111 protein-coding genes, 5 tRNA genes and 1 riboswitch (2 of these 117 running past the window's edge) are annotated in these 110,463 nt (G+C 69.2%); of the genes, 45 read left to right on the plus strand and 71 right to left on the minus strand.

The annotated features are described in order from the left end of the window. The 14 genes from IWX89_RS04855 to rplU form a co-directional block, all read right to left on the minus strand. Positions 1-512, minus strand: partial view of an erythromycin esterase family protein gene (locus IWX89_RS04855; RefSeq protein ID WP_196902454.1) — the beginning only. The gene continues 811 nt to the left of window position 1, outside the view; only the first 512 of its 1,323 coding nucleotides appear in the window; it begins with the start codon at positions 510-512; the stop codon falls past the left edge of the window. Then, positions 509-751 carry a hypothetical protein gene (locus IWX89_RS18965; RefSeq protein WP_307836425.1) on the minus strand — a complete coding sequence of 81 codons (243 nt, stop codon included), beginning with the start codon at positions 749-751 and terminating at the stop codon, positions 509-511. The genes IWX89_RS04855 and IWX89_RS18965 overlap by 4 nt, the downstream gene beginning before the upstream one ends. After that, positions 730-1,848: a phosphoribosyltransferase gene (locus IWX89_RS04860; protein WP_307836426.1), complete on the minus strand. Its 1,119-nt coding sequence runs from the start codon at positions 1,846-1,848 to the stop codon at positions 730-732. The genes IWX89_RS18965 and IWX89_RS04860 overlap by 22 nt, the downstream gene beginning before the upstream one ends. Positions 1,849-2,026: 178 nt before the next feature. Continuing rightward, positions 2,027-2,102: transfer RNA gene (locus IWX89_RS04865), tRNA-Ala, on the minus strand. 88 nt (positions 2,103-2,190) lie between these two features. Next, entirely contained in the window at positions 2,191-2,568 is a 378-nt protein-coding gene (rsfS, locus tag IWX89_RS04870) for a ribosome silencing factor (protein WP_134507504.1), read from the minus strand. A gap of 40 nt (positions 2,569-2,608) precedes the next feature. Next, complete coding sequence (locus IWX89_RS04875; RefSeq protein ID WP_196902455.1) at positions 2,609-3,598, minus strand: hypothetical protein; 990 nt, start codon at positions 3,596-3,598, stop codon at positions 2,609-2,611. Positions 3,599-3,645: 47 nt separating this feature from the next. Beyond that, on the minus strand, positions 3,646-4,239 hold the full coding sequence (nadD, locus tag IWX89_RS04880) for a nicotinate-nucleotide adenylyltransferase (protein ID WP_196902456.1): 594 nt from the start codon (positions 4,237-4,239) through the stop codon (positions 3,646-3,648). A 13-nt stretch (positions 4,240-4,252) separates the two neighbouring features. Next, on the minus strand, positions 4,253-4,453 hold the full coding sequence (locus IWX89_RS04885; protein WP_196902457.1) for a hypothetical protein: 201 nt from the start codon (positions 4,451-4,453) through the stop codon (positions 4,253-4,255). Between the two features lie 72 nt (positions 4,454-4,525). Next, the gene (locus tag IWX89_RS04890) at positions 4,526-5,797 is read right to left on the minus strand and encodes a glutamate-5-semialdehyde dehydrogenase (RefSeq protein ID WP_196902458.1); all 1,272 of its coding nucleotides are present in this window, start codon (positions 5,795-5,797) and stop codon (positions 4,526-4,528) included. A gap of 9 nt (positions 5,798-5,806) precedes the next feature. Further along, positions 5,807-6,655, minus strand: coding sequence for a glutamate 5-kinase (gene proB / locus IWX89_RS04895; RefSeq protein WP_196902459.1), 849 nt, complete (start codon positions 6,653-6,655; stop codon positions 5,807-5,809). Between the two features lie 13 nt (positions 6,656-6,668). Beyond that, complete coding sequence (gene proB / locus IWX89_RS04900; RefSeq protein ID WP_196902460.1) at positions 6,669-7,478, minus strand: glutamate 5-kinase; 810 nt, start codon at positions 7,476-7,478, stop codon at positions 6,669-6,671. Further along, entirely contained in the window at positions 7,475-9,052 is a 1,578-nt protein-coding gene (gene obgE / locus IWX89_RS04905; RefSeq protein WP_196902461.1) for a GTPase ObgE, read from the minus strand. The genes proB (IWX89_RS04900) and obgE overlap by 4 nt, the downstream gene beginning before the upstream one ends. Before the next feature lie 77 nt (positions 9,053-9,129). Further along, positions 9,130-9,387 carry a 50S ribosomal protein L27 gene (gene rpmA / locus IWX89_RS04910; protein WP_134507497.1) on the minus strand — a complete coding sequence of 86 codons (258 nt, stop codon included), beginning with the start codon at positions 9,385-9,387 and terminating at the stop codon, positions 9,130-9,132. A gap of 19 nt (positions 9,388-9,406) precedes the next feature. Beyond that, positions 9,407-9,715, minus strand: coding sequence for a 50S ribosomal protein L21 (rplU, locus tag IWX89_RS04915; protein WP_134447928.1), 309 nt, complete (start codon positions 9,713-9,715; stop codon positions 9,407-9,409). A 198-nt stretch (positions 9,716-9,913) separates the two neighbouring features. On the opposite strand from rplU, the gene IWX89_RS04920 reads away from it, so the two are divergent. Continuing rightward, positions 9,914-10,204, plus strand: coding sequence for a DUF4031 domain-containing protein (locus tag IWX89_RS04920; RefSeq protein WP_196902462.1), 291 nt, complete (start codon positions 9,914-9,916; stop codon positions 10,202-10,204). 102 nt (positions 10,205-10,306) lie between these two features. Here the strand turns inward: IWX89_RS04920 and IWX89_RS04925 are convergent, their stop codons facing one another. Continuing rightward, complete coding sequence (locus IWX89_RS04925; protein ID WP_231382934.1) at positions 10,307-12,982, minus strand: Rne/Rng family ribonuclease; 2,676 nt, start codon at positions 12,980-12,982, stop codon at positions 10,307-10,309. A 280-nt stretch (positions 12,983-13,262) separates the two neighbouring features. On the opposite strand from IWX89_RS04925, the gene IWX89_RS04930 reads away from it, so the two are divergent. Together IWX89_RS04930 and IWX89_RS04935 are read left to right on the plus strand one after the other, a co-directional pair. Continuing rightward, the gene (locus tag IWX89_RS04930; protein ID WP_307836427.1) at positions 13,263-13,862 is read left to right on the plus strand and encodes a vitamin K epoxide reductase family protein; all 600 of its coding nucleotides are present in this window, start codon (positions 13,263-13,265) and stop codon (positions 13,860-13,862) included. A 117-nt stretch (positions 13,863-13,979) separates the two neighbouring features. Beyond that, on the plus strand, positions 13,980-14,390 hold the full coding sequence (locus IWX89_RS04935) for a PLD nuclease N-terminal domain-containing protein (protein ID WP_231382917.1): 411 nt from the start codon (positions 13,980-13,982) through the stop codon (positions 14,388-14,390). Positions 14,391-14,414: 24 nt separating this feature from the next. Here IWX89_RS04935 and ndk read toward each other — a convergent pair whose 3' ends face one another. The 4 genes from ndk to ileS are packed head-to-tail and all read right to left on the minus strand — an operon-like array spanning position 14,415 to position 19,981. Next, positions 14,415-14,837 (minus strand): nucleoside-diphosphate kinase, encoded by a 423-nt coding sequence (gene ndk, locus IWX89_RS04940; protein WP_134507492.1) that lies wholly within the window; start codon positions 14,835-14,837, stop codon positions 14,415-14,417. Continuing rightward, complete coding sequence (locus IWX89_RS04945; protein WP_196902465.1) at positions 14,834-15,172, minus strand: DUF4233 domain-containing protein; 339 nt, start codon at positions 15,170-15,172, stop codon at positions 14,834-14,836. Before IWX89_RS04945 ends, ndk begins: the two co-directional genes overlap by 4 nt. Then, entirely contained in the window at positions 15,169-16,545 is a 1,377-nt protein-coding gene (locus IWX89_RS04950) for a folylpolyglutamate synthase/dihydrofolate synthase family protein (RefSeq protein ID WP_196902466.1), read from the minus strand. The genes IWX89_RS04945 and IWX89_RS04950 overlap by 4 nt, the downstream gene beginning before the upstream one ends. After that, complete coding sequence (ileS, locus tag IWX89_RS04955) at positions 16,538-19,981, minus strand: isoleucine--tRNA ligase (protein WP_196902467.1); 3,444 nt, start codon at positions 19,979-19,981, stop codon at positions 16,538-16,540. The genes IWX89_RS04950 and ileS overlap by 8 nt, the downstream gene beginning before the upstream one ends. Before the next feature lie 380 nt (positions 19,982-20,361). Here ileS and IWX89_RS04960 point away from each other — a divergent pair, with 380 nt between their 5' ends. The 9 genes from IWX89_RS04960 to IWX89_RS05000 all read left to right on the plus strand — a co-directional run bounded on the left by IWX89_RS04960 (position 20,362) and on the right by IWX89_RS05000 (position 30,324). Continuing rightward, complete coding sequence (locus IWX89_RS04960) at positions 20,362-22,014, plus strand: ABC transporter substrate-binding protein (RefSeq protein ID WP_196902468.1); 1,653 nt, start codon at positions 20,362-20,364, stop codon at positions 22,012-22,014. 92 nt (positions 22,015-22,106) lie between these two features. Continuing rightward, the gene (locus IWX89_RS04965; protein ID WP_196902657.1) at positions 22,107-23,033 is read left to right on the plus strand and encodes an ABC transporter permease; all 927 of its coding nucleotides are present in this window, start codon (positions 22,107-22,109) and stop codon (positions 23,031-23,033) included. Continuing rightward, positions 23,030-23,893 carry an ABC transporter permease gene (locus IWX89_RS04970; RefSeq protein WP_196902469.1) on the plus strand — a complete coding sequence of 288 codons (864 nt, stop codon included), beginning with the start codon at positions 23,030-23,032 and terminating at the stop codon, positions 23,891-23,893. The genes IWX89_RS04965 and IWX89_RS04970 overlap by 4 nt, the downstream gene beginning before the upstream one ends. Continuing rightward, positions 23,890-25,584 carry an ABC transporter ATP-binding protein gene (locus IWX89_RS04975; RefSeq protein WP_196902470.1) on the plus strand — a complete coding sequence of 565 codons (1,695 nt, stop codon included), beginning with the start codon at positions 23,890-23,892 and terminating at the stop codon, positions 25,582-25,584. The genes IWX89_RS04970 and IWX89_RS04975 overlap by 4 nt, the downstream gene beginning before the upstream one ends. A gap of 132 nt (positions 25,585-25,716) precedes the next feature. Next, positions 25,717-28,299, plus strand: coding sequence for a valine--tRNA ligase (valS, locus tag IWX89_RS04980; protein ID WP_196902471.1), 2,583 nt, complete (start codon positions 25,717-25,719; stop codon positions 28,297-28,299). Positions 28,300-28,308: 9 nt separating this feature from the next. After that, entirely contained in the window at positions 28,309-28,755 is a 447-nt protein-coding gene (locus tag IWX89_RS04985) for a GNAT family N-acetyltransferase (protein ID WP_196902472.1), read from the plus strand. Position 28,756: 1 nt separating this feature from the next. Continuing rightward, positions 28,757-29,023, plus strand: coding sequence for a hypothetical protein (locus IWX89_RS04990; protein ID WP_196902473.1), 267 nt, complete (start codon positions 28,757-28,759; stop codon positions 29,021-29,023). Between the two features lie 15 nt (positions 29,024-29,038). Then, positions 29,039-29,467, plus strand: coding sequence for an NAD(+)--rifampin ADP-ribosyltransferase (gene arr, locus IWX89_RS04995; protein ID WP_196902474.1), 429 nt, complete (start codon positions 29,039-29,041; stop codon positions 29,465-29,467). 71 nt (positions 29,468-29,538) lie between these two features. Next, the gene (locus IWX89_RS05000; protein WP_196902475.1) at positions 29,539-30,324 is read left to right on the plus strand and encodes an isocitrate lyase/phosphoenolpyruvate mutase family protein; all 786 of its coding nucleotides are present in this window, start codon (positions 29,539-29,541) and stop codon (positions 30,322-30,324) included. 36 nt (positions 30,325-30,360) lie between these two features. On the opposite strand, the gene IWX89_RS05005 is transcribed toward IWX89_RS05000, so the two are convergent. The 3 genes from IWX89_RS05005 to IWX89_RS05010 are packed head-to-tail and all read right to left on the minus strand — an operon-like array spanning position 30,361 to position 33,828. Next, a complete protein-coding gene (locus IWX89_RS05005) occupies positions 30,361-31,581 on the minus strand; it encodes a thiolase family protein (protein ID WP_307836428.1) in 1,221 nt (406 codons plus the stop codon). Then, on the minus strand, positions 31,562-32,986 hold the full coding sequence (locus IWX89_RS18385; RefSeq protein WP_307836429.1) for an AMP-binding protein: 1,425 nt from the start codon (positions 32,984-32,986) through the stop codon (positions 31,562-31,564). The genes IWX89_RS05005 and IWX89_RS18385 overlap by 20 nt, the downstream gene beginning before the upstream one ends. 8 nt (positions 32,987-32,994) lie before the next feature. Beyond that, positions 32,995-33,828, minus strand: a complete 834-nt coding sequence (locus IWX89_RS05010) for a methyltransferase domain-containing protein (protein WP_196902477.1) — start codon at positions 33,826-33,828, stop codon at positions 32,995-32,997. Positions 33,829-33,894: 66 nt separating this feature from the next. Here IWX89_RS05010 and IWX89_RS05015 point away from each other — a divergent pair, with 66 nt between their 5' ends. Then, positions 33,895-35,928 carry a M3 family metallopeptidase gene (locus IWX89_RS05015; RefSeq protein ID WP_196902478.1) on the plus strand — a complete coding sequence of 678 codons (2,034 nt, stop codon included), beginning with the start codon at positions 33,895-33,897 and terminating at the stop codon, positions 35,926-35,928. Between the two features lie 108 nt (positions 35,929-36,036). Here the strand turns inward: IWX89_RS05015 and IWX89_RS05020 are convergent, their stop codons facing one another. The 7 genes from IWX89_RS05020 to IWX89_RS05050 form a co-directional block, all read right to left on the minus strand. After that, positions 36,037-37,059, minus strand: a complete 1,023-nt coding sequence (locus IWX89_RS05020) for a 1-aminocyclopropane-1-carboxylate deaminase (protein WP_196902479.1) — start codon at positions 37,057-37,059, stop codon at positions 36,037-36,039. 67 nt (positions 37,060-37,126) lie between these two features. Beyond that, positions 37,127-37,801 (minus strand): GntR family transcriptional regulator, encoded by a 675-nt coding sequence (locus IWX89_RS05025; RefSeq protein WP_196902480.1) that lies wholly within the window; start codon positions 37,799-37,801, stop codon positions 37,127-37,129. A gap of 116 nt (positions 37,802-37,917) precedes the next feature. Then, positions 37,918-39,198, minus strand: a complete 1,281-nt coding sequence (gene clpX, locus IWX89_RS05030; protein ID WP_196902481.1) for an ATP-dependent Clp protease ATP-binding subunit ClpX — start codon at positions 39,196-39,198, stop codon at positions 37,918-37,920. A 207-nt stretch (positions 39,199-39,405) separates the two neighbouring features. After that, complete coding sequence (locus tag IWX89_RS05035) at positions 39,406-40,077, minus strand: ATP-dependent Clp protease proteolytic subunit (RefSeq protein ID WP_134507476.1); 672 nt, start codon at positions 40,075-40,077, stop codon at positions 39,406-39,408. A gap of 16 nt (positions 40,078-40,093) precedes the next feature. Beyond that, a complete protein-coding gene (locus IWX89_RS05040; RefSeq protein ID WP_134507475.1) occupies positions 40,094-40,693 on the minus strand; it encodes an ATP-dependent Clp protease proteolytic subunit in 600 nt (199 codons plus the stop codon). Positions 40,694-40,885: 192 nt separating this feature from the next. Then, complete coding sequence (gene tig / locus IWX89_RS05045; protein WP_196902482.1) at positions 40,886-42,280, minus strand: trigger factor; 1,395 nt, start codon at positions 42,278-42,280, stop codon at positions 40,886-40,888. Between the two features lie 43 nt (positions 42,281-42,323). Next, a tRNA-Pro gene (locus IWX89_RS05050) sits at positions 42,324-42,397 on the minus strand. 168 nt (positions 42,398-42,565) lie between these two features. Between IWX89_RS05050 and IWX89_RS05055 the strand changes: the two genes are divergently transcribed. After that, a tRNA-Gly gene (locus tag IWX89_RS05055) sits at positions 42,566-42,639 on the plus strand. Between the two features lie 15 nt (positions 42,640-42,654). On the opposite strand, the gene IWX89_RS05060 is transcribed toward IWX89_RS05055, so the two are convergent. Then, positions 42,655-43,170, minus strand: a complete 516-nt coding sequence (locus tag IWX89_RS05060; RefSeq protein ID WP_196902483.1) for a hypothetical protein — start codon at positions 43,168-43,170, stop codon at positions 42,655-42,657. Positions 43,171-43,287: 117 nt separating this feature from the next. Between IWX89_RS05060 and IWX89_RS05065 the strand changes: the two genes are divergently transcribed. Next, a complete protein-coding gene (locus IWX89_RS05065) occupies positions 43,288-43,941 on the plus strand; it encodes a YigZ family protein (protein ID WP_196902484.1) in 654 nt (217 codons plus the stop codon). A gap of 47 nt (positions 43,942-43,988) precedes the next feature. Then, positions 43,989-44,393: a VOC family protein gene (locus IWX89_RS05070; protein WP_196902485.1), complete on the plus strand. Its 405-nt coding sequence runs from the start codon at positions 43,989-43,991 to the stop codon at positions 44,391-44,393. Positions 44,394-44,425: 32 nt separating this feature from the next. On the opposite strand, the gene IWX89_RS05075 is transcribed toward IWX89_RS05070, so the two are convergent. The 3 genes from IWX89_RS05075 to IWX89_RS05085 all read right to left on the minus strand — a co-directional run bounded on the left by IWX89_RS05075 (position 44,426) and on the right by IWX89_RS05085 (position 46,402). Then, positions 44,426-45,007 carry a dienelactone hydrolase family protein gene (locus tag IWX89_RS05075; RefSeq protein ID WP_196902486.1) on the minus strand — a complete coding sequence of 194 codons (582 nt, stop codon included), beginning with the start codon at positions 45,005-45,007 and terminating at the stop codon, positions 44,426-44,428. 55 nt (positions 45,008-45,062) lie between these two features. After that, entirely contained in the window at positions 45,063-45,263 is a 201-nt protein-coding gene (locus IWX89_RS05080; protein WP_134507470.1) for a hypothetical protein, read from the minus strand. A gap of 161 nt (positions 45,264-45,424) precedes the next feature. Next, positions 45,425-46,402 carry an L-lactate dehydrogenase gene (locus IWX89_RS05085; protein WP_196902487.1) on the minus strand — a complete coding sequence of 326 codons (978 nt, stop codon included), beginning with the start codon at positions 46,400-46,402 and terminating at the stop codon, positions 45,425-45,427. Between IWX89_RS05085 and IWX89_RS05090 the strand changes: the two genes are divergently transcribed. After that, the gene (locus IWX89_RS05090; RefSeq protein WP_196902488.1) at positions 46,401-46,586 is read left to right on the plus strand and encodes a hypothetical protein; all 186 of its coding nucleotides are present in this window, start codon (positions 46,401-46,403) and stop codon (positions 46,584-46,586) included. The genes IWX89_RS05085 and IWX89_RS05090 overlap by 2 nt on opposite strands. A 61-nt stretch (positions 46,587-46,647) precedes the next feature. On the opposite strand, the gene IWX89_RS05095 is transcribed toward IWX89_RS05090, so the two are convergent. The 7 genes from IWX89_RS05095 to IWX89_RS05125 form a co-directional block, all read right to left on the minus strand. After that, positions 46,648-47,334 (minus strand): response regulator transcription factor, encoded by a 687-nt coding sequence (locus IWX89_RS05095; protein WP_307836430.1) that lies wholly within the window; start codon positions 47,332-47,334, stop codon positions 46,648-46,650. Positions 47,335-47,338: 4 nt separating this feature from the next. Next, a complete protein-coding gene (locus tag IWX89_RS05100) occupies positions 47,339-48,766 on the minus strand; it encodes a sensor histidine kinase (protein ID WP_196902489.1) in 1,428 nt (475 codons plus the stop codon). Between the two features lie 136 nt (positions 48,767-48,902). After that, complete coding sequence (locus IWX89_RS05105; protein ID WP_196902490.1) at positions 48,903-50,384, minus strand: amidohydrolase; 1,482 nt, start codon at positions 50,382-50,384, stop codon at positions 48,903-48,905. Then, positions 50,381-51,040, minus strand: coding sequence for an FMN-binding negative transcriptional regulator (locus IWX89_RS05110; RefSeq protein WP_196902491.1), 660 nt, complete (start codon positions 51,038-51,040; stop codon positions 50,381-50,383). Before IWX89_RS05110 ends, IWX89_RS05105 begins: the two co-directional genes overlap by 4 nt. 24 nt (positions 51,041-51,064) lie before the next feature. Further along, on the minus strand, positions 51,065-52,069 hold the full coding sequence (locus IWX89_RS05115) for an Fpg/Nei family DNA glycosylase (RefSeq protein WP_196902492.1): 1,005 nt from the start codon (positions 52,067-52,069) through the stop codon (positions 51,065-51,067). Between the two features lies 1 nt (position 52,070). Next, entirely contained in the window at positions 52,071-52,574 is a 504-nt protein-coding gene (locus IWX89_RS05120) for a ribose-5-phosphate isomerase (protein WP_196902493.1), read from the minus strand. A gap of 52 nt (positions 52,575-52,626) precedes the next feature. Next, complete coding sequence (locus tag IWX89_RS05125) at positions 52,627-53,229, minus strand: disulfide bond formation protein DsbA (protein WP_196902494.1); 603 nt, start codon at positions 53,227-53,229, stop codon at positions 52,627-52,629. A gap of 186 nt (positions 53,230-53,415) precedes the next feature. On the opposite strand from IWX89_RS05125, the gene IWX89_RS05130 reads away from it, so the two are divergent. The 9 genes from IWX89_RS05130 (at position 53,416) to IWX89_RS05170 (ending at position 66,069) form a co-directional block, all read left to right on the plus strand. Then, the gene (locus IWX89_RS05130; protein ID WP_196902495.1) at positions 53,416-54,999 is read left to right on the plus strand and encodes an MFS transporter; all 1,584 of its coding nucleotides are present in this window, start codon (positions 53,416-53,418) and stop codon (positions 54,997-54,999) included. 111 nt (positions 55,000-55,110) lie between these two features. Continuing rightward, positions 55,111-56,610 (plus strand): SDR family NAD(P)-dependent oxidoreductase, encoded by a 1,500-nt coding sequence (locus IWX89_RS05135; RefSeq protein ID WP_196902496.1) that lies wholly within the window; start codon positions 55,111-55,113, stop codon positions 56,608-56,610. Positions 56,611-56,740: 130 nt separating this feature from the next. Further along, on the plus strand, positions 56,741-58,066 hold the full coding sequence (locus IWX89_RS05140) for an MFS transporter (RefSeq protein WP_196902497.1): 1,326 nt from the start codon (positions 56,741-56,743) through the stop codon (positions 58,064-58,066). A 162-nt stretch (positions 58,067-58,228) separates the two neighbouring features. Beyond that, the gene (locus IWX89_RS05145; RefSeq protein WP_196902498.1) at positions 58,229-58,873 is read left to right on the plus strand and encodes a hypothetical protein; all 645 of its coding nucleotides are present in this window, start codon (positions 58,229-58,231) and stop codon (positions 58,871-58,873) included. Positions 58,874-58,938: 65 nt separating this feature from the next. Next, on the plus strand, positions 58,939-59,670 hold the full coding sequence (locus IWX89_RS05150) for a hypothetical protein (RefSeq protein ID WP_196902499.1): 732 nt from the start codon (positions 58,939-58,941) through the stop codon (positions 59,668-59,670). Between the two features lie 133 nt (positions 59,671-59,803). Continuing rightward, a complete protein-coding gene (gene pepN / locus IWX89_RS05155; RefSeq protein ID WP_196902500.1) occupies positions 59,804-62,347 on the plus strand; it encodes an aminopeptidase N in 2,544 nt (847 codons plus the stop codon). A 145-nt stretch (positions 62,348-62,492) separates the two neighbouring features. Continuing rightward, on the plus strand, positions 62,493-63,755 hold the full coding sequence (locus IWX89_RS05160) for a mechanosensitive ion channel family protein (RefSeq protein ID WP_196902501.1): 1,263 nt from the start codon (positions 62,493-62,495) through the stop codon (positions 63,753-63,755). Between the two features lie 115 nt (positions 63,756-63,870). Further along, positions 63,871-64,278: a globin gene (locus IWX89_RS05165; RefSeq protein ID WP_231382940.1), complete on the plus strand. Its 408-nt coding sequence runs from the start codon at positions 63,871-63,873 to the stop codon at positions 64,276-64,278. A gap of 114 nt (positions 64,279-64,392) precedes the next feature. Beyond that, complete coding sequence (locus tag IWX89_RS05170; RefSeq protein ID WP_196902502.1) at positions 64,393-66,069, plus strand: FAD-binding dehydrogenase; 1,677 nt, start codon at positions 64,393-64,395, stop codon at positions 66,067-66,069. 117 nt (positions 66,070-66,186) lie between these two features. Here IWX89_RS05170 and IWX89_RS05175 read toward each other — a convergent pair whose 3' ends face one another. The 4 genes from IWX89_RS05175 to gabT all read right to left on the minus strand — a co-directional run bounded on the left by IWX89_RS05175 (position 66,187) and on the right by gabT (position 71,784). Further along, the gene (locus IWX89_RS05175; RefSeq protein ID WP_196902503.1) at positions 66,187-67,548 is read right to left on the minus strand and encodes an NAD(P)/FAD-dependent oxidoreductase; all 1,362 of its coding nucleotides are present in this window, start codon (positions 67,546-67,548) and stop codon (positions 66,187-66,189) included. A 47-nt stretch (positions 67,549-67,595) separates the two neighbouring features. After that, complete coding sequence (locus IWX89_RS05180) at positions 67,596-69,059, minus strand: NAD-dependent succinate-semialdehyde dehydrogenase (protein ID WP_196902660.1); 1,464 nt, start codon at positions 69,057-69,059, stop codon at positions 67,596-67,598. Between the two features lie 68 nt (positions 69,060-69,127). Beyond that, positions 69,128-70,423, minus strand: a complete 1,296-nt coding sequence (locus IWX89_RS05185; protein ID WP_196902504.1) for a Glu/Leu/Phe/Val dehydrogenase — start codon at positions 70,421-70,423, stop codon at positions 69,128-69,130. Continuing rightward, on the minus strand, positions 70,420-71,784 hold the full coding sequence (gabT, locus tag IWX89_RS05190; protein WP_196902505.1) for a 4-aminobutyrate--2-oxoglutarate transaminase: 1,365 nt from the start codon (positions 71,782-71,784) through the stop codon (positions 70,420-70,422). The genes IWX89_RS05185 and gabT overlap by 4 nt, the downstream gene beginning before the upstream one ends. Positions 71,785-71,930: 146 nt before the next feature. Between gabT and IWX89_RS05195 the strand changes: the two genes are divergently transcribed. Next, positions 71,931-73,505, plus strand: a complete 1,575-nt coding sequence (locus IWX89_RS05195) for a helix-turn-helix domain-containing protein (RefSeq protein WP_196902506.1) — start codon at positions 71,931-71,933, stop codon at positions 73,503-73,505. A gap of 149 nt (positions 73,506-73,654) precedes the next feature. Further along, on the plus strand, positions 73,655-75,124 hold the full coding sequence (locus IWX89_RS05200) for an amino acid permease (protein WP_196902507.1): 1,470 nt from the start codon (positions 73,655-73,657) through the stop codon (positions 75,122-75,124). 106 nt (positions 75,125-75,230) lie between these two features. Here the strand turns inward: IWX89_RS05200 and IWX89_RS05205 are convergent, their stop codons facing one another. Then, positions 75,231-75,908 (minus strand): hypothetical protein, encoded by a 678-nt coding sequence (locus tag IWX89_RS05205; protein WP_196902508.1) that lies wholly within the window; start codon positions 75,906-75,908, stop codon positions 75,231-75,233. A gap of 68 nt (positions 75,909-75,976) precedes the next feature. On the opposite strand from IWX89_RS05205, the gene IWX89_RS05210 reads away from it, so the two are divergent. Continuing rightward, complete coding sequence (locus IWX89_RS05210; RefSeq protein ID WP_231382919.1) at positions 75,977-76,852, plus strand: acyl-CoA thioesterase II; 876 nt, start codon at positions 75,977-75,979, stop codon at positions 76,850-76,852. 21 nt (positions 76,853-76,873) lie between these two features. Here the strand turns inward: IWX89_RS05210 and IWX89_RS05215 are convergent, their stop codons facing one another. Next, positions 76,874-77,689 carry a zf-HC2 domain-containing protein gene (locus IWX89_RS05215; protein WP_196902509.1) on the minus strand — a complete coding sequence of 272 codons (816 nt, stop codon included), beginning with the start codon at positions 77,687-77,689 and terminating at the stop codon, positions 76,874-76,876. After that, positions 77,686-78,198: a sigma-70 family RNA polymerase sigma factor gene (locus IWX89_RS05220; protein WP_196902510.1), complete on the minus strand. Its 513-nt coding sequence runs from the start codon at positions 78,196-78,198 to the stop codon at positions 77,686-77,688. The genes IWX89_RS05215 and IWX89_RS05220 overlap by 4 nt, the downstream gene beginning before the upstream one ends. A gap of 154 nt (positions 78,199-78,352) precedes the next feature. Between IWX89_RS05220 and IWX89_RS05225 the strand changes: the two genes are divergently transcribed. Continuing rightward, positions 78,353-78,823 (plus strand): ubiquinol-cytochrome c reductase iron-sulfur subunit, encoded by a 471-nt coding sequence (locus IWX89_RS05225; protein ID WP_196902511.1) that lies wholly within the window; start codon positions 78,353-78,355, stop codon positions 78,821-78,823. A 13-nt stretch (positions 78,824-78,836) separates the two neighbouring features. Next, positions 78,837-79,331 (plus strand): DUF2231 domain-containing protein, encoded by a 495-nt coding sequence (locus tag IWX89_RS05230; protein ID WP_196902512.1) that lies wholly within the window; start codon positions 78,837-78,839, stop codon positions 79,329-79,331. Between the two features lie 34 nt (positions 79,332-79,365). Here IWX89_RS05230 and IWX89_RS05235 read toward each other — a convergent pair whose 3' ends face one another. The 5 genes from IWX89_RS05235 to msrA form a co-directional block, all read right to left on the minus strand. Beyond that, positions 79,366-79,860 (minus strand): thioesterase family protein, encoded by a 495-nt coding sequence (locus IWX89_RS05235; RefSeq protein ID WP_196902513.1) that lies wholly within the window; start codon positions 79,858-79,860, stop codon positions 79,366-79,368. Positions 79,861-79,867: 7 nt separating this feature from the next. Next, positions 79,868-81,550 carry an energy-dependent translational throttle protein EttA gene (ettA, locus tag IWX89_RS05240; protein WP_196902514.1) on the minus strand — a complete coding sequence of 561 codons (1,683 nt, stop codon included), beginning with the start codon at positions 81,548-81,550 and terminating at the stop codon, positions 79,868-79,870. 5 nt (positions 81,551-81,555) lie between these two features. Beyond that, the gene (locus IWX89_RS05245; protein ID WP_231382920.1) at positions 81,556-82,104 is read right to left on the minus strand and encodes a hypothetical protein; all 549 of its coding nucleotides are present in this window, start codon (positions 82,102-82,104) and stop codon (positions 81,556-81,558) included. Positions 82,105-82,140: 36 nt separating this feature from the next. Beyond that, entirely contained in the window at positions 82,141-82,698 is a 558-nt protein-coding gene (gene ssb, locus IWX89_RS05250; protein ID WP_196902515.1) for a single-stranded DNA-binding protein, read from the minus strand. Between the two features lie 185 nt (positions 82,699-82,883). Next, positions 82,884-83,408 (minus strand): peptide-methionine (S)-S-oxide reductase MsrA, encoded by a 525-nt coding sequence (msrA, locus tag IWX89_RS05255; protein WP_196902516.1) that lies wholly within the window; start codon positions 83,406-83,408, stop codon positions 82,884-82,886. A gap of 17 nt (positions 83,409-83,425) precedes the next feature. Here msrA and mgrA point away from each other — a divergent pair, with 17 nt between their 5' ends. The 4 genes from mgrA to IWX89_RS05275 all read left to right on the plus strand — a co-directional run bounded on the left by mgrA (position 83,426) and on the right by IWX89_RS05275 (position 86,568). Further along, the gene (gene mgrA, locus IWX89_RS05260) at positions 83,426-84,433 is read left to right on the plus strand and encodes an L-glyceraldehyde 3-phosphate reductase (protein WP_196902517.1); all 1,008 of its coding nucleotides are present in this window, start codon (positions 83,426-83,428) and stop codon (positions 84,431-84,433) included. 3 nt (positions 84,434-84,436) lie between these two features. Then, positions 84,437-85,405 (plus strand): DMT family transporter, encoded by a 969-nt coding sequence (locus IWX89_RS18970; RefSeq protein ID WP_196902518.1) that lies wholly within the window; start codon positions 84,437-84,439, stop codon positions 85,403-85,405. 65 nt (positions 85,406-85,470) lie between these two features. Continuing rightward, complete coding sequence (locus IWX89_RS05270) at positions 85,471-85,761, plus strand: hypothetical protein (protein WP_196902519.1); 291 nt, start codon at positions 85,471-85,473, stop codon at positions 85,759-85,761. An 87-nt stretch (positions 85,762-85,848) separates the two neighbouring features. Beyond that, a complete protein-coding gene (locus IWX89_RS05275; RefSeq protein WP_196902520.1) occupies positions 85,849-86,568 on the plus strand; it encodes a hypothetical protein in 720 nt (239 codons plus the stop codon). A 37-nt stretch (positions 86,569-86,605) separates the two neighbouring features. Here the strand turns inward: IWX89_RS05275 and nadE are convergent, their stop codons facing one another. From nadE to IWX89_RS05295, 4 genes are all read right to left on the minus strand, one after another. Beyond that, on the minus strand, positions 86,606-87,427 hold the full coding sequence (gene nadE, locus IWX89_RS05280) for an ammonia-dependent NAD(+) synthetase (protein ID WP_196902521.1): 822 nt from the start codon (positions 87,425-87,427) through the stop codon (positions 86,606-86,608). After that, positions 87,372-88,301 (minus strand): zinc-binding alcohol dehydrogenase family protein, encoded by a 930-nt coding sequence (locus IWX89_RS05285; RefSeq protein WP_196902522.1) that lies wholly within the window; start codon positions 88,299-88,301, stop codon positions 87,372-87,374. Before IWX89_RS05285 ends, nadE begins: the two co-directional genes overlap by 56 nt. A gap of 65 nt (positions 88,302-88,366) precedes the next feature. Next, a tRNA-Arg gene (locus IWX89_RS05290) sits at positions 88,367-88,439 on the minus strand. Positions 88,440-88,483: 44 nt separating this feature from the next. After that, positions 88,484-88,744, minus strand: a complete 261-nt coding sequence (locus IWX89_RS05295; protein ID WP_196902523.1) for a co-chaperone YbbN — start codon at positions 88,742-88,744, stop codon at positions 88,484-88,486. 125 nt (positions 88,745-88,869) lie between these two features. On the opposite strand from IWX89_RS05295, the gene orn reads away from it, so the two are divergent. From orn to IWX89_RS05320, 5 genes are all read left to right on the plus strand, one after another. Then, positions 88,870-89,490 carry an oligoribonuclease gene (gene orn, locus IWX89_RS05300; protein WP_196902524.1) on the plus strand — a complete coding sequence of 207 codons (621 nt, stop codon included), beginning with the start codon at positions 88,870-88,872 and terminating at the stop codon, positions 89,488-89,490. A 48-nt stretch (positions 89,491-89,538) separates the two neighbouring features. Beyond that, positions 89,539-89,614, plus strand: a tRNA-His gene (locus IWX89_RS05305). Positions 89,615-89,833: 219 nt separating this feature from the next. Further along, positions 89,834-90,727 (plus strand): ABC transporter substrate-binding protein, encoded by an 894-nt coding sequence (locus IWX89_RS05310; RefSeq protein WP_196902525.1) that lies wholly within the window; start codon positions 89,834-89,836, stop codon positions 90,725-90,727. A 37-nt stretch (positions 90,728-90,764) separates the two neighbouring features. Next, positions 90,765-91,115, plus strand: a complete 351-nt coding sequence (locus tag IWX89_RS05315) for a metallopeptidase family protein (protein ID WP_196902526.1) — start codon at positions 90,765-90,767, stop codon at positions 91,113-91,115. Between the two features lie 23 nt (positions 91,116-91,138). Continuing rightward, positions 91,139-92,425 (plus strand): D-alanyl-D-alanine carboxypeptidase family protein, encoded by a 1,287-nt coding sequence (locus tag IWX89_RS05320; RefSeq protein ID WP_196902527.1) that lies wholly within the window; start codon positions 91,139-91,141, stop codon positions 92,423-92,425. 72 nt (positions 92,426-92,497) lie between these two features. Here the strand turns inward: IWX89_RS05320 and IWX89_RS05325 are convergent, their stop codons facing one another. Genes IWX89_RS05325 through IWX89_RS05345 form a run of 5 tightly spaced genes read right to left on the minus strand, consistent with a single transcriptional unit; the run spans position 92,498 to position 96,296 of the window. Continuing rightward, positions 92,498-92,758: a hypothetical protein gene (locus tag IWX89_RS05325; protein ID WP_196902528.1), complete on the minus strand. Its 261-nt coding sequence runs from the start codon at positions 92,756-92,758 to the stop codon at positions 92,498-92,500. A 43-nt stretch (positions 92,759-92,801) separates the two neighbouring features. After that, positions 92,802-93,395, minus strand: a complete 594-nt coding sequence (locus IWX89_RS05330) for an ATP-binding protein (protein WP_231382921.1) — start codon at positions 93,393-93,395, stop codon at positions 92,802-92,804. After that, entirely contained in the window at positions 93,382-94,164 is a 783-nt protein-coding gene (locus IWX89_RS05335; RefSeq protein ID WP_196902529.1) for an energy-coupling factor transporter transmembrane protein EcfT, read from the minus strand. The genes IWX89_RS05330 and IWX89_RS05335 overlap by 14 nt, the downstream gene beginning before the upstream one ends. Then, positions 94,161-95,666, minus strand: a complete 1,506-nt coding sequence (locus IWX89_RS05340) for an ABC transporter ATP-binding protein (RefSeq protein WP_196902530.1) — start codon at positions 95,664-95,666, stop codon at positions 94,161-94,163. Before IWX89_RS05340 ends, IWX89_RS05335 begins: the two co-directional genes overlap by 4 nt. Before the next feature lie 12 nt (positions 95,667-95,678). Then, a complete protein-coding gene (locus tag IWX89_RS05345) occupies positions 95,679-96,296 on the minus strand; it encodes an ECF transporter S component (protein ID WP_196902531.1) in 618 nt (205 codons plus the stop codon). Positions 96,297-96,332: 36 nt separating this feature from the next. Then, a riboswitch (TPP riboswitch) is annotated at positions 96,333-96,443 on the minus strand. An 88-nt stretch (positions 96,444-96,531) separates the two neighbouring features. Here IWX89_RS05345 and IWX89_RS05350 point away from each other — a divergent pair. Both IWX89_RS05350 and nhaA read left to right on the plus strand, forming a co-directional pair. Next, the gene (locus IWX89_RS05350) at positions 96,532-96,693 is read left to right on the plus strand and encodes a hypothetical protein (RefSeq protein WP_196902532.1); all 162 of its coding nucleotides are present in this window, start codon (positions 96,532-96,534) and stop codon (positions 96,691-96,693) included. 54 nt (positions 96,694-96,747) lie between these two features. Next, on the plus strand, positions 96,748-98,094 hold the full coding sequence (gene nhaA, locus IWX89_RS05355) for a Na+/H+ antiporter NhaA (RefSeq protein ID WP_196902533.1): 1,347 nt from the start codon (positions 96,748-96,750) through the stop codon (positions 98,092-98,094). Positions 98,095-98,161: 67 nt separating this feature from the next. Here nhaA and IWX89_RS05360 read toward each other — a convergent pair whose 3' ends face one another. Both IWX89_RS05360 and IWX89_RS05365 read right to left on the minus strand, forming a co-directional pair. After that, on the minus strand, positions 98,162-98,494 hold the full coding sequence (locus IWX89_RS05360) for a hypothetical protein (RefSeq protein WP_196902534.1): 333 nt from the start codon (positions 98,492-98,494) through the stop codon (positions 98,162-98,164). 9 nt (positions 98,495-98,503) lie between these two features. Further along, a complete protein-coding gene (locus tag IWX89_RS05365; RefSeq protein ID WP_196902535.1) occupies positions 98,504-99,724 on the minus strand; it encodes a DNA polymerase IV in 1,221 nt (406 codons plus the stop codon). A 118-nt stretch (positions 99,725-99,842) separates the two neighbouring features. Here IWX89_RS05365 and IWX89_RS05370 point away from each other — a divergent pair, with 118 nt between their 5' ends. Further along, positions 99,843-100,403: a TIGR03086 family metal-binding protein gene (locus tag IWX89_RS05370; protein ID WP_196902536.1), complete on the plus strand. Its 561-nt coding sequence runs from the start codon at positions 99,843-99,845 to the stop codon at positions 100,401-100,403. A gap of 31 nt (positions 100,404-100,434) precedes the next feature. Here the strand turns inward: IWX89_RS05370 and IWX89_RS05375 are convergent, their stop codons facing one another. From IWX89_RS05375 to IWX89_RS05390, 4 genes are read right to left on the minus strand one after another with little or no spacing between them, the layout of a single operon-like run. Then, entirely contained in the window at positions 100,435-101,235 is an 801-nt protein-coding gene (locus tag IWX89_RS05375) for an ABC transporter permease (protein WP_134507089.1), read from the minus strand. A gap of 8 nt (positions 101,236-101,243) precedes the next feature. Continuing rightward, the gene (locus IWX89_RS05380; RefSeq protein WP_196902537.1) at positions 101,244-102,170 is read right to left on the minus strand and encodes an ABC transporter permease; all 927 of its coding nucleotides are present in this window, start codon (positions 102,168-102,170) and stop codon (positions 101,244-101,246) included. Positions 102,171-102,221: 51 nt separating this feature from the next. After that, positions 102,222-103,424 carry an ABC transporter substrate-binding protein gene (locus tag IWX89_RS05385; protein WP_196902538.1) on the minus strand — a complete coding sequence of 401 codons (1,203 nt, stop codon included), beginning with the start codon at positions 103,422-103,424 and terminating at the stop codon, positions 102,222-102,224. Positions 103,425-103,441: 17 nt separating this feature from the next. After that, entirely contained in the window at positions 103,442-104,524 is a 1,083-nt protein-coding gene (locus IWX89_RS05390) for an ABC transporter ATP-binding protein (protein WP_196902539.1), read from the minus strand. 149 nt (positions 104,525-104,673) lie between these two features. Here IWX89_RS05390 and IWX89_RS05395 point away from each other — a divergent pair, with 149 nt between their 5' ends. Next, positions 104,674-105,564 carry an ABC transporter ATP-binding protein gene (locus IWX89_RS05395; protein WP_196902540.1) on the plus strand — a complete coding sequence of 297 codons (891 nt, stop codon included), beginning with the start codon at positions 104,674-104,676 and terminating at the stop codon, positions 105,562-105,564. After that, positions 105,561-107,153, plus strand: coding sequence for an ABC transporter permease (locus IWX89_RS05400; protein ID WP_196902541.1), 1,593 nt, complete (start codon positions 105,561-105,563; stop codon positions 107,151-107,153). Before IWX89_RS05395 ends, IWX89_RS05400 begins: the two co-directional genes overlap by 4 nt. 19 nt (positions 107,154-107,172) lie before the next feature. On the opposite strand, the gene IWX89_RS05405 is transcribed toward IWX89_RS05400, so the two are convergent. From IWX89_RS05405 to IWX89_RS05420, 4 genes are all read right to left on the minus strand, one after another. Continuing rightward, the gene (locus IWX89_RS05405; protein WP_196902542.1) at positions 107,173-107,751 is read right to left on the minus strand and encodes a YdeI family protein; all 579 of its coding nucleotides are present in this window, start codon (positions 107,749-107,751) and stop codon (positions 107,173-107,175) included. 39 nt (positions 107,752-107,790) lie between these two features. Then, positions 107,791-109,458, minus strand: a complete 1,668-nt coding sequence (locus IWX89_RS05410; RefSeq protein WP_231382922.1) for an ABC-F family ATP-binding cassette domain-containing protein — start codon at positions 109,456-109,458, stop codon at positions 107,791-107,793. Positions 109,459-109,542: 84 nt separating this feature from the next. After that, a complete protein-coding gene (locus IWX89_RS05415; protein ID WP_196902543.1) occupies positions 109,543-110,325 on the minus strand; it encodes an SDR family oxidoreductase in 783 nt (260 codons plus the stop codon). Positions 110,326-110,450: 125 nt separating this feature from the next. After that, positions 110,451-110,463, minus strand: partial view of an AzlD domain-containing protein gene (locus IWX89_RS05420; protein WP_196902544.1) — the 3' portion only. Its footprint extends 299 nt past the window's final position; the window shows 13 of its 312 coding nt (coding positions 300-312); its start codon lies beyond the right edge, outside the window — the gene reads right to left on this strand; it ends in the stop codon at positions 110,451-110,453.

The following is a 110,463-nucleotide window of genomic DNA, read 5'->3' on the forward strand; positions in this document are numbered from 1 at the left end:
GCGACGGCTTCGGGGGCGTTCGACTCGAGCCAGCCGATGATCTCGCGCAGGGAATCCCAGAGCGCGTACACGTCGAGGCCGTAGAATCCGACTCGGTCGTTCGCCGGCCGGGCCAGGTTCCAGTCGTGCAGCCAGTCCAGGAAGTCGGCGACCTCCTCGTTGGCCCAGAGCCAGGTCGGCCACCGTTCGAAGAGTGCAAGCAGCCCGCGCACGTCGAGGTCCTGGTTGTCGAGGCCGCGCACCCAGCAGTTGATCCGCCAGCAATCCGGCCAGTCGCCCTCGACCCCGATCCAGCGGAAGCCGCGCTCTTCGATCAGGCGCCGGCTGAGCGCCGCCCGCCAGCGGTAGAAGTCCCCGGTGCCATGGGAGGCCTCGCCGATCCCCACGAAGCGGGCCCCGCCCGCCCGCTCGACCAGGCTGCTCAGGTCTTCCCGAGTGGCCAGCGGGGCGGCGAGGCTGCGGATCTGGTCGGTGATCGCCACCTCGATCGCGGAGCGCCGTTCCCCCGTCATGAGGCGGCCCCCGTCGCGTCGTCCCCGTTCTCGCCCCGCTCCGGGAGGAGATACCGGGAGAACCAGTCGGTGGCCAGGTTGGCGGCGGCGGCGAGGGTGCCCGGTTCCTCGAACAGGTGCGTGGCACCGTCCACGACCGTGAGCCGGTTGCGGCAGCGCATCCGGGCCTGGGCCTGCCGGTTGAGCTCGAGCACGACTTCGTCCGCTCCGCCCACGATCAGCAGGGTCGGGGCTTCCACGAGCGGCAACCGGGCGCCGGCCAGGTCGGGGCGTCCGCCACGGGAGACGACGGCCGAGATGTCGCTGCCCGGCTCCGCCGCCGCCAGAGCGCCGCGCCTGCCCCGGTGCTCGCTCCGAAGTACCCGATCCGGCACTGCGCGGTCTCGGGGCGCTGCCGCAACCACGCGGTGGCCGCGGTCAGCCGGTTCGCGAGCAGTTCGATGTCGAAGACGTTGGATCGGTCAGGCTCCTCGTCGGCCGTGAGTAGGTCCAGGAGCAGGGTCCCCAGGCCGGCCCGGAGCAGCACCTCCGCGACGAACTGGTTGCGCGGGCTGTGCCGGCTGCTGCCGCTGCCGTGCGCGAAGACCACGATCTCGGTGGCGCCCTTCGGCAAGCGCAGATGGCCCTCCAGGAGCACGCCGTCCGCGGGGATCTCGACGTCGCGATCCAGGTCGTCGACGACGACCCGGCCGTTGCGCATCCGCCGGGCTGCCGCATCCAGCAGCACCACGACCTCCTCGTCGCTGGTCGCTGAGAAGTCCCGGTAGTGGTTTCCGACGGCGACCAGCTGGCGCGGCGCCAGGACGCAGACGACCTCGTCGGCCTCGGGAAGGTTCCCGACCGTTTCCGCCGGCACGACCGGCGCAGCCATGATCACCGTTGTCGCGCCGAGGTGGCGGGCCACCTCACAGGCCACGCGGGCCGTGGAGCCCGTGGCGATGCCATCGTCGACGATGACAACGGTGCGCCCGGTCAGATCCACCCGCTCCCGGCCCATTCTGAGTCCGGCGACGCGCTCGTCAAGAAGCGTCTGTTCTCGACGTTCCACGGTGCGGAGCTCCTCCGCGGTCACGCCGGTGAGGGTGAGCACCTCCGTGTTGAGCACGCGGGCACCGCCTTCGCCGATCGCCCCCATGGCCAGTTCGGGCTGGTAGGGAACCCCGAGTTTGCGCACCACGATCACGTCGAGGGGCGCGTGGAGGGCCTCGGCGACCTCGAACGCGACGGGAACACCGCCGCGCGGCAGCCCGAGCACGACCACGTCCCGGTCTCGCAGGTAGAGCAGGCGTTCGGCGAGTTGGCGACCCGCATCCACGCGATCGGCGAAGACGACCATCGTCCGGAACCTCCTTGAGCGAGCGGATGATTGCGCTCCCGCACATCATCCCCCCGACCGGGGCTCCCCGACAGGGGCGAGCCGGACCATACGAGAAAAGACCCGCTCACTGAGCGGGTCTCCAGTATCAAACAAAAAAGACCCGCTCAGTGAGCGGGTCTTTCTTGTCAAACGGTGTTGGTGGATCCGAGGGGATTCGAACCCCTGACCCCCTGCATGCCATGCAGGTGCGCTACCAGCTGCGCCACGGACCCAGATTGTGCTTCGGCCGGATTCCATTTCTTCCGGCCCGAAACAACTTCTCTAGGCTACTACATCCCCAGCCCGGTTGAGTACCAACTGCTACTCCTGGACCTTGTGGGCGGGCAGCTCGATCGGGATGACCGGGCAGTCCTTCCACAGACGCTCGAGGGAGTAGTAGACACGTTCTTCCTCGTGGAAGACGTGAACGACGAGGTCTCCGAAGTCGACGAGGATCCAACGGCCCTCGGCGCGGCCCTCGCGACGCAGCGGCTTGTGGCCGGCCTCAGTGAGTTTGTCTTCGATCTCGCCGGCGATGGCCACGACGTTGCGCTCTGAGCGCCCCGTGACGATCAGAAAGATGTCGGCGAGCGGAAGGGGGTTCGAGACGTCGATTGCGACGAGGTCCTCCCCCGCTTTCGAGTCTGCGGCGGCAGCGGCCAGCTTGAGGAGCTCGAGAGCATGGGCAGAAGCGGTCATCGAATGAATCCCTGAGTTAGTGAAAGCGAATGAAGTGGCATTAGAAGATCTTGAAGACGTAGCCGGCGATGAACAGCGCAACAACGCCGAGGGCGAGCACGCCGACGGTGATCGTCAGGACCGTGGGAAGAGTCACCCCGCGCCTGGCGGGCGGCGCCATGACGCCCCTGGTCGAGGCGTGGGTGCTGACGGCGCGGCTCGCGCTCACCGGGGCGACGTCGTTGTGGTGACCGCTCTCATCGAGCTGGTCGAGCATGTGGTCCATTTCGGCGGAATCGAACAGGTTCGGATGCGCGCCCGTCGAGCCGAGGCTGCGTGGCAGGTCGATCGAGCCGGTGATCATGATCTCGCCGGTGCTGGTCAACGGTCCGGAGGTCGTTCCGTGGTGCGGGATCGACGGCAGGATAAGGGCGTTGGTGGTCGTGGGGATTCCGCCGGCGCTGATCCCGCGGTTCATTAGCTGGTCGAACGGCTCGATCGGCGATCCGCCGGGAAGGGAACCGTCGTCTTCGTCACGATCGAGGGACCAGTGACCGACCGGCGGGTGGAGCACACCGGGGCGGGCCCGGGCAGAGGACGTGGAGGAGGTCTTCGATTCGACGAGGAACTCGACGGGCACGGGCTGCTTCGCTTTGACCTGCGTCGCGTCAACGACGGGAGACTCGGCACCGGGCAACTCGACCGGGGCCGATTCGGACGGGCCCGATTCGTCGTCGTGGCCCTGGGCCAGCTGCAGGGCGCGCAGTTCACGGCGGGTGAGGGTTCGTTCGGGGACGGGCTGGCGCGGGGCGCTCACCGCGGCGGCCCAGCCGGACTTCGTCGCCCTGGGCGCGAACACGGATGCGGCGTCCGGCTTGGCGGCGTCGGGCTTGGCGGCGTCGGGCTTGGCGGCGTCGGGCTTGGCGGTGTCCGGTTTGGCGGCGGCGGGCGTGACCGCGGGCCGCACAGGCGTGGAGCCGGACGAGTGCGTGGGGACATGGCTCGACGAATGCTGCTGGTCTGCCGGGGCAGGCTCGTGCCCCTGGGCCAACTCGCGCGCTTGACGACGCGTCAGTGGCTGTGGGTCATTACCCAACGTCATGCCACACTCCGATACAGATGATGCTTTGAGATGTACTGGACAACCCCATCGGGGACCAGATACCAGACCGGGAATCCCCGGTTCACACGTGCCCGGCAGTCTGTGGACGAGATAGCCAAAGCCGGAACCTCCAACAAGCTTACGTCCTGGTTCGGCAATCCCGAAACGCTGAGCTCATGTCCCGGACGACTCACAGCCACGAAGTGGGCGAGATCCCAGAGCTCCTGGACGTCCTTCCAGCTCAGGATCTGGCGGATCGCGTCGGCGCCGGTGATGAAGAAGAGCTCGGCGTCCGGGCGCTGTGCGTGCAGGTCGCGGAGCGTGTCGATCGTGTAGGTGGGACCGGTGCGGTCGATGTCGACCCGGCTCACCGTGAAGCGGGGATTCGACGCCGTCGCGATGACCGTCATCAGGTAGCGATGTTCGCTGACCGTCACATCGGGCTTCTGCCACGGCTGCCCGGTGGGCACGAAGACCACCTCGTCGAGGTCGAAGCTCTGCGCCACCTCGCTCGCGGCCACGAGGTGCCCGTGGTGGATCGGGTCGAAGGTGCCGCCCATCACACCGATTCTCAGACGGCGCTCCGGCATCGAAACGTCAGCCTCAGTGACCGGCGCGCGCGCCGCCGTGGGCGTCGGCGTATGCCTTCGCCTTGGCCTGGTGGCGGTTGGCCACGTCACGGTACGACCAGACGACGACGCCGAGGGCGGCGAAGGTCACGAGGGCGATCAGGCCGTAGACGAACGTCGGCATGGGCAAGGCGACGTGTTCGGCCTGCGCGAGCACTACGTTCAGGAACGACATGGGTTCTCCATTCAGAGGCGGTTCAAGGGTGCCCGGCAAAAGCGGACGACTCCGACAGTATTCTAGCGGGGCCTACGCGCGCACCTGGCCCGAGCCACGCACGATCCACTTGGTGCTGGTCAGCTCCGGCAGGCCCATCGGCCCCCTGGCGTGCAGTTTCTGGGTCGAAATGCCCACTTCGGCACCGAATCCGAACTCGCCGCCATCGGTGAACCGGGTGGAGGCGTTGACCATGACGGCGGCGGAGTCGACCTCGGCCAGGAACCGCTCGGCGTTGACGACGTCGTTGGTGATGATCGACTCGGTGTGCCCGGTCGAATAGCGGCGGATGTGCGCGATCGCGTCATCGAGCGCGTCGACAACGGCCACCGAGACCTCGAGGCCCATGTACTCGGTGCCCCAGTCTTCCTCGGTCGCCGGCACCGCGGACGGGAAGATCTCCCGCACCCGCGGGTCCCCGTGGATCGTCACGCCGGATGCGGCGAGCTTCGCCAGCACGCCGGGGAGCAGCCGTGCGGCGGCATCCCGGTGCACGAGGAGCGTCTCGAGGGAGTTGCAGACGCTGGGCCGCTGCACCTTCGAATTGTGCACGATCTCCACCGCCCAGTCAGCATTGGCGCTCTCGTCGAGGAAAATGTGCACGACTCCCGCCCCGGTCTCGATCACGGGAACCTTCGACTGGTTCACGACCGCCTGGATCAGGCCGGCACTTCCCCGGGGGATGAGCACGTCGACATAGCCGCGGGCCTGCATCAACAGGGTGGCCCCCTCGCGCCCGAACGGGTCGATCGTCTGCACCGACTCCGCGGGGAGCCCGGCCGAGCCGATCGCCTGCTGCAGCAGGCCGACCAGGACCCGGTTGGTGTTCTCCGCGGCGGACCCGCCGCGGAGCACGACGGCGTTGCCGCTCTTCAGCGCGATCGCGGCGATGTCGACGGTGACGTTGGGCCTGGCCTCATAGATGACCCCGACCACGCCGAAGGGCACCCGCACCTGGCTGATCCTGATGCCGTTGGGCAGGCTCCTCCCCCGCACCACCTCCCCGATCGGGTCGGTGAGCAGGGCGATCTGCTCGACGGCGGCGGCCAGTCCTTCGATCCGGGCCTCGTCCAGCATGAGGCGGTCGAGCATCCCGGCGGACAGGGCGTTCTCGCGGCCGGCGGCCAGGTCGGCACGGTTGGCGGTGAGGATGTCGGGGACGTTCCCGCGCAGCGCGGCGGACACGGCGGACAGCGCCCGGTTCTTCACCTGGGTGGGTGCGGCGGCGAGGGCGACCGACGCCCGCCGGGACGCCTCGAGGATCGGCGTGAGCTGGACAGTTTCGGTCAGGGTCTGTGAGGACATCCCGGCAGTTTACGCGACGGGGCTGCCGGAGTGCTGGGTGGTCTGACCGGCGGGGCTGCCGGGCTGCACGGTGGACGCGCCGGAACTCGGTTCGAACCACGTTCCGACCAGGTCACCGCGGAGAGCCTCTGCGACCAGCGCCGTCGAGGTGACCAGGACGGCGGTGCCGGCGTCGGCCGCGATCCGGGCCGCCGACACCTTGGTGCCCGCACCCCCGGTGCCCACACCGGAACGGCTTGCGCCGAATTCGACGCCGGGCAGCCGGTCGCCGGCCCCGACGTGCGAGATCGGCTCGGCGCCCGGCAGGTGCGGCGGGCGGGTGTAGAGAGCGTCGACGTCGCTGAGCAGCACGAGCAGGTCGGCCTTGATCAGGGTGGCGACGAGGGCGGCGAGCCGGTCGTTGTCGCCGAACCGGATCTCGTGAGTCGCGACGGTGTCGTTCTCGTTGACGATCGGCAGGATGCGCAGCCCGAGCAGCCGGTCCATGGCCCGGTGCGCGTTACTGCGGTGCGACGGGTTCTCGAGGTCGCCGGCCGTGAGGAGCACCTGGCCGGCGACGATGTCGTACCGGTCGAGGCTGTCCTGGTAGCGGAAGATCAGCAGGTTCTGGCCGACGGATGCCGCGGCCTGCTGGGTGGCCAGGTCGGTGGGCCGTTCGTCGAGCTGGAGGTAGGGCATGCCCGTGGCTATGGCTCCGGAGGACACGAGCACGATTTCCGCTCCGCGCCCGTGGGCCGTGGCGAGGGCGTCGACGAGTGGGGCGATCTGGCCGGCGTTCTCTCCGCTGATCGAGGACGATCCGACCTTGACGACGATGCGCGCCGCCGACGCGATCTCATTCCGTGCGAGCACGCTCATTCCCTGGCCCGGGTCACAGGAGCGCGCGCCCCGGCGCCGTGGGCATCGGCTCGAACCAGGTGCCAACCTCTTCGCCGCGGAGGGCGTCCGCGGCGAGCCCGGTCGCGGTCACGAGCACCGCGGTGCCGGCGGACGCGGCCAGCCGGGCCGCCTTCACCTTGGTGCTGGCGCCGCCGGTTCCGACGCCGCCGGCCGCCTTGGTCGCCCCGAATTCCATGCCGGCGAGTTCCTCGTCGAAACCGATGTGATCGATCCGTTCGGCGCCGGGCAGGTGCGGGGGCTTGGTGTAGAGCGAGTCGACGTCGCTGAGCAGCAGCAGCAGGTCGGCCCGGATGAGCACCGACAGCATGGCCGCGAGGCGGTCGTTGTCACCGAACCGCAGACCGTAGGTTGCCACGGTGTCGTTCTCGTTGACGATCGGCATGATCCGGAGGTCGAGGAGCCGGTTCACCGCACGGCGGGTGTTGCTGCGGTGCGGCTCGTTGAGGAGGTCTCCCTCAGTGAGCAGCACCTGCCCCGCGGCGATGCCGTGCCGGTCCAGGGTCTCCTGGTAGCGGGCGGTCAGCACGTTCTGCCCCACGGAGGCGGCCGCCTGCTGGGTGGCCAGGTCGCTCGGCCGCCCGTCGAGGTTCAGATAGCTCATCCCGCTCGCGACGGCCCCGGAGGACACCAGGACCACCTCGACGCCGCGCCCGTGCGTTTCCGCGAGGGCTTCGATCAGCGGTGCGATCTGGTCGGCGTTGTCACCGCTGATCGAGGAGGAACCGACCTTCACCACGATCCGCCGTGCGGAGGAGACCTGGGCGCGCGCTCTGGCGCTCATTCGGACTCGCCTTCCTGCTTTCCCTTCACCGGGATTGAACCGTCGCCGGTCACGTCGCCGTTGAATTCCTCTTCGCCGGTGGACCACATGCCGGCCTCGCGTTCGCGGATGAGTTCGGCGCGGGCAGCCGCCTTGGCGTCCATCCGCCCGAAGTACTCCTCGCGACGCTCGTTGCTCGTGCGGCGCTTGGAGTCGTCGAGCCGGGTATCCGTTCCGCGGGGCGCGGTGATCAGTTCGGCCGTGGACGTGAGCGTGGGCTCCCAGTCGAAGACGACTCCGTTGCCGGGGCCGATGATGACCGTCGACCCGGCGATGGCGCCGGCCTTGAACAGTTCGTTCTCGATCCCGAGCTTGGCCAGCCGGTCCGCGAGGAAACCGACCGCTTCATCGTTGGTGAAGTCGGTCTGCTGCACCCAGCGTTCGGGCTTGGTGCCGATGATCCGGTAGATGTTGCCGAATGAACCACCCTCGACCTTGACGACGAAACCGCTGTCGTCGACGGCCTTGGGACGGATGACGATGCGCGGCTTGGCGGCCTGCGTCGCGGCGGCTTCGACCCGTCCGGCTTCGACGACCTCGGCCAGGGCGTAGTTGAGCGCGCGGAGGCCCTCGTGGCTGACCGTGGAGATCTCGAACACGCGGTATCCGCGCGCTTCGAGGTCGCCCTTGACGAAGTCCGCGAGTTCGCGGGCCTCCGGCACGTCGATCTTGTTCAGCGCGATGAGCTGCGGCCGGTCGAGCAGCGGCTTCTGGCCTTCGGGGACCGGGTAGGCCGCCAGCTCGCCGAGGATGACGTCGAGGTCGCTGAGCGGGTCGCGGTCGGGGTCGAGGGTGGCGCAGTCGAGGATGTGCAGCAGGGCGGTGCAGCGCTCGACGTGGCGCAGGAACTCGAGCCCGAGCCCCTTGCCCTCGCTGGCACCCTCGATCAGGCCGGGAACGTCGGCGACGGTGTACCGCACCTCGCCGGCGTCGACGACGCCGAGGTTCGGGTGCAGGGTGGTGAAGGGGTAGTCGGCGATCTTGGGACGTGCGGCCGAGATCGCCGCGATCAGGCTGGACTTGCCGGCCGACGGGTAGCCGACAAGCGCCACATCCGCCACGGTCTTGAGCTCGAGCTGGATGTCGCCTTCCCAGCCGTAGGTGCCGAGGAGCGCGAAACCGGGCGCCTTGCGTTTGGTCGAGGCGAGGGCGGCATTGCCGAGCCCGCCCTGGCCGCCGGGCGCGACGACGATGCGGAAGCCGGGTTCCGTCATGTCGGCGAGTTCATTGCCCTCGGCGTCCTTGACGACGGTGCCCAGCGGCACGGACAGCTCCATCAGGTCGCTGGCATAGCCGGCACGGTGGTCGCCCATGCCGGGGCCGCCGTTGGAAGAGCTGCGGTGCGGCGAACGGTGGTAGCCGAGCAGCGTGGTCACCTGGGGGTCGGCCACGAGCACGATGTCGCCGCCGTTTCCGCCGTTTCCGCCGTCGGGGCCGGCGAGGGGCTTGAACTTCTCCCGCTTGACGGAGACACAGCCGTTCCCTCCATTGCCCGCTCTCAGGTGCAGCGTGACGTGGTCAACGAACGTGGCCATGGGGTGCCCCTTTCAGGTGGCGAAAACACGTCAGGGCGAGCCAAAGGCCCGCCCTGACGTTCAAGAGTTGTGGATGCCTACGCGGCAGCCACCACGATGTTGACGACCTTGCGGCCGCCCTTGGCGCCGAACTCAACCGAGCCGGACTCCAGGGCGAAGAGCGTGTCGTCTCCACCGCGGCCGACGTTGACGCCGGGGTGGAAGTGCGTGCCGCGCTGACGAACGATGATCTCGCCCGCGCTGACAACCTGACCACCGAAACGCTTCACGCCGAGGCGCTGAGCGTTGGAGTCGCGACCGTTGCGAGTGGAACTCGCACCTTTTTTGTGTGCCATCTGTTCTTCTCCTCAGGCCTTAGGCGATGCCGGTGACCTGAACGCGCGTGAGCTCCTGACGGTGCCCCTGACGCTTCTTGTACCCGGTCTTGTTCTTGAACTTCTGGATGACGATCTTCGGACCACGGAGGTCGTTGAGGACCTCGGCGGTAACCGTGACCTTTGCCAGCGACTTCGAGTCAGAGGTGATCTTGTCGCCGTCGACGAGAAGCACGGCGGCCAGCTCGACGTTGCCGTCCTTATCAGCCTTGATTCGGTCCATCGTGACGATGGTCCCGACCTCTACCTTCTCCTGCCGCCCACCGGCGCGCACAACTGCGTAAACCACGTTACGTACCTAACTCTGGGGAGCCGTGAGGCCCCGATTCCTAAGATGGAAAGTTACTGCGTTGAACGGGCCAAGTCGGCTCGTCGCTGTCAGAAAACCTTGGTGACCGCGCGGGCTCAGGCCCATCGCACACCAACAATCGACTTTAGCTGATCCTCCTGCCCCGGTCAAACCGAACCGGGAACATAGAATCTGGTGATGACCGTATTGATCGACCGTCCGATGTGGCCCGCCCACGGTACCATCTGGTCCCATCTGGTCAGCGACACCTCGCTGGACGAATTGCACGCCTTCGCGGCCGCCAACGAGATCCCCCGGCGCGGATTCGACCTTGACCACTATGACGTGCCCGAGCACCTCTACGGCGTCCTGGTGGCCGCAGGGGCTCATCCGGTCGGCAACCGGGAGCTGGTGCTGCGCCTGCGGGCCAGCGGGCTCAGAGTGACGGCCAGGGAGCGCGCGACCCGTCAGGAGCACTCTGGCTCCTAGCCGGCGGCGCCCCGCCCCCGCGCACCGCAGCCGTTAACGAGAGGCGACCGATGAAGGCCGGGCCGAAGCCGTGTCCTCCATCGGTCGCCTGGGGCGGAATCGCTACTGCTGAGCGCCGTGCCCGGGGGTCACGATGGGCTGCACCGTGGCGGTCGAGCCGCCGGCGGTGGTGACGCGGCGGCTGCGCGAACGACCCTGGCCGGGCTGTTTCGGCTCGGGGAGAGCCTCGAGCACGGAGTCGAGGAGCTGGTCGGTGACCTGCTTGCTGACCGTGCGCCGGCTGCGCGGGGACTTCTTCACCGGGATGTCGAGGATTGCCACCGACTCCGAGGCGTCGTCGATCAGGGGCACGGATGCCGCCGCCTCCACTTCGCCGACCGTGACCGGGGCAGACGTCGCCGTCTCGGTCGTCGCCGTCTCGGTCGTCGCAGTCTCGGTCGTCGCAGTCTCGGTCGCTTGCGTCCCGACCGCCGCCGCGTCGACCGCCGCCGCGATCGGGTTGGCCTCGATGGCCGGGACGACCGCGATGGAACCGGTCAGCGAGCGGGTGATGGTGCGTGCCGCGATCAGCGCGAGGGCGTGCTTGGCGTCCTCGGTGATCCCGTGCGTGCCGACAGTTGACTTGACCGGCTCCGACTGCTGCGCGCCGGCGCCGCGGTGACCGTTGTCGCCGCCCCGGTGGCCGTTGTCGCCGCCGCGGCTGCCAGTGTCCCCGTTACCGCCGTTGCCGCCGGATTTGCTGCGCGGGCGACGTTCCATGGCGGGCTGCGCCGTCTGGCGGTGCTTGACGACCGGGTCGTGGTGGATGATGATTCCCCGGCCGGCGCAGGCTTCACAGTTCTCGCTGAACGATTCGAGCAGTCCGAGGCCGAGCTTCTTGCGGGTCATCTGCACGAGGCCCAGCGAGGTGACTTCGGCCACCTGGTGCTTGGTGCGGTCACGGCTGAGGCATTCGAGCATCCGCCGGAGCACGAGGTCCCGGTTGGTCTCGAGCACCATGTCGATGAAGTCGACGACGATGATGCCGCCGATGTCGCGCAGGCGCAGCTGGCGCACGATCTCCTCGGCCGCTTCGAGGTTGTTCTTGGTGACGGTCTCTTCGAGGTTTCCGCCGGAGCCGACGAACTTGCCCGTGTTGACGTCGACGACCGTCATGGCTTCGGTGCGGTCGATCACGAGGGATCCGCCCGACGGCAGCCAGACCTTGCGGTCGAGGGCCTTCTCGATCTGCTCGGAGATGCGGTATTCGTCGAAGGCGTCGACGTCGCCCTCGTAACGCTCGACGCGCTCGACCAGGTCGGGGGCCACCTGGCGCAGGTAGGCCTCGATGACCTCGCGCGAGTCGTCGCCGGAGATGACCATCTTCTGGAAGTCCTCGTTGAAGACATCCCGCACGATCTTGATCAGCAGGTCGGGCTCGCTGTGCAGCAGGGCCGGCGCCTGGACCGTGTCGACCTGCTTGGCGATGGACGCCCACTGGGTGGTGAGACGGTTCACGTCGAGGGTGAGCTGCTCGTCGGTGGCACCCTCGGCAGCGGTGCGCACGATGACGCCGACGTTGTCGGGGAGAACCTCCTTGAGGATCTTCTTCAGCCGGGCGCGCTCGGTGTCGGGCAGCTTGCGGCTGATCCCGTTCATCGAACCGTTGGGCACGTAGACGAGGTAGCGGCCCGGCAGCGAGACCTGGCTGGTCAGGCGCGCGCCCTTGTGGCCGATCGGGTCCTTGGTCACCTGGACGAGCACCTTGTCGCCCGGCTTCAGCGCGAGTTCGATCCGGCGGGCCTGGCTGCTGTTGCCCGAGCTCTCGGCGGCGGCATCCCAGTCGACCTCGCCGGAGTACAACACGGCGTTGCGGCCGCGGCCGATGTCGACGAACGCGGCTTCCATGCTGGGGAGCACGTTCTGCACGCGGCCGAGGTAGACGTTGCCGATCAGTGAGGCATCCTGGTTCTTCGCCACGTAGTGCTCGACGAGAACGCCGTCTTCGAGGACGCCGATCTGAATCTTGTTGTGCTTGGCGCGCACGACCATGACCCGGTCGACGGCCTCACGGCGGGCGAGGAACTCGGCCTCCGTGATCACGGGGCGGCGGCGGCCTGCATCGCGGCCATCGCGGCGGCGCTGCTTCTTGGCCTCGAGCCGGGTGGATCCCTTGATCCGCTGGGGCTCGGTGATCAGTTCGGGTTCGCGCGGGGTGCGCACCCGCACGACGGTGTTCGCCGGGTCGTCTGAGCCGGAGCGCCCTTCGTCGCCGGTGCGGCGGCGGGCCCGGCGGCGCACGGTCGACGCTTCATCGCCGTCGTCGTCCTGGTCCTGGCGGTAACCGTCCTGGCGGAGGTTGTCCTGGCGGAAGCCGTCCTGGCGGGCGGTGCCCTGGCGCGCAGCGGTGCGGGCCGGGAGCGGGAGGATGTTCGGTGCCTGGAAGAGGAGAGAAGTCGACGGGCGTCGCACCTCGGGCTGCTCGACGGGCGGGGTGGTGAGGTCCACGGTGGGTTCCTGTTCCGCTGGGGTCTGGGGCTGGGCCTCGAAAGCGGAGTTCGATTCGGCCGGCTCATCGGTGGTGGTCGCGGCGCTCGTCCGCGCCGTGCTGGTCCTGGTCGCGCGGGTCGTCGAGGCCGTTGCCGGCGCCGCCGCCTCAGGGGGCTGCACGGCATCCGTCACGGCGGGCTGTGGCTCTGCGGCCACTTCCGGCGTGGTCGGCGCGGCCGCGGATGCCCGTCGGGTCCTGCGACCGCCGAACAATCCCTTGCGCTTCTTGATTTCGTTGTCTTCCACCATCACTGGTGCGCTCCTTGACCGGTTTTGGGCGACCGCGCCACCCATCCGGCTACTCTCTCGTGCGAGGTTTTTGCTTGCGCAAAAGCCCCGGGAATCCTCTTCGTTCGCAACCGGCTCTTGGCTCTGGCTGCTAATACCTTTGGTCGTGGGACCAATGAATCTGGGCTTTCGCTGCCCATTAGGCCTTCTCTGGCATCGGCTTGAGCGCGGCTCAAGCGACTTCTTCGATTATCGCATGCATTCTCAGGAAGACGCGCGAGGCGCATGGCATAATCCGAGGGTGCCCCAGCCCGAGACGTCCAAGCGCCCCGTCGGGCTCGCAATCTTCCTCATCATCGGCGGTTTGATCGCCCTGACCGCGGCCTTCCTACTCACCCTCGACAAGATCCACATCCTCGAGGACCCCCAGGCCCAGCTCTCCTGCAACTTCAGTGTGCTCGTGGGCTGCAGCACCAACCTGGGCTCGTGGCAGGGCGCGATCTTCGGCTTCCCGAACCCGCTGATCGGCCTGATCGGCTGGACCGTCGTGATCACGATCGGGGCCGGCATCCTCGCCGGAGCCCGGTTCGCCCGCTGGTTCTGGATCGGTCTCAACGTGGGAGTCACCGGCGCGATCGCCCTGGTGGTCTGGCTGATGGGCCAGAGCTTCTTCGTGCTCGACGTGCTCTGCCCGTGGTGCATGGTGACCTGGGTCGTGACCATTCCGGTCTTCCTCGCGGTCACGCTGCACAACCTCACGGAGGGAAACCTGCCAGCCCCTGCCGCTGTGCGTCGCCTCGCCTCCGGCGCCTATTCCTGGATAGTCGTGATCACGATCGGCTGCTATCTCGTCGCCGCGGCCATCGCCCAGGTGCAGATGGACTTCCTGCACCGGCTCTGACCTGCCTCGAACCTCCCGGCCTGCCTTGCGTCGTGGTGAGACGGACTCAATTCGACCCCTGATCAACGCGCAAAATCGACCCCCGATCACCGCGTCCGGGTCACTAGACTGTCGCCCATGTACATGCTGATCTCCGCGGTGTTCTTCCTGCTGCTGCTCGGTGCGCTCATCGACATCATCACCAGGCAGGACGGCCAGGTTCAGCATCTGCCGAAGCTGGTGTGGATCATGATCGTCATCCTGCTTCCGGTGATCGGCAGCATCCTCTGGTTCGCCGTCGGGCGGGAGTACGCGGCTCCGATCGATCGGGGCACGTTCGGCGACCCCCGCCGGAGCCAGGCACGACCCTCCCGGCCGGGCGAACCCCGACCGGGAGAACCCTCACGCGGGAAGTACAGCGGTGGTTCGAGCCGCTCCACAGAGGACGAGCTGGCCGACCTCGAACGGGAGATCGAGTTCCACGCGGAGGCGGCCAGGATCCGGACCCTCGAAGCCGAGATCGAGGCCCGGCGGAAGAGCCTGGAGTAGCTCCGCGGTCAATCGAAAGAGCGGTCAGTCGAACCAGAGGGCCAGCTCGCGGGCGGCGGACTCGGGCGAGTCGGAGCCGTGCACGAGGTTCTGCTGCACCTTTCCGCCCCAGTCACGGCCGAGGTCGCCGCGGATGGTGCCGGGTGCCGCGGTGGTCGGGTCGGTCGTCCCGGCGAGGGCGCGGAAGCCCTCGATCACGCGTTCGCCGGCGATCCGGAGGGCGAGGATGGCGCCGCTTTCCATGAATTCGACGAGCGGTTCGAAGAACGGCTTGCCCTCGTGCTCTGCGTAGTGCTGGACGAGCAGCGACCGCTCGGGCTCGACCAGCTTCACGTCGACGAGGGAGTAGCCCTTCGCCTCGATCCGGCGCAGGATCTCGCCGGACAGGTTGCGGGCGACGCCATCCGGCTTGACCAATACAAGGGTTTCTTCGATCTGGGTGCTCATGAGCTCTCCTTCTGGTTGTCTAATCTGGTGCCGACGACCATGCAGTACGTCCACATGGCAGCGAACATTGCGCCAACGAAAAACATCGTGGGGTTGAGGAAACCGGTCGCGAGGACGATGGCCTGGATCGCCCAGCCGGCGTAGTACGACCAGTCGCGGCCGAGCAGGCCGATCACCGCGACCATCGCCAGGCACAGCACCGCTCCCCCGCCGAGCGCGAGCCAGGCCGGGAGCGCGCCGAGGCCGAAGATGACCAGCGCGGCGAGGAAGACGACGATGATCTCGAAGCCCAGCACGATCGAGGCCAGCGACCGTTTCACCGAGCGTCGGGTCACTTCTTCAGCCATTCCCGGGCGTCGGCCAGGGCGATCGCCTCACCGACGAGGGTGATCGACCCGGTGACGATGACGGCGCGCCGCGGGGATTCCTCGGCCCAGTCCCTCGCGGATTCGAGCGCCTGGGCGAGGTCGTCGAAGCGGATGGTGGTGTCGTCCCCGGCCGTGCGCGCCACCAGGTCGGCGAGGTCGTCGACGGGGATGGCCCGCTCCGAGTGCGACGCGGTGACGTGGAAGCGGGTGACGACGGGCTCGAGCGCCGCGATGATCCCCGCCGCGTCCTTGTCGGCCAGGATGCCGACGACGGCGACGATCTCGTCGAAGTCGAAGTAGGCATCCAGCGCCGCGGCGAGGGCGGCCGCGCCGTGCGGGTTGTGCGCGGCATCCACCAGCATGGTCGGGTCGGTGCCGACCAGCTGCAGCCGGCCGGGCGAGGTTGCGGAGGCGAGCCCCTCCTCGACGAGGTCGTAGGCGAGTTCCTGGCTGCCGGCGCCGAGGAACGATTCGACGGCGGCGATCGCGACGGCCGCGTTCTGGGCCTGGTGCGTGCCGTAAAGCGGCAGGAACAGGTCGGAATAGGTGCCGGCCAGGCCGCGCACCGAGATGAGCTGCCCGCCGACGGCGACCTGGCTGGCGAGCAGGGCGAAGTCCTCGCCCTCGCTGGCCAGGGTCGATTCGGTCAGTTCGACCGCGCGTTCGAGTTCGGCCTGCGCCGGCTCGCCCTGCTTCGCCGTGACGACGGATGCCGCGGGCTTGATGATCCCGGACTTGGTGCGGGCGATCTCCGCGATGGTGTCGCCGAGGCGCCTCGTGTGGTCGAGGGCGATCGGCGTGATCACGGCGACCTGCCCGTCGGCGGCGTTCGTGGAGTCCCACTCGCCGCCCATGCCTACCTCGATCACGGCCACGTCGACGGGGGCGTCGGCGAAGCAGGCGAACGCGAGAACGGTGAGCGCCTCGAAGAAGGTGAGCGGTTCGTCGCCGGCGGCGGTGAGCTCGTCGTCGACCATCCGCAGGTAGGGGGCGATGTCGTCCCAGTTCGCGGCGAGGGCCTCGTCCTCGATCGACTCACCGTCGATCACGATGCGCTCGTTGAGCCGCACGAGGTGCGGGCTGATCAGCAGTCCGGTGCGCAGGCCGTAGGCGCGGAGGAGGCTCTCGGCGATCCGGCTGGTGCTGGTCTTGCCGTTGGTGCCGGTGATGTGGATGATCGGGTACACGGTCTGCGGGTCGCCGAGCAGTTCGAGGGCGCGCCTGGTCGGTTCGAGGCGGGGCCGCGGCGATCCTTCGCCGACGCGGGCGAGCAGGGCCGCGTACACGGCGTCGCCGGCCTCCCGCGCGGCGTCGCCTTCTGTGGGGCTGGACTTAGACATGGACGAGTCCGTTCTCTCTGGCGACGGCGACGAGCACGGCACCCAGGTTGGCGTACTGCCCCGCTTCGAAGCGCACGTAGTGTTCGACCGGGGCGCCGACCAGATCGCTGAGCCACTCCGACGGCAGGGTCGCGGCCAGCAGCTCGGCGTCGGCATCGCTCGCCCGGTGGGTGGCGAATCGGGTGGTCAGGGTCTCGGCGGGCACGTCGACGCCGGCGGCGAGGGCGAACGTGGCCGCATCCGCGTCGTCGAAGAAGACCACGTCGAGACGGATGCGGTCGCTCACCTCGAATCCGGCGGACTTGCGGGTGTCCTGCACCGCACGGATCAGGTCCCGGGCGAATCCCTCTGCCTCGAGTTCGGCCGTCGTCGTCGTGTCAAGCAGCACGAATCCGCCGCCCTGCAGCAGGGCGAGCGCGGTCGTGTCGCCGGTCCCGGTGCCCTGGCCCGCGTCGGCGGGCTGGCCGCCGGTCTGCAGCACCAGCTCGTACTCTCCCGGGGCCAGTTCGATCCCGCCGGCGGTGACGATGCCGTCGGTTTCGCTCCAGTCGCCGGCGCGGGCGGCCTTGATCACCTGTTGCACCTGCTTGCCGAGCCGGGGGCCGGCCGCCCGGGCGTTGACGTTGAGCCGGGAGGTGACGCCGTAGGCGGTGGCGCTGTCGGCCGCGAGCTCCACGAGGGACACGTTCTTGACGTTGAGCTCGTCGCGGAGGATGGCCTCGAACGGGGCCATCGCCGGCGTGTCCGTGGTGACCACGGTGAGGTTCGCGAGCGGCAGGCGCACGCGCAGCCCCGCCTGCTTGCGCAGGGAGAGCACGGTGGAACTGATGGTGCGCACCTGGTCCATGGCCGCGACGAGCACGTCGTCGGCGGGGAACAGTTCAGGGTCAGGCCAGTCCTCGAGGTGCACGCTGCGGCCGCCGGTGAGTCCCTGCCAGATGCGCTCGGTGACGAGCGGGAGCAGGGGTGCGGCAACCCGGGTGAGCGTTTCGAGCACGGTGTAGAGGGTGTCGAAGGCCTCGGCGCCGTTGGCTCCCGAGACCGTGGCGCCCGCCCAGAAGCGGTCACGCGAGCGGCGCACGTACCAGTTGGTGAGCACGTCGGCGAAGTCCCGGAGCCGGGCGGACGCGAGGGTGCTGTCCAGGTTCTCCAGGTCTGCGGTGACGTCCGTGATCAGCGCGCGGGTCTTGGCGAGCAGGTACCGGTCGAGCACGTCGGTGGAGTCGGTGCGCCAGCCGGCGTCGTAGCCGTTCTCGCCGGAGGCGTTGGCGTAGAGGGAGAAGAAGTACCAGGTGCTCCAGAGCGGGAGCATCACCTGGCGGGCACCCTCACGGATGCCGTCCTCGGTGACGATGAGGTTGCCGCCGCGCAACACCGAGGAGCTCATCAGGAACCAGCGCATCGCATCCGACCCGTCCCGGTCGAACACCTCGTTCACGTCGGGGTAGTTGCGCAGCGACTTCGACATCTTCTGCCCGTCGTTGCCGAGCACGATGCCGTGGCTGACGACGTTCTTGAACGCCGGCCGGTCGAACAGGGCGACCCCGAGCACGTGCAGCATGTAGAACCAGCCGCGGGTCTGCCCGATGTATTCGACGATGAAGTCGGCCGGGTTGTGGCTGTCGAACCAATCCCGGTTCTCGAACGGGTAGTGCACCTGGGCGAAGGGCATCGAGCCGGAGTCGAACCAGACGTCGAGCACATCCGTGATGCGCCGCATGGTGGACTGGCCGGTCGGGTCGTCGGGGTTCGGCCGGGTGAGCTCGTCGATGTAGGGGCGGTGCAGGTCGGTGGGGCGCACGCCGAAGTCGGCCTCGAGCTCGTCCAGCGAGCCGTAGACGTCGATCCGCGGGTAGTCGGGGTTGTCGCTCTTCCAGACCGGGATCGGCGAGCCGAAGTAGCGGTTGCGGCTGATCGACCAGTCGCGGGCGTTGCCGATCCATTTGCCGAACTGGCCGTCCTTGACGTTCTCCGGGACCCAGTTGATGTCCTGGTTGAGCACTTCCATCCGGTCCCGGAAGTCGGTGACCCGCACGAACCAGCTGGAGACGGCCTTGTAGATGAGGGGGTTGCGGCAGCGCCAGCAGTGCGGGTAGGAGTGCTCGTAGCTGGCCTGGCGGAGCAGGCGCCCCTCGGCGCGGATCAGCTGGGTGAGCGGCTTGTTCGCGTCCGACCAGAGCAGGCCGGCCACCTCGGGCACGTCGGGCAGGAACTTTCCGCCGTCGTCGAGGGAGATGATCACCGGGATGCCCGCGGCCTCGCAGATCCGCTGGTCCTCTTCACCGTAGGCCGGGGCCTGGTGCACGATGCCGGTGCCGTCCGCGGTGGTGACGTAGTCCGCCACGACGATGGTCCAGGCGTTCCCGGTGCCCCACACCGCGGTGTCCGCGTAGTAGTCGAAGAGCCGGTCGTAGGAGACGCCCTCGAGGTCGCTGCCGAGCACGGTGCGGGCGATCGCCGCGGTCGCGTCGGCCGCGGACTCGTAGCCGAGGTCCTTGGCGTAGTTGCCGACGAGGTCGATCGCGATCAGGTACTCGGCGCCGAGCACCTCGGCCGCGGCATCCGTTCGCCCGGACTCCTCGCGGAGCACGGTGGCATCCGGGGTGCCGTTCGGGCCGGCCGGCACGACGGCGTAGACGATCTGCGGGCCGACGGCGAGCGCGAGGTTGGTCGGCAGGGTCCACGGGGTCGTCGTCCACGCCAGCGCGCGCACGGCGGTGAGGCCGAGCGCCTCCGCCTTCGCCCCGACGAGCGGGAAGGTGACCGTGACCGTCTGGTCCTGGCGCATCTTGTAGACGTCGTCGTCCATCCGCAGTTCATGGTTGGACAGCGGGGTCTGGTCGCGCCAGCAGTAGGGCAGCACCCGGTAGCCCTCGTAGGCGAGGCCCTTGTCGTGCAGCCGCTTGAAGGCCCAGATCACGGATTCCATGAAGGTGATGTCGAGGGTCTTGTAGTCGTTCTCGAAGTCGACCCAGCGGGCCTGGCGGGTGACGTACTCCTCCCACACCTTGGTGTACTTGAGCACGGAGCTGCGGGCGACGGCGTTGAAGGCGCCGATGCCCATCTTCTCGATCTCACTCTTGTCGACGATGCCGAGTTCCCGCTCGGCCTCGAGCTCGGCCGGAAGCCCGTGGGTGTCCCAGCCGAACCGGCGGTGCACCTGCTTGCCGCGCATGGTCTGGAAACGCGGGAACAGGTCCTTCGCGTACCCGGTCAGGAGGTGGCCGTAGTGCGGCAGGCCGTTTGCGAACGGCGGGCCGTCATAGAAGACCCACTCCGGCGCGCCCTCCCGGTTGTCGATCGACGCCTGGAAGGTGGCGTCGTCCTTCCAGAACGAGAGCACCTCGGTTTCGAGCTGGGGAAAGTTCGGCGACGGCACGATCGAGCCGGGCTGCTTGTCGGCCGAACCTGATTGCTGACCTTGGGGGTACGTCATGCTTCTCCTGGACGAGTCGGGCAGTTTCTGCGTCCTGCGTGAGGCAGGCCTGCCCTGTTCCACGAGGACGCCGACTCCGAAAGGGATCCGCCGCGGTACCACCTCGCTTGCCGCCCGGGTGAACGGGCGACCGCTTGTTCAGAGGCTGTGACGGGCCCGACCCGTTCGGTTCTACCAGGCCCCGGAGGGCCGTTCTTCCGAAGACTCACCGGTGATGGCCGGATCATAGTCATGCGTCGACAATTCTAGCCTGCCGCATACGCCGGGTGGAATTCCCGGCCGCCACCGGATGTTTTACGATGGGACAGTGGCGGCCCACCACGGGGCCGCTCCCCGACCAGCACACTCGGCCGTTCCCTGCCGTGGAAAGAGATCACCTCATGCATTCCTCGGTCCATTCACACCGTCCGGCCGTCATCGGGGCCGTCCTGGCCGCCGCCCTCCTCCTCACCTCGTGCGCGGCCTCCCCCGGCGCCGACGCCGGCAGCACCCCGGTGAAGGGCGGCACGCTCAGTTACGCGTCGGGAGACGCCGAACCGACCTGCCTGGACCCGCACGTCGGCGGCAACTACCCGCAGGCCCTGCTCAGCACGCAGTTCCTGGAGTCGCTGGTCTCCCGGGACTCCAACGGCCAGATCATCCCGTGGCTGGCGAAGTCCTGGACGGAGAGCCCCGACGGGCTCGTCTGGGAGTTCACCCTCACCGACGGCGTGACGTTCACGGATGGGACCCCGCTCGACGCGGCCGCCGTGCAGGCCAACGTGGCGCACCTGCAAGACCCGAAGACCGGTTCCTCGACCGGCTATCTGGCGCTGGCGAAGGTCGCGAGCACCGAGGCCGTCTCGGCGAACGTGGTGAGATTCACCCTGAGCGAACCGGACAGCGCCCTCCTCGAATCGCTGACCCAGCCGTGGCTGGCGATCGAGTCCCCGACGGGCCTGGCCCGGGGCATGGACGAGAACTGCGCGGCCCCGGTCGGCACCGGCCCGTTCACGGTGGAGAGCTGGGAGAAGCAGGACTCGGTCGTGCTCGTGCGCAACGCCGGCTACACGTCGCCGCCCGCCGACGCCGACCACACCGGCCCGGCCTACCTGGCCATGATCATCTGGCGGTTCATCCCCGACTCGGCGTCGCGGTTCGCGGCCCTGCAGGCCGGTGACGTCGACGTGATCGACAACGCCCAGCCCGACACGATCGTGCAGGCGGAGAAGGGCGACACGATCACCCACCTCGACGCGCCCCGGCCCGGCGCCTCGAACCGGATCGAACTGAACTCGTCCCGGCCGCCGTTCAACGACGCGCTCGTGCGGGAGGCCTTCATCCGCTCGGCCAACGTCGACGATGCCGTCAGCAGCCTCTTCCAGGGCACCGCCAAACGGTCGTACTCGGCCCTCTCCAGCGTGGAGGCCACCGCCCTCCAGCGGCCTGACCTCTTCGGCTACGACGCCAAGGCTGCGGGCAAGCTGCTCGACTCCGCCGGCTGGACGGCCCGCGACTCGGCCGGCTACCGGGTGAAGGACGGCGCACGCCTGACCGTGCAGTTCCCGGTGAGCACGAACCAGTCCATCCCCGCCGAACAGTCGCTGTTCGAGCAGATCCAGGCGACCGCGAAGAAGACCGGCTTCGACGTGGTGCTCACCCCGATGGACCTCTCCAGCTGGTACACGGCGCTCGGCGAGAACGGCTACGACGCCGTCAGCGCCCCGTACACCAAGGTCGGTCCTGACGTGCTGCGCATCCTCTTCGACTCCGCCGGCATCGTCCCTGCCCCCAGCGGCTACTTCGCCAACCACGCGCAGGTGAACGACCCCGAGGTGGACGCGCTGCTCGCCGAGGCCGCCACCGTGACGGATGCCGGCAAGCGCGCCGCCCTCTACACGGACGTTCAGAACAAGGTTCTGGAGGGCTTCTACATCCTGCCGCTCTACGACCAGCAGAACCACTACCTGCTGAGCTCCCGCGTCTCCGGGGCCCGCGCGATGCCGACCGTGTCGACTCCCACGTTCTACGACGCCTGGCTCCCCGCCGAGTGACCGACGCGGCGGCGGGTTCGCTGCGGCCGGACGGGGCACCGCGCTCCGCCCGGCCGGTTCGGGCACGCTCGCGGGTCGCTCTCCGCCGCACGCTGCCCGGCATCCTCGCCGCCCGCCTGGCCGGGGCGGTGTTCGTGCTCTGGGCCGTGGCCACGATCACCTTCTTCGCCATCAGGCTGATCCCCGGCGACCCGGCCGAGGCCATCCTGGGCGGTCCGGGCTCGCAGACGTCACCGGAGGCACTGGCCGCGGTGCGCGCCCGCTACGGTCTCGACCAGCCCGTCGTCGTCCAGTACCTGGCCCAGTTGGGCCGGCTGGCGACCGGAGACCTCGGCCGGTCCTACGCGCTCAGGCAGGATGTCGCCCCGCTGCTGGTCGGCCAGCTCGGCGGGACCCTGCTGCTGGCGGCGCTCGCGCTCGTCGTCGCCTGGCTGTTCGCGCTCGTGCTCGCCACCTGGTCGACCCGCGGCGGGCGTTTCGCCTGGTATCTCGGCTCCGGACTGGAGATCGTCGCGGCGGCGCTGCCCCACTTCTGGCTGGCCACCGCGCTGATCGTGCTGTTCAGCGTCTGGCTGGGCTGGTTGCCGCCGATCAGCACCCCCGGCCCGGCCGGCCTCGTACTGCCGGTGCTCACCCTCGCCATCCCCCTGGCCGGGTTCCTCGGCCAGGTCATGCGCGAGTCCCTGCTCACCGCCCTCGAGTCACCGTTCGTGCTCTCGGCGAGGGCCCGCGGCGAGGGCGATCGTGGTGTGCGCTGGATCCATGCCCTCCGGCACGCGTCTCTGCCGGCGATCAGTCTCTCCGGCTGGGCCTTCGGCTCCCTGATCAGCGGCGCCGTCGTGGTGGAGACCATCTTCGCCCGGCCCGGCCTGGGCCGCACCATGCTCAACGCGGTCACCGTGCGCGACGTGCCCGTGGTGATCGGGGTGGTGATGATCGTCGCCGTCGGATACATCCTGATGACCGTCGTCACCGACCTGGCCCAGTGGATCGCCGACCCGCGATTGCGCCGGCGATGAGCGACCTCGAGGTCCAGGCCGACCTCGGCCGCCAGGCGCGGGCGCGGGAGCCGCGCCGACGCCGGCTCGGTGTCGCCGAGGCCCTCGCCGCCGCGTGCGCGCTGTTCCTCCTCGTGGCCGCGGTCGCGCCCTCCGTTCTCGCGCCCGGCGACCCGCTCGCGATCGACCCGTTGTCGGCCTTCCAGCCGCCGAATCTCGCGCACTGGTTCGGCACCGACGAGTCCGGCCGGGACATCTTCACCCGGGTCAGCCACGGCACCGGAGGCTCCCTGATGATCGGCATCCTGGCCACAGCGATCGGCCTCGGCCTCGGGATCGTGCTCGGAACCATGGCCGGGATGCTCGGCCGGGTCGTCGACTTCACCGTCAATCGGTTCCTCGAGGTGCTGTTCGCGTTCCCCGGCCTGCTGCTGGCCCTGCTCGTCATCCTGGTCTTCGGGCCCGGAGCACAGACGGCGACCGTGGCGGTGGGGCTGGCGACGGCGCCCGGCTATGCCCGCATCATCCGGGCCCAGCTGATCTCGGTGCGGTCGTCGGCGTTCGTGGAGGCGGCCACCGTGCTCGGCCGCGGCCGCTGGCAGATCCTGCTGCGGCACATCCTGCCGAACACCCTGGCGCCGCTGTTCGTGCTGGGCACCCTCGGCATCGGACAGGCCGTGGTCTGGGCGTCGGCCCTGAGCTACCTCGGGCTCGGCGCGGCCCCGCCCGCCGCCGAATGGGGTGCCATGCTCTCGGCCGGGCGCACCTACATCACGTCGGCCTGGTGGATGGCCTTCTTCCCCGGGCTGTTCATCGTGCTCACCGCGGTCACCGCGACGAGCCTGGGCCGCGCCCTCGAACGACGATTGAGGCACGCATGAGCCAGGGCACCGGTCCCGCCGCCCGCCGTGCGGCGGTGACCCCGCCGCTCGTCTCCCTGCTCCGCGTGCGGGACCTCGCGGTGGGGTTCGGCGCGCAGCCGGGGACGGACCCGGTCGTCGCCGGGGTCTCCTTCGACATCGCCCCCGGCGAGTGCCTGGCCCTGGTCGGCGAGTCCGGCTCCGGCAAAAGCGTCACCGCCCGGAGCCTGATCGGCCTGGCCGGCAACGACGCCTGGCTGCAAGCCACTGAGCTGGAGATCAACGGCGACGACGTGCTCGGCCTCACCGACGCGCAGTGGCGGCGGCGGCGCGGCCGGGACGTCGGCCTGGTGCTGCAGGACGCGCTCGTCTCCCTCGACCCGTTGCGGCCGATCGGCCGCGAGATCGCCGATTCGCTCCGGCTGCACACCACCCTCGACCGCGCGGCGCGGCGGGCCAGGGTGGAGGAGGTGCTCGAGCGGGTGGGGCTGCCCGACGGCCGCACCCGGGTGAGGCAGCGTGCGGGCGAACTGTCCGGCGGGCAGCGCCAGCGCGCCCTGATCGCCGCCGCGATCGCTCTCGACCCTCCCCTGCTACTGATCGACGAGCCGACCACCGCCCTCGACGTGACGGTGCAGGCGCAGATCCTCGACCTCCTGGAGAGCCTCAAGCGCCACGGGACGGCCATCCTGCTGATCAGTCACGACCTCGCCGTGGTGAGCCGGATCGCCGACCGGATCGCCGTGATGAGCGCCGGTCAGATCGTGGAACAGGGGCCGGCTGCGCGCCTGCTCGCCTCGCCGCGGCAGGAGCAGACCCGGCGGATGATCGCCGCCATTCCGATCGACAAGCCGCGCGGCACCCGCCTGGCCTCCCCCGGCGACCGGGCGGATGCCCCGGCCCCCGCCCCGGCTCCGGGCGAGGTCGTGCTGGAGGCGTCAGGACTCGTCAAGACCTTCCGGCGGCCGGACGGCAGCGAGCAGCGGGCGGTGGACGGGGTCTCCTTCCGGCTCCTCCGCGGCACCACCCTCGGCCTGGTCGGCGAGTCCGGTTCGGGCAAGACCACGACGGCGCGCCTGCTGCTGGCACTCAGCCGGCCGGATGCGGGTGAGGTGCGGGTGCTCGGCCGCCCGTTCAGCGCCGCCACCGAGCGGCAGCGGCGGCGCCTGCGCCCGGAGCTCGGCGCGATCTACCAGGATGCCCTCAGTTCCTTCGACCCTCGGCTGAGCGTCGACGCGGTGCTGCGCGACGCCGTGCGGGGCGCGCGCCACACCGCTCGCCCGGGCGCGGCGCCCGGCAACGCCGCCCGCGACCGGGCCAGGGTGCTCGAGCTGCTCGACCAGGTGTCGCTTCCGGCGACGCTCCTCAGCCGGCGCCCGCTGTCGCTCTCCGGCGGCCAGCGCCAGCGGGTCGGCATTGCGCGGGCGCTGGCCTCGGAGCCGCAGATCCTGGTCTGCGACGAGCCGGTGTCGTCCCTCGACGTGACGGTGCAGGCCCAGGTACTCGATCTCCTCGACGAACTCCAGCGCGAGCGGGGACTCAGCCTGCTCCTCATCTCCCACGACCTCGGGGTGATCCGGCATGCCCGCGACCAGGTCGCGGTGATGCTGGACGGCACGATCGTGGAGACCGGGGACACGGAGCAGGTTTTCGGGGCGCCACGGCATCCGTACACGCAGGCCCTGCTCGCCGCGGTCCCCCGCCTGGGCTGAGCCGGAGGCCGCACGCGAGGCTCGAACACCGCCGGAATCGGCGGGGAACAGGGCATCCGGTAGATTGGGTGAGGCCCAATACTCAGGCACCTCACCAACGACACGGTGCCGCACACAGACAAACGGAGAAACATGACCGCCGCCAGCGTTCCGGACAAACCGGCCCTCGAGGGTCTCGAAACCAAGTGGGGCGGCAGCTGGGAAGACTCCGGCACCTACCGGTTCGACCGGGACTCCGCCACCCGCGCGAACATCTACTCCATCGACACCCCGCCGCCGACCGCGTCCGGCTCGCTGCACATCGGGCACGTGTTCTCCTACACGCACACCGACGTCATCGCCCGCTTCCAGCGGATGCGCGGCCGCGACGTGTTCTACCCGATGGGCTGGGACGACAACGGCCTGCCCACCGAGCGCCGGGTGCAGAACTACTACGGCGTGCGCTGCGACCCTTCCCTCCCCTACGCGGACGACTTCACCCCGCCGTTCGAGGGCGGCGACGGCAAGAGCAGCAAGGCCGCCGACCAGCTCCCGATCAGCCGCCGTAACTTCATCGAACTGTGCGAGCGCCTCACCATCGAGGACGAGAAGCAGTTCGAGGCCCTCTGGCGCACCCTCGGCCTGAGCGTGGACTGGACCCAGACCTACCGCACGATCGGCCACGATTCGCTGATCACCTCCCAGCTCGCGTTCCTCGGCAACGTGGAGCGCGGCGAGGCCTACCAGGCGATGGCGCCGACCCTGTGGGACGTGACCTTCCGCACCGCCGTGGCCCAGGCGGAGCTCGAAGACAAGGAGATGCCCGCCGCCTACCACCGGGTGTCGTTCCGGAAGCCCGACAACAGCACCATCGAGATCGAAACCACCCGCCCCGAACTGCTGCCAGCCTGCGTGGCCCTCGTCGCGCACCCCGACGACGAACGGTACAAGGCGCTCTTCGGCACCGTCGTGCGCACCCCGCTCTTCGACGTGGAGGTGCCGATCCTCGCGCACCACCTCGCCCAGAAGGATAAGGGCAGCGGAATCGCGATGATCTGCACCTTCGGCGACGTGACCGACGTGGTCTGGTGGCGCGAACTCGACCTGCCCAACCGCGCGATCATGGGCTTCGACGGCCGGATCATCGCTGAGGCCCCCGCCGTCATCGTGAGCGAGGCCGGCCGTTCCGCCTACGCCCAGCTGGCCGGCAAGACGGTCTTCTCCGCGAAGCAGGCCGTGGTGGAACTGCTCCGCGCGAGCGGCGACATGATCGGCGAGCCCAAACCGATCGTGCACCCGGTCAAGTTCTTCGAAAAGGGCGACAAGCCGCTTGAGATCGTGTCGACCCGCCAGTGGTACATCCGCAACGGTGCCCGCGACGAGGCCCTGCGCTCCCGCCTCATCTCCCACGGCGCCGACCTGCAGTGGCACCCCGAGTTCATGCGCGTTCGCTACGAGAACTGGGTCAACGGCCTCACCGGCGATTGGCTGGTCTCCCGCCAGCGCTTCTTCGGCGTCCCCCTTCCTGTCTGGTACCCGCTGGATGCCGACGCCAACCCGGTCTTCGACCAGCCGATCGTGGCCACCCGCGACCTGCTCCCGGTCGACCCGTCGTCCGACACCGCTCCCGGCTACAGCGCCGACCAGCGCGGGGCCGCGAACGGTTTCGTCGGAGAGGTCGACGTGATGGACACCTGGGCCACGTCGTCGCTCACCCCGCAGCTCGCCGGCGGCTGGGAACGCGACCCCGAACTGTTCGATCTCGTCTACCCGTACTCGCTCCGCCCGCAGGGCCAGGACATCATCCGCACCTGGCTGTTCTCCACCCTGCTCCGCGCCGAGCTCGAGCACGGCGTGTCACCGTGGCAGCACGCGGCGCTGTCGGGCTTCATCGTCGACCCCGACCGCAAGAAGATGTCCAAGTCCAAGGGCAACGTGGTGACCCCGGCCGACATGCTCGAGCAGCACGGGTCCGACGCGGTGCGCTACTGGGCCGCATCGTCGCGCCTGGGCACGGATGCCGCGTTCGACCCGAAGAACCCCACCCAGATCAAGATCGGCCGTCGCCTCGCGATCAAGATCCTGAACGCCTCGAAGTTCATACTCGGCTTCGACGGCGCCGCTGACGCGCCTGTCACCGAGCCGATCGACCAGAGCATGCTCGCCCGCCTCAGCGTCGTCGTCGGCCAGGCCACGGCCGCGTTCGAGGGTTACGACCACGCCCGGGCCCTCGAACTCACCGAGAGTTTCTTCTGGACCTTCTGCGACGACTACCTCGAGCTGGTCAAGGAACGCGCCTACGGCGAGAGCGGTGCCGGCCAGGCGTCGGCTGTCGCCGCGCTCCGCACGGCCCTCGCCACCCTGTTGCGCCTGTTCGCGCCGTTCGTGCCGTTCGCCACCGAGGAAGCCTGGTCCTGGTCCAATGACGGCTCGGTGCACCGGGCACCGTGGCCGAGCCAGGCCGAGCTCGCCGCGGGCAGCGCCGGCAACGTCGCCCTGCTCGATTTGGCCAGCCGGGCGCTCACCGGCATCCGGCGCGCCAAGACCGATGCGAAAGCATCCCAGAAATCTGCCGTCGCATCTGCTGTAATTAGCGGAACGGCCGCTGAGGTTGCCTTGCTCGCGCAGGCTTCCGATGATCTGCGGGCCGTCGGTCGTATCTCGGAATTGGTTTTTGTCGATGGCAGCGAATTGGCTGTCACTGACATCGTGCTCGACACGGTGCCAGAAAGTTAGGAGAACCGGATGTCAGTCAAGGTACGAACACTGGGCGACAAGGACTTTTTCTCGTGGTTAGGCCTCTTCGAGGGCTACAGCGAGTTCTACAAGAGTGCGCTCACCGATGAGAAGGCGCTCCAGGTCTGGAGCTGGATCATCGACAAGAACCACGTGCTCGCCGGAGCGGTCGCCGTCAATGACGAGGGTGACTTCATCGGTTTCGCCCACTATCGCGAGGTGCCGAACACGCTCAGCGCGACCCGCGGGCTCTACCTGGACGACCTGTTCGTGGTCCCCGAGTCGCGCAGCACCGGGGTGGGACGCGCCCTGATCGAGTTCGCGAAGCAGTACGCCACCGAGCACCACCTCAGCACCATGGCGTGGATCACGGCTGCCGACAACGTTGAAGCCCAGCGCCTGTACGACGATGTCGCCACCCGCACGGACTGGGTCACCTACGAGATCGAGCTCTAGAGTGCAGCTGGGAAACCGCTTTCCACTCGGCGGACCGGTTCCGGCGGGACTGCCGCACGTGGTCGAGATCGCGATCCAGGCGGTCGAGGAGGAACTCGCCGCCCTGGGCGAGGACAACAGCGGCTGGCGATGGACGCTGACCTGGCTCGAGGCCCAGCCGGTGCTCGAGCTCGACGACGGCACCGTCATCCGGTACAACCCGGGCGAGGACAGCGCCACCATCACCCAGCCTGCCGTGGCCGTTGAGGACGACGAGGACTGGATCTAGCAGGCGGGAGAGTCCATGGGGAACGAGCCCAAACCATTCGAAGTTCACGAATCCGGGGCCCTGCTTCACGGCACCAAGGCGGACCTGGCGGTCGGGGACTTTCTGATGCCCGGCCGCGGCTCGAACTTCGAAGAAGGACGAACCGCGAATCACATCTACCTGACGAGAACCCTGGATGCCGCAACCTGGGGAGCTGAACTGGCCGCGGGCCAGGGCCGTGGGCGGATCTACATCGTGGAACCGACGGGCACCCTCGAAGACGACCCCAATCTGACGGACAAGAAGTTCCCCGGCAATCCGACCCGGTCGTATCGCACCAGGGAGCCGGTTCAGATCGTCGGCGAACTCGTGGACTGGACCGGACACCCGCCCGATCAGGTGCAGGCCATGCGAGACGCCCTCGCCGATCTGAAACGCCGGGGCCTCGCCGCCATCGACGACTGAGGGCGCTTGCGCGCGCACCGCGCGCCAGTATGCTCGTGACCAGTATTCCGACTCTCTGGGACGGGAACCAAATGGTCACTTTTCGGGAACTCCACTACTCCGGTGCGCCACTCCTGCTGCCCAATTCCTGGGACGTCGGCTCGGCCCTGGCGTTCGCGGCCGCAGGATTCCCCGCTGTCGGCACCACCAGCTTCGGCATTGCGGCCAGCGCCGGCCTGCCCGATGGCGACCGGTCCAGCAAGGCAGCGACGGCCGCACTCGCGGCGCGGCTGTGCCGCCTGCCTGTCCACGTCACCACGGACATCGAGGACGGCTACTCAGATGATCCCGCGGAAGTGGCCGGATTCGTGGCCGGCCTGGCGGCCCTGGGCGTGGCCGGGATCAACCTGGAGGACAGCACGGCCGGGCACCTGGTGGATCCTGCGGCCTTCGCCGCCAAAGTCGCCGCCGTCAAACGACGCTGTCCTGACCTGTTCGTGAATGCCCGGGTGGACAACTTCTGGTTTGCCGAACAGGCCACGGTGGAAGCCGTGCTGCTCCGTGCCCGCGCCTACGCCGACGCCGGGGCCGACGGGATCTTCGTTCCCGGAGCTCTGGCCCCGGAGGACATCCGGCGCATCACCGCCGGGATCGGCCTGCCCGTCAACCTACTGGCGCATCCCACGCTGACCGTTGCCGAGCTGGGGCGGCTGGGCGTCGGGCGAGTCAGTTCCGGTTCCCTGCCCTACCGCGCGGCGGTCGACGCGGCCGTGAACGTTGCCGTCGCCCTGCGCGACAACCTGCCGACCCCGGCCGCCACCCCCTACTGGGACATGCAGTCGCGGCTCCTGGACTTCAACCGGCGCACCGCGCCCTGACCGGCGTCGGCCAACACCCGCCCGGTCCAGCGGAAATCACCGCCCGGGCCCCGCCCCTCCCCGTCCGTCCCAACGCCAGAGGGCCGCGACGCCCAGTCCCCCGGCGATGCTCACGGCGGTGAGGCCGACCTCCCCCGGCGAGGCGGAGGCCCGGCACTGCCGCAGCAGGCCGAGCACCAGCAGCGCCCCGCTCGCGCCGAACGGATGGCCGACGGCCAGCGCCCCGCCCTGCCGGTTGGCGCGCTCCTCCGCGATGCCCAGGAGATCCAGTGACGCCAGCACCTGGGCTGCGAAGGCCTCATTGAATTCGATCCGGGACAGGTCCGGGCCCTCAAGCCCTTGACGGGAGAGCACCAGCCGGGCCGCCTCGCCGCCGCCGATGCCGAGCAGGTTCGGGTTCGTGCCCGTCACCGCCGAATCGACGAAGCGCAGCCCGCCGCCGAGGCCGAGGGCATCCGCTGTCCTGCGGCTGGTCACCAGCACGGCGACGGCCCCGTCGGCGTCGGCGCAGGAGTTGCCGGCGGTGACGGTTCCCCCTGGCCGGAAGGCGGGCCTGAACCGGCTCAGCAGATCGGCCGTGAGGCGGGGCCGCGGGCCCTCGTCGGCGCCGACCAGTCCGGCATCGGTGCGGAGGGAGACGATCTCCTCGGCCAGCTGTCCTGACTTGCCGGCCAGGATGGCCAGCCGGTGGCTGCGCAGTGCGAACGCGTCCTGTCGCTCCCGGGTGATGCCGAACCGGTCGGCCACATTCTCGGCGGCGACGCCCATCTCAGGGTCGCCGACCTCGTCCGGGGAGAACCGCACCCGGTCGAAGAAGTCAGGGCGCCCGGGCGTCGAGGTGAGCCGATGGGCCCGGAGCGGTGCCGTGCTGCAGCTCTCCACCCCGCCGGCCAGGTAGATGTCGCCGGCGCCCGCGGCGATGAGGCGGCAGGCCAGGACGATGGCTTCGAGGCCGGAGCCGCACTGGCGGTCGACGGTCAGGCCCGGCACCGTCACGGGCAGGCCCGCGCGCAGCAGGGCAAGGCGGGCCACGTTGCCGCCTCCGCCGACCGCGTTGCCGATGATGACGTCGTCGACCGTCTCCGGGGCGACGCCCGCGTCGGCCAGCAGCCCGGACAGCACCGGCGCGAGCAGCCGGTCGGCCGTGAGCGTCGCCAGGGTGCCGTTCACCCGGCCGAAGGCGGTGCGGCGGCCGAGGAGGATGACCGGCTCGCGGTCGGCGCCCGGGCGGGCAGCGTCAGTCGAGTGCGGTGACACGCGGGTCTCCCTCGGTGATCCAGCGGGTGAGAAGATGGCGGCTGAGTTTGCCGCCGGGGGCAAGGGGCAGCGCGGCGAGCCGGTAGTAGGACCGGGGCCGTTTCGCTCCCGTGAGCGCGGCGGCGCAGGCCCGCCGCAGCGCCGCCGCGTCGACCTCGGGGCCGCCGAGGACCGCCACGACGAGCCGGGTGCCCCGGCGGGCATCCGGCACGCCGACCGCGACGACGGATGCGACGCCCGGCAGGCCCTGCAGGGCCGCCTCGACCTCCTGCGGGTACACGTTCTGGCCGGCGGTGACGATCATGTCCGCCCGCCGGTTCCGGAAGTGCAGCACGTCGTCCCGGTCGAGGAAGCCGAGGTCGCCGACGGTGCACCAGTCCCCGTCGCGGCGGAAGGCCTCGCCGTCGTCGCCCCAGGCATAGCCGTTGCTGACCAGGTCGCTGCGCACGAAGATCGTGCCGGTTTCGTTCGGGGGCAGTTCCCGCCCGGCCTCGTCCCTGATGCTCAGGGAGACCCCGGGGAACGCGCGCCCGACGGCCGTGGCATCCGTTCCGGGTGCATCCCCCGGGCGCAGCGTGGACGCTGCGATGAAGCTGAGCTCGGCAGCCCCGTAGTACTCGTGGATGGTCGCGTTGGGCGCGAACCGTCGTGCGGCGGCCAGGGTGGCGGGATCCAGCCGGGCCCCGGCGCTGATGATGCAGGTCAGCCCCCGGCCGTCGACCCCGCCGGCCACGCCGCGTTCGGCGAGCAGGCGCAGCACGGTGGGCACCAGGACGAGCCGGGTGATCTCCCGGTCGGCGACGCAGGCGAGGGCGGCGGCCAGGTCGAAGTCCGGCAGCGTGACGAAGGTGCCGCCGGCGTGCAGGGACTCGGCCAGGGCGTACAGGGTGAGGCTGGACGACAGCGGTCCCGGCGCGAGCGTGCGATCGTGCCGGGTCAGCCCGAAGTAGTCCGTGCCGGCTGCGAATGAGCGCCGCCAGGATTCCCGGGTGCGGGTGAATGCCTTGGGCAGGGAGGTGGTCCCGGAGGTGAACCCGTAAAGGACGACGGACTCTGGGCGCCCGTCGGCCAGTTCCGGGACGGAACCGGCCGGGGGCCGCTGCCGGCGCCGGGAACCCTCGGTGGCCAGCCTTTGGGTGACGGCCTCCCGCTGGGCGACCGGCCAGCCCGGGTCGAGCACGGCGACGGCGCCGTCGCCGGCGAGCCCGGCGGTGAGGGCGACGGCGAAGTCGATGCCGTTGGGCAGGCTGATGACGGTGATGAACGCCCGGTCGGCGTCATCGGGCAGCGCGCCGGTTGCCCGGGCCGCCAGTCCCGCGAAGCTGAGCCGGTCGGCACCGACCTCGACGGCCGTCGCGCCCGGCTGGTGCCGGGCCCAGTGGTTCAACTGATCCAGGAAGGGCACCCTTGATGCTACTTCCGGGCGATGATCTCGCCGTGCGGCATCCCGAACCAGCCGTCGGGGTCGGCCGCCCACTGCCGCCAGGCCGCCGCGATCTGTCGCAGGTCGGCGAGGTCGGCCGCGCCGACCTCGATCGCGTGCGCCGCGAAAGCGGATTCGGTGGCGCGCACGGCCCAGGATTCTCCCCACCACTCCCGTTCGGCGTCCGAGGCGAAGCACCAGATCGACGCGCTGCTGGCGACACCGGTGAACCCGGCCTGCCGGGCCCAGGCCTTCAACGCCCGCCCCGCGTCGGGGTCGCCGCCGTTCCAGTAGTGCACGTCACGGTAGGCGGTCATCCACAGCAGCAGGCCGGGCAGTTTGGGATACATCATCACCCCGCCGTAGTCCACGTCCCGCGCGGCGAACACCCCGCCGGGCCTCAGCACCCGCCGGATCTCCTTCATCGCCGCGACCGGGTTGGCGACGTGCTGCAGCACCTGGTGGGCGTGCACAATATCGAAGGACTCATCCGGGAAGTCCAGGGAGTAGACGTCGCCGACCTGGAAGACCACGTTGCGCACGCCCTCGTCGAAGGCGAGGCCGGCCGCGCGGTGGATGATCTCCTCCGCGGCGTCGATGCCGGTGACCTGGCCGGGTGAGAGGCGCCGGGCCAGGTCGACCGTGATGGTGCCGGGCCCGCAGCCCACGTCGAGGAGGGTCGATCCGGGGTCGAGGTGTGGGATGAGGTAGGCCGCCGAGTTCGCCACGGTGCGCCAGGTGTGCGAGCGGAGCACGCTTTCGTGGTGACCGTGCGTGTAGTGGTCGCGCGGTGCGGTCTCGGGGCGTTCGGGCTGGTCGGTCATGCCCTGAGCCTACGCACGGAAGCGGAACCGGTGTCGGTCGAACTAGGTTTGTTTCATGGTGAATCGATGAATCCCTTCTCGCGTCCAAGCACGCTCCCGTTCCAGCTGCCCCCGTTCGCGGAGATCGCCGAGGAGCACTACCGCCCTGCCTTCCTCGAGGGAATGGCGCAGCAGCGGGCCGAGGTGGCGGCCATCGGAGCGAATCCGGAGCCGCCGACGTTCGAGAACACCCTGCTGCCGCTCGAGCGCAGCGGCCAGGCGTTCAGCCGGGTGGCGGAGGTCTTCTTCAACCTGAGCTCGTCGCACTCGAGCGACTTCACCAACGCGCTCGAGGAGGAGCTGGCGCCGTTGCTCGCCGCGCACGCCGACGCCATCCGCCTCGACCCCGCGCTCTTCGCCCGCATCGCCGCCGTGCATGAACAGAGGGAGGCGCTGGGCCTCGACCCGGAGTCGCGGTACCTGGTCGAACGGTACTTCACCGAGTTCACGCTCGCCGGGGCCGGCCTGTCGGACGCGGACAAGGCCGTCCTGCGCGACCTGAACGCGCGGCTCGGTGTCGCCGGCACCCGGTTCGAGAAGAACCTGCTGGCGGACACGAACGACCTGGCCCTCGTGATCGAGGATGTCGCCGAGCTTGACGGGCTCTCGGCCGGGGAGATCTCGGCGGCCGCCCTGGCCGCCGAATCCCGCGGGCTGGCCGGCCGGTACGTGATCACCCTCGTGCTTCCCACCAGCCATCCCTATCTGGCGCAACTCACCAACCGGGGCGTGCGGGAGCGGCTGCTGGCCGCCTCGCGCGCCCGCGGCATCCGTGGCGGTGCCCACGACAACCGGGCCCTGGTGCTCGAGATCACCGCCCTCCGCGCCGCCCGGGCCCGGCTGCTCGGGTTCGCCAACCATGCGTCCGCGGTCACGGCGGACGAGACCGCGAAGACGCCGGGCGCGGTCGCCGACCTGCTCGGACGGCTCGCGCCGGCCGCTGCCCGGAACGCGCTGGCCGAGCAGGCGGACCTACAAGCGGTCATCAACAGTGAGGGCGGTGGTTTCACCCTGGCCGCCTGGGACTGGGCGTTCTACACCGAGAAGGTGCGCCGGGCCCGGTTCGACGTGGACAGCCAGGCCATGCGGCCCTACTTCGAACTCGAACGCGTGCTGCACGACGGCGTCTTCTTCGCCGCGACCAGCCTCTATGGGGTGACGTTCACCGAACGTGACGACCTGGTCGCCTGGCACCCGGAGGCCCGCGTCTTCGAGGTCGCCGAGGCCGACGGCTCCCCCGTCGGGTTGTACATCCTCGACCTGTACACCCGGGACTCCAAACGCGGCGGCGCCTGGATGAACCCCCTCGTCTCCCAGTCCGCGCTGCTGGGCACCCCCGTGGTGGTCTGCAACAACCTCAACGTGCCCAAACCCTCGACCGGCGAGCCCACCCTACTCAGCTACGACGAGGCGACGACCCTGTTCCATGAGTTCGGCCATGCCCTGCACGGTCTCTTCGCCCGGGTCACCTATCCGAAGTTCGCCGGCACCAGCGTCTACCGGGACTTCGTCGAGTTCCCCAGCCAGGTCAACGAGATGTGGTTGCTCTGGCCGGAGGTGCTGGCGAATTTCGCGAAGCACACCGTGACCGGCGAGAGCATGCCGCAGGAGCTGGTCGACCGCATCCGTGCCTCGGCGACCTTCAACGAGGGGTTCCTCACCAGCGAATACCTCGCGGCGGCCCTGCTCGACCAGGCCTGGCACCTGATCGACACCGACACGGTGGTGACGGATGTCGCGGAGTTCGAGGCATCCGCCCTCGCCGCCGTCGGCCTGGCGAACAAGGCGGTGCCCACCCGCTACGCGAGCACCTACTTCGCGCACACCTTCGCCGGCGGTTACGACGCCGGCTACTACTCGTATATCTGGAGCGAGGTGCTCGACGCTGACACGGTGGACTGGTTCACCGAGAACGGCGGCCTCACCAGGGAGAACGGCGACCGGTTCCGGCGCCGCCTGCTGGGCGTCGGCGGCAGCATGGACCAGCTCGCGGCCTACCGCGACTTCCGCGGCCGGGACGCCCGGATCCAGCCCCTGCTCGACCGGCGCGGCCTGAACTAGCCGCGCCCGCACCGCCCCGCCGCAACCAGAAATTGTTGCCGCTGCGGACAACTGTGGCTGGCATAACAGCCACACTTGTCCGTGGCGGCAACAGTCGGTTCCCGGGGGTCAGTGGTAGAGCGCGCTGTAGGCGTTGATCGCGGGCTGACCGCCGAGGTGGGCGTAGAGCACATTGCTGCCGGGGTCGATGTCGCCGCTGCGGACGAGGTCGATCAGGCCCGCCATGGATTTGCCCTCGTAGACGGGGTCGATGATCACGCCCTCCAGGCTCGCGGTGAGCCGAATGGCCGCGTTGGTCGACTCGACCGGGATGCCGTAGTACTCGCCCGCCCAGCCCTCGAGCACGGTGATCTCCGCGTCATCGATGGGACGCCCCACGCCGATCAGCTCGGCCGTGTTGCGGGCGATGCGGGCGACCTGGTCCCGGGTGGCCTCGATCTTGGCGGAGGCGTCGATGCCGAGCACCCGTCGCTTCCGTCCGCCGAAGTTGGCCTCGAGATCGGCGAACCCGGCGATCATGCCCGCGTGGGTGGATCCGGTGACGCTGCACACCACGATGGTGTCGAAGAAGACGCCGAGGTCCTGTTCCTGGGCGGCCACCTCGTGGGCCCAGTTGGCGAAACCCAGCCCTCCCAGGCGGTGGTCCGAGGCACCGGCCGGGATCGGGTAGGGCGTTCCGCCTGCCGCCTGGACGTCGGCGATGGCCTGCGTCCAGGAATCCTTGAAGCCGATGCCGAAGCCCTCGGACGAGATGCGCACGTCGGCGCCGGTGAGCCGTGACAGCAGGATGTTGCCGACCCTGTCGTTGACGCTGTCCGGCCAGTTCACCCACTGCTCCTGCACGAGCACGGCCTTGAGGCCGAGGTGCGCGGCGACCGCGGCGACCTGACGGGTGTGGTTGGACTGGATTCCGCCGATGGAGACGAGGGTGTCCGCGCCCTGGGCGAGGGCGTCCGGAACCAGGTATTCGAGTTTGCGGGTCTTGTTGCCGCCGAAGGCAAGCCCGCTGTTCACGTCCTCCCGTTTGGCCCAGATTCGTGCGCCGCCGAGGTGGGCGGTGAGCCTGTCCAGGGGATGGACCGGGCTGGGGCCGAAGGTGAGCGGATGACGGGGAAAGTCGCGCAGTGCCATGGGTTCCTCTGGGTCGGGCTGATGCGGGGGCGGGTGATGCGGGGGCGGGGACGGTGGTGTTGCCGGGTCAGTCGTCGTCGGGTTCGGCGGCCGTGGCCAGGATCCGGCCCAGGGTGAGCCAGTTCTCCCGCACGGCCACGCCGGCCGCATCGGCCTGTCCGGCCGCACAGAGCCGGATGATCCGTTCGTGGTCGGTGACGGATGCCCGCCCGGCCAGCGACGAGAAACGCGCCCGTTCGAGCCGCCTCAGGGTGGGGGTGACCTGCTCGAGCAGCGCGGGCAACAGCTCATTGGCGCTGGCGCGCACGGTAACGGCGTGGAAGTCGTCGTCCGCGGCGATTGCGGCGGCGATGTCGTTCGCGGCGAGAGCGCGCCGGAATCGTTCGTTGGCGGCCTCCATTGCGGCGATGTCGCCCATGGTCAGTTGCGCGACAGCCTCGCGGGCGGCGAGCTCGTGCAACGCCGCCGCGATGGCCTGGGCGCCGAGGGCCAGGCGTTCGTCAAGCGGGGCGACGACGGTCTGTCGCGCCCGTTCGGTGCGCACCAGGCCGGCGGTCTCGAGCCGGGCGATGGCCTCGCGGATGGGTGTTCGGCTCACCCCGAGCCAGGACTCGAGTTCCGCGTCGCGCAGCTTCTCCCCCGGTGCGAGGGTGCCGTCCACGATGGCGGTGCGCAATGCCTCGTAGGCGTAGTCGCGCAGCGAGGCGGGACGGTGGGAGGCATCTCGAGCGGGAACCGGCATGCGATATATTACATATCTGAGATGCCGGGCCTGTCAAGTCCTCCGAAAACAGAACCGCCCCCAGCCAGAGGCCGAGGGCGGTTTCGTCAGGAAGTCGCGTGGGAAACGCAGACGGGTCAGGCGGACTTGTCCACCCGGCGTGGCTTGTGCAGCACGATGGTCGGCTCGGCGTTGTCGAGCACGGCGGCCCGGGTCACGACGACCCTGGCGACTTCGGAGCTCGACGGCACCTCGAACATGATCGGCCCGAGCACCTCTTCCATGATGGCGCGGAGGCCGCGCGCACCGGTCTTGCGCAGCACCGCCAGGTCGGCGATGGCTTCCAGTGCCGGCTGCTCGAATTCGAGTTCGACGCCGTCGAGTTCGAACATGCGCTGGTACTGGCGCACGAGCGCGTTCCGCGGCACGGTGAGGATCTGCATCAGGGCCACCTGGTCGAGCTGGGTGACTGTGGTGACGACGGGCAGCCGGCCGATGAATTCGGGGATCAGGCCGAACTTGTGCAGGTCTTCGGGAAGCACCTCGCTGAAGAGGTTGACGTCGTCGCCCTTGCTGTGCAGCGGAGCGCCGAAACCGATACCCTTCTTGCCGGCCCGCGTGGAGATGATGTCGTCGAGGCCCGCGAACGCGCCGGCCACGATGAACAGCACGTTCGTCGTGTCGATCTGGATGAACTCCTGGTGCGGATGCTTGCGGCCGCCCTGCGGCGGAACGGATGCGACCGTGCCTTCGAGGATCTTCAGCAGCGCCTGCTGCACACCCTCGCCCGAGACGTCGCGGGTGATCGACGGGTTCTCGGCCTTGCGCGCGATCTTGTCGATCTCGTCGATGTAGATGATGCCGGTCTCGGCCCGCTTGACGTCGTAGTCGGCGGCCTGGATCAGCTTGAGCAGGATGTTCTCGACGTCTTCACCGACGTAACCAGCCTCGGTGAGGGCGGTCGCATCCGCCACCGCGAAGGGAACGTTCAGCCGCTTCGCGAGGGTCTGGGCGAGGTAGGTCTTGCCACAGCCGGTCGGGCCGATCAGCAGGATGTTGGACTTGGCGATCTCCACGTCGTCGTGGATGGCGTCGGCGGCGGTGAGGGTGGCCCGGGCTCGCACCCGCTTGTAGTGGTTGTAGACGGCAACGGCGAGGGCACGCTTGGCGGCTTCCTGCCCGATGACGTATTCCTCGAGGAAACCGAAGATCTCCTTGGGCTTGGGGAGGTCGAACTCGCCGTTGCCTTCTTCGGCGCCGGCCTCGGCCAGGCGTTCCTCGATGATCTCGTTGCACAGCTCGACGCACTCGTCGCAGATGTACACACCGGGACCGGCAATGAGCTGCTGGACCTGCTTCTGGCTCTTCCCACAGAAGGAACACTTCAACAGGTCGGCACTCTCGCCTATTCGGGCCATCCGTCAGCCTCCTCCATCGGTATCGCCGGTAACGCTGAACTGAGCCTAGCCTGTGCCTGTGACTGTGGTGTGCAAGCCGTGCGGACCGGTGGAAATACGATAACGGCGGCTGGGCGAGAAACGGCCGTGAGGCCCTGAAACCGGCGGATGCCCGGCTGTTGGCCAGCCGGGCATCCGCCGTCTTCGACGTGCGATTGTTGCGAAGCGCTACTTGACGAGCGTGGGAACGTTCTTGCGGCTGGTCAGGATCTGATCGATCAGGCCGTATTCGAGGGCCTCGGGGGCGCCGAGGATCTTGTCGCGGTCGATGTCCTTGTGAACCTGCTCCGCCGTGCGGTTGGAGTGGTGGGAGATGGTGAATTCCAGCCACTCACGCATCCGCTGGATCTCGGCGGCCTGGATTTCGATGTCGGACGCCTGCCCGCCACCCTGCCCGCCGGCCGAAGGCTGGTGGATGAGGATGCGCGCGTTCGGAAGGGCGAGGCGCTTTCCGGGCGTTCCGCCGGCGAGAAGCACGGCGGCGGCCGAGGCCGCCTGGCCGAGGCACACCGTCTGGATGTGCGGTCGGATGTACTGCATCGTGTCGTAGATCGCCGTCATCGCGGTGAAGGAACCACCCGGTGAGTTGATGTACATCACGATGTCGCGGTCGGGGTCCTGGCTCTCCAGTACAAGGAGCTGGGCCATGACGTCATCGGCTGACGCGTCGTCGACCTGCACCCCGAGGAAGATGATGCGGTCCTCGAACAGTTTCGCGTAGGGGTCCTGACGCTTGTACCCGTAGGCGGTGCGCTCTTCAAAGGTCGGGAGGATGTAGCGGGCCTCGGGCGACTGCGGGGCGCGGCCCCCGGCCTGGTGACCAAAATTCGTGAATTCCATGTCGTTTCTGCCCGTCCTACTTCTTGTTCACTGAGTCGTCGGTGCCGCCGCCGCCGACCACATCCGACGCGAATTCGCGCAGGTGGTCGACGAAGCCGTATGCCACGGCCTCCTGGGCGGTGAACCAGTTGTCGCGGTCGTTGTCGATGAGGACCTGCTCGACCGACTTGCCGGTCTGCTCTGCGGTGAGTTCGGCCATCCGCTTCTTCATGTCCAGGATCACCTTGGCCTGGGTCTGGATGTCGGCGGCGGTGCCACCGAATCCGCCGGACGGCTGGTGCAGCAGGACGCGTGCGTTCGGGGTGATGTAGCGCTTGCCCTTGGTGCCGGAGGACAACAGGAACTGGCCCATCGAGGCTGCGAGGCCGATGCCGACGGTGACGATGTCGTTGGGTACGAACTTCATCGTGTCGTAGATCGCCATTCCGGCCGTGATCGAGCCGCCGGGCGAGTTGATGTACAGGAAGATGTCCCGCTCAGAGTCCTCTGCGGCCAGCAGCAGGATCTTGGCACAGATCTCGTTGGCGTTCTCGTCCCGAACCTCTGAACCGAGCCAGATGATGCGGTCTTTGAGCAGTCGGTCAAAAACGCCGGGTGTAGGTGCCATATCGGCCATGTCGCGCTCCGTTTCGCTTGTCGCTTCAGAATGAATCTATAGGGTCCAACGCGCGAGAACGGCCGTGTTCGCCCTCGGCAGATTGCGCGCCGCCGCCGCGAGGCTCCCCGGAACGCCGAAGTGACGACGACAGGGCCGACACGCAAAAACGGGGCCGGATGTCTGCGACATCCGGCCCCGTTTCGTGGCGTGCTACTTCTTTGCTGCGGCCTTCTTCTTCGGCTTGGCCGGGGCGGCGTCGGCCTCGGGTGCCTCGTCGGCCTCTTCGGCGTCGTCCTCGGTGTCGTCAGCTTCGGCGGCGTCGTCGTTCGCGGCGACGGCGGCGAACTCGGACAGGTCGACCGGCGCCCCGTTGGAGTCGACGACCTCGGCCTTGCCGAGGGCGATCGCGAGGGCCTTGTTGCGGGCGACCTCGGCAACCATCGACGGGATCTGACCGTTGCCGCTCAGCGCCTGCACGAATTCGCTCGGGTCCATGCCGTACTGGCTGGCGCCCTGGATCAGGTACTGGGTGAGCTCGTCCTGGCTGACCTGGACCTTCTCGGCCTCGGCGATCGTGTCGAGCAGGATCTGCTGGCGGAAGGTCTTCTCGCTGGACTCGGTGACCTCGGCGCGGTGCTCGTCGTCCTCGAGGCGGTTCTCGCCCTCGAGGTGGCGGCGCACCTCGTCTTCGATGATCGAGGTCGGGATCGGAACCTCGACCGAGGCGAGGAGCTGCTCGACGAGCTTCTCCCGGGCCTGGCTGCCCTGTCCGAAGGCCTTTGAACGCAGGACCTGCGCCTTGAGGCTCTCGGTGAGCTCGGCCATGGTGTCGAACTCGCTGGCGATCTGCGCGAAGTCGTCGTCGGCGGTCGGAAGCTCGCGCTCCTTGACGGCGATGACCTTGACGGTGATCTCAGCGGTCTCGCCCTCGTGGTCGCCACCCATCAGCTTCGAGTTGAAGGTGGTGGTCTCGCCGGCGCTGAGGGAGTCGAGCGCCTCGTCGATGCCGTCGATCAGGTCGCCGGAGCCGACCTCGTAGGAGATGCCGGTCGCGTTGTCGACCTCGACCTCGTTGATGCTGGCGACCAGGTCGATCTGGGCGAAGTCGCCGGTGGTGGCGGGGCGGTCGACCGTGACGAGCGTGCCGAAGCGGCTGCGCAGCTGGTCGAGTTCCTCGGTGACGTCTTCATCGGACACCTCGACGGCGTCAACGGTGAGCTTCAGGCCCTCGTAGGCGGGAAGGTCGATCTCGGGGCGCACGTCGACCTCGATGGCGAGGAGCAGGTCTCCGGAGAAGTCCTTGTCGCTCGGCCATTCGACGATGTCGGCTTCCGGGCGGCCCAGGGGGCGCAGCTTGTGCTCTTCGACGGCCTTGCGGTAGAAACCGTCGAGGCTCTCGTTGACCGCGTGCTCGAGCACGGCGGACTTGCCGACGCGCTGGTCGATGATGGGCGGCGGAACCTTGCCCTTGCGGAAACCGGGGATGTTGATGTCCTCGGCAATGTGCCCGTAGGCGTGGGTGATGCTGGGCTTCAGCTCCTCGGGGGTCACCGCAATGGTGACCTTGGCGCGCGTGGGACTCAGCTTTTCGACCGTGGACTTCACGTGGGTATCTCCTGTGTTCGAACGATGTTCTGGGGGGTGACTGTCGGGGCGACAGGATTCGAACCTGCGACCTCTCGGCCCCAAACCGAGCGCTCTACCAAGCTGAGCTACGCCCCGGATTTTCTCTCAACCCGTTGGAGTCATGCTCCTGACGCGCAAAGCTCACGCACCAGCGGAATGACCTCGGTAAGTCTACTGCACGGTCAGGACGCGAAAGCGACCCGCCGTGCATCCGTCACCCCGGAAGGTGTACTACAGTAATCGAGTGCGCGGGAGACCGCGCCTGGGGATGTAGCTCAATGGTAGAGCCTCAGTTTTCCAAACTGATGGCGCGGGTTCGATTCCCGTCATCCCCTCCAGATTGGCCGGCCGGGTTACTTCTTGCCCTTCTTGTCGTCCACTATTCCGCCCAAGAGGCCGCCGATGGCTCCACCGAGCACCCCTCCGGCCGGGCCTCCCAGTAGCGACCCGATGCCGGCTCCGATACCCGCCAGGCTGGACCCGTAGCTCACCCTGGCGATCGTGACCGTCGTCGTTCCTTCAGGATTCACGGCGATATCGAACGACCCGACAGCGGCCGACGCGACAACCAGCGCGACCGGGCTGGCTTTGCCGCCTGCGGCGAGTTTGCCGTAGACCTCCCGTGACTCGAAGAATGCCCGCTGGGGGTCTGCCTTCCCTTCCCCCGCCTCGAACCCGAGCTTGTAGAGGGCCAGCAGCGTCTGCACTTCGTCGTCGGTGATCAGTTCGGCCGCTTCCAGCCGGTCCAGGATCGCCTTGTGATCGGCGACCAGGTCGCCGTTGTTAGCCTCCATGATGCGGCGCGCTTCCGCCCGCGCGGCCTGCATCAGTCCTGCGATGTCCGTACCCAGGTACGTTTGAGTCTTCATCGTGCCCCTCCTCTGAGTTTTCCTCAGTTCAGTAAAGCACCGCACGTCCAGCACGGCGCGGTCGGTTTCGCCCCGCTGTCCGAACCGCACCAGGTGATAACGCGAGAGACTGGTCTCATGCCCGATCTCACCTTGCACGGCGGCATCGGCAGCCGCGTCGACACCGAGATCGACGTGAAGCGATCCAGGTTCCTCTGCCGACTGGTCAGGACCGAGACCGAGGATGCCGCGCGTGCTGCGGTCGACGACGCACGCAAGGAACATTGGAGCGCACGTCACCACTGCTCGGCATACGTGCTCGGCCCGACCGGCACTCCCGATCAGGTGCGCCGGGCCAATGACGACGGTGAACCGTCGGGGACTGCGGGGCGGCCCATGCTCGAGGTGCTGTCCGGGCGCGGTTTCGTCGATTGCACGGCCGTCGTCACCCGCTACTTCGGGGGCACCCTCCTCGGTGCCGGCGGCCTCGTGCGCGCCTACTCGGATGCTGTCCTGACCACGATCGACGAGGCCCAGTCCCGCGGGTTGGTCGTGCACCGCGCACGCCGTGAACTCTTCACGCTCGCGTTGTCCCACGCGGATGCCGGCCGGATCGAGGCCGAGTTGCGCCAGCGCGGCGTGCTCATCCTGGGTACGGACTACGGGCAGGACGCAGTGCTGCGGATCGCGCACGAGGACGCCGCGCTGCTCGCCGCGGTCGTCGCCGGCGTCACGTCCGGAACCGCGCAGCTCGAATCCCTCGGCCACGAATGGGTCGACGTCTCCCCCTAGGCTGGGCCGCAGAAAGACACTCAGCAGCACGCGAACTCGGAGGTTGCATGAAACGAGTCACCGGCATTGGCGGCATCTTCTTCACGGCCAGAGACGCTCCGGCACTGCAGGCCTGGTACAAGCTGCACCTCGGGATCGATGTCCAGGACTGGGGCGGCACGGCATTCACCTGGGCCGACGGCGCCGGCAAGCCCGTCGATGGAACCACCATCTGGTCCATCGGTGCCGCGCAGGACGCCCCCTTCGCGCCCAGCACCGCTCCGTTCATGGTCAACTACCGGGTCGAGGATCTCGACGCCCTGGTTGAAGTCCTGCGTGAAGAAGGCTGCACCGTTCTGGAGAACCCGGACGCTCAGGAGAACACGAACGATTCCGAATACGGGAAGTTCGCCTGGGTGATCGATCCGGAAGGAAACAAGGTAGAACTCTGGCAACCGCCCGCGGGCCAATGACCCGCCGGGCCCGGCTGCCTGAATCGAGTAGGCTACCCGCGAATCCGGCCCAGGAAATCGATGACCCGGTGCAGCAGGAGTTCGGTCGCATCCGCGTCGAAGGAGGGCAGGGAGTTGTCGGCGAAGTAGTGCTGATCCCCCGGGTAGAGGAACAGCTCGGCGCTCGGAGCAGAGGCGACGATGGCCCGGGCCGCATCGAGGTCACCCTCGCCGACGAAGTACGGGTCGGCATCCATGCCGTGGATCTGCACCGGAACGTCGACCGGCCAGGCCCCGCCGAACTCGGCGACAGGCACACAGGAGTAGCACAACACCGCGCCGAGGGCGCCCGGGCGCGTCTGGGCGAGCATCTGGGCGGGCACCACGCCCAGCGAGAAACCGGCGAAGACGAGGTTGTCGCCGATGGCGTCGGCGGCCCTGGTTCCGCGTTCCATGACCTCGTCGAACCCCAGTTCTGCGACGAAGGACATGCCGGCTTCGATGCTGTCGAACGTGCGGCCGTCGAACAGGTCGGGCGTGTGAACGTCATGTCCGGCGGCGCGCAGCCGGTCGGCGAACGCGGTGACCCCCGGAGTCAATCCCTGTGCGTGGTGGAACAGGACGAGTTGAGTCATGGCCGAGTCCTTTCTGGCTCTCCGGCTCTGCGCGAACAGGCTTGGTTCCGCTCTATCAGGCGCCGATCAGGAGCAACACGTGGTAAACAACGTAGACCGGCCAGACGATGGCCTGGAGCAGACCCAGGATGACGCCCCAGAATGTGCCCGTCGAGAGGGAGATGAAGTAGATGGCCGCTCCGATATAGGCCAACAGGAAAACGAAGCCCCAGGGCCCGTCCCGCACGATCACGCGTGCCCGACCGTCCGTCGCCATCTGATCCTCCTCTGTCGCGATGCCGTCATTGTGTGCACACCTAACCGGCAGGTTAGACGCAGCATCCGAAGTGCGACAGCCCACGAGTTCGTGTGAACCGGGATTGATTGACCGGGTATCTCGCAGCCCGGCCTGGGCGATTACGAATTCAACCGCCGGGCTCAGGCCAGTCCGAGCCTGTCCAGGGTCGCCCGGAGGGTGTCGGCCGAGTGCTGGAACAGGGTCTGCTCCGAGTCGGAGAACGGCACCTCGATCACCCGGGACACGCCATCGGCGTTGACCACGGTCGGCACCGACAGCGCCACGTTGCTCACGCCGCGGTATCCGGTCAGGACCGAGCTGACCGGCAGCACGGCACCTTCGTCCCGCAGCACGGCCTCCACGATCCGTGCCCCGGAGAGACCGATCGCGTAGTTGGTGGCACCCTTTCCGGCGATGACCCGGTACGCCGCGGTCTTGACGTCCTCGGTGATGGCCTCGAATTCGGCCTCGGAGAACTTGGCGCGCCCGTTGGTGACCGGTGAGATGTCATCCGCCACCCACTGGGCGAGCGAGATCGGGCCGACCCTGGCCTGGGACCAGAGCGGGAACTCCGAGTCGCCGTGCTCGCCGACGATCACGGCGTGCACGTTCGCGATCGCCACGTCGACCCGGTGGGCGAGCAGCCAGCGCAGCCGTGAGGAGTCGAGCACGGTTCCGGAGCCGAAGACGCGGGCCGACGGGAGTCCACTGAACCGCAGGGCCGCGTAGGTGAGGATGTCGCAGGGGTTGGTGACGATCATGTACACGGCATCCGGGGCGCGCTCGACGAGCTTGGGCATCAGTTCGCGCAGGATCCCCACGTTGACCCCGGCCATGTCGAGGCGGGACTGGCCGGGGTGCTGCCGGGCTCCGGCCGTGATCACGACCATGTTGGCGCCCGCGATCGCGTCCAGGTCCGACCCGCCCGACACGCAGGATGCGCCGGTGAACTGGGTGCCGTGGGCGAGGTCGAGCACCTCGGCCTCGACCTTGGCCTCGTTGATGTCGTAGAGCACAACCTCGCGCGCGGACTGGCGGATCAGGGCGGCGTAGGCGAGGGAGGTGCCCACGGCACCGGCCCCGATGATGGCCAGCTTGGAGTTCTCGATTGCGCTCATGGTCCTATCCTCCCCCCTCGGCCCGGCATCCGTGTGCGCGCCCACCCCGGTGATCGAGCTCGCCCCTGAACTCCGCGCCGACCGGGCCCCCGTTCCCGGTCACCTCTGTTCCGAATTCAGGTGTGGAGCCCGGACCAGTGCGACGGATGCCCGCCGCACCGCCCCGCCCGACCTGTTCTCCTGAATTCGGAACACCCCGGGGGTGCGACAAACCGGGGTGCGACTCCTGGGAGAGGGCGAGGGGCTCAGTGCCGGAGGAAGGCGAGCACCGCGAGCACCCGGCGGTGGTCCGAGCCGGAGTCGTCGAGCTGCAGCTTCTGGAAGATCGAGGTGACGTTCTTCTCCACCGCGCCGACGCCGATCACGAGGGCGGAGGCGATGCCCACGTTCGTGCGACCCTCGGCAATCAGAGCGAGCACGTCGCGTTCCCGCGGGGTGAGCGCCGCGAGCGGGTCGGTGCGGCGCCCCAGCAGCTCGCGCACCACCTGCGGGTCGAGCACGGTACCGCCGGCGCTGATCCGGGTGAGCGCGTCGGTGAGGTCGTCCAGCGACGCCACCCGGTCCTTGAGCAGGTAGCCCATGCCACCCTCTCCGGCCGCGAGCAGCTCATGGGCGTAGGTGCCCTCCACATACTGGCTGAGCAGCAGGATGCCCACCGACGGCAGCCGGCGCCGCAGCTCCAGTGCGGCACGCACGCCCTCGTCGCGGAAGGAAGGCGGCATCCGCACGTCGAGCACGGCGATGTCCGGCCGCAGCGCGTCGACCTCGGCGAGCAGCGCGTCGGCGTCCCCGTAGGACGCGACGGTCACGAAGCCGGCCTCATCGAACAGCCGGATCAGCCCCTCCCGGAGCAGGAGCGAATCCTCGGCCAGCACCAGCCGCAAGGGGGTGGCCGCCGGTGCGGCATCCGTCACGCTCGCGGGCTGGGTCACCTGTTCAGGATAGGGCGATCGAGCTGGGCGCGGTGTCGGTCAGGGGGATATGCGCCCCCACTGCGGTCGGACCGCCCGCCGGGCTGTCGATCGAGAGCACCCCGCGCAGACCGCGGAGGCGCTCGTCGAGGCCTCGCAGGCCGTGCGCCTCGGTCGGGACCGCACCGCCCACGCCGTTGTCGATCACCCAGAGGTCCAGCCAGGTGGTGTCGTCGTCCGGCACCCGGCGAAGCGCCAGGTGCAGCCGGATGCCGGTGGCCCGGGAATGCTTGGCGGCGTTGGTGAGCAGCTCGGACGCCGCGAAGTACGCGCTGCGTTCGATCTCGGACGGCAGCCGCAGTGCCGGGTCGACGGTCAGTTCGAGTTGCACGGGGATGGTGCTGCGGGCGGCGAGCGATTCGAGGCCGGCGATCAGGCCGCGGTCCTGGAGGATCGGGGGGACCAGGCCGCGGGACAGCGCGCGCAGCTCCTCGAGGGTGTCGTGCGCCTGCTGCCTGGCCTCGGTGAGCAGCCCCCGCGCGGCCGCCGGGTCGGTGTCGAGCTTGCGCTCGGCGCTGGCCAGGTCCATCTGCAGGCGCACCAGGCGCTGCTGGGGTCCGTCGTGGATGTCGCGCTCGAGCCGGCGGAGCGACCGGTCCTCCGCGGAGACGGCGGCCCCGCGAGACGCACTCAGGTCGGCGACCTCACGCTGGAGGGCCTCGGAGCGCCACGCGCCGAGCAAGCCCCGGGCGATGAACTGGTGCATCGCGGTGAATCCCCGGGTGATGAAGGGCAGAGTGGCCAGGAATGCCGCACCCAGGATGAGCTGGAACAGGCTCTCGGCGACGAACGGGTCGATGGCCAGCGTGTTGCCCTGCAGCATCCAGTCGGTCAGGAGTTTGGAGAGCGGCACCCTGACCCCGTTGCCGTTCTCCAGGAACCGGCCCCAGAACCAGTAGCTGATCCCGCCCAGCCCGACCGACAGCCAGACCACGGTGACGATCCAGCTGACCAGTCCCGCGATGAAGTTGACGACCATGCCGTGCAGCAGGTACAGCCAGTAGTGCCCGTTGACGAGCGGGCCGAGCACCGTGCGGAGCGGCGTCGCCGGTTCGCCGGGCGGGTCCCAGCGTGGCGGCGTGATCGGGTTCTGCCCTGCCCAGCGCAGCCGGGCCAGCTCGAACATGCCGAACCCCCGGGCGATGTAGAGGGCCAGCACGACGATGAACAGGCCGACGAAGATGGCGATGATGCCGGCACCCGTGAAGAACACGGTGCTGAGCAGGGAGAGCCCGACCACGGCTATCGGCAGCGTCGGCAGCAGGAAGCCGAGCTCCCGCGGCACCCGGCGCCACAGCGCCCGATAGCCGCCCCGCCGCACAACCGGGTCCTGCACGGTGTTCTCCCTCTGGTCGTCGATCGTCGTGGGTGTAGTCGTTTCGGTGGTGCTCATGCTCTTCCTCCAGCCAGTGTGCCTGCATCCAGCATTCCCGGCGGGAGGTCCCGGCGGCATCCGGCTGGCAACCGGATCTCCTCGGGGGAAAACCCCCGCACGCGGTCGCCCGGAGGCGCACAATCGGGGCTTCGGGTCAGGGCTGGAGCGTGTTGTGCGTGAACCGTCCGGCAATCAGGGTGGCGGCCACCGGCATGAGCCGGAGGTCGGCAACGGATGCGACGAACGGGTCGGTCTCGCAGACCGCCAGGTCGGCCACGTCGCCGACGGAGATCCGGTGCCGGCCGCGGGCGGATGCGGCGAGCGCCGCCTGCCGGGAGATCGCCTGCCCCGGCTGCCACGGCTCTCGTGCTCCCCTGGTGCGACCGACCGCCGCCGCAATGGTGACCCAGGGATCCAGCGGCGCGACGGGGGCGTCGCTGCCAAGCGCCAGGGTCGCGCCCGCGTCGAGCAGGGATTTCAGCACGAAGGCCCGTCCGGTGCGGCCGGCCCAGTAGCGGTCGGCGACGTCCCGGTCGTCGAGGGCGTGCTCGGGCTGCACGCTCGCGACGACACCGAGCGCCGCGAACCTGGCCACATCCTCGGCACGGAGCAGTTGGGCATGTTCGATGCTCCCCGAGCAGCCGACCTCGGCGAAGGCGTCGAGGGCCAGGGCGTTCGCCCGGTCGCCGATCGCGTGCACGGCGGGGCGGATGTCCCCGGCCGCCGCCCGGCGCATCAGGCTGACCAGCCGGTCCTGGGGCACGGTGAGCAGCCCGTGCGAACCGGGCCGGCCCGCCAGCCCGGGGTACTCGTCGAAGCAGTACGCGGTGCGGGTGTTGAGCGACCCGTCCGTGATGACCTTGAACGGCCCCATCACGCCCAGCCCACCCGTGCCCTCGAGCACGGCCCCTGAGCGCAGACCGAGCGTGATGGCCCGCTCCAGGTGCCGGCTGTAGACGCTGGTCTCGACCCTCAGCGTGTCGGTCCCGGCCGCGATCCGGCGTTGCCAGTCGCCGGGGTTCCAGGCCATCTCCATCTCCACGATTCCGACCACGCCGCGGGCGGCCGCGGCGCGCGCCGCCGTGTCGACCCAGCCGTCCATCACCGCGTCGGGCACGGTGCCGAGGGCGTTGACAACGGCGAATGCCTCGTCTTCGCGCAGGAGCCCGGTGGGGTGGTCGGGGAAGCCGTACTCGGCGAGCGCTGCCGAGTTCAGCCAGCAGCTGTGCAGGTCACCGCTGACGAGCACGACGGGGAGGCTGCCGGAGGCGTCGTCGAGCACGGCCCGGCCCGGGGCATCCGGCCAGAGGCCGTCGCGGAATCCGAAGCCGACGAGGGGCTCCCCCGGCGGCGTCAGCCGGGCGCGTTCGCCAACGAGCCCGGCCGCCTCGGCCGCACTGGTCGTGGCGGACAGGTCGAGGCGGCGGGCGGTCTGCGCCCACTGGCTGAAATGCACGTGGTTGTCCCACAGCCCGGGGATCAACCAGCGCTCGCCGAGGTCGACGCTCTCCTGCCCGGGCGCCGCCTTGTCCTGGTACCCGATCTGACGGATCACTCCGTCGGTGACCGTGACGTCAACGCGTTCGTCGCTGCCGGGCAGGCGGGCGTTGCGCAGGGTGAGCGAGAGCCCGGTCACGACCGGTCGCTCGGCGTGTCGGCCCGGCCGTGCACCCGGCGCATCTCGGCGGCGAGGGTCGGGCTGGCATAGGGCCCCGAGCCCTCCAGTTCGGTCAGGATCCGGGCGACGGTCTCGGCGGGCCGGTTCTGGCTGAGCTTGCTCTTGGCTACCACCCGGGTCACCCGCAGCCGGAAGCCGACCGTGCCGGCCGAGATCCGGGCGGCGTAGGCGGCGTTCTCTGCGGTGCCGTTCAGCCGCCGGGGCTCGGGCATCCGGTCTTCGAAGTGGTCGACGAGCCGGTCGAGCACGGCGAGGTTCTCGGCGGCGCTGAGCAGTTCGGGGGTGCCGTAGAGGTGGGCGGTGATGAAGTTCCAGGTGGGGACGGCCGGTGATGCGTCGTACCAGCCGGGCGAGATGTAGCCGTGGGGCCCCTGGATCACCACCAGCAGTTCGTGCCGGCCGAGCTCATGCAGTTGCTCATCGGGCCGGCCGACATGGCTCAGCAGCACGATCTCGTCGCTGTCCTCGCTGTCGTCGTCGAGCACGACCGGGTAGTGCGAAGCGACGAGTTCCCCGGCGGAGGTGTGACTGATCATGGTCGCCCAGGGGTTCTCCCGCACCAGGCGCCTGATCTCGGCCGGGTCGTCGAGCGCGAAGGAGGGATTGTGTCTCATCGGGAGAGGTTCCTGTCTCTGGGTTCAGGCCTGGCAGCGGGGGCAGTAGTACAGCTTGCGGGCACCCATCTCAGCGAGGGTGATGTGGGTGCCGCAGACCCGGCATGGAAGACCCTCGCGCTTGTAGACCCAGTGCCGGTCGGCGCGGTTCTTCATGGCCAGCCGCCACTCGTCACCGTCGAGGTCGTCCATGGTCATCATCTGACCGGTCTCCACCCCGATTTTCAGCAGGTGCGCCCAGTCCCGCCATAAGCCGCGCACGGTGTCTTCCGGGAGCGACTTCCCCGGGGCGTACGGGTTCACCCGAGCCCGGAAGAGCAGCTCAGCGCGGTAGACGTTTCCGATGCCGCTGACGACGGACTGGTCCATCAGGAGAAGACCGATGGGGGTAGGCTTGCGTCGCACGACAGCGGTGAACCGGTCCTCAGCGGCCGTGCTGTCGTCGAGTTGCGGGTCAGGTCCGGCCTTGTCGATCACGGCCTGCACCTGCGCCGGGTCGAGCACCTCGCACGCCGTAGGCCCGCGCAGGTCGGCCGACACCGTGTCGGTGAGCAGGCGCACTCGCACCTGGCCGACCGGCTCCGGCGGGAAGGTATCGAGTTGGTCGATCTCCTTCTCCTGCTCGGCCATTCGCACCCGGGTGCGTCGCGGCGCGCCGATGCTGTGCATCGAGTTCTCCCCCGTGGAATCCAGCACGGCCGCATCCAGCACGGTGGAGTCCACGTCGGTTCCGCGCTGGTTGGTCTGGCCCATCCGGCCGTTCGCGGACGCGATCGTCGCATCCATCAGGATGTCCCCGGCGAAGTCCCACGCGCCGTACATGCCCAAGTGCACCCGCAGCCACAGCCCGTGGTCGAACTCGAGGAACATCTGCTTGCCCACGGCACGGGCATCCGTCATCACGTGGCCGTCGAGCTGTGCGGCACCCGCGGCGAAACGACCCTGGGGCGAGGAGAGATGCACCCTCCGGCCGACGAAATTGCGGGCGAACTGGCGGGCGATGCGGTGTACGGAATGGCCCTCAGGCACGCTAGCTCACGATGTCTTTGGCGACGATGTTCTTGCCGACGATGTCGCGGGTCGCCTCGTACTCGGCGAGCTGGCGGATGCGACGCAGGTGCCGTTCGTCGGCCGGGAACGGCTCGGCGATGAACGCGTCGATGAAGGTGATCGCCTCGTCGATGGTGTGCTGCCTGGCCCCGATCGAGATGACGTTCGCGTTGTTGTGCTCGCGGGCGAGCCTGGCCGTGTTGAGGCTCCAGACCAGGGCCGCCCGGGCCCCGACGACCTTGTTGGCCGCCATCTGCTCGCCGTTGCCCGAGCCGCCGAAGACCACGCCGAGGGCCTCGATGCCCGCGGTCTGGTCGTTGACGACGGCCTGGGCGGCGTTGATGCAGAACGACGGGTAGTCATCCAGGGCGTCGTAGGTCTGCGGGCCGTGGTCGATGACGTCGTGGCCGGCCTCGGTGAGATGCTCGAACAGGTGGCGGCTGAAATCGAGCCCGGCATGGTCGGTGGCGATATAGATGCGCATGGGAAGAGTCTATTTAATCCGGCACCATTCAGCGTCGGTCACCCACGCGTGCCTAGTCGAAGATGGGCCCGACCGTGCGGGTGCGCTTCATTTCGAAGAAGCCGTCATAGCCGGCCACGGCGACAACGCCGTCCCAGAGCGCGAGTGCCTGGTCGCCCGTGGGCGCCGGGGACACCACCGGGCCGAAGAAGGCCACGTCGTTGACCGCGATCACCGGGGTGCCCACGTCCTGGCCGACCCGGTTCATCCCGTCGAAGTGACTGGCCCGCATCTGCTCGTCGTTGTGGGTGCTGTCGGCCCAGGCCGCGAAGGAGGCAGGTAACCCGACCTCGGCCAGTGCGGCGGGGATGACCTCATCGGGCTCGATGCTGCCGCCCGGGTGAATGCGGGTACCGAGCGCGTCGTACAGCGCCTTGACGGTCTTCTGGCCGTGCAGCTCCTGCGCGGCCTGCACCAGGCGGGTGTATTTCAGCGCCCGCGGGAAGAAGGAACGGTACTCGTCGCTGACCTCGTTGTCCTCGTTGAGCACGGCAAGGCTCATCACGCACCAGGTCACGTCGAAACCGCGCAATTCGGCGACCTCTCCCACCCAGCGGGATGTCATCCAGGCCCAGGGACAGGAGGGGTCGAACCAGAACTTCACGGAGTCAGTCATGGCCACCAGCCTAGGTGCCGAATGCCCCCCGAATGCCCGGCGCGAGCCTCATGTAAACCCCTGTCCAGAGGCCCTATCCCCGGCAGAAATTCGGTTTGACGGCGTTTTTGCGCTAAAATTGCTAGTTATGCCCGAGAACGGGCCCCTTTACTTCACCTGCGAATGACCTCCACGAGAGAAGCCAAAATGCCGAGAGACCCCAGCACGACCGACCTGAAAAAGGGCGTCAAGAACGCCTCCGGGAAGATCAAGAAACCACTTCTGAAGCGCCGCTTAAAGGTGTCCCACGTCAACGTGGTCGACCAGTCGCGCCTGAAGAAGGCGCTCGGCGGAACCATCGTCGGTAACACCATGGAATGGTACGACGTCGGAGTGTTCGGCTACCTGATCACGACGATGGGACCGGTGTTCCTCCCCGAGGCGGACAAGACCGTTCAGACACTCTTCCTGCTCGGCACCTTCGCTGCCACGTTCATCGCCCGCCCGCTCGGTGGAGTCTTCTTCGGCTGGCTCGGCGACAAGATCGGCCGGCAGAAGGTGCTGTCGATGACGCTGATGCTGATGGCCGCCTCCACCTTCGCGGTCGGCCTGCTCCCGAGCTACGCCATGGTCGGCATGCTCGCCGCGGCCCTGCTGGTCTTCACGAAGCTCGTCCAGGGCTTCTCGACCGGTGGCGAGTACGCCGGCGCCACCACGTTCGTCAGCGAGCACTCCCCCGACAAGCACCGCGGATTCTTCGCGAGCCTGCTCGACATGGGCAGCTACCTCGGTTTCGCGATCGGTGCCGCGCTCGTGTCGGTGCTCCAGGTCACGCTCGGGCAGCCTGTCATGGAGGACTGGGGCTGGAGGCTTCCGTTCCTCATCGCCGGACCGCTCGGCCTGATCGCAATCTGGTTCCGAATGAAGATCGAGGAATCTCCCACGTTCCAGGCCACCCTGGACGCCAAGGACGCCCTCGCCAGTGATCCCTCGACGACCGATTCGCCTGCCGCCAACGGCCCGCTCTCCATTTTCAAGGCGCACTGGCGCGGAATCATCGTCGCGATGATCCTCGTCGCCGCCGCGAACACGCTCGGCTACGCCCTCACCTCGTACATGCCGACATACCTCACCAGCACCAAGGGGTACGACGAGTTGCACGGCACGCTGCTGACCATCCCGATCCTCGTGGTCATGTCGCTCTGCATCCCGCTGACCGGCAGGCTCTCCGACAAGATCGGCCGCCGCCCGGTGCTCTGGATGGGCTCGATCACGGCCATCGTGTTCGCCATTCCGGCCTTCCTGCTCATCGGCGTCGGCGAGATCTGGTCCACACTGATCGGTCTGGCGCTGATCGCTCTCCCGGTCACCTTCTATGTGGCCAACCTGGCTTCCGCCCTGCCGGCACTCTTCCCGACCGAGAGCCGCTATGGCGCAATGGGAATCGCGTACAACTTCTCCGTCGCGATCTTCGGTGGCACCACGCCGTTCATCATCGCGGCGCTGATCGCGGCCACCGGCGATGACATGATGCCGGCGTACTACCTGATGGGAACATCCGTCATCGGCGGAATCGCGATCTTCTTCATGCGTGAGACCGCGGGGCTGCCGCTGCTCGGATCGATGCCGAGCGTTGACTCGGTCTTCGAGGCCCGTGAACTCGTCGCCACCCAGGACGGCAATCCCGACCTGAACACCGACGAGATGCCGTTCGACCACACCTACGAGCCGCCGACGTCGTCGATCGAGCTTCCGGTGCTGGACGAGCAGCCGGAGCCGCTCAAGGTCTAGTCCCACCCGCTCCACCATTTGTTGTCCGAACGGACAACAGTTGCCGGCACACCGGCAACTGTTGTCCGGCCGGGCAACAGTTGGTTCGGGAGAGGCTCGTAGACTTATCGGATGATCACGACCGAGCCCGCACCCCCGACGGAGGCCGCACCCACCATCGACCCCGCCGAGATGGCGATCGCACTGCGCGTGCTCGCCTCACTGAGCGAGATCGACCCCGAAGACCCCGACTTCGTCACCGTGCGGCAGGCCACCGCCAAGATGTTCAAGTCGGTGAAGATCGCCCGGCGCGGCGAGAAGCGCCAGGCGATAGCGGATGCCGACCGTGAGGTGATCGCCGCGACCGCCACGGGCGCCCCCACCCGCATCGACGACGAGACCATCGGCGCCCAGTTGCGCCTCGGCACCGACCGGGCGACCGCGGGCGAGCTGCTCGTTCCCCGGGCCTGCTACATCTGCAAGCAGAAGTACACCCTCGTCGACGCCTTCTACCACCAGCTCTGCCCGGTCTGCGCCGCGATGAGCCACGCGAAACGGGACGCCCGCACCGACCTGACCGGCAAGCGCGCCCTGCTCACGGGCGGCCGCGCGAAGATCGGCATGTACATCGCCCTCCGCCTGCTGCGCGACGGCGCCCACACCACCATCACCACCCGGTTCCCGCGCGACGCGGTGCGCCGGTTCAGCGCCATGCCGGATTCGGCCGACTGGCTGCACCGCCTGCGCATCGTCGGGATCGACCTGCGCGACCCGGCCCAGGTGATCGGCCTGGCCGACTCCGTCGCGGCGGCCGGCCCGCTCGACATCCTGATCAACAACGCGGCCCAGACCGTGCGTCGCTCCCCCGGCTCCTACTCGATGCTGGTCGAGGCCGAGTCGTCGCCGCTGCCGGACGGGAGCATCCCCGAGATCGTCAGCTTCGGCCACACCAATGACGCGCACCCGACCGCCCTGGCGGCGTCGGTGACCAGCCACCCGATCCTGGCCGCCGCGGCCGCCGGCTCGGCCGCGTCCGTGCTGACCGCCGACGACCTCACCGCCCTGGCCCTCGCCCCCGGCTCCTCGTCGCTCGAACGCCTCGCCGCGGGCACCGCCATCGACGCCGGCGGGCTCGTTCCCGACCTGCATGAGGCGAACAGCTGGACCGCGAACGTCGAAGACGTCGACCCGCTCGAGATGCTCGAGGTGCAGCTCTGCAACACCACCGCGCCGTTCCTGCTGGTGAGCCGCCTGCGTGCGTCGATGGCCGCATCCGGCGCCCGGCGAACCTACATCGTCAACGTGTCCGCGATGGAGGGCGTGTTCGGCCGCGGTTACAAGGGTCCCGGCCACCCGCACACCAACATGGCCAAGGCCGCGCTGAACATGCTCACCCGCACCAGCGCGAAGGAGATGCTCTCCGACCGCATCCTGATGACGAGCGTCGACACGGGCTGGATCACCGACGAACGCCCGCACCCCACCAAGGTGCGCCTCGCCGAGGAGGGCTTCCACGCCCCCCTCGACCTCGTCGACGGTGCGGCGCGCGTCTACGACCCGATCGTGCGCGGCGAGGCCGGCGAAGACCTGTGCGGAGTCTTCCTCAAGGACTACAAGCCCGCCACCTGGTGAGACCGCCCGGGCGGAATCCGAGCGGCTATGGTGGCTGGATGCTCCCCTTGTGTGATTAGCGACCGGCTCGGCTTCGACCACCCGGTTCCTTCACTCGCGCCCGGCGCGCACATTCTTCGGAGTTTCGTCCATGCCCTCCTCTTCCTCAGTACCCGTTCCGCCGTCACGGCCCCCAGACGCCGCCCGGCCGGGTTACGCCGCCGTGCTCACGACACCCGGGGTTCCGTTCGTCTTCGCGAGCGCCCTCGCCGGCCGCTTCGCGTATGCGCTCGTCGGCCTGCCGATGCTCATCGCGGTCGAAACAGCCACCGGCTCCTACGCGGTTGCGGGGGCCGCCATGGGCGCTTACGGGGCCACCGCCGGCTTCCTGGCGCCGCTGCGGGCCCGGCTGATCGACCGGTTCGGCCGCCGACGGATGCTGCTCACGCTCTCACTCTCCTTCGCCGTCTCCCTCGGCCTGTTCGCCCTCGCGACCGGGACCGGCGACTCGGCCTGGTGGAGCATCGCGCTGGCCGGCCTCGTCGGCGCCGTCGCGCCGCCGCTCGGGCCGATCATGCGTGTGCTCTGGGCGGCTCTCCTGCCGGCACCCGGAATCCTCCGGACGGCCCTCAGCCTCGACGCCGTGCTGGAGGAGGTGCTCTACCTGGCCGGCCCGGTGCTCGCGGGCACGATCCTGCTCTGGATCTCCCCCAGCACGGCCCTGCTCATTCCCGCGGCCCTGATCGTGGTCGGGACCGTGCTGATGGTCTCCTCCCCGGCCATGCTGCCCGGCCCGGCCCCAGCCGAGGCCGACGGGAGCCCGCCGGGCGGTGCTCTTCTGACCGACCCGCGCTTCGCGGCCCTGCTGCTGCCCGTACTCGCGGCCGGGGTCCTCGTCGGCACGGTCTACATCGCGGTCCCGGCCCTGATCGGCGCCACCGCTCTGGGCGGCGCGACCGGCAATGCTGGTTCGACCGCCGAGGCGGGAATCGTGCTCGCTCTCTTCGCCGCCGGCAGCGCGGTCGGCGGGCTCGTCTACGGCGCCCTGCGGATCGGGTCGTCGGCACGACGACAGTTGTTCGTCATCGCCGCTCTCTTCGTGGCCGGGATCGCCGCCGCCGGACTGGCCACGTCGACGCTGGCGCTTGGCCTCCTGATCGCGCTGGCCGGGCTCTGCCTGTCCCCGATCATGATCGTGGCCTACGTCGCGGCGAGCGACTTCGGCCGCGGCGGACGGGAGATCGAGGCGACGACCTGGGTCAATACGGCGCACAACGTCGGGGCCGCGGCCGGAAGCGCACTGGCCGGGGTGCTCGTCGAGGCGGCAGGCGCGGGCGCCGCGTTCTTCGGCGCGGCCGTCGTCGGGGCCGTGCTCCTGATACTGGCCGGGGTCACCCGGTGGGTCACGCCCCCGGCGTCGTCCGACCGGCGGGCCGCCGCCCGCGTACACGGCGCGCCCAAGCGACAGGTCCGTTAGGTTCTCGTCCCAACTGTGACTAGTTTGGGGGGTCAGTGCTCGTCTGCGGCCTCCACGCCCTGCCGACAGGCTGCTCGCTCCCGACCCGGATGAGGTCAAACGGACCTGCGCAACGCTGTGCGTGCCGCCGACTGCCGATGACGACCGGAACGGAACCACCGGATGACTGAGACGCCCACGCCGACCGAGGAGCTGTCGCTGCGCGACATGCTGGCCTCCCTCGCCCCGAGCGAACCACCGCTCGCCCGGCGTCCGCGGGCGCACGTGAGCGCCCACCCGGTCGCCGCGAGTCCGCTCTTCGACGAGGTCGAGTCCCGTCTGGACACCATCGCCGAGCATGAGAGCCTCGCCCTCGTGGCCACCGCCCTGGCCGAGCACCAGACCCGGATGGCACGGCTGCGGCGCATTCCAGCGGATGCGCGCACCACCCACGCACCACCTGCCGAGGCGCCTCCCGCGCACCGCACCGCCATCGACCTCTGGGTGATGGTGTTCGGCGACGAGGACTGCACGCACTACACGGGCGAGGCGCTGCATCGCCGCACCCTGGTCGATGCCGTGCCCCGCGCCGGAGAATTCCTCTCCCCCGGCCAATTGAGTCGGTTCGACACGCTGCGGCCGGTGGTGGAGCGCGTCGAGCACGCGCCCTTCCCGGAGAACTGCGCCACACCGACGGTCCTGGTGGTGGTGCACGTGGCAGCAGTGGCCGAATCGGGCGAGCGCCGGCTGGAACGACAGCGAGCGCTGCGCCATGAGGGGTGGGACATCGCCCTTCCCCAAACCCAGGTGACAGCGCCCGGAGCCTGACCTCCCTCGAATCCCCGAAGGCACGACCCCGCCACTGCTCGATGCAACGAAACGGAAAGCCGACGATGACCGAAATCTCCACAGAACTCAGGGAAGCTCTCCTGCGCGAAATGCGCAGCACGCTTCGCACCACCACCGAGCGGATAGTGCCGCGGGAACGGCCGGTGCTCGTGCTCGAACTCGGCAGCCCGGTCTACGACGAGGTGGAGACACTGCTCGGGAGCGGCGCCGGGCGGGCAAGCCGCGGCGATCATGCGATCACCCCGGACGCCCGCGCGGTGCTGATCGTGGAGCCCGTTCACCCGGTGTACGACGAGGTGGAGTTCCTGATCGGCAACGATGCCGAGCGCGTCAGTCTCGGTGCGGTGGCAACGGCGATGTTCGAATACCAGGCCGGTGCGATCACCCGGGGTCAGGTCGCTGAACGCTCTCCCGCGGTCGATGGGCGCCCGGTGCACTCGGTCACGAAGAACCGCACCGCGATCGACGTGCGCCTGCTCGTCTTCGGCGACGACGCCTGCACGGAGTTCACCGGCGAGGCACTGCACCGGCGCACGCTCGTCGACGCCGTTCCGCGGGCCGGGGAGAGCTTCGTCCCCGGGCAACTGACGGGGTTCTCCGCCCAGCGGACCGTGGTGCACCACGTCGAGCATGCCCCGTTCGCGCACTATTCCGACGAGCCCACCGTCGGGGTGGTGCTGCACCTCGCCGCCGTGGCGGAGTCGGACTCCTGGCGCCGCGAACGCCAGGGCAGGCTGCGCGCCGACGGCTGGCAGGCGCTCGCCGCGCGGACCTGACCGCTTCCGGTGCGGGACGCACCGGACCGGGCTCCCGCCCCTGTTTTCGCTGCCTCCACCACAATAGTGGCTAGGCTTAACAGTCGTGCGTCCGGAGCCAGAAGCCCCGGTCGAAACTGAGATGGAGAATACGTTGCCTGGAGAAAACCTCACCCGGATCGAAGCCCAGGAGCGCGCGGCGCTCATTGCCGTGCGGAGCTACGCGGTAGCCCTCGACCTCACCACCGGTGCGGAGACGTTCGGCAGCACGACGACAGTGGAGTTCACGGCCACGCCCGGCGCGTCCACCTTCATCGACGCGATCACCCGCGCGGTGCACTCGGTGACCCTCAACGGGGTCTCCCTCGACCCTGCAGCCGTCAGCGACGGCATCCGGATCCAGCTCGACGGCCTCGCCGCCGAGAACACCCTCACGGTCGTCTCCGACGCCGTCTACACGAACACCGGCGAGGGCCTGCACCGCTTCGTCGACCCGGTCGACAACGAGGTCTACCTCTACAGCCAGTTCGAGGTGCCGGACTCCCGCCGCGTCTTCGCCGTGTTCGAGCAGCCCGACCTCAAGGCCGCGTTCGCCTTCACGGTCACCGCGCCCGGGGCGTGGGAGGTCATCTCCAACTCCGTCACACCCGTCCCGACGGATGCCGGCAACGGCGCGAAGACCTGGATCTTCCCGCCCACCCACACCATCTCCAGCTACATCACTGCCCTCGTCGCGGGCCCGTACTCCGTCGTGCGCAGCGAACTGACCTCGAGCGACGGACGCACGATCCCCCTCGGGCTGTTCAGTCGGAAGAGCCTGTTCCAGTACCTCGACGCGGACTACCTGTTCGAGAAGACCCGCCAGGGCTTCACCTACTTCGAGGAGAAGTTCAACTACCCCTACCCGTTCGACAAGTACGACCAGATGTTCGTGCCGGAGTTCAACGCCGGCGCGATGGAGAACGCCGGCGCGGTCACCTTCACCGAGACCTACGTCTTCCGCTCCAAGGTCACCGACGCCATCAAGGAGCGTCGTGTGGTCACGGTGCTGCACGAACTGGCGCACATGTGGTTCGGCGACCTGGTCACCATGAAATGGTGGAACGACCTGTGGCTCAACGAGTCGTTCGCCGAATGGGCGTCGACCATGGCCACCGCCGAGGCCACCGAGTGGACCGAGGCGTGGACCACCTTCGCCGTGATGGAGAAGAGCTGGGCCTACAAGCAGGACCAGCTGCCGTCGACGCACCCCATCACGGCCACCATCACCGACCTCGAAGACGTGCAGGTCAACTTCGACGGCATCACCTACGCCAAGGGCGGCTCGGTGCTCAAGCAGCTCGTTGCCTGGGTCGGCAGAGACGAGTTCTTCGCCGGTGTTGCCTACTACTTCGCCAAGCACGAGTGGGGCAACACCGAGCTGAACGACCTGATGGTCGAGCTCGAGGCCTCCAGCGGCCGCGACCTCACCGAGTGGACGAAGCTCTGGCTCGAGACGGCCGGCGTCAACACGCTCCGCCCCGAGGTCACGGTCGACGAGGCCGGAACCATCACCGGTTTCACCGTGCTGCAGACCGCCGCGGCGGACTACCCCACGATCCGCCCGCACCGCCTCGCGATCGGCTTCTACGACCTCGCCGACGGCTCCCTCGTGCGCACCCACCGGGTCGAGATCGACGTCGACGGGCCGAGAACGGATGTCACCGAGCTCGTCGGCCAGGCCCGTCCCGCCCTCGTCCTGCTCAACGACGACGACCTCGCCTACGCGAAGATCCGCCTCGACGCCGCGTCGCAGGACGTCGCCCTGGAGAACCTGTCCTCGATCGAGAGCCCGCTCGCCCGGGCGATCGTCTGGGGTGCCGTCTGGGACGCGACCCGCGACGCCGAGACCGCGCCGCGCGACTTCATCAGCCTCGTGCTGGGCAACGTCGCCACCGAAACCGAATCGACCACGCTGCGCACGGTGGTCGGCCAGGTCGTGCTCGCCGCGACCTACTATGTCGCCGAGGAGTTCCGTGCGAACACGGTCACCGAGGTCGGCGACGCCCTCTGGTCCCTCGCCCGGCACGCCGAACCCGGCACCGACGCCCAGTTCCAGTTCGTCAAGTTCTTCGGCTCGGTCGCCTCCACCGGCAGCCACTTGGCCTCGGTCGCGGCGCTCCTGGACGGCACCGCACCCCTGGACGGCCTCACGATCGACACCGACCTGGCCTGGGAGCTGCTCATCGCCCTCGTCGCCGGCGGCAAGGCCGGTACCACCGAGATCGACGCGGCCCTGGCCCGTGACAACACCGCGACGGGCGCTCAGTCGGCCGCCCAGGCGCGCGCGGCCATCCCGACGCCGGAGGGCAAGCAGGCGGCCTGGTCGTCGCTGATCGACATCGACACCGCGCCTAATACGATCGTGCGCGTGACCGCGGCCGGGTTCCTCCGGGCGAACGACACCACCCTGCTCGAACCGTTCGTGGACCGGTACTTCGCCATGCTGCAGTCGGTCTGGGAATCCCGCAGCTTCTCCATCGCGGAGAAGCTGATCCTGGGCCTGTACCCGTCACCGCTGGCCAACCAGGCCCTGGCCGACGCGACCCGCGCCTGGCTCGACGCCAACCCGGAGCCGCTCGCGCTCCGCCGCCTGGTGATCGAGAACCTGGCCGGGGTGGAGCGAGCCCTCGCCGCCCAGGCGCGGGACGCGGTCTAACCAGCCCGGAGCATCCGTCTGGAACGCCTCACGGCCCTCGCCGCCGCCCGCCCGGGCGCCCGGCGGGGGTTTTGTGCATCCCGTCCCGCGTGGACGGCGAGGGTCCCAGCCTCTGCCCGGCGGCTCTCGGTAGACTGCTTCCAATATGAATTTCGACGCAATCTGGCTTGAACTCGCCCAATTCTTCACCGTCGATCTGTGGCTCAAGGTCATCAACATCGCCGCGATCGTCATCGGAGCCTTCCTCCTGCGCTGGGGGCTGCACTTCGTGATCGAACGGGTCGTGGGGCAGATCGTCTCCGGCGTGAAGAAGACGCAGAACGTGATGGACACCCAGGCGCTGAGCGTCTCCCCGGTGGCCGCCGTGCGCGTGGTGCAGCGCACCCGCACGCTCGGCTCCGTGCTCACCAACATCGTCAACGTCACCCTGCTGATCGTCTCGGTGCTGCTGATCGTGAACGTCGTCAACACGGACATCCTCGGCTCCTTCGCCCTGCTCACGGCCGCGCTCGGCGCCGGGCTCGGCTTCGGCGCGCAGAACATCGTCAAGGACATCCTCAACGGCCTGTTCATGGTCGTGGAGGACCAGCTCGGCGTCGGCGACATCGTCGACGTCGGCTTCGCCTCCGGCGTCGTCGAGACGGTCGGCATCCGGGTCACCCAGGTGCGCGACGTCGACGGCACCCTCTGGTTCGTGCGCAACGGCGAGATCCTCCGCGTCGGCAACATGTCCCAGGGCTGGGCCAGGGTGATCATCGACCTCGCCATCCCCTACGCCTCCGACGTGGAGGCCGTGCAGGCCGAGCTGCTCCGGGTGGCCAGGGCCCTCGCCTCCAGCCGCAAGTGGCGCCCCGTCATCCTGGAGAAGCCCGAGGTGTGGGGACTCGAGTCGATCTCGGCCGAGGCCCTCGTCGTGCGCCTCGTGGTGAAGACCCGGGTCTCGGCCAAGTGGGACTTCGCCCGCGACCTCCGCCTGCACCTCAAGAAGGCGCTCGACGGGCTGGGCATCGGGCTGACCCCGCTGAACAGCGTCGTGATGACCGGACCGGACGGTTCCGTGAACGCCGCTGCAATCCCCGGCACGGACGAACCGTCCGACGCAGCCGCCGAGGCCGCCGCCGCCGTTCCCGATGCGATCACGGCCCCGTTCACCGCGCCGGTCCCGGTGCGGAAGAAGTCCCGCCTCCCCCGCGCCCCTCGCAAGGGGCGCATCGTGGCGACGGATGCCGCCGAGCACCCGGCAGACACGACATCCGGCGAAAGCGCCCCGGCCCAGAAGCCCGCCGGGAAACCTGCGGGGAAGCCTGCCGAGAAGCCCGTGAAGTCCGCCGCCGAGCTGGACGCCGAACACCCCACCCCGAGCTCGCCGAAGTCGACACCAGATCCGGAGATCCGCGATGACGCCTGAGTCCACCCCTACCCCCACGCCTACGTCCACGCCCACGTCCACGCCTACGCCCACGCCGGCATCCGTCCCGGCCGCGCCCAGCCCCGCCCCTGCCGGCACTCCGTCCCGTGTGCTTCTGCGCGACGGCGAGAACGGCGCCGCGATCGGCGCCTCCTTCTACGAACAGGTCGGCGGGCGGCCGTTCTTCGCGAGGCTCGTCGCCGAGTTCTACCGCGGAGTCGCGACCGACCCCGTGCTGAAGCCGATGTACCCCGAGGCCGACCTCGGTCCGGCCCAGGAACGCCTGACCATGTTCCTCGAGCAGTACTGGGGCGGGCCGGGCACCTACAGCGAGCAGCGCGGCCACCCCCGGCTGCGCCAGCGGCACCAGCCGTTCAAGGTGAACCCGGATGCCCGCGACCGCTGGCTCGCGCACATGCGCCAGGCCGTCGACAGGGCCGACCTGCCGCCGCTGCAGCGGGAGACCCTCTGGGACTACCTGGAACGGGCCGCCCACGCCATGCTGAACACGTTCGACGAGTAGCCGCCCGCCCTGTCGAATTCGACGGACAATTGCGTGTTCCGGCGCTCTGCAGGGCTGTTTTGAGCCGATTCCGGCAGAATGTCCGTCGAACTTGACGAGTGAGAGTGAGCCACAATGACCGCCGTCCCCCCGTCCAGCAGGTCGGCCGAGGCCGACGTCATCGTCGTGGGGGCCGGCCTGGCCGGCCTCGTCGCGACGGCCGAACTGGTTGCCGCCGGGAAGCGGGTGATCCTGGTCGAACAGGAACCGGCGGCCTCATTCGGCGGGCAGGCCTGGTGGTCCTTCGGCGGGCTCTTCCTGGTCGACTCCCCAGAGCAGCGCCGCCTGGGCGTGCACGACTCCCCCGAGCTGGCCAGGCAGGACTGGTTCGGCAGCGCCGGTTTCGACCGCGAGGAGGACTACTGGCCGAAGCGCTGGGCGGAGGCGTACCTCGACTTCGCGGCCGGGGAGAAGCGCGCCTGGCTGCACGAGCTCGGCATCCGGTTCTTCCCGGTCGTCGGCTGGGCCGAGCGGGGCGGCTACACCGCCCTTGAGCACGGCAACTCGGTGCCGCGGTTCCACATCGTCTGGGGCACCGGCCCCGCCCTGCTCGCTCCGTTCGTCGCCCGGGTGCGGGCGGGCGTGGCCTCCGGGCGCGTCACGGTGCTGAACCGGCACCAGGTCGACGAGCTCGTCGTCACGGGCGGCACCGTGACCGGGGTGCGCGGCGGCGTGCTCGCGCCGAGCACTGCCGCCCGCGGGGAGGCAAGTTCCCGGGACCGGGTCGGCGAGTTCGAGCTGGCGGCGTCGGCCGTGATCGTGACCAGCGGCGGCATCGGCGGCAACCACGACCTCGTGCGCGCCCAGTGGCCGTCCCGGCTGGGCGCCGCCCCGGAGCACCTGCTCTCCGGCGTTCCCGCGCATGTCGACGGCCGGATGCTCGGCATCAGCGAGCGGGCCGGCGCCCGGCTGATCAACGGCGACCGGATGTGGCACTACACGGAGGGTATCGAGAACTGGGATCCGGTCTGGGCGGCCCACGGCATCCGGATCCTGCCCGGCCCGTCGTCACTCTGGCTCGACGCGACCGGAAAACGGCTGCCCGCACCCCTCTTCCCCGGCTTCGACACGCTGGGCACGCTCGAGCACATCCTCGGCACCGGCCACGACCACAGCTGGTTCGTGCTCACCCAGAAGATCATCGAGAAGGAGTTCGCCCTCTCCGGCAGCGAGCAGAACCCCGACCTGACCGGCAAGGACCTCTCCCTGCTCGCCAAACGGGTCACCCCGGGGGCGCCCGGCCCGGTGGAGGCGTTCAAGGCGAAGGGCGCGGATTTCGTCGTCGCCGGCACCCTGCACGAACTGCTGGCCGGAATGCAGCAACGCTCACCGGAGGTGCGCCTCGACTTCGCCCGGATCGAGCGGGAGATCCGGGCACGGGACCGGGAGCTGGACAACGATTTCACGAAGGATGCCCAGATCACCGCGATCAGGCAGGCCAGGCACTACCGCGGCGACCGGCTCATCCGCGTGGCGAGCCCGCACAAGCTGCTCGACCCGAAGAACGGGCCGCTGATCGCCGTCAAGCTGCACATCCTCACCCGGAAGAGCCTCGGCGGCATCGAGACCGACCTGTTCGCTCGCGCGCTCGGCCCCGACGGGCAGCCCGTTCCCGGCCTGTACGCGGCCGGGGAGGCCAGCGGCTTCGGCGGGGGCGGCATGCACGGCTACCGCTCGCTCGAGGGCACCTTCCTCGGCGGCTGCCTGTTCTCCGGCCGCACCGCCGGCCGAGCGGTCGCCGCGGCACTGTAGGTCCGCCGCGCACGACCGCGCCTCATGGCGCACCTTTGGGCAGCGGGCGCAAGGTGAAACGTGCGCCCGCTGCCCAAAGGTGCGCCGCGACGACCTGAGGTCGCCGCGGCGCGGTCCCTAGACGAGCTCGGCGGAGGCGACGATCGCCGCGGCGGTGACGCGTCCCATCCGGATGGCGCCGTCCACGTGCTGGTAGCCCTTGCCGGCCAGGTCGCTGCAGGAGAAGGAGATCGGCCCGACGGGGGTGCGCAGGTCGGCGCCGTAGCGGGCCAGCCCGCCCAGGTCGAAGCTCGCCGCGTAGGCCCCGCGGGTCCACTCCTCGGTGCCCCAGTCGCTCTCGTAGTAGACGACCGGTGTGAGCGCCTTCTCACCGAAGTAGTGCGAGAGCGAGGTGAGGATGCGGGTCTTCCGCTCCTCCGGCGTGAGGGTGAACACCAGGTCGGCGGCCTCGTCCGACACGAAGCCCACGAACGTGCCGCGGCTGTCGCCGAAGTTGGTGTTGTCGTAGGCCTCGTGCACGAGCTCATAGGGGCTGAATGCGGTGCCGGAGAGGCCGTCCTCGCGCCAGAACGGCGTCTCGTAGACGGCGTGCACCTTGATCACGAAGCCCATCGAGAGGTGCTGGTGCAGCTGGTGCTGGCGGCGCGGTAGCGAGGGCTCGAACGAGATCCGGCTGTAGAGCACCGGCGGGACGGCCACGATCACGCGGCGCGCGTGCACCTCGAGGTCGTCGGTGACGGCGACGACGCTGTCCTCGTTCCAGCGCAGGGTGCGCACGGCCTGGCCGAGGTGTACGTCGTCGCCGAGCCGTTCGGCGAGGAGGATCGGCACCTGCTGCAGGCCTCCCACGACTCGTTCGTCGAGGATGAAGTCGGCGTCGACGAGGTTGCTGAAGCTGCCGGCGCTGGCCGCCATCAGCAGCGCCTGCAGGGTGGAGAACGCGTGCGCCGGCTTGGTGAGCATGGCGCCGGCGATGAACATGCCGATGTTGTCGCGGGCCTCCTGGTCGGTCGTCTCGTTTTCCAGCCAGGCGCTGAAGGAGATCTCGTCGAGTTCCTTCGCGCGCGGGTGCGCCCACGGGCGGTCGGGGTCGGTCTGGGCAACGAGGCCGTCGAGCAGTTCGATCAGGCGGAGGATCTCTCCCTCGGTCTCGGCCGACACCGGGAAGATCTCGCCCTCGAACAGGGTGCGCTCGCCGGCGGCGTTGATGTACACGTTCTCGCCGGTGCGGTACCGCGCGAAGGTCTCGAGTCCCAGTTCGGCGATCGTCTCCTTGAGCGCGTCCTGGTCAGGCGAGACCCACTGGCCGCCGATCTCGAGCATCGCGCCGTCGATGTCGTCGGTCCAGAGCCGGCCGCCGACCCGGTCCCTGGCCTCGAGCACGGCGACGGTGAGGCCCGCCTTCCGCAGCTCGGTCGCGGCGGTGAGGCCGGATGCCCCGGCTCCGATGATGACAATGTCGCGTTCAATCGTGGTCATGATTGCTCCCTTGCAGTGTGAGTTGGTGTGTTCGGGTTCGATCGGGGTCAGGAGACCGGGATGAGGGTGTACTTGGTCGAGAGGTACTCGTGGATTCCCTCGAGCCCGCCCTCGCGGCCCAGGCCGGACTGCTTGACGCCGCCGAACGGCGCCGCGGCGTTGGAGACCAGCCCCGTGTTCAGGCCCATCATCCCGGTCTCCAGGCGGCCGATCATCCGGTGTCCCCTGGCGAGGTCCTTCGTGAAGACGTAGCCGACCAGACCGTACTCGGTCGAGTTGGCCAGGCGCACGGCCTCGTCCTCGTCGCCGAAGGTGACGATGCCGACGACCGGTCCGAAGATCTCCTCGCGCAGGATGGCGCTGCCGGGTGCGACGCCGGTGAGCACCGTCGGCTCGTAGAACGAGCCGGGGCCGTCGGGGCGTACCCCGCCGGCGAGCAGGGTGGCGCCCTTCGACAGGGCATCCTGCACGAGCGCGTCGGTACTCGCCACGGCGGCCTCGTTGACGAGCGGCCCGATGGTGACGCCTTCCTCGGTGCCGCGGCCCATGGTGAGAGCGGCGACCCGCTCGGTGAGCCGGCGGCCGAACTCGGCGGCGATCGATTCGTGCACGATGAACCGGTTGGCGGCGGTGCAGGCCTGTCCGATGTTGCGGAACTTGGCGAGCATCGCTCCGTCGACGGCTTTGTCCAGGTCGGCGTCCTCGAAGACGACGAACGGGGCGTTGCCGCCGAGCTCCATCGAGGTGCGCAGCACGCCCTGGGCGGCCTGCTGGATCAGCTTGCGCCCGACCGGGGTCGACCCGGTGAAGCTCAGCTTGCGCAGGCGCGGGTCGGCGATGATCGGCCCGGCCACGGCCGAGGAGGCGGAGGTGGTGATCACGTTCACGACCCCGGCCGGCACGCCGGCATCCTCGAGCAATTGCACGAAGTAGAGGGTGGTCAGCGGGGTCAGTTCGGCCGGTTTGGTGACGACGGTGCACCCCGCGGCGAGAGCCGGCGCGATCTTGCGGGTCGCCATGGCCAGCGGGAAGTTCCACGGCGTGATCAGCAGGCACGGGCCCACCGGGTGCTGAGAGACGACCATCGACCCGGTGCCCTCGGGGTTCAGCCCGTAGCGGCCGCTGATCCGCACGGCCTCCTCGCTGAACCAGCGCAGGAATTCGCCCCCGTAGGTGACCTCGCCGTTCGCCTCGGCCAGCGGCTTGCCCATCTCCATCGTCATCAGCAGGGCGAAGTCGTCGCGGCGCTCCTGCAGCAGGTCGAAGGCGCGGCGCAGGATCTCGGCGCGCACCCGCGGGGCGGTCGCCGCCCAGGCCGCGCTCGCGTCGACCGCGGCGTCGAGGGCACGGATGCCGTCGGCGGCGTCCGCGTTCGCGATCCGCTTGAGCACGAGACCGGTCGCCGGGTCGGTCACCTCGATCGGGTCGCCGCCGCCCTGCTGCCAGGCCCCGTTGATGTAGAGCCCGTCGGGGACGCGGGCGAGCAGGTCGGTTTCACGACTGGACACGATGTTCTCTTTCGGTTGGTTCGGTTCACGAAGGTTCTCTGATCCGGCACGGCCGCCGCGCCGGGCCGCCGTCAGGGGTACAGGCCGCGGAGCAGGTGGGCCTCGGCCACGCGTTCGACCGCGAGCACGGTCGCGGCGGCGCGCAGGGAGAGGTCCCGGGCTGCGGCGTACTCGACGACCTGCTGCCAGGCGCCGAGCATCCGTTCTTCGAGCTTGTGCTCGACCTCATCGGCGTTCCACCAGTAGGCCTGGTTGCCCTGCACCCACTCGAAGTAGGAGACGAGCACACCGCCGGCGTTCGCGAGGATGTCGGGCACGACGAGCTGGCCGTTCTCGGCGAAGATGCGGTCGGCGGCCGGGGAGGTCGGACCGTTCGCTCCCTCGACGATGATCCGGGCGCTGACCCGGGCGGCATTGCCCTCGTGCAGCACGCCTTCGACGGCGGCCGGAACGAGCAGGTCGACGGGCAGTTCGAGCAGGGCGTCGCCGCCCAGCGGTTCGGCGCCGTCGTAGCCGACGACCCGTCCGGTGGCGGCGACGTAGGCGCTGAGCCTCGTGAAGTCCAGTCCGTTCGGGTTGTAGACGGCGCCGTACTGGTCGCTCACGGCGATCACGCGCACACCGGCGTCGGTGAGGAACACGGCGGCGTCGTGCCCGACCTTGCCGAAGCCCTGCACCGCGGCGGTGGCGCCGTGCGGGCTGATCCCGCGGTGCCGGAGCGCCGCGAGCGCGATGTGGGTGACCCCGCGGGAGGTGGCGCTGGCGCGGCCGTGCGACCCGCCGAGGCTGATCGGCTTGCCGGTCACGATGCCGGGAACGGTGTAGCCGACGTTGACGGAGTAGGTGTCCATGATCCAGGCCATGGTGCGTTCGTCGGTGCCCATGTCGGGGGCGGGGATGTCCTTCTCCGGGCCGATGATCGGCAGGATCTCGCTGGTGTAGCGCCGGGTGACACGTTCCAGCTCGGCCTGGGAGAACTGGCGGGGGTCGATGGTGACCCCGCCCTTGGCGCCGCCGAACGGCACGTCGATCAGGGCGCATTTCCAGGTCATCCACATGGCCAGGGCGCGCACCTCGTCGAGGGTGACTCCCGGGCTGTAGCGCAGGCCGCCCTTGGCCGGTCCGCGGGAGAGATTGTGCTGCACCCGGTAGCCGGTGAACAGGCTGGTGCTGCCGTCGTCGCGGCGGAGCGGCACGGCCACGGTCATCTCCCGGCGCGGCGTGGAGAGCAGGGATTGCAGCCCGGCGCCGTAGCCGAGCACGTCGATCGCGCTGGCCAGCTGGGCGCGGGCATCGATCAGCGGGGTGGCGAGCGGGGTCGCCGGTGCGGTCAGCAGGGCCGTAGGTGCGGCCTCGAGGAGGCTCATGCGGCGGCCAGCGCGGCCTGGACGACCTGCAGGCCCTCGATGAGGAGTTCGTCGGGGATGCTCAGCGGCGGCAGGAAACGGATCACGTTGCCATAGGTGCCGCAGGTGAGCAGGATGACGCCCTGCGCGTGGGCCGCGGCGACGACGCGTCCGGTGAGGGCGGCATCCGGGTCGCCCGTCACGGCGTCGACCAGTTCGACCGCGATCATGGCGCCCCGGCCGCGCACGTCGCCGACGCGCTTGTCGGCGGTACGGATGGCGTTCAGCCGGCCGGTGAGGATGGCGCCGATCTCCCTGGCCCGGGCGACCAGGTTCTCGGACTCGTACGCCGCCATGGTGGCGAGGGCCGCGGCGCAGGCGAGCGGGTTGCCGCCGTAGGTTCCGCCGATGCCGCCGACCTGCGGGGAGTCCATGATCTCGGCGCGGCCGGTGACCGCGGAGAGCGGGAGACCCCCGGCGATTCCCTTGGCCATCACCATCAGGTCCGGCACGATGCCCTCGTGGTCGCTGGCGAACATGTCGCCGGTGCGGGCGAAACCGGTCTGCACCTCGTCGGCGATGAAGACGACCTTGTTGGCCCGGCACCAGTCGACGAGCGTGGGCAGGAAGCCCGGCGCGGGAACGATGAAGCCGCCCTCGCCCTGGATCGGTTCGATGATCACCGCGGCGAGGTTCTCGGCACCGATCTGCTTCTCGATCTGCGAGATGGCCCGCTTCGCGGCGACGACGCCGTCCAGGCCGCCGTCGCGATACGGGTAGGACATCGGCGCGCGGTAGAGCTCGGCGGCGAACGGGCCGAAACCGTTCTTGTAGGGCTGGTTCTTCGCGGTGAGCCCCATGGTCAGGGTGGTGCGGCCGTGGTACGCGTGGTCGAAGGCGACGACGGCCTGCTTGCCGGTGTAGTGGCGGGCGATCTTGACGGCGTTCTCCACGGCCTCGGCCCCGGAGTTGAAGAGGGCGCTGCGCTTGGCGTGGTCGCCCGGGGTGAGCCGGTTGAGGGTCTCGGCCACTTCGATGTAGGAGTCGTAGGGGGCGACGGTGAAGCAGGTGTGGGTGAACTGGGCGAGCTGGGCCGCGACGGCCTCGACCACCTGCGGCGCGCTGTTGCCGACGCCGGTGACGGCGATGCCGCTGCCGAGGTCGATCAGCGAGTTCCCGTCGACGTCGACGAGCACGCCGCCGCCGGCCGCGACGATGTAGACCGGAAGGGTCACGCCCACACCGGCCGAGACCGCCTGCGCCTTGCGCGCCTGCAGAGCCTGCGACTTCGGGCCGGGGATGCTCGTCACCAGGCGGCGTTCCTGGGGAAGGCTCGGTCCGCCGAGCGGCACGGTGGATGTGGGGGTTTCGACGATGGTCATGGCTGCTCCAGTTCTGCGACACAGGTGCATCGCCGCGCTGCCGGCGACGATGCCAATTGCGCAATGCTATGCACGGCAGCCCCAACCCGCGTCTGCCACTATGTACAACCTACGTCCGATCTTTCGCCGCCCTGTACACTCGTCGCATGTCTCCGTCCGTGGCCCCGCCGCTGCTCCCTCCCCTGCGCCGCCTCCTCGCCCAGCCGGGCCTGCACCTGCGCCTGCTGACCCCCGAGTCCGACCTCCCGGCCGGCGCGCTCGATGCGCCGGTGGACTGGGTGCACGGCTCGGACCTGCCCGATCCGACCCCGTTCCTCTCCGCCAGCCAGATGCTGCTCACCACCGGTCGTCAGTTCACCTCCGACGCGACGACGGATGCCTTCTACACCGACTATGTGGACCGGCTGGCCGACCTCGGCATCGCCTGCCTCGGCTTCGGCACCGAGGTCGTGCGCGACGGCACACCCGACCCGCTCGTCGCCGCCTGCCTGGCCAGGGGCATCCCCCTCGTCGAGGTGCCCTACGGCACGCCCTTCATCGCCGTGGCCCGCACCGCCGGGGACCTGGTCGCCGAACTGCGCTTCGCCAGGGACACCTGGACGCTCGCCGCGCAGCGGGCCATCTCGCTCGCCGCCCTCCGCCCGGACGGCCTCAGCGCTACCCTGAGCGAGCTGTCCCGCCAGCTCGGCCACTGGGTCGCCCTGTTCGACCCGAGCGGCGCGCTCGACCGGGTTTTCCCCCGCGACGCGTTCACGGGGGCATCCGCTGCTCGCGGCTCCCTCGACCGGGCGCAGCACGAGGCCGCGCGGATGCTCCGCCGCGGCCAGCGGGCCAGCCTCACCGTCGACGACGGCGACGAGACGCTCAACCTGCAGACGCTCGGGCGCCGCGACAAGCTGCGCGGCGTGCTCGCCCTCGGCGGCCGGACCCCGCTCGACCTGGCCGGCCAGGAGGTCGTGACGAGCGTGATCGCGCTCGCCGGGCTCGCCCTCGAGCAGAACACGGCGCTCGCGCGCGCCAGGGGGCACCTCCGCTCCGGGCTGCTGCACGCGCTGCTCGGCGGTCAGGTCGAGCTGGCGCGCACGATCTCGGCCGAGCTGTGGGGCGCCTTCCCGGCTGAGCCGGTGCGGGTCGCGGTGGCCGACCCTCCCCCGGAGCGCATGGACGCCCTGACCGAGTTCCTCGAACTCCGGGTCGAGGAGCGCGGCGGGCACCTCTTCTACGCCCGGGTCGGTGCCAGCGTCGTCGTCTGCCTCGACTCCGGCGCCGGCCCCCTGCTCGGCGACCTGGTCGGGTTCGGCCTGCACGTGGGGGTGTCCGACCCGGCCCCCTACCGTTCACTGCCCAGGGCGCTCGCCCAGGCCCGTCAGGCGCTCGAGCGTGCGCAGGAGGGCGAACCGGGGATCGTGGCCTTCGACCTGATCTCCCGGCAGGGGGTGCTCGCCTTCCTGGCCAGGACGGATGCCTCGGAGGTCGCCCGCGCGGCCCTCGCCCCGCTGAGCGACCACGACGCCGCCCACGGCACCGCGCTCCTGGCCACGCTGCGGGTGTGGCTGGAGCAGAATGGCCAGTTCGGGCCGGCAGCCGAGGTGCTCGGGGTGCACCGGCACACCGTCCGCGCCCGGATCGGCCAGGCCGAGCAGCTGCTCGGCCGCGACCTCGGCACGTTCCACGCCCGCGCGGATGTGTGGGCGGCCCTGCTCGCCACCGGAGGCAACTAGTCGCTCCAGGAGGGCGCATCCGGGCGCCGACCTCGGTTAGGCGGTGCCGTCAGCGTCCTGTACGGTGACCAAAGTCAATCGTCTGATTGCCCCGCAGATCGCCGATGGGCGCGCGGAATCCCCCACAAACTCTTTGGAACTTAATGGCAATGACGCCTCGAGCTGGTACCCCTGATTCGAAAAACAAGGCCGGGCCGGGGGAATTGTCCAAGACTCTCAAGCCCCGCCACCTGTCCATGATCGCGATCGCCGGCGTCATCGGTGCCGGCCTGTTTGTCGGGTCCGGCGCCGCCATCCAGCAGGCGGGGCCTGGCATCCTGGTCGCCTACGCCGCCGCCGGCTTCGTCGTGATCCTCGTCATGCGCATGCTGGGCGAGATGGCCGCCGCGAGCCCGGAGACCGGGTCGTTCTCGACCTACGCCGAGCGCGCCCTCGGCCGCTGGGCCGGCTTCAGCATCGGCTGGCTCTACGCCTGGTTCTGGATCATCGTCCTCGGGATCGAGGCAACCGCGGGTGCGGCGATCGTGCATCGCTGGGTTCCCGGCGTCGACCAGTGGGTGTGGGCCCTCGTCCTCATGGTGCTGCTGACGCTGACCAACATCGCCTCGGTCAAGTCGTTCGGCGAATTCGAATTCTGGTTCGCATCGATCAAGGTCGTCGCGATCATCGGTTTCCTCCTGCTCGGCGTCGCCGCGATCTTCGGCCTGCTGCCCGGCGTTCAGGCTCCCGGCCTCAGCAACCTCACGGGCCACGGCGGCTTCTTCCCGAACGGCCCCGGCGCCGTCCTCGGCGGCGTCCTCGTCGTCGTGTTCTCGTTCTTCGGCGCAGAAATCGCCACGATCGCGGCCGGGGAGTCGGCTCACCCGGTCGACGCCGTCAAGAAGGCCGTCAAGTCGACGGTCTGGCGCATCCTCATCTTCTACATCGGCTCCATCGCCGTCGTCGTCACGCTCCTGCCGTGGGACAGTGCGTCCGTCGCGAAGAGCCCCTACGTGGCCGTCATCGAGCTGTTCGGCATCCCCGGTGCGGGCACCATCATGGACGTCATCGTGCTCACGAGCGTGCTCTCCTGCCTGAACTCGGGGCTGTACACGGCGAGCCGGATGCTGTTCTCACTGTCGACGCGTGGTGACGCGCCGAAGAGCTGGGCGAAGATCTCGGCGACAGGCGTGCCGCGCAGCGCGGTGCTGGCCGCCACCGTCGTCGGATTCATCACCGTGGCGCTCAACTATGTCGCCCCCGACACGGTCTTCCTCTTTCTCGCCAACACGTCGGGGGCGATCGCGCTCTTCGTGTGGCTCGTCATCGCGGTCTCGCAGCTGGTGCTCCGCCGCCGGATGAGTCCCGTCGAGCAGGCGAACCTGTCGTTGAAGATGTGGGCGTTCCCGTACCTCACCTGGTTCGCGATCGTCAGCATCCTGGCCCTGCTCGGCGGAATGCTGATAGTCGAGGAATCGACGCGCCAGTCGCTGCTGCTGTCGCTGCTCCTCGCGGCCGTCGTGGTCGGGATCGGGGTCTGGCGCTACCGGGGAGGGCGGGGCCGGGTCGCTGCCGAAGCCGACGCCGCTCCCGATGCCGCACCCGAGGTCGAGCCTGCGGGAATCACGGCCGGCCCGTAGCGCCACGCTCCCCCGCTCGGCGGTTGAGTTGCGGGGAAAGCACCTTCAACCCGGCTGGGAGGGTGTTTTCTCCGCAACTCAGCCGCCGGACGACGCCGGGACGGGATCAGCCGCGGAGCGACCAGGGCTTGCGGCGCACGAGGATGTGGCCGCGGCTCGTGCTCAGCCGGGTCCAGGGGCCGGTCTCGAACAGGCGTACGGGTTCCTCCTTCGGCAGGAAGCCGAGGCTGACGGCGGCGAAGGCCGCGCCGGCCGGCACGATCTCCAGTCCGGGGATCGGCCGGCCCCACACCTCGGAGCGCACGCGCTGCACGATCTGGCCGCCCGTCCCGGTCGGGATCACCGCTGCGACCTCCTCGATGCCGGCGTCCGCGGATGCCTGCAAAAGGGCGGCATCCGTCTCGCCCAGGGCCGTCCAGCCGCCCTTGGGCGGGGAGATCCCGGCCCAGGTCACGGTGGTCACCTCGAGCGGAACGGTCACGGTGACCGGCGCGTCCGGCAGGGTCACTGCGGACACGAGCCTGGCCAGCCGGTCGAGCAGTGAACGCACCGGCACGACAGCATCGAGCTCGACCGGAGCGCCGAGCGCGAACGTGCGCAGGCCGAGCACCGTCGGGCTGCCGTCGAGGAGTCCGCGCGGGTACAGGATGGCCGTGTACACGGCGAGCACCCCGGCCGCCGAAATCAGGCGCACCGAACCGTCCTCCACCCGGCTGGCACGCGACAGGTACACCTGGAGGTCGCTGAGGGAATGGGAATCTGTGAGAGAAAATGACTTGCTCATCTGCTCCTAAACTACCAAGGTACGACGGGGCTCACACGGACCCCCCTTCACGCGCCTGAGGAGGCCACATGGACGAGCCGATGCAAGGTCTCCTGACCGCCCTCGACCTCACCGATACGGGTGCCCGCACGAGTGAGGACATCTTCACCGGGCCGTCGCAATGGATGCCGCTGGGCCGGGTGTTCGGCGGACAGGTCCTGGCCCAGTCGCTCGTCGCGGCGATGCGCACGGTGCCGGACGACCGGCACGTGCACTCGATGCACGGCTACTTCCTCCGTCCGGGAGACGTGGGCCAGCCGATCACGTTCTCGGTCGACCGGATCCACGACGGACGCTCGTTCGCGACCCGGCGCACGCAGGCCTACCAGGACGGGCGGCCGATCCTCTCGATGATCGCCTCGTTCCAGGACGACGACCAGGGCCTCGAACATCACATCGACATGCCGACCGACCTGCCCGACCCGGAGTCCCTGCCGACCGCGGCAGAGTCCCTGGAGAAGGTCGACCACTCGATCGCGCGCTACTGGGCCAGTGAACGCCCGTTCGACATGCGCCACATCCCGTCGCCGATCTACCTCACGGTGGACGGCGAGCACACCTCGCGCCAGGCCGTGTGGATGAAGACGCTCGGCCCGCTGCCGGACGACCCCGACCTGCATCGCGCCGCGCTGGCCTACGCGAGCGACTACTCGATCATGGAACCGATCATGCGGCGTCACGGAATCGCGTGGGCCACCCCCGGGCTCAAGGTCGCGAGCCTCGACCATGCCATGTGGTTCCACCGCTTCGGACGTGCCGACGAGTGGATGCTCTACGTGCAGGATTCTCCCTCGGCGCAGGGTGGCCGCGGCCTGTCCACCGGCAGCATCTTCAGCCGCTCCGGGCTGCTTCTGGCCACGGTGGCCCAGGAGGGCATGCTCAGGGTGCCCACCAACGCCGAGTAGTCCCGCTCAGGTCAGCAACGCTCAGGACTGCGGCCGGCCGGCCAGCAGCACCAGGCCGTCCGGTTCGAGACGGATGTCGACAGAGGCTATGTCGCGCCGCGCGACGCTGGTCGTGCCGACGGCCTCGATCGCGGTGCCCGGGCCGGCCAGCCAGGTCGCCACGAGAGTCGCCGTGCCGCGGGTGTCGGTCACGTACATCGAATACGCCCGTTCGGCGGAGCCGGAACCTCCGTCGGTCTGCGCGTAGCTGCACGAGGAGGCGATCCGGGTTCCCCAGGATTCGCCGGTCAGCACGAAACTGGCGCTGAGCGGGCTGGGCACGACCTGCTCCATTGCCGTGCGGGCTGCCCGGGGCTGGGCACTGCCCGGCGCCGTGGAGGCGACGGGCGCTGCGACCGGCGCGCCGGGAGCGCCCGGGAGCACCGTGGCCAGCACGAGGGCGGCGGCTGCCGAGGCGGCGGCCACCGCCACGACGGCCCCGGCCACGAGCGCGCGCACGCGACGCCGGCGCCGCCGCACCCGGTCCATCAGTCGCGGGAGGCTCCCGCCAGACAGGCCCGATAGGCCAGACAGGCCAGACATTCCCGTCCCGCCGGCCCGGTCGGCGTCCCGCGGCGCCGAGTCGGGGTGCGGCTCCGCTGCCTGCCGATCCAGCGCGAGCGCCTCGTCGGCCGGAACGCTGCCGAGCAGCCCCGGCAGTGCCGCGAGCTCGGCGACCAGCCGGGCGCAGTCGGCGCACTCGGCGAGGTGGCGCTCGAACTCGTGCCGCTCATCGGAGGACAGCGCACCGAGCACATAGGCGGCATCCCAGTCGGCGTAGGCATCCGGTGGGGTCATCGTTCGCTCACCCCCCGCTCGTGCAGGGTCAGCCGCATCGCCCGCAGCGCGTAATGCAGGCGCGACTTCACGGTGCCGGGCGGAATATCCAGCAGCCGGGCGGTCTCGGCGACCGACTGGCCGCGGTAGTACGCGCAGATCACCACGGCCCGGTGTTCACGGGACAACCCGGCCAGCGCGTCGGCGACGAGCCAGGAATCGAGCAGGGCGGACGTCTGGTCGACGGTCAGCTGTTCGGGGAGCTGATCGGTCGTGAACTCGTGGCGGTGCCTGGCCGACCGGCGGTCGTCGATGACGAGGTTCCGGGCCACCGTGAACAGCCAGGCCCGGGCGGACGTCTCCGATTGGTCGAGCACGCGGGGCAGGCGCCAGGCCCGGAGCAGGGTTTCCTGCACCACATCGTCGGCGAGGGCGGCGTCCCCGGTCAGCCGCACCACATAACGCCAGAGCGCCGGGGCGTGTTCATCGTGGAGTGCACGCAGGAGTTCGGCCCGCTCGTCCGTCACCATGCACCTCCCGTCATTAACACGTCGGACCCGCCAAAGCGGTTCACCCGAACACTGAACCGAAAGGGCCACCGTGTCGTTGTACTGAGTAACAGGTGCACTGGGTAGCATCGCCCTGCCGACCCCAACCTATTCGCGAACCCGCTCGAGGAGAACCATGACGAACTCCACCACGATTCCGGCCGATACCGCCGCGGGCATCTCCCGCCGGGCCGCCCTCCTGATCGGAGGCGCGGGAACCGCCGTCGCCCTCGTCGGTTGCAGCACCGGGCCGGCCACGACCGGGGATGCCGCAACCACCGACCAGTCGGGCGACCCGAAGTCCGGCACGGGTGGTTCGACGGAGGTCGCCAAGCTGGCCGACATCCCGGTCGGCGGCTCGGTCGAGGCGTTCCTGAACGGAAAGCCCATCCTCGTCAGCCAGCCCACGGCGGGGAAGGTGGTCGCGTTCAGCGCCGTGTGCACTCACCGAGGTTGCTTCGTGAGGCCCGTCGGCAAGGAGTTCGATTGCCCCTGCCACGGCTCGAAGTTCGACGCGATGACCGGCGAGGTCCTCGGTGGCCCGGCCCCGAGCCCGCTGGTCGCGGTGCCGGTGGCAGTGACCGGCGACTCGGTCACCGCCACCTAGGAAGCGGGCGGCCATGGACCTCTACTCCGTCAACGGTCTCCCCCTGCACGTTCTCCTCGTGCATCTCGTCGTCGTTCTCGTTCCGGTGACCGCCCTGGCCGTGCTCCTCGCCGCGGTCTTCCCCGGGGTGCGCCGCCGCCTGGGCATCGTGCTGCCGGCGCTGGGGCTGGCGGTGATCGTGCTGGTGCCGCTGACGACCCAGGCCGGTGCCTGGTTGCAGGCCCGGGTGGCACCCACCCCGTTGATCGGCGTGCACGCGGGCCTGGGCGGGGCGCTCTGGCCGTGGACGCTCTCCCTCGGGCTGCTCGGCGTCCTGGTCTGGCTGTGGCACACCGTGCAGGACCGGCGACGCCGTTCGCGCCCGGGGGCCGGGCGACAGGCGGTGAGCGTGCTGCTCGTGCTGCTGGCCTTCGGACTCGGCGGCGTGGCCACCTGGCAGACCGTGCTGGTGGGCGAATCCGGCAGCCGGGCGATCTGGCAGGGCACGGTCAGCGAGACCCCGCGGTAGTCCTCCGAAACCGGGCTGGTCCTCCGAAACCGGGCTAGTCCTCCGGAACGGATGCCCGCCGGGAGAACCTGACGGGCTCGTCCAGGTAGGGCGTCCAGGCCTCGCGCTCGGTCGGACTGATCTTGCGCGGGCGCTCCGTGGCGGCATCGACCAGCACGATCGTGGTGCTCGCCCGGGCGTAGAGCACCGCCGGAAGCACTCCGTCGGGACTCCACACCTCGTAGCAGACCTCGAGGCTGGCCCCGCCGAGCTTGCCCAGCCACAGTTGCACGACGACAGGTTGCCGCAGGTAGGGAATCGGTGCGAGGTATTCGGCCTCGAGCCGGCCGATCAGGGTCAGCGTCGCCGCCCCCGGCCGGCCGTCGAGTACCGCGGTCCCTGCTCCCAGTGCCGGCTCGGTCGCGTCCTCGTCCAGCCAGAATGCCTGGATGCGCGCCTCCTCGAGGAGGCGCAGCATCGCGGCATTGTTGACATGGCCGTACGCGTCCAGGTCGGACCAGCGCAGCGTGATCGGCACATGCAGCTTCATCGTGCTCCTAGTCGCGGGTGAGCTTGCGGTAGGCGGAACGGTGCGGCTTCGCGGCATCGGGGCCGAGGCGCTCGATCTTGTTCTGCTCGTAGGACTCGAAGTTGCCCTCGAACCAGTACCAGTTCGCCGGGTTCTCGTCGGTGCCCTCGTAGGAGAGGATGTGGGTTGCGATCCGGTCGAGGAACCACCGGTCGTGAGTGATCACCACGGCGCAGCCGGGGAATTCGAGCAGCGCGTTCTCGAGCGAGCCGAGCGTCTCGACGTCCAGGTCGTTGGTGGGCTCGTCGAGCAGGAGCAGGTTGCCGCCCTGCTTGAGGGTGAGAGCCAGGTTGAGTCGGTTGCGCTCTCCACCGGAGAGCACGCCGGCCTTCTTCTGCTGGTCGGGGCCCTTGAATCCGAACGTGGACACGTAGGCGCGGGACGGGATCTCGGTTTTGCCGACCTGGATGTAGTCCTGGCCGTCGGAGACGACCTCCCACAGGGTCTTGTTCGGGTCGATGCCGGTACGGTCCTGGTCGACGTAGGAGATCGCGACGGTCTCACCGATCTTGAGCTCGCCGCCGTCAAGGGGCTCCTTGCCCACGATCGTCTTGAACAGCGTCGTCTTACCGACACCGTTCGGGCCGATGATGCCGACGATGCCGTTTCGCGGGAGGGTGAAGCTGAGCCCGTCGATGAGGACACGGTCGCCGAAGCCCTTCTTGAGCTTATTTGCGTCGATGACCTGGGCGCCGAGGCGCGGGCCGACCGGGATCTGGATCTCTTCGAAGTCGAGCTTGCGGGTGCTTTCCGCCGCCGCCGCCATTTCCTCGTACCGGGCGAGGCGGGCCTTGGACTTGGCCTGGCGCCCCTTCGCGTTCGAGCGCACCCATTCGAGCTCGTCCGCGAGGCGCTTGGCCATCTTCGCGTCCTTCTTGCCCGCGATCAGCAGTCGTTCCTGCTTCTTCTCGAGGTAGGTGGAGTAGTTGCCCTCGTAGGGGTACAGGTGACCGCGGTCCACTTCGGCGATCCACTCGGCCACGTGGTCGAGGAAGTACCGGTCGTGGGTGACGGCGAGCACGGCGCCGGGATACTGCGCGAGGTGCTGCTCGAGCCACAGCACGCTTTCGGCGTCGAGGTGGTTGGTGGGCTCGTCGAGGAGGAGCAGGTCGGGCTTCTGCAGGAGCAGCTTGGTCAGGGCCACCCGGCGCTTCTCACCACCGGACAGGTCGGAAACGGCCGAGTCTCCCGGCGGGGTGCGCAGGGCGTCCATGGCCTGTTCGAGTTGAGAGTCGAGGTCCCAGGCGTCGGCGGCGTCGATGGCCTCCTGCAGGGTGCCCATCTCGGCCAGGAGGGCGTCGAAGTCGGCGTCCGGCTCGGCGAGGGCGAGGCTGATCTCGTTGAACCGGTCGACCTTGGCCTTGATCGGGCCGACGCCTTCCTGCACGTTCTCGAGCACGGTCTTCGTCTCGTCCAGTTCGGGCTCCTGCATGAGGATGCCGACGCTGTAGCCGGGTGAGAGTTTCGCTTCACCGTTGCTCGGTGTGTCGAGGCCGGCCATGATCTTGAGGATCGTGGATTTTCCGGCTCCGTTCGGCCCGACCACGCCAATCTTGGCGCCGGGGAAAAAAGACATCGTCACATCGTCGAGGATGAGCTTGTCGCCAACCGCCTTGCGTGCGCGGACCATCGAGTAAATAAATTCGGCCATAGTGCTTACCAGTCTATTTGCCGCGTGGCCCCGACCAGACACGTGCCGCTCGCCAGCACCGGCATGACGGCTCCGTGATAGCCGCCGGTGGCCGGCCCGTTCTGCCCGATCAGGCATTCCCCGTCGAAGCCCACGGCGAACTGGATGGAGTCGGCGGCGAGCGCAGCACTGGTCTCGTCGAAGGTCACTTCCATCCGGGCCCGGTCGAATCCGGCCGTCACGAGCGCGTCGATGAAGTCGCGACCACCGGCCGCCGGATTGGCGGCCACAACCCCGGATGCCACGAAATCGAAATAGGCGAGATTGGCGCGCGCGTCCTGGTTGGGCCGCAGGGACGGGGCGGGCGGAGGAGCCGGGGCCGCGGCCGGCGCGGAGGCGGACGGCGTCGCGGCGCTCGGCGACGGTGCCGGAGCTGTCGCGGGCGTCGCAGCGGCGCAGCCGGACAGGCCCAGGCCGAGCCCTGCCCCGAGTGCGAGCACGGCCGCGGTGCCGAGGAGCCGAGGGGCCACCGACCCGGTCCTGCGCCGCGGGTCCACCCCAGGTCCAACCTGCACGGCGCGTCCTTCCAGGGGCCACGGATGCGGCCGACCTTACGAGTCTAGGGTGACCAGGCCGGCGTCCTCCCGCGGCAGGAAACCGCCGGACTCCGCCTGCTCCTGTGCCGCCTGGTCCTGTGCCGCCTGCTCCTGTGCCGCCTGGTCCTGTGCCGCTTGCTCCTGTGCCGAGGGTGGCTCCGAATGTTCTGCCGCCTCCGCCTGCTCCACCGGCTCCCCGGGCAGACGCCCGGGCGCCGGGGCCGCCCGCTGGGAGATCGTGGTGCACCAGGTCAGGTCGTGGCCCACGCTGTCCGCTTCGATCTCGACCGCCGTGCCGTTCTTGTCGGCGTTGTGCCAGTCACGGATGCGCAACCGGCCCGCCACGACGACGTGTTCGCCGCGGCGCACCGACCCCACCACGTTGTGAGCCAGCTGCCGGAAGGTCGAAACCGTGTACCAGTTCGTCTCCGCGTCCACCCAGGACTGTTTCGCCCGGTCGAACCTGCGCTGGCCGGAAGCCAGCCGGAACGACGTGATGGCCAGCCCGGTGCTCGTGACGAGGTGGCGCGGCGTTGTCGCCACGATCCCGGTCACGGTGATGATGTCGCTCATTGCGTGCTCCCTGCCCCTCGACGGGCGCCGGGCAACGGCCCGGCGCGCGCGACCCGGGAGCGAACGCTCGTGCCTGTCTCCCTCACCCCCGGGTCGCGTGCTCCGAGTCTGCGACGGGCCGTGCCGGCGCGTGCCCGGTCCGCCATCCACGTGGAAGAGGGAACCGGGCCGCTGCCTGTGGAGGGCTAGGGAAGGAGGTACTGCGCGTAGGACTTGCGGATCTTGTTCACCTTGGGCAGGGCAACGGCCATGCAGTAGCCCTGGCCGGGGTTCTTGGCGAAGAAGTCCTGGTGGTAGTCCTCGGCGACGAAGTACTCACCGAGCGGCTGGATCGTCGTGACGATGCCCTCGCCCCACCATTCGGCGGCACGCGTGCGCGCCTTTTCGAAGAGCTGCTTCTGTTCGTCGTCGGCGTAGAACATCGCGGAGCGGTACTGCGTTCCCACGTCGGCGCCCTGGCGGTTCAGCTGGGTCGGGTCGTGCAGGGTGAAGAAGACGTCGAGGATCACACTGGCCGGGATGACCTCCGGATCGAAGCTGACCGCGATGGCCTCCGCGTGCCCGGTACGGCCGGTGCAGACCGACTCATAGCTGGGATCGGGCGTGTCTCCCCCGGTGTAGCCCGACACGACGTCGGTCACCCCGCGAAGCACCCGATATACGGCGTCCAGACACCAGAAACATCCACCTGCGATCACAAAAGTTTGCACGGTCCTAGAGTAACTGCATGACCTTCGTTGCCGCTGAGAACCGCTATTCCGAGATGACCTATCGCCGCACCGGACGGAGCGGCCTCAAGCTTCCGGCACTCTCGCTGGGTCTCTGGCACAATTTCGGGCACGACCGGCCGATAGACACCCAACGGGCCATCCTGCGCCGGGCCTTCGACCTCGGAGTGACCCATTTCGACCTGGCCAACAACTACGGCCCTCCCTATGGCTCGGCCGAGACCAACTTCGGCCGGATCTTCGCCGAAGACTTCCGGCCCTACCGCGACGAACTGGTCATCTCGAGCAAGGCCGGCTACGACATGTGGCCCGGACCGTACGGTGACTTCGGATCGCGCAAGTATCTCCTCTCCTCCCTCGACGCGAGCCTCGGTCGCCTCGGACTGGACTACGTCGACATCTTCTACTCCCACCGCCCCGACCCGGAGACCCCGATCGAGGAGACGATGGGAGCCCTCGCCTCCGCCGTGCAGCAGGGCAAGGCGCTCTATGTGGGCATTTCCAGCTACACGCCGGAACAGACCAGGGCTGCCGCCGCCGCTTTGGCCGAGTACAACGTGCCGCTCCTGATCCACCAGCCGCGCTACTCGATGTTCGACCGCCACGTCGAAGACGGCCTGTTCCCGGTGCTCGACGAGCTGGGCGTGGGCAGCATCTGCTTCTCTCCGCTGGCCCAGGGTCTCCTGACCGACCGGTACCTGTCGGGGAGCGTCCCGGCGGATTCCCGGGCGGCGACCAGCCGGTTCCTGTCCTCGGATGTCCTCACCGACACCTATCTCGAGCGGGTCCGCGGCCTGAACGCCATCGCGGCCGAGCGCGGCCAGACCCTGGCCCAGCTTGCCGTCACCTGGATCCTGCGCCAGCGGTCGGTGACCAGTGTGCTGGTCGGGGCGAGCAGCGTCGGCCAGCTGGAGCAGACCGTGGCGGCCCTGGATGCCCCGGCATTGACCCCGGGCGAGATCGCGGCCATCGAACCGTTCGCCGTGCACGGCACCGGACTGCGCTAGTCGGTGGGATACCTCTACGCTCTCCTCGCTTCGCTGCTCTTCGGCCTCAACGGCAGCACCACCAAGGTGATCGTGGAGGCCGGGCTCTCGCCGGCCCAGCTGACGTTCTTCCGGGTGACGATCATCGCTGTGCTCGCGGGCATCCTGCTGCTCCTCACGAACCGCCGGGCCTTCCGGATCGGCCGAAGGCAGGTGGCGGTGATGGCGCTGCTCGGTGTCGCCGGCGTCGCCCTCGTCCAGTGGTTCTACGCAGTGGCGATCAGCCTGCTGCCGGTGGGCATCGCCCTGATGCTCGAGTACTCCGGGGTGCTGCTGGTCGCGCTGATCGCTCGTTTCGTCTTCAAGGAGCGGGTGAAGCCCCGGATCTGGCTGGCCATCGGCGGCGTCCTGGTCGGGATGGCGGTGGTCGCGCAGATCTGGGCGAGCACCCTGTCCCCGTTCGGCGTGCTGGCCGGCGTCGCGGCCGCGATCTGCCTGGCGGTGTACTTCCTGGTCGGCGAGCGGCAGGTCGCATCCTCGTCGCCCCTGGTGGTGTCGTTCTGGTCCATGCTTTTCGCCAGTGCGTTCTGGCTGGTCTTCAGTGCGTGGTGGCAGGTGGAGCCGGGGACGCTGTCGCAGCAGGTGCCGCTGCACGGCAACCTGGCGGCGCTCGCGGTGCCGCTCTGGCTCCTGGTGCTCTGGAACGGGGTCGTCGGGTCGTTCGCCCCCTACCTGCTCTCCTACATGGCCCTGGGGCGCCTGACCGCGACGGCCGCCGGGATCGTCTCCGCGTCGGAGGTGCTCTTCGCTTTCGGCTTCGCGTTCCTATGGCTCGGCGAATCCCTCGACATCGTGCAGGGCGCGGGCGTCGTCCTGGTGCTCTCCGGCATCGTTGTCGCGCAGACGGCCCGGGTGAACAAGGTCGTCGATCTGGACCTCGCCAGCCAGGACCTCGCCCTCGGGAGCGAGCCGGTCGCCGCCGCACCGGACTGAATGTCGGTGGCCGCCCGTAGCGTGGAGACACCATCAACCGCGGCCGGCCGATATCGGAGGATTCCTTGTCCACAACTGCTGCCCTGCCGAAACGTTCTCTTGAATCCGGGCCTACTCTGCAGCCCGGCCGTGCTCCCCGGCCGGCGCCCGGAACCGTCCGCGGCCTCTCCCTGTTGCCCGTCGCCGACGGCCTCTGGCGGGTGGTCACCCGCAACGGGGCGGTGCTCGGCCACATCGAACGCACCACCGACGGCATCGACGAGCGCTTCGCCGCGCGGCGTCTCCTGGCGTCCACCCGGACGACGGCCCTGGGCACCTTCTGGAACATCGACGATGCCGCGGATTGCTTCCGGTGAGTGTTCTGAATGTTCGCCGACACGACCTTTCAGGCACGCCGGGCGTGTTCCCCGCGAACCGGGATCAGTCCCGGTAAAGTGCCGCTCATGCAGTGGTGGAATAGTTTCGTGTCCTGGCTCACGGCAGCCAGCAATCAGACCATGGTGTTCAGCGCCGTAGTGCTCGTCGTCGCGATCATCGTGGCCAGCCTGCTGGCCGCGTGGATCTCTCGAGGAGCAATCCGGCACCTGCTCGCCCAGCATGATCGAGAACTGAAGGCGGCCGTCATCGGCGCCATGGTGGACGCGGCGACCGAGGCATCCGTCTGGAACTCGCTGAGCCCCCAGGAGCAGGTCATGGCGGATCGCGCCGTCGGCCAGGCCGACATCCAGCTGCGACTCCTCCCGATCAAGGGGTCGGCGGTGGCTGCGAATTGGGCCGCTCACCAGCTGGCTGAACTCAAGCGCACCTCCGCCACCTTCGGCTACCAGCTTGAACCGGCACTGCTCGAGTTCCGAGACCGCCTGATCGAATGGCAGCACAAGCCTTCCCGGGCCCGCAAGGTCTTCCTCAGCGACCTTGACCGGTGGAAGGTGGCGAACACCACTTCCGAGAAGAGCCTGCTCGCCGAGCAGGACGCCTGGGCCGCGCAGCAGCACCACGACCAGTACTCTTCCCCGCAGGCTGCGCCGGTGCCGGCACCGGTGAACTACGCCACCACGCTGGTCTCACCGTCGAGCCCGGCCTCACCGTCGACGGAGACCCAGCGCCTCCTCGACGACGTGCAGGCGCTCGAAGTGCGGCCGGCGCCGTACGCCTCTTCCTAGCTCCGTCCTGACGATCCAGCCGTCCTGACGATCCGCCTCAACGCCACCACTCGTCGAACATCGACGCGGGCACGCGGCGCTTGTGCTCGGTGGCCAGGTAGCGCTTCTCGATGGCGTCGGCCACGGCGTCGTCGACTTGGCGTCCCTCGAGGTAGTCGTCGATCTGCTCGTACCGCAGGCCCAGGTTGTCCTCGTCGGTCTGGCCGGGGGTGTCGTCGAGCAGGTCTGCGGTCGGCTGTTTCAGGTAGAGCCGCTCGGGGGCTCCGAGTTCGACCAGGAGCGCGCGTCCCTGTCGTTTGGTCAGCCCGGTGAGCGGCAGGATGTCAGTTCCGCCGTCTCCGTATTTGGTGAAGAACCCGGTGACCGCCTCGGCCGCATGATCGGTGCCCACGACGAGGAGTCCCTGTGAGCCCGCGAGGGCGTATTGGGCGACCATGCGGGCGCGGGCCTTGACGTTGCCCTTGTCGAAGTCGGGGAGCTCCCGGCCAGTGCTGACGAGGTATTCGGCATCGATCCCGTCGACGGCACCCTGGATGTTGAAGGTTGCGCTCGACTGGGGCCGGATGAATTCCAGGGCGAGCTGGGCGTCGTCCTCGTCGCGTTGCACCGCGTAGGGCAGGCGAACGGCGAGGAAGGTTGCCGGGTGTCCATCGACGGCCAGTTGCTCGACGGCATGCTGGCAGAGCCGTCCGGCCAGGCTCGAATCCTGGCCGCCGCTGATCCCGAGCACGAGGCCCTTGGCCCCGGTGCGCCGGAGGTAGTCCACGAGGAACTGTGCCCTGCGGCGCAACTCGAGCGCCGGCTCAATGGTCGGGGACACATTCAGTTCCGCGATGATTCGCGCCTGTAGTTCTCGCATGCACCGAATCTACCAACCCGGGGCGGGTGTTCGCCGTCACACTGCGGAGGTCCCGCTCGTAGAACAGGTCGGCCTCGTAGTCAAGCGAGGGGACCAGCGACAAATGGATGCCCGCCACGACCACCGTGCCTCCCCGCCTGGTCGCCCGCAACGCCACCGGAACCAGGTTGCCGGCCGGGGCGAAGAGGATCGCGGAATCCAGCGGGACCGGCGGGACGGCTTCCGCCTCGCCGACGAAGGACAGGCCGAGACGGCGGGCCAGTTCCCGGTTGCGTTCACCGCGGGTCATGGCGAACACCTCGATTCCCCCGGCCAGGGCCAGCCGCGCGGTGAGTTGTGCGCTCGAACCGAAACCGTAGATCCCGAGTCGCCCACCGGGCGGCACGTTCGCCCGCGACAACGCCCGGTAGCCGATGATGCCCGCGCAGAGCAGCGGTGCCGTCCGGACCGGGTCGGTGCCGTGCGGCAACGGGTCGGCGAAGGCCGCCGGCACGGTGAGGTAGCGCGCGAATCCCCCGTCGGCGTCCCACCCGGTGAACTGGGCTCCCTCGCAGAGGTTCTCCCGGCCGGTGCGGCACCATTCGCAGGTCCCGCAGGTCGTTCGCAGCCAGGCAGCGCCGACCAGGTCTCCGTTGTGCAACCCGTGCACTGCGTCGCCGCGCCCCACCACCGTGCCGACGACCTGGTGGCCGGGCGTCACGCCCGGGCGGTGCGGTTCGAGTTCACCGTCGATCACGTGGAGGTCGGTTCGGCAGACGCCGCACGCGACGACCTCGATGAGCACCTCGTCCGCGGCCGGCTCAGGGACCGGCTTCTTCCCGAGGATGAGTCGATGCCGGCCGGAATCAACCGACCAGGCCCGCATGGCGTCCATGGCGTCCTCCTCGCCGGCCACGCTACCCGCGAAAGACGAATCCGACCGAGAGCGCGGGTTTCCGGTGCCCCCGGTAGGAATCGAACCTACGACAAGCGGATTAGAAGGCCGCTGCTCTATCCACTGAGCTACGGGGGCGGGGAAAGCGGTTCAACGATACAGCAGACGGCCCGCCGGGTTGGTCACAGGGCCTTCGCGATCGCCACGAGCACCTGCGAGAGTGTGGGCACGCCGGTCGCCCGGAACACCTCCGCCCCGGCGGCATCATGCACGATGACGGTCGGCGTGATCCGGATGCCGCTGGCCTCGGCCTCCGCGGTGTCCCTGGCGACGTCGAGCTCCCGCACCCGCGCCTGGGGAACCAGGCGCTCCACTTCAGCCAGCACCGCCCTGGTCTGCCGGCACGGCTCACAGAACGCGGAAGAAAAGTAGGTCAGTTCCATCAGGGGTTCCCTTCCAGAGGGTGCCGGGGCATCGCATCCGTGCCGTCGACGGCGTCGGAACCAGTCTAGGTCGGCGCGGGGCCGCTCCCCCAGGGCCGGTCGGTGGCCGCCGCTAGACTCGTCACATGACAAAAAGTAGTGACCGGTTGGTTTGGATTGACTGTGAGATGACCGGTTTGGACCTGGATTCGGACGAACTCGTGGAAATCGCGGTCGTGATCACCGACTACGACCTCAACATCATCGACCCGGGCCTCGACATCGTGATCAAGCCGAACGACTCCGCCCTGGCCAATATGGGTGACTTCGTGCGGGACATGCACACCTCTTCCGGGTTGATCGAGGAGATCCCCAACGGGGTCAGCGCGGCCGAGGCCGAATTCGAGGTGCTCGAATACGTGCTGAAGTTCATCCCGGCCGACCAGAAGGCACCGCTCGCGGGCAATTCGATCGGCACCGACCGGGCCTTCCTCTCCAAGTACATGCCACGACTGGACAACCAGTTGCATTACCGCAACGTCGACGTGTCCTCGATCAAGGAACTCGCCCGCCGGTGGTACCCGCGGGTGTATTTCAACGCGCCGGCGAAGGACGGCGGGCACCGCGCCCTGGCCGACATCCTCGAATCCATCCGCGAGCTCGCCTACTACCGCCAGACGGTGTTCGTGACCGACCCCGGACCCACCAGCGACCAGGCGAAATCGCGCGCGGCCGAAGCCGTGTCCACATTCAGCCCAAACGTGTAATAGAATTCTTGAGTTGCCGCTGCTTCTTCAGGAGAAGCGCAACGCATGGTGGTTGTAGCTCAGTTGGTAGAGCGTCCGGTTGTGGTCCGGAAGGTCGCGGGTTCAAGCCCCGTCAGTCACCCCAATGTCGCAGAAGCTCCACCTCGGGTGGAGCTTCTGCGTTTAAGCCCGGAACACGGTCCGGTTGCGGCCGGCCTCCATCACGATCCGGTTGCCAATCCCGGCGCAGTGTCCTCCGGCGACGCTCCCGCTCGTCCGGCCTCGTAGACTCCGGGTGAATCCTTCCGTTCCGGCTCCGCGCCGGACACTCGACGGGTGGGGGAAAACAGACGAAGGAGTCTCCATGCGCGTGCGTTATGCAGTCCCCGCAGTCGCGGCCCTGGCTGCGCTGCTCTTGACCGGTTGCGTCAACAACTCCGCGGGTTCGCCGGACGGCTCCACCACGACCGGCACCGCCGTGGCGAAGGATGAAAAGGCCGCCGCCCTGCTGCCGAAGGAGATCACCGCAGCCGGCACCCTCATTATCGGCACGAGCCCGAACTACTCCCCCAACGAGTTCAAGGACGACTCCGGCAACCCGATCGGCTGGGGCATTGAGCTGACCGATGCCCTCGCCGCGAAGCTCGGCCTCACCGCCGAATACAAGGTCGCCAACTTCGACACCATCATCCCGAACATCATCGGCGGCAAGATGCACATCGGTGAATCCTCGTTCACCGACAACGTCAAGCGCGAAGAGCAGGTCGACTTCGTGAACTACTACACGGCGGGCATCCAGTGGGCATCGACCAAGGGGAAGTCCGTCGACCCCGAGAACGCCTGCGGGCTGACGGTGGCCGTGCAGGCGACCACCTACGAAGACACCGATGAGATCCCGGCCAAGAGCGATGCCTGCGTCGCGGCCGGGAAGCCACCGATCACCAAACTCAAATTCGACACCCAGGACGCCGCGACCAACGCCGCCATCCTCGGCCAGGCCGACGCGTTCAGCGCCGATTCCCCGGTCACCCTCTACGCGATCTCCCGCACCGGCGGCAAGCTGCAGACTGCCGGGAAGACGTTCGATGTCTCGCCTTACGGCCTGGCCATCGCGAAGGGGTCGCCCCTGGCCCAGGCCGTGCAGGCCGCCCTGCAGTCGATGGTCGACGACGGTTCCTACGCAGCCATCCTCGACAAGTGGGGCGTCACCGACGGCGGGCTCGACACGATCACGATCAACGCCGCGGCGAACGGCTAGCCTCCCGGTCTCCCCTCGCCCGTGAGATGCTGAACGGATGCTGCAGCTGGGTCACGAGGAGTTCGAACGTCTGGTCATCGACGAACTCGATCTCCTGCCCGACGACATGGTCGACGGGCTCGACAATGTGATCTTCGTGGTCGAGGACCGCCCGGAGGACGGCGAACTCGACACCCTGGGCCTCTACGACGGCGTGGCACTGACCGAGCGCGGCCAGTACGGGTTCGGCGAGATGCCCGACCGCATCGTGGTGTTCCGCGAACCGCTCCTGGAGCTGTGCGCCGATCTGGACGATCTGCGCGACCAGGTGCACATCACCCTCGTGCATGAGATCGCGCACTTCTACGGCATCGACGACGACAGGCTGCACGACCTCGGCTGGGGATGACCGGCGCTTGCTAGCCTGAACCCATGAACAGATTCCGACCTGGCCGTTTCATCGGCATCACGGTCGGCGCGCTCGCAATCCTGCTGATCGGCGTGTACGGCCCGGCGACCCTCCTCGGCCCGCTGCCGGCCGCGACTGCCACCCGGGTGACCCCCGCGCTCAAGGACGCCACTGCGTTCCCACCCGTGCTGCCCGCCCAGGGCGGCAGCGCCGTCGTCGCCCTCGACACCGCGGCCCCTGGCGCGACAACACCGGATGCGTCGGCGATAGCGAAGTCCGCCCCGATCGCTGTCGGCGGCAGCGCCGACGCACTGCCGATGGCGTCGGCCGCGAAGATCGTGACCGCGCTGGTGGTCCTGGACGCGAAGCCCCTTGTGGTCGGCACGGCGGGTCCGAAGATCCCGATCACCACCGCCGATTACCAGGACTACATCGACTACGGCAACTCGGGCGCGCGCACCGTCGTCGTCTTCCCCGGCGAGCTGTGGACGGAGACCGAACTGCTCCAGGCGATGGTCCTCGGCTCCAGCAACAACCACGCCGACACCCTCGCGCGCTGGGCGTTCGGCTCCATCGACGCCTACGTCGCGGCCGCCAACACCTGGCTGACCGCGCACGGCCTGGCCGGCACGAGTGTCGCCGACGCCAACGGCCTCCACGACGCGAGCGCCGGCACGGCCACCGACCTGGCCCGCCTGGCCGGCATGGCCGCCTCCGACCCGGTCATCGCGGGAATGCTATCCCAGCCCCCATCGGCCCTGGTCGGCCAGCGCGGCGTCGACAACACCACGGCCTATCTGCCCGACGAGGGCATCACGGGCATTTCCCGCAGCTACACGGATGCCGCCGGCGTCTGCTTTCTGTTCACCGCCCGGGTCGGCAGCGCTGATTCCGTCTTCACCTTCTCCGGAGCGGTGATCGGCGAACCCGACTACGACACATTGACAACGGATCTCACCGCGTTGATGGAGAGCGCCCGCGCCGGGGTCAGCGAGCTTCCGGTGCTAGCCAAGGGAGACGCCTACGTGCGGTTCAGCACACCGTGGGGCGCCACCTCGTCCGGAACGGTGCGTGCGTCGAAGACCCGGTTCGGCTGGCAGGCGCAGGCTCCCGGGGCGGCCACGGTCACCCTGGACACTTTCTCGACGGGGCGGGCGGGGCGCACCATCGGCCGGGTGTCGGTCGAAGCAGCCGGTGCCCCGGTCTCGGCGCCGCTCGTGCTCGACCGCACGATCAGCGCACCGGGTCCGGGCTGGCGCCTGTTGAATCCCGGCCCCATGATCACCGCGCTGCTGGCGACGCGCCGCTAGCCCCCAGGACTGACGGACGGCCTCGGCTGCCCGTCAGTACTGTCCGTCAGTGCTGCCCGACTATCCTGTTCGTCAGTCCTGTTCCTCGGTCGGCAGGTACGGGTCGCTGTCGCCGGCATCGAAGCGGTAGCGCACGTGCAAACGGCCCTGCACATCGCGCTCGTCGACCTCGTCGTACCAGAACAGGGCTTCGATGCCCTCGACGGCGGCGAGCATGCTGATCCGGGGATCGTGCTTGCCGTGCACGAGGACGCGTGAATCGACCTGCCCCTCAAGGGGACCGTCGATGAATTCCGCCGTGTAGAGCACGTTTTGGGTTTCGGGGCTGGACATGTCTCCAACCTAGTCCGGGACGGCCGGTTTTAGGCGACCTCTTTCACACGCCTGGCGGGCCGGGAGTCTCCGTCGTCCCGCTGAGCCGGATCGTGGCGCCGTGTTCCGGGTCGTCCCGGCCCAGGTAGGCCTCCCACTCGTCCTGCCACTCGTCCCAGTGCGACCGGAACATGTCCCCGTCCCGCGCGAGGGCGCGCTTCTTGCGGATGCCGTCGTCGGCGGCGAGCCAGACCCTGATCCCACTGAACGGAACGTGCGCGGCCGCGAGGGCGCCGCATCCTTCCACGATGAGCGGGCGCGCCGGATCAACCGGATGCCATTCGGCGGCCCGGGCGTTCGCCCAGTCGTAGCGCTGCCAGGCCGCGGGCAGTCCGTCCGCTCGCGGGGTGAGCACGTGCCGGGTCAGGTGTTCGACGGCGGCGTCAAGACCCTGCCAGCCGGGGTAGATGTCGTCGAGCCGCACCAGGACCGGCTCTTCCCCGGGCCAGGCGGCGGCGAGCCGGTCGGCCAGGGTGCTCTTGCCGGCCCCGCTCGGCCCGTCGATGAGCACGACGGGGGTGGGCCCGGCGCCCGCCAGGGCGGCGAGGATCGGTGCGAGCAGCGCCGACATGCGCCCGTCCGGCTCAGGCGAGGACAAAGTTCCAGTTTCCCGTCGCCACGGAGACGACGACCGCCAGCAACGCCACGAGCAGGCCGATGCCGACCAGGGCATACTCCCGCGTGCCGAACCTGGACGGCCTGGCCCAGGTGCGACGGACCGGGGCGCCGAAGCCCCTGGCCTCCATCGCCGTCGCCAGTTTGCTCCCGCGCCGGATGGACAACACCAGCAGCGCGAACGCCTGTCCGGCGAGGCGGCGGATGGCGCCGCCGTCGCCGATCCCCCTGGCCCGCCTGGCCAGTTCGAGGGCACGCCAGTCCTCGATGAACAGGCCGACCAGCCGGAGGCCGGCCAGGCCGCCGAGAACGAACCGGGACGGCAGGTGCACGACCTGGGCGAGGCCGTCGGCGAGGTCGGTCGGGTCGACCGTGACGAACAGCACGACCGACGGGAGGCCGATCGCCAGGATCCGCAGGGTCGTGGCCACAGCCAGGTCACTCGACCCCTGGGTCACGTGGACGAGCCCGAATGCCCAGTACACCTGGCCGGCAGCCTGCCCATAGAGGAGGGTGGTCAGACCGGCAGTCGGCGCGGCCAGCCAGACCGGCAGGGTGCGGAGCAGGAACATCCGTGCGCTCAGTCCCGCCCAGAAGAACAGCACGGCCTCGCAGCCGAGCGCGACGAGGGCCGACACCCAGTCGATGGTGAGCATGAGCACGCCGGCCAGGAGGAGCGCCGCAGCCAGCTTGGCCACCGGATTGACCCGGAAGATCGCGTGCGTCCCCTCGGGGACCCTGAGCACGCTCATCTCGGGGCCACCGGCTGGCGATCGGCGACGGGGTCGGTCAGGCGGAATTCCCGGTCGGCGACGGCCGCGACGAAGTCGCTGTCGTGGGAGACGGCCAGCACCGCCGTTCCGTCGTCGATGAGCTCGAGTAGCAGCGCCACCACCTCACGCCAGGTGCGGAAGTCCTGGCCGAAGGTCGGTTCGTCGAGGACGAGCAGGCGCGGCTGGGTGGCCAGCACCGTGCCGACCGACAGGCGTCGTTTCTCCCCGCCGGACAGGGTGAACGGATTCGCCTCCGCCAGGTGGTCGAGCCTGAGCCGCTGCAAGAGGGTGTCGACCCGGCTGTCGACGGCCGGCCCGCTCCGGCCGAGTGCCCGCGGGCCCACCGCGAGCTCGGCCCGCACGGTGCCGGCGACGAATTGGTGCTCGGGGTCCTGGAAGACCGTGCCGACCCTGGTCAGAAGCTGCCGGGAGGTCCAGCCGATCGGGGCGGCGCCCGCCCCGTCGGCGAAGCCGGCACTCGCCCCCAGCCGTCCGCCCGCCGGCTTCAACAGCCCGGCGAGGGTGAGCGCCAGGGTCGACTTCCCCGACCCGTTCGGTCCGGTGACGGCCAGGGCGGACCCGGCCCGAACGGTGAGGTCGAGGTTCCGGGCGACGACGACGCTCTTCGTGCGCGCTATGGCGAGGGACTCCGCGCGAAGCAGGATGCCGTCGGCCTCGTCCCGCGACGTGGCCCGCCGGACCGGCATCCCGTGGCCGCGACCGGGCACCCAGACCCCGGCCGCCGAGAGCCGTTCGCCCTGGCTGGCCAGCACGTCCTCCGGCCGGCCGTCGGCCAGCACTCCCCCGGCCTGGTCGAGCACGATCACCCGGTTCACCAGGTCCTGCCAGATGGCCACCCGGTGCTCGATCACGATGAAGGTCGCCGCCGAATGCTCGAGAACCCGAGCCACGGCGTCGCGCACCTCGATCACTCCTGTAGGGTCGAGGTTCGCCGTGGGTTCGTCGAGCAGGAGCAGTCCCGGCCTCATCGCCAGCACGCCGGCCAGGGCGAGGCGTTGCTTCTGGCCGCCGGACAATGCCGAGGTGGGGTGGTCCAGCGGCACGTCCAGTCCCACCAGGTGGAGGCTCTCCCGCACGCGCCGCCAGATTTCCTCGCGCGGCACGCCGAGGTTCTCGCAGCCGAACGCGACATCGTCGCCGACCCGGGCCAGGATGACCTGCGAGTCCGGGTCCTGCAGCAGCAGTCCGGCCTGGCCGCGGGCCGCGGCAGGCTCGCCACCGTTGACCAGCAGTCTGCCGTGCTGTTCGCCTTCATCGTCGCCGCCGAGCACGCCGGCCAGGGCGTGCAGCAGTGTCGATTTGCCCGCGCCGGACGCGCCGAGCAGGAGCACGCGTTCTCCGGGTTCGATTCTCAGGTCGAGCCGGGCGACGGCCCAGCCGGTGCGGCCGGCGTGCCGCCAGCCCCACCCCTGGGCGTCGACGGATGCACTCCGGGAGGTAGGCGAATTCGCGGCGGTCATCGTTTCCGCGCCCTAGTTCGCTGCACGAACCGCCCGGCCGGCGGCGAACCGGGACAGCGCCCCGGTGCGGGCCAGGCCGCGCATGGCCAGCCAGGACAGGAGACCGGCCACGACGATGCCGGAGACGACGGAGGAGAGCGTGTAGATCGTGATGAACGGCGCCGCCGAACCGGGGTACGAGAACAGCAGGTCGTTGACGGCCAGGGCGAGCCCGGCGCCGGCGCCGGACAACAGGGCAACGTAAAGGCGGTAGTTGGCGTAGAGGAAGATCGCGAACACCAGTTCGGCGCCGAGACCCTGAACCACCCCGGAGACGAGGATGGTGGCACCCCAGGCCGTGCCGCCCACGAGGGTGGAGACCACGGCTGCGAGCAGCTCGGTGTACAGGGCAGCCCCTGGCTTGCGGATGATCAGTCCGCCGAGGACCCCGGCGAACAGCCAGCCGCCTCCGAGGAGGGCCTGGAGGCCCGGCAGTAGCGGGGTGAGCAGCCCGCTGAGCGGGTTGTAGGCCTGGTTCCAGACCACGAAGATCAGTCCGCTGGCCACGCCGATGACGCTGGCGATGACGATGTCGACGACCCGCCATTTCCGTGAGACCGGTCGGGTGGCGATGGTGGTTTCAGTGTGCACTGTTCGTGCCCTTTCCGTAGAGAAAACAGGGCACGGGTACGAGATAATCTGCCTCCCTGCGCTGGCATGATCCAGATCAGGTTCGACGGTCGAAGCTTTCCGAAGCTTCCTCTCAGCCCGGTTGACCGGACTCCCGTGTTCGTAGTCGAGTATAGACCGCCGCCTAGACTCGGACGATGACTCGAATCCGCGCCCGGACCGGACCCGGTCGGCCGACCCGTTCGGTCGTCCCAGGGTGAGCGTCGCCGTCCCCCTGCTGCTCGCGGGGTTGCTGATCCTGCTGCTGCGCCGCTTCATCCTCCGCCGGCGCCGGGTCCTGCGCGGGCTGCCGGTGAGCGGCCCCTGGCATCTGCCGGCCTGGTTCCGAAACCGACCCCGTGTACGCTGGAAGCGGTGAGTCGGGAAGTCTGGTCGACGCCCTAGCGTCGAACCGAAAACCAGAGGATCTCCCGTGAACCCACCATCTCCGTCCGCCCCCGCCGAAGAGACCAGGGCTCAGATCTTCCGCCGGAGCAGCTACCTGGAGTACCTCCACGTCGCGCAGATCCTGCGCAAGGAGACCGTGGGCGGGGCCCTGCTCCTCGCCGCTACCGTCGTCGCCCTCATCTTTGCCAACACCCCGGCCGCCGGCTTCTACTTCTCGCTGCGCGACTTCGAAGTCGGTTTCGAGCCGTGGCACCTGAAACTCAGCCTCGGCGCGTGGGCGGCCGACGGGCTCCTGGCCGTCTTCTTCTTCATCGCCGGTCTCGAGCTGAAGCGCGAGTTCGTCGCCGGCGACCTGCGCACCTTCAGCCGCGCCGTCGTCCCCGTGGCGGCCGCGATCGGCGGTGTCATCACCCCGGCCCTGTTCTTCGTGGCCATCAACATCGGCGGCGGACCGGAAGCACTCCGCGGCTGGGCCGTGCCCACCGCCACCGACATCGCCTTCGCCGTCGCCGTCCTCGCCGTGATCGGCTCCCACCTGCCGAGCGCGCTGCGCATCTTCCTGCTCACGCTCGCCGTGGTCGACGACCTGCTCGCCATCGGGATCATCGCGTTCTTCTACTCAAATGACATCCAGCCGATGATGCTCCTCCTGGCCGTCGTGCCGCTCGCCCTCTTCGCCTACCTCACCCACCGGCACTCGAACTTCTTCGGCAGGAAGACCTGGGCGGGCTGGCTCATCCTGCTGCCGATCGGGCTGCTCGTCTGGGCCCTCGTGCACGGTTCCGGAATCCATGCCACGGTCGCCGGCGTGCTGCTCGGCTTCGCCGTGCCGGTGCTGCGCAGCCGGGAGGGCGGCGGCCCTGACGCCGGTCCCGGACTCGCCCAGACGCTCGAGCATCGCATCCGCCCCATCTCGGCGGGTTTCGCCGTGCCCGTGTTCGCGTTCTTCTCCGCCGGGGTGAGCATCGGCGGCGCCGAGGGACTCACGAAGGCCCTGACCGACCCGATCGCCATCGGCATCGTCGTCGCCCTGGTCGTCGGGAAGCCGGTGGGCATCCTCTTTGCCACCTGGCTGGTCACCAGGACCACGAAAGGAACCCTGGACCCTGACCTGGCCTGGGTCGACGTCATCGGGGTGGCAATGCTCGCCGGGGTGGGATTCACGGTCTCGCTGCTGATCAGCGAACTCGGATTCGGCCACGGAACGGTGCTGGACGATCACGCCAAGGTGGCCATCCTGACGGGGTCGCTGCTCGCCGCGCTTCTCGCCACGGTCGTGCTGCGCGCGCGGAACCGGCACTACCGGCTGGTCGAAGCGAAGGAACGGCTCGACGAGGACAGCGACGGCGTCCCCGACGTCTTCGTCGACTGAACGGTCGGTTTCGAAGGCCGGAGTGCCCTGGCGCGTCAGTGCGTCAGCGCGTCAGCGCTTCAGCGCTTCAGCGCTTCAGCGCGCGGATGACGCGGGAGATCGCCTTGCCGGCCACCCAGACGAACGGGATGCCGACGGCGAGCAACGAGATCACGTTCGGCTCGAAACGCAGCGAACCGCCCGACTTCACGTAGGCGCCGATCGGGAGGGACATTCCGCCGCCGCCGCCTCCGCTGCCCTTGCCGCTCTCCGCGGAATCGCCTTCGCCGCCGCCGAAGCCGTAGTAGACGAGGGCGACAGGTACCAGGCTGACGCCGTCGACCTGCACGGGGTCGCCGTAGGCGGTCTTCACTCCGGCGGAACGGGAAATTTCTGCGAGCTTCTCTGGCAGGCTAGTCATGCCCTCAGGCTACCCCTTGTCGGGTTTGAGCAAAGAGGCCGGGCGCACCGCGCCCCTCCCGAACCGCGCGGTGACCGTGTCGACGGCCCGCTCGGCTCCACGCCAGTCGTCGTCCGGGTCCCACAGGCCGAGGCCCTGGCCGTCACCGTCGCCCAGCTGTTCGACGCGCACCCCGATCAGGCGCACCCGGATGCCGGAGGCGGCGAGGGTGTCGAAGCTGGCCGCAGCCTCCTCGTAGATCCGCCGGCCGACATCGGTGGCCTCCGCGAGGGTGCGCGACCGGGTCACCGTGCTGAAATCCGCATAACGCAGCTTCAGCACGACGCACCGGCCGACCAGGCCTGCGCCGCGAAGCCGGGCCGCCACCGCATCGGACTGGCGCAGCAACTCGCTGCGCAGGCGGGCGACATCCGTGACGTCGTGCTCGAAGGTGACCTCGTGGCCGACGCTCTTCTCCTCACGCTCGGTGGTGACCGTGCGCGGGTCCCTCCCCCAGGCCAGGTCGTGCAGTTTGCGTCCGGACGCCTCCCCCACGGTCTTCTGCAGCACCGCGAGCGGGGTGCGGGCCACGTCACCGATCTGCCGCAGGCCGAGCCGCAGCAGGGAGGCCTCGGTCGTCTGGCCGACCCCCCAGAGGGCGCCGACGGGCAGCGGATGCAGGAAGGCGAGGGTCTCCTCCGCCGGGATCACGAGCAGCCCGTTGGGTTTGGCGCGCCCCGACGCCATCTTGGCCACGAACTTGGTCGACGCGGCGCCGACGGAGCAGGTGAGCCCGGTCTCGGCTTCAACGGTGCGCCGGATCAGGGCCCCGATCACGGCCGGCGAACCGTGCAGCCGTCGGGCGCCCGCAACGTCGAGGAAGGCCTCATCGATGCCGAGCTGTTCGACCAGCGGTGTGATGTCGCCGAAGATGCCCATCACCCGGTCCGAGAAATGCTTGTACCGGCTCATGTGCGGCTCGAGCACGACCGCAGCCGGGCAGCGGCGCAACGCGAGTGCCATCGGCATGGCCGAGTTGACCCCGTAACGGCGGGCCACGTAGTTCGCCGCGGTGACGACGGACCGGCCGGACCGGTGCCCAACGATCACGGGCCTGTCGACGAGTTCGGGGTGGTCGAGCAGTTCCACGGACGCGAAGAACGCGTCGAGGTCGACGTGCAGCAGGGTCGCGGTGCTGTCGTCGACGGATGCCGCCGACACCGTGCGGTCGCTTCCGTCCTGCCTGCTCATGGAGCGACCCTAACCCACCCGGCGGCCCTCGCGCGCCACCCGATTCCGGCATCCGATTTCGTCTCCCGGAATGCGGGCGGGCCGAACTCGGTTGCACCCGATGACGAAAGGAGCACCCATGACGCACGATTGGATTGCGCTGCAGAAACTGGCCCACGACGAGTTCACCGCCCGAGTGGACCGGATCACCGAGTGGGACCAGGCCACGCCCGACGCCGACTGGACCGTGCGGGACCTCGTGAGGCACGTGGTGCTCGAGCAACAGTGGATCCCGCCCCTGCTCAGCGGGCTCTCCCCGCTCGAGGCCCGCCGCGCGCTGGCTCCGCTGGGTGCCGACCTGGCCGCCGAATGGCGCACCTACTCGGAGGCCGCGACCGCCGCGTGGCGGGCGACGCCACTCGACGCCCCCGTGACCCTGTCCTCTGACACCGTGACCGCCCTCGACTACCTGCGGGAGCAGGTCTCCGAGGTCGCCATTCACACCTGGGACCTTGCCCGCGCGACGGCCGCGGACGACACGCTCGACGAGTCGCTCGTCGAGGCCGTCTGGACCGTCTTCGAACCACAGCGCGACACACTGGAGGCCAGCGGCCTCTTCTCCTCCCCGGTGCCGGTTGCCGAGGACGCCCCGTTGCAGTCGCGGCTGCTCGCCCTGACCGGACGGGACGCACGGGTCTAGTGCCGAGCCCCGGGCTCTCGACCCGCGGGCCCTACCGGGCGATCTTCTCTGCCCCGGCGATGCGCTGGGCGATGTAGATCGGCACGATCGACACGAGCACGAGCACGACGGCGATCACGTTGACCACGGGGGCCTGATTCGGCCGGAACAGGTTGTCGAGGATCCAGAGCGGCAGGGTCTTCACCGACGACCCTGCCGTGAAGGTCGTGACGATGATCTCGTCGAAGGACAGCGCGAACGCCAGCAGCCCGCCCGCGAACAGCGCGGATCGCAGCTGGGGGAACGTGATCAGCCGGAAGGTGGTCCACACCCCGGCGCCCAGGTCGGCGGACGCATCCTCGTAGCTCGTGCCGAGCCGGCGGAGGCGCGCGATCACGTTGTTGAACACCGTCACGATGCAGAACGTGGCGTGGGCGACGATCACGGTGACGATGGAGAGCTGCACGCCGAGGATCGTGCGGAACGCATTGTTGAGCGCGATACCCGTGATGATGCCGGGCAGGGCGATCGGCAGGATCACCAGCAGGCTCACCGCCTCCCGCCCGAAGAACTCGAAGCGCTGCAGGGCCAGGGAGGCCAGCGTGCCGAGCACCAGGGAGATCACGGTGGCGGCGAGCGCGACCTGCACGCTGGTCAGCACGGCGTCGAGCGCTCCCGCGTTGCCGAAGGCCTTCACCCACCATTCCAGGGTGAAGCCGGGCGGCGGCCAGGTCAGACTGGTGCTCGTGCTGAACGAGTTGACGAGCACCACGACAAGCGGCAGGTAGATTGCGGCGAGCACGACGATCGTGATCGCGGCCAGGAGGCCCCGGGCTGGGCGGCTCAGTCTCATGACGGCCTCTACAGGTTTTCCAGCGCACCGGTGCGGCGCACCGCGGCGAGGTAGGCGAAGATGATCACGATCGGGATCAGGGCGATGGCCGCGGCGAGCGGCAGGTTGTTGGCGGCGCCGACGTTCGTGTAGACGAGGTTTCCCAGCATCTGGTTGGCCCCGCCGACGATGTTCACCGTGATGTAGTCGCCGAGCGACAGGCTGAAGCTGAAGATCGAGCCGGCGATGATGGCCGGCCAGATCATCGGCAGCACCACGAGGCGCAGCGTCGACCAGGTCTTGCCCCCGAGATCACCGGATGCCTCCAGCAGCGAGTCCGGAACCCGCTCGAGTCCCGCATAGATGGGGAGGATCACGTACGGCAGCCACAGGTAGGACAGCGTGATGATGGTGGCCGGCAGGCCATAGCCCGGGGTGTGGCCGCCGAACGGCGCCGCCAGCCATTCGAAGATCCCGTCCCGCGAGAGCACGGAACGCCAGGCGTAGGCCTTGACGAGATAGCTCGCCCACAGCGGCATCAGCACCGCGATCACGAGCACTCGTTGCAGGCGGGCGCTGGCCACCTTCGCCATGTAGAACGCGATGGGCAGGGCGATCAGGATGTCGACGAGGGTCACCAGAAGGGCCACCCCCAGCGTGCGGAGGGTCACCGTCTGGTAGAGCGAGCCGGTGAGCACCGCGCCGATGTTGTCGAGCGTCCAGGTCTGCGAGATCGTGCCGGTGAAGGTGTCGACCGTCCAGAGCGCGGTGATCAACAGGGCCGCCAGGGCGGCGATGTAGACCAGGCCCAGCCAGAACATCGGCGCCGACAACAGCAGCGACAGGCGCAGCCTCGGATGCCTGCTCAGGAAGACCGAGCCCCGCCGGGCGACCGTGTCCCGCGGGGCGGGAACGATCGGCCGGCCGGCGGGCCGGGTCGGGGTATCAACGGTCATGGTGTCTTTCTCTCGCCGGACGCGGCTCTCGCGGAGGGTGGACGGCCGGGGTCAGCCCTTGATCTCCTGCCAGGCGGTGGTCCAGGCGGCGTAGTCGGTGCACTTCACGTCGGTGCGGCCGTCGACGCAGGTGGCGATCGGGGTGGTCCAGTACCAGATCTTCGACGCGTAGTCGGCGTCGCCGGCGTGGAAGAGCGAGCACTGGTCAGGGTTCGACATGAAGTCGCAGGCCTTCTGGTTGGAGGGCGCCTCGCCGAAGTACTCGGTGGCCTGGGCGTTGGCCTTCGGGCTGCTGATGTAGTTCAGCCAGGCGTAAGCGCAGTTCGGGTTCTTCGCCTTCGCCGCGATCATCCAGGTGTCCGACCAGCCGGTGACGCCCTCGGAGGGCACGACGACCTCCGCCTTGGTGCCCGGGGCCAGGGAGTTGCGGATGACCTGCCAGGTCGTGCCGACGACGGTGTCCCCGGTCTCGAATGCCTGGATCGACTTGAGGTAGTCGGACCAGTATTCGCCGATGTTCGGGCGCTGCACCTTGAGGAGGTCCACGGCGGCGGCCAGCTGCTTCTCGTCGAGGGCGTAGGGGTTCTTGATGCCGAGGTCGGGCTGGTGGCTCATCAGGTACGTGGCGGCATCCGCGATGTAGATCGGCGAGTCGTAGGCGGTGACCTTGCCCTTGTAGGCCGAGGACTTGTCGAACACGACGTCCCAGGACGTGGGCGCCGGGGTCACGGCGTCCGTGTTGTACATGAGGAGGTTCGCGCCGTAGCCGTGCGGCACCCCGTAGGAGACACCGTCGACGCTGTTCCAGGCCTGCAGCTTGAGGAAGTCGTAGACGCCGGCGTAGTTGGGGATCAGGTCGGTGTTCACGGGGGCGACGTCGCCGGCCGCGACGAGACGCAGCGAGGCGTCGCCGGATGCCGCGACCACGTCGTAGTCGCCGGTCTTCATCAGGTTGAACGCCTCGTCCGAGGTGCCGTAGGTCTTGCTGGTGACCTTGCACCCGGTCTCGTCCTGGAATGCGCTGACCCAGTCGACGGCCGGGTCGTTGCTGCCGTCCTCCACGTAGCCCGGCCAGGCGAGGATCGACACTGACCCTTCGTTGGTGCCGAGTTTCGTCGGGGCCTTGGCAGCCGTGCTCCCGCCGTTGCCGGCCGAGGTGGTGCCGCAGGCGGTCAGGAGGGCGACGGAGAGGATGGCCAGCCCGGTGAGGGCGGCCGACGTCTTCGTGCGACGAAGGGGAGTAGAGCGATTCATTGCGGTCTCCATTCGAATTAGCGTGTGGCGGGTTCTGGTCTGGTGAGCGGGGGAAGGTCGTCGGCGGGAATCGGGGCGGCGGCCAGGGCCACCGTGTCGCGTTCGTCCCAGCCCACCCGCACCCGGGATCCGCGCTCGTCTTCGCCGACCCGGTCGGCGTCGTTCTGTTCGAGCACGGTGACGCGGGTGCCGATGTCGAGGTCGACGATCAGGCGGGTGCTGCTGCCCACGTAGATGACCTCGGCGAGGACGCCCGCCGCTTCGCGGTCGGTGTGGATGGCGGTGTCCTCGGGGCTGATGCTCATCTTCTCCGGCCGCACGGAGTGGATGCCGCCGCGCCCGAGCACCTGCCTGGACAGGGTGTCGTCGAGGATGTTGGAGGTGCCGACGAATGCGGCGACGAACGGTGAGACCGGTTTGTCGTAGATCTCGGCCGGAGTGCCGAGTTGCTCGATCCGGCCCTCGTTGAAGACCGCGATCCGGTCGCTGAGGGTGAGGGCTTCCTCCTGGTCGTGCGTGACGAAGATGAAGGTGATCCCGAGTTCGCGCTGCAGTTCCTTGAGCTCGACCTGCATCTGTTCGCGGAGTTTGAGGTCGAGGGCGCCGAGCGGCTCGTCGAGGAGCAGTGCCTTGGGGCGCACCACGGTCGCCCTGGCCAGGGCGACCCGCTGGCGCTGGCCGCCGGACAACTGCCCGGGTTTACGGTCGCCGTAACCCTCCAGGCGCACGGTGGCGAGCGCTTCCCTGGCCAGCACGTGCCGTTCGCGTTTGGGCATCCCACGCACCCGGAGCCCGTAGGCGACGTTGTCCAGCACGCTCATGTGCGGGAACAGCGCGTAGTCCTGGAAGACCGTGTTGACGTCACGGTCGAACGGCGCCCGGTCCGTGACGTCCTGCCCGAAGAGGGACACCGTGCCGCTGGTGGGCTGTTCGAATCCGGCGATCAGGCGGAGCACTGTCGTCTTGCCGGAGCCGGACGGCCCGAGCATGGAGAAGAACTCCCCCTCCGCGATGTCGAGGTCGACCCCGTCGACGGCGTTGACCGCGCCGAACGTCTTGGTCAACCCGGTCAACCGGATCGCTGGTCGGTCAGCAGCCACGGGGCCTCCTCGCTCGTCCTTGTCGCTAAATCATATGGAAGCGGATGTAACTTCGTCCGGTTTCCCAGGTTGCGGTCGGGTCACAATGCGCTTCGCCGCCATCATGGCCCCTCTCGTCCGCGCCCGTCAGGCTGAGTAGGGTGTGGAATATGAGCGAAGCCATCAGTGTGCGGGGCCTGACGAAGAGTTTCGGCAAGGTCAGGGCCCTGGATCGACTCGACCTGGCGGTGGAGGTCGGCGAGGTTCACGGTTTCCTCGGACCGAATGGTTCGGGGAAGACGACGACCCTGCGCATCCTGCTGGGGCTGCTCCGCGCCGACGCCGGAGAGGTGGCGTTGCTCGGGGGCGACCCGTGGTCCGACGCGGTCGACCTGCACCGCCGGCTGGCCTATGTGCCCGGGGATGTGACGCTCTGGCCGTCCCTCTCCGGCGGAGAGGTCATCGATCTGCTCGGCCGGCTTCGCGGCGGACTCAACCCGGGGCGGCGCGCCGACCTGCTGGAGCGGTTTCAGCTGGATCCCACCAAGAAATGCCGGACCTACTCGAAGGGCAACCGGCAGAAGGTGGCGCTGATCGCCGCGTTGGCCAGCGACGTCGAGTTGCTGCTCCTGGACGAACCGACCTCCGGCCTGGACCCGCTGATGGAGGCCACCTTCCGTTCCTGCGTGCAGGAGTTGCGCGATGCCGGGCGCACGGTGCTGCTGAGCAGCCACATCCTGGCCGAGGTCGAGGCGTTGTGCGACCGGGTCAGCATCATCCGAAACGGCGCCGTCGTGGAGACCGGCTCCATCGCCGCCATGCGGCACCTGACCCGCACGGTGATCCAGGCCGAGATGCCGGCGGTGCCGTCCGGTCTCGCCGCGATGCCCGGCGTGCACGAGGTGGTGGTGACCGGCAACCGCATCACGGCGAGCGTGGAAACGGCCGGCCTCCCCGGGCTGCTGGCCGCGCTCGGCGCGGCGGGGGTCAGCTCGCTGACGAGCAGCCCGCCGACCCTCGAGGAGCTGTTCCTGCGCCACTACGAGAGCGTACGGAGATGAGCACCCAGCTGCGGGGCACGGGCAGCCTGCTTCGTCTGGCCCTGCGCCGGGACCGCTGGCTGCTGCTCGGGTCCGTTCTCGGATTCGCCGGGATCGCCGCCTCGTCCGCGTCGGCGACCGCGGGCCTGTACCCCGATCCGGCGTCCCGGATCGAGGCGGCCGGGGCGGTCAACTCGTCCGCCGCGATCGTGGCCATGTACGGGCGGATCTACGATCCCACCTCGCTCGGCGCGCTGGCCATGTTCAAGCCCGCCGTCTTCGGTGCGGTGGCCGTGGCGATCCTGATGGTGGTCGTCGTGATCCGGCACACCCGCGCCGAGGAGGAGTCGGGAAGGCTCGAGCTGGTCGGTGCCGGCGTGGTCGGGCGCTCGGCCCCGCTCGCCGCGGCGTTGATCGTCGCCATCGGGGCCAGCGCGGCCGTCGGGGCGGCCACCGCCGCGGGGCTCCTCGCCGCCGGGCTGCCTGCTGCCGGCTCGATGGCGTTCGGCGCCGGCTGGGCGGTGACGGGGGCGTGTTTCGCCGGCCTGGCCGCAGCGACCGCGCAGGTCACCACGGGCTCACGAGCCGCCAGCGGGCTGGCCCTGGCCGGGATCGGGGCTGCCTACGTGCTCCGGGCGGTCGGCGACCTCTCCGAAGCCGGACCCAGCTGGCTGTCCTGGCTGTCGCCGATCGGGTGGAACCAGCAGATCCGGGCGTTCGCGGGTGACCACTGGGGTGTCCTGGCACTCCCCCTGACCGCCACTGCTGTGACCACGGCCGCGGCGTTCCTCCTGCGTCGTCGCCGGGACCTCGGCAGCGGGCTGATCACCGAGCGCTCCGGTCCCGCGGCGGGCCGGCTGGGCACGCCGCTCGGCCTGGCCTGGCGCCTGCAGGCCCCCACCCTGCTGGCGTGGACCATCGCGCTGGCAATCCTGGGCCCGGTTCTCGGCACAATCGCGCACACCGTTGCCGATCTTCTCAACTCCCCCGGCATGAAGGCGATCGTCGAACAGCTCGGCGGCCGCCAGGGTCTGACGGATGCCTTCCTCGCCGCCGAGATCGGGCTGTTCGGCACCATCGTCGCCGCCTACGGAATCGTGGCGGTGTCCCGGCTCCGGGCCGAGGAATCCACGGGGCACGCGGAAGCACTCCTCGCAACGTCGGTCGGGCGGGTCCGGATGCTCGCCGCTCACGGCGGGCTGGCCCTCGCCGGTGTCGCCTGGCTGCTGATCGTCACAGGCGCCGGAACGGGCGCCGGTCACGCCCTCGCTGTGGGCGATCCGGGCCAGATCGGCCGGGTCACGCTCGCGGCGACCGCGAGGATCCCGGCCGCGTGGGTCGTCGTGGGACTGGCCATCCTCATCTGGGGTCTCTGGCCCCGCGCCACCGCGGGCGCCTGGGTCGCCTACATCGCGTTCATCCTGGCCGGCGAGTTCGGCACCCTGTGGGGCGTGCCCAGGACTCTCATCGATCTGAGCCCGTTCGCGCACTCGCCGCTCCTGCCGGGGCCCGATCCGAACTTCGACGGCCTGCTCTGGCTCATGGTGGTCGCGGTCGCGTTCCTGGCCGCGGGAACGACGGCCTTCCGCCGGCGCGACCTGGCTCCCTAGGCATCCGTTCGCCGGAGGCTCATCGCGGGTAGATCGTGCGACCGTCCGCGAGCATCTCCACGTAGCCCGCGATCTTCGCGGCGCGGGTCTGGGCCTTCTTCACAGCGTTGATGCGGAACAGGATCGCAAACCGGTTCTGGGAGTCGAGCGTCGCGAATGCCGACGAGGCGGCGGGGCTGGCGTCGAGGGCGACCCGGAGGTCCTCGGGCACCGGAGCATCCTTCTGGCGGTAAGCCGCCTCCCACCGGCCGTCCGCCCTGGCCCGGTCGATCTCCGCGTGGCCGGCGGGGCGCATCCGCCCGTCAGCGATGAGCGCGGCGACCAGGCCCTGGTTGCGCTGCGACCATATGCTGCGGGCGCGCCGTGGGGTGAAGACCTGCAGGTGGTAGTCGTCGTCGAGAGACCCGGCCTGTCCGTCGATCCAGCCGAAGCAGAGCGCGCTCTCCAACGCCAGCGGATAGGTGATCCCGGGTACTGCCGAATTCTTCTTGCGCAGTTGGAGTCTCACTCCGTCATGGCCGGCGTTCTGCTCCAACCAGGCTTCCCAGTCGGCCACCGTCTCGAAGAGCAGGATCGGCTTGTCGGCATTCGCTCCCATGACCGCTAGCGTAGGCCGCACGATGCGACCCGGCGACCATCAGGCCGCGCGCACCACGATCTCACCGGGTGCCGCGGTGTCGCCGCCGAAGACGAGGTGCCGGTTGGCGATCTTGTCGCTGAAGAAGCGGTCGTGGCTGACCACGACCACGGCGCCGGGGAAGTGCAGCAGGGCACGCTCCATCACCTGGGTGCTGGACATGTCGAGGTGGTTGGTCGGTTCGTCCAGCAGCAGCACGGATGCGCCGGAGAGCAGGCACTGCGCCATCGCGACCCGCGCACGCTGGCCGCCGGACAGGTTGCCGATCTTCTGTTTGAGGTCGGCCTCGGAGAACTGGAACATCGACAGGAACCGGCCGACGGACTTCCGGGTCGCCGTGAAGGCCAGGCTGCCGGGCATCGCATTGACGGCATGGGTGACCGTGTCGGTGTCGTCGAGTTCGGCGAGGACCTGGTTGTAGGACACCACGGCGGTCCCGCTCGCCCAGGCGACCTCGCCGGAGTCGGCCCGTTCCTCGCCGGTGAGCACCCGGAGCAGGGTGGTCTTCCCGCTGCCGTTGGCGCCGAGGACCACGATCCGGTTGCCCCGCCTGATCTCGAAGCTGAGCCCCTGGAAGAGCACCTTGTCGCCGTAGGACTTGCCGAGCGATTCGACCCGGCAGAGGACATCCTTCACGTGCAGGCCACCGTAGATCTCGGTGATGATCTGGTCGACGGGTCGCGGCGTGCGGGCCTTCTTGATCTTGGCCAGCTGGTTGCCGAGGTCCCGGGTGGCGGCCTTCGCGGCTTCCCTGCGGTCGGCGATGCCCTCCGCTTCGAAGGCGAGCAGTTCCGATTCGTGCACGAATTGCTGCTCCAGGTTCTTGAGCCTGAACTGCTTCTGGACCACGTATTCGCCGAAGTCACCCGGGTACTCGTGCAGGTGGAAGTTCTCGACCTCGATGATCCGGGTGACGACGGCGTCGAGGAACCTGCGGTCGTGGGAGACGATGATGGCGGCGCCCCGGAAGGTGCGGAACCAGGCTTCCAGCCATTCGACACCGGCCACGTCGAGGTAGTTGGTGGGCTCGTCGAGCAGGAGGACGTCGGGTCCCTCGAGCAGGATCTTGGCCAGCGCGGCGCGGTTGCGCCACCCGCCCGACAGCTCGTCGATCGAGCAGACGCGGTGGGCCTCGTCGAAGCCCAGGGTGGTCAGTGCGGTGTCGATGCGGCGGGTGTAGTCCCAGCCGTCGAGCCTGTCCATGTCTTCGAACAGCTCGGCCTGGCGGTGGATGAGCCGGTCCAGTTCCGGGCTACCCGACGGGTCGGCGGCGATGGCCGAGTCGATCGATGCCAGTTCGGCTTCGATGGCCTTGATCGGGGCGAAGAGCTCGTCGAGCACCTCGAGGATCGTGGATTCGCCGTTCAGCTCCGAGAACTGGGAGAAGTAGCCCACCTTGATGTCGGCGTCGAGGCTGACAGTGCCGGTGTCCGGAAGGACCTGGCCGAGGGCCAGTTTCAGAATCGAGGTCTTCCCGGATCCGTTCTTGCCGATCAGGCCGACCCTGTCGCCGGTTTCGAGGCGGAAGAACGCCTCGCGCAGGATCTGCGCGTTTTCAAAGCGGACGCTGACGTCGTTCAGCCGGATCAGGCTCATTGCTGCCTCTCGAGGGGTGTTCAGGGGCACCCGTGGGACTCCGGTGTGGTGTCCCTGGAGGCGCAGGGCCATGGACGATTCTACAAGGGCAGCTGCCGGGCGGGTGCTGGGAGCCGCACCGGGCATCCGTCGCGGACAGCACGGGCACTCGGATGGTCACCAGGTGGAATCCCCGCGGAGGACGACGTCCGACCCGCCGTCGATGTAGACGATCTGCCCGCAGAGGTGGGTGTTCTCCTCGCTGGTCAGCCAGGCCAGCAGCCGGGCGACGGCGATCGGTTCGATGAACCCGTTCAGGGGCATCGGCACCATCTGGGCGAGCTGGTTCCTGGCCTCCACCGTGCCGGTCATCTCCGCCGTCATCGGGGTGAGGACGACACCGGGCGCGACGGCATTCAGCGGGATGGACGCACCGGCCCAGGGCGGCGTCGCCGCATTGCGGCGGATCCAGCGTGACAGCGCCCGCTTGGTGGTCCCATAGATGAGGTTGGCCTGCTCGGGGCCGGCGTCCACCAGTTCGGCGGCACGGGTGAGGGCCCGTTCCTCGTCACCCTCGAGGAAGGCCGCGAGGAGGGTGTCGTCGGGTTCGAACAACGCAGCCATCGACGACACGGCGACCGCGCGCGGCGCCGGGGAGGACAGGAGAAGGGGGCGGAGCGTCTCGAGCGTCGCGACGGTGCCGAAGAAGTTCACCGCGGCGGTCACGGCGACCGGGGCTGCGGACCCGGCCACGGCGAGGACCGCGTCGATGGAACCGCCGCTGAGCGCGGTGACCTCTCCGAGGAGGGTTGCCCGGCCGCTGGCGGTGGCAAGGTCGACGGTGACGTCCGCGTCGTGAAGGTCGACGCCGATCACCTGCTGGCCGTGCTCCCGGAGCAAGTCGCAGGTGGCTTTCCCGATGCCGCTGGCGGCTCCGGTGACAACGGAGGTACGGGGCATGGTGACTCGATTCTCGCCGAGGAATTCCGGGCCCTGCGCCCGGTACCGCCATGCTCTGCGGGAATATCTCGCCCGGGTAGGGCCCTTGGTCACGAGGAGGCCGGAACGGGACCGCCGCGCCGAGCCTAGGGCAGCCCC

The sequence above is a fragment of the Cryobacterium sp. MP_M3 genome (genome assembly GCF_015752155.1).
Taxonomy (GTDB): domain Bacteria; phylum Actinomycetota; class Actinomycetes; order Actinomycetales; family Microbacteriaceae; genus Cryobacterium.

Excerpts from the sequence above, each read along its gene's own strand:
- proB (WP_196902459.1), bottom strand. The coding sequence starts at position 6,655 with ATGAGCGTGCTCGCACGGAATGAGATCGCGTCGGCGGCGCGCATCGTC.
- IWX89_RS05275 (WP_196902520.1), top strand. The coding sequence starts at position 85,849 with ATGCAGTGGTGGAATAGTTTCGTGTCCTGGCTCACGGCAGCCAGCAAT.
- ileS (WP_196902467.1), bottom strand. The coding sequence starts at position 19,981 with ATGACGTACCCCCAAGGTCAGCAATCAGGTTCGGCCGACAAGCAGCCC.
- IWX89_RS05175 (WP_196902503.1), bottom strand. The coding sequence starts at position 67,548 with ATGACCACGATTGAACGCGACATTGTCATCATCGGAGCCGGGGCATCC.
- IWX89_RS04935 (WP_231382917.1), top strand. The coding sequence starts at position 13,980 with ATGTACATGCTGATCTCCGCGGTGTTCTTCCTGCTGCTGCTCGGTGCG.
- IWX89_RS05120 (WP_196902493.1), bottom strand. The coding sequence starts at position 52,574 with ATGCGCATCTATATCGCCACCGACCATGCCGGGCTCGATTTCAGCCGC.
- IWX89_RS05225 (WP_196902511.1), top strand. The coding sequence starts at position 78,353 with ATGACGAACTCCACCACGATTCCGGCCGATACCGCCGCGGGCATCTCC.
- IWX89_RS05200 (WP_196902507.1), top strand. The coding sequence starts at position 73,655 with ATGACGCCTCGAGCTGGTACCCCTGATTCGAAAAACAAGGCCGGGCCG.
- IWX89_RS04860 (WP_307836426.1), bottom strand. The coding sequence starts at position 1,848 with ATGGTCGTCTTCGCCGATCGCGTGGATGCGGGTCGCCAACTCGCCGAA.
- clpX (WP_196902481.1), bottom strand. The coding sequence starts at position 39,198 with ATGGCCCGAATAGGCGAGAGTGCCGACCTGTTGAAGTGTTCCTTCTGT.
- IWX89_RS05380 (WP_196902537.1), bottom strand. The coding sequence starts at position 102,170 with ATGACCGTTGATACCCCGACCCGGCCCGCCGGCCGGCCGATCGTTCCC.
- IWX89_RS05395 (WP_196902540.1), top strand. The coding sequence starts at position 104,674 with ATGAGCGAAGCCATCAGTGTGCGGGGCCTGACGAAGAGTTTCGGCAAG.
- IWX89_RS04960 (WP_196902468.1), top strand. The coding sequence starts at position 20,362 with ATGCATTCCTCGGTCCATTCACACCGTCCGGCCGTCATCGGGGCCGTC.
- mgrA (WP_196902517.1), top strand. The coding sequence starts at position 83,426 with ATGACCTTCGTTGCCGCTGAGAACCGCTATTCCGAGATGACCTATCGC.
- nadD (WP_196902456.1), bottom strand. The coding sequence starts at position 4,239 with ATGCCGGAGCGCCGTCTGAGAATCGGTGTGATGGGCGGCACCTTCGAC.
- obgE (WP_196902461.1), bottom strand. The coding sequence starts at position 9,052 with ATGGCCACGTTCGTTGACCACGTCACGCTGCACCTGAGAGCGGGCAAT.
- IWX89_RS05385 (WP_196902538.1), bottom strand. The coding sequence starts at position 103,424 with ATGAATCGCTCTACTCCCCTTCGTCGCACGAAGACGTCGGCCGCCCTC.
- IWX89_RS04985 (WP_196902472.1), top strand. The coding sequence starts at position 28,309 with ATGTCAGTCAAGGTACGAACACTGGGCGACAAGGACTTTTTCTCGTGG.
- IWX89_RS05130 (WP_196902495.1), top strand. The coding sequence starts at position 53,416 with ATGCCGAGAGACCCCAGCACGACCGACCTGAAAAAGGGCGTCAAGAAC.
- IWX89_RS05195 (WP_196902506.1), top strand. The coding sequence starts at position 71,931 with ATGTCTCCGTCCGTGGCCCCGCCGCTGCTCCCTCCCCTGCGCCGCCTC.
- IWX89_RS05410 (WP_231382922.1), bottom strand. The coding sequence starts at position 109,458 with ATGGCCCTGCGCCTCCAGGGACACCACACCGGAGTCCCACGGGTGCCC.
- nadE (WP_196902521.1), bottom strand. The coding sequence starts at position 87,427 with ATGCGAGAACTACAGGCGCGAATCATCGCGGAACTGAATGTGTCCCCG.
- IWX89_RS05070 (WP_196902485.1), top strand. The coding sequence starts at position 43,989 with ATGAAACGAGTCACCGGCATTGGCGGCATCTTCTTCACGGCCAGAGAC.
- IWX89_RS05375 (WP_134507089.1), bottom strand. The coding sequence starts at position 101,235 with ATGAGACTGAGCCGCCCAGCCCGGGGCCTCCTGGCCGCGATCACGATC.
- IWX89_RS05400 (WP_196902541.1), top strand. The coding sequence starts at position 105,561 with ATGAGCACCCAGCTGCGGGGCACGGGCAGCCTGCTTCGTCTGGCCCTG.
- IWX89_RS05010 (WP_196902477.1), bottom strand. The coding sequence starts at position 33,828 with ATGACCGACCAGCCCGAACGCCCCGAGACCGCACCGCGCGACCACTAC.
- IWX89_RS05035 (WP_134507476.1), bottom strand. The coding sequence starts at position 40,077 with ATGGAATTCACGAATTTTGGTCACCAGGCCGGGGGCCGCGCCCCGCAG.
- orn (WP_196902524.1), top strand. The coding sequence starts at position 88,870 with ATGACAAAAAGTAGTGACCGGTTGGTTTGGATTGACTGTGAGATGACC.
- rpmA (WP_134507497.1), bottom strand. The coding sequence starts at position 9,387 with ATGGCACACAAAAAAGGTGCGAGTTCCACTCGCAACGGTCGCGACTCC.
- IWX89_RS05405 (WP_196902542.1), bottom strand. The coding sequence starts at position 107,751 with ATGGGAGCGAATGCCGACAAGCCGATCCTGCTCTTCGAGACGGTGGCC.
- valS (WP_196902471.1), top strand. The coding sequence starts at position 25,717 with ATGACCGCCGCCAGCGTTCCGGACAAACCGGCCCTCGAGGGTCTCGAA.
- IWX89_RS05090 (WP_196902488.1), top strand. The coding sequence starts at position 46,401 with ATGGTCCTATCCTCCCCCCTCGGCCCGGCATCCGTGTGCGCGCCCACC.
- IWX89_RS05335 (WP_196902529.1), bottom strand. The coding sequence starts at position 94,164 with ATGAGCGTGCTCAGGGTCCCCGAGGGGACGCACGCGATCTTCCGGGTC.
- IWX89_RS05000 (WP_196902475.1), top strand. The coding sequence starts at position 29,539 with ATGGTCACTTTTCGGGAACTCCACTACTCCGGTGCGCCACTCCTGCTG.
- IWX89_RS04970 (WP_196902469.1), top strand. The coding sequence starts at position 23,030 with ATGAGCGACCTCGAGGTCCAGGCCGACCTCGGCCGCCAGGCGCGGGCG.
- IWX89_RS05220 (WP_196902510.1), bottom strand. The coding sequence starts at position 78,198 with ATGGTGACGGACGAGCGGGCCGAACTCCTGCGTGCACTCCACGATGAA.
- IWX89_RS05295 (WP_196902523.1), bottom strand. The coding sequence starts at position 88,744 with ATGGAACTGACCTACTTTTCTTCCGCGTTCTGTGAGCCGTGCCGGCAG.
- IWX89_RS05140 (WP_196902497.1), top strand. The coding sequence starts at position 56,741 with ATGCCCTCCTCTTCCTCAGTACCCGTTCCGCCGTCACGGCCCCCAGAC.
- IWX89_RS05150 (WP_196902499.1), top strand. The coding sequence starts at position 58,939 with ATGACCGAAATCTCCACAGAACTCAGGGAAGCTCTCCTGCGCGAAATG.
- IWX89_RS05310 (WP_196902525.1), top strand. The coding sequence starts at position 89,834 with ATGCGCGTGCGTTATGCAGTCCCCGCAGTCGCGGCCCTGGCTGCGCTG.
- IWX89_RS05145 (WP_196902498.1), top strand. The coding sequence starts at position 58,229 with ATGACTGAGACGCCCACGCCGACCGAGGAGCTGTCGCTGCGCGACATG.
- IWX89_RS05210 (WP_231382919.1), top strand. The coding sequence starts at position 75,977 with ATGGACGAGCCGATGCAAGGTCTCCTGACCGCCCTCGACCTCACCGAT.
- IWX89_RS05170 (WP_196902502.1), top strand. The coding sequence starts at position 64,393 with ATGACCGCCGTCCCCCCGTCCAGCAGGTCGGCCGAGGCCGACGTCATC.
- IWX89_RS04925 (WP_231382934.1), bottom strand. The coding sequence starts at position 12,982 with ATGGTGGAAGACAACGAAATCAAGAAGCGCAAGGGATTGTTCGGCGGT.
- IWX89_RS05085 (WP_196902487.1), bottom strand. The coding sequence starts at position 46,402 with ATGAGCGCAATCGAGAACTCCAAGCTGGCCATCATCGGGGCCGGTGCC.
- arr (WP_196902474.1), top strand. The coding sequence starts at position 29,039 with ATGGGGAACGAGCCCAAACCATTCGAAGTTCACGAATCCGGGGCCCTG.
- IWX89_RS05160 (WP_196902501.1), top strand. The coding sequence starts at position 62,493 with ATGAATTTCGACGCAATCTGGCTTGAACTCGCCCAATTCTTCACCGTC.
- IWX89_RS04920 (WP_196902462.1), top strand. The coding sequence starts at position 9,914 with ATGACCGTATTGATCGACCGTCCGATGTGGCCCGCCCACGGTACCATC.
- IWX89_RS05235 (WP_196902513.1), bottom strand. The coding sequence starts at position 79,860 with ATGAAGCTGCATGTGCCGATCACGCTGCGCTGGTCCGACCTGGACGCG.
- IWX89_RS05065 (WP_196902484.1), top strand. The coding sequence starts at position 43,288 with ATGCCCGATCTCACCTTGCACGGCGGCATCGGCAGCCGCGTCGACACC.
- IWX89_RS05100 (WP_196902489.1), bottom strand. The coding sequence starts at position 48,766 with ATGAGCACCACCGAAACGACTACACCCACGACGATCGACGACCAGAGG.
- IWX89_RS05370 (WP_196902536.1), top strand. The coding sequence starts at position 99,843 with ATGACGCACGATTGGATTGCGCTGCAGAAACTGGCCCACGACGAGTTC.
- IWX89_RS05015 (WP_196902478.1), top strand. The coding sequence starts at position 33,895 with ATGAATCCCTTCTCGCGTCCAAGCACGCTCCCGTTCCAGCTGCCCCCG.
- rsfS (WP_134507504.1), bottom strand. The coding sequence starts at position 2,568 with ATGACCGCTTCTGCCCATGCTCTCGAGCTCCTCAAGCTGGCCGCTGCC.
- IWX89_RS05285 (WP_196902522.1), bottom strand. The coding sequence starts at position 88,301 with ATGGACGCCATGCGGGCCTGGTCGGTTGATTCCGGCCGGCATCGACTC.
- gabT (WP_196902505.1), bottom strand. The coding sequence starts at position 71,784 with ATGACCATCGTCGAAACCCCCACATCCACCGTGCCGCTCGGCGGACCG.
- IWX89_RS04890 (WP_196902458.1), bottom strand. The coding sequence starts at position 5,797 with ATGTCCTCACAGACCCTGACCGAAACTGTCCAGCTCACGCCGATCCTC.
- IWX89_RS05040 (WP_134507475.1), bottom strand. The coding sequence starts at position 40,693 with ATGGCCGATATGGCACCTACACCCGGCGTTTTTGACCGACTGCTCAAA.
- IWX89_RS05365 (WP_196902535.1), bottom strand. The coding sequence starts at position 99,724 with ATGAGCAGGCAGGACGGAAGCGACCGCACGGTGTCGGCGGCATCCGTC.
- IWX89_RS05340 (WP_196902530.1), bottom strand. The coding sequence starts at position 95,666 with ATGACCGCCGCGAATTCGCCTACCTCCCGGAGTGCATCCGTCGACGCC.
- IWX89_RS05315 (WP_196902526.1), top strand. The coding sequence starts at position 90,765 with ATGCTGCAGCTGGGTCACGAGGAGTTCGAACGTCTGGTCATCGACGAA.
- IWX89_RS05125 (WP_196902494.1), bottom strand. The coding sequence starts at position 53,229 with ATGACTGACTCCGTGAAGTTCTGGTTCGACCCCTCCTGTCCCTGGGCC.
- IWX89_RS05230 (WP_196902512.1), top strand. The coding sequence starts at position 78,837 with ATGGACCTCTACTCCGTCAACGGTCTCCCCCTGCACGTTCTCCTCGTG.
- IWX89_RS05075 (WP_196902486.1), bottom strand. The coding sequence starts at position 45,007 with ATGACTCAACTCGTCCTGTTCCACCACGCACAGGGATTGACTCCGGGG.
- ssb (WP_196902515.1), bottom strand. The coding sequence starts at position 82,698 with ATGAGCGACATCATCACCGTGACCGGGATCGTGGCGACAACGCCGCGC.
- IWX89_RS05415 (WP_196902543.1), bottom strand. The coding sequence starts at position 110,325 with ATGCCCCGTACCTCCGTTGTCACCGGAGCCGCCAGCGGCATCGGGAAA.
- ndk (WP_134507492.1), bottom strand. The coding sequence starts at position 14,837 with ATGAGCACCCAGATCGAAGAAACCCTTGTATTGGTCAAGCCGGATGGC.
- proB (WP_196902460.1), bottom strand. The coding sequence starts at position 7,478 with ATGAGCGCCAGAGCGCGCGCCCAGGTCTCCTCCGCACGGCGGATCGTG.
- IWX89_RS05025 (WP_196902480.1), bottom strand. The coding sequence starts at position 37,801 with ATGCCGGTTCCCGCTCGAGATGCCTCCCACCGTCCCGCCTCGCTGCGC.
- IWX89_RS05205 (WP_196902508.1), bottom strand. The coding sequence starts at position 75,908 with ATGAGCAAGTCATTTTCTCTCACAGATTCCCATTCCCTCAGCGACCTC.
- IWX89_RS05185 (WP_196902504.1), bottom strand. The coding sequence starts at position 70,423 with ATGAGCCTCCTCGAGGCCGCACCTACGGCCCTGCTGACCGCACCGGCG.
- IWX89_RS05360 (WP_196902534.1), bottom strand. The coding sequence starts at position 98,494 with ATGACTAGCCTGCCAGAGAAGCTCGCAGAAATTTCCCGTTCCGCCGGA.
- IWX89_RS05020 (WP_196902479.1), bottom strand. The coding sequence starts at position 37,059 with ATGGCACTGCGCGACTTTCCCCGTCATCCGCTCACCTTCGGCCCCAGC.
- IWX89_RS05060 (WP_196902483.1), bottom strand. The coding sequence starts at position 43,170 with ATGAAGACTCAAACGTACCTGGGTACGGACATCGCAGGACTGATGCAG.
- IWX89_RS05110 (WP_196902491.1), bottom strand. The coding sequence starts at position 51,040 with ATGAGACACAATCCCTCCTTCGCGCTCGACGACCCGGCCGAGATCAGG.
- IWX89_RS05215 (WP_196902509.1), bottom strand. The coding sequence starts at position 77,689 with ATGACCCCACCGGATGCCTACGCCGACTGGGATGCCGCCTATGTGCTC.
- IWX89_RS05320 (WP_196902527.1), top strand. The coding sequence starts at position 91,139 with ATGAACAGATTCCGACCTGGCCGTTTCATCGGCATCACGGTCGGCGCG.
- IWX89_RS05080 (WP_134507470.1), bottom strand. The coding sequence starts at position 45,263 with ATGGCGACGGACGGTCGGGCACGCGTGATCGTGCGGGACGGGCCCTGG.
- IWX89_RS04975 (WP_196902470.1), top strand. The coding sequence starts at position 23,890 with ATGAGCCAGGGCACCGGTCCCGCCGCCCGCCGTGCGGCGGTGACCCCG.
- ettA (WP_196902514.1), bottom strand. The coding sequence starts at position 81,550 with ATGGCCGAATTTATTTACTCGATGGTCCGCGCACGCAAGGCGGTTGGC.
- IWX89_RS05325 (WP_196902528.1), bottom strand. The coding sequence starts at position 92,758 with ATGTCCAGCCCCGAAACCCAAAACGTGCTCTACACGGCGGAATTCATC.
- IWX89_RS04950 (WP_196902466.1), bottom strand. The coding sequence starts at position 16,545 with ATGTCTAAGTCCAGCCCCACAGAAGGCGACGCCGCGCGGGAGGCCGGC.
- IWX89_RS04885 (WP_196902457.1), bottom strand. The coding sequence starts at position 4,453 with ATGTCGTTCCTGAACGTAGTGCTCGCGCAGGCCGAACACGTCGCCTTG.
- IWX89_RS05135 (WP_196902496.1), top strand. The coding sequence starts at position 55,111 with ATGATCACGACCGAGCCCGCACCCCCGACGGAGGCCGCACCCACCATC.